The sequence below is a fragment of the Microvirga arabica genome (genome assembly GCF_016811235.1).
GTDB lineage: Bacteria > Pseudomonadota > Alphaproteobacteria > Rhizobiales > Beijerinckiaceae > Microvirga > Microvirga arabica.
Map to the genome: position 1 here is coordinate 1 of NZ_JAFBID010000010.1, position 113,527 is coordinate 113,527.

The window sequence follows — 113,527 nt, forward strand, 5'->3', positions numbered from 1 at the left end:
GAAGCCGAGCATCAGCAGGGAGAATCCCACCCCGGTGAGCAGGAAGCCGATGAAGTCGAGCGGCGGGGTATCGTCCTGCTTGATGTTCGGCACGAACATCAAGGCGCACACGATCCCGAGAATCCCGATCGGGATGTTGATGAAGAAGATCCAGCGCCAGTGGAAATACTCGGTGATGAAGCCCCCGAGCGGCGGCCCGATGATGGGGCCGATCAGGGCCGGAATCGTCAGGGTCGCAAGCGCCTGCACCACCTCGCTGCGGGCGACGCTGCGCAGGAGCACGAGGCGCCCCACGGGCACCATCATGGCCCCGCCGGCGCCCTGAACGAAGCGGGAGAACACGAAGCCCTCGAGGGAATTGGCCCAGGCGCAGGCCAACGAGCCCGCCATGAACACGCCGATGGCGGCGGTGAAGATCGTCCGGGCTCCGTACTTGTCCGCCATCCAGCCCGAGATCGGGATGAAGATCGCGAGGCTCACCAGATAGGAGGTCAGGGCCAGCTTGAGGGCGATGGGGGCGGTTCCCAGATCCTGCGCGATCATCGGCAGCGACGTGGAGATCACGGTCGAATCCATGTTCTCCATGAACAGGGCCGTCGCGATGATCAGCGGGAGAAGGCGGGATTGACGCATGACCGCCGGACATAGCGCTGTGTAACCCCGATGCAAAGGGCAAACAGGCGCATTGCAGATCTTCTGGGGATGCGCCTCTCAACCCTTTGCGAAAATGAAACGTCGTGCTACGGACCCGTGCCAACTCGCCAAAGCGTTATTGTCTCATCCGCGCAGCTATCCAAGGAGTTGGCCATGGCCTCTGTTTTCGCCGATAAGATCATCGAGGGACTGACCTTCGATGACGTGCTGCTCAGGCCTGGGCGCTCCGAAGTTCTGCCCAGCGACGTGGATGTGGCCACCAAGCTCACCAAGACCATCCGCCTCAACATGCCGATCATCGCCTCCGCCATGGACACCGTGACGGAAGCCCGCATGGCCATCGCCATGGCCCAGAACGGCGGCCTCGGCGTGATCCACCGCAATCTCGAGCCTGAGGCCCAGGCCGAGCAGGTGCGCCTCGTGAAGCGTTACGAATCCGGCATGGTGATGAACCCCATCACCATCCACCCCGACGAAACCCTGGCCGATGCCCTATCGATGATGAAGCATCACGGCATCTCGGGCATCCCGGTCGTCGAGCGCGGCCCCGGCGGTGCCAAGGGCAAGCTCGTGGGCATCCTCACCAACCGCGACGTGCGCTTTGCCAGCAATCCGGGCCAGAAGGTCTCGGAACTCATGACCAAGGACCGACTGATCACGGTTCGTGAGGGCGTGAGCCAGGACGAGGCCCGCCACCTCCTGCACCAGTTCCGCATCGAGAAGCTCCTGGTCGTCGACGATCATTTCCGCTGCATCGGCCTGATCACCGTGAAAGACATCGAGAAGCAGGTGGCCTATCCGAACGCCGCCAAGGATTCTCAAGGTCGCCTTCTGGTCGCCGCCGCCACCACCACGGGCGAGCAAGGCTTCGAGCGCGCCGAGCGCCTCATCGACGCAGGCTGCGACGTGGTGGTGGTCGACACCGCCCACGGACATTCCGTGAAGGTGCTGGAGAGCGTCACCCGGGTGAAGAAGCTTTCCAATGCCGTTCAGGTCATCGCCGGCAACGTGGCGACCCGTGAGGGCGCCCAGGCGCTGATCGATGCCGGCGCGGACGCGATCAAGGTCGGTATCGGGCCGGGCTCCATATGCACCACCCGCATCGTGGCGGGCGTGGGCGTGCCCCAGCTCACCGCCATCATGGAGGCCGTCGAGGCGGCAGCGCAGGCCGACATTCCGGTGATCGCCGACGGCGGCATCAAGTTCTCGGGCGACCTCGCCAAGGCTCTCGCCGCCGGCGCCTCCTGCGCCATGGTGGGCTCGCTGCTCGCCGGCACGGACGAAACCCCCGGCGAGGTGTTCCTCTACCAGGGCCGCTCCTACAAGTCCTATCGCGGCATGGGCTCAGTGGGCGCCATGGCGCGCGGCTCGGCCGACCGCTATTTCCAGGCCGAGGTGCGCGACACCCTCAAACTCGTGCCGGAGGGCATCGAAGGGCAGGTGGCTTATAAGGGACCCGTTGCGGGGGTGCTGCACCAGCTCACCGGCGGCCTTCGTGCCTCCATGGGCTATGTGGGCGCCGCGACCCTGCCGGAATTCCGCGAGAAGGCGCAGTTCATCCGCATCACCTCCGCGGGCCTGCGCGAGAGCCACGTCCACGACGTGACGATCACCCGGGAAAGCCCTAACTATCCCACCCGCAGCTAAGCTTCAGTTGAGTTCCCGCCCATGAGCATCTCCGCCGTCATCCTGCCCGTCCTCGTCCAGGTCGGGCTTACCCTCATCCTGCTGTTCTGGATGGGCCGAACCCGGGTCGGCCATCTTCGTAAGGGTGAGGTGAAGGTGAGGGATATTGCGCTGGGCGAGCGCAACTGGCCTGCCCAAGTGACGCAGATACAGAACGCGTATCACAACCAGTTCGAGCTGCCGGTGCTGTTCTATGCCCTGGTGGCCCTGGTGCTGATCACCCGGCAGGCCGACATGATCTTCGTGGTGATGGCTTGGATGTTCGTGGCAAGCCGCCTGGTTCACGCGGCCATCCACACCACCTCCAACAAGATCTCCCGACGCTTCATGGCTTTCGTGGTCGGGGTGCTGATCCTGGCGGCCATGTGGGTGATCTTCGGAGTCCGCATCTTTGCGGCGGAGGCCGGCGTTTAAGTAGAGACGGGATGGGCGCTGCGCCCATCCCGCTCAAACGATTAGTAACGACGGCCGCTCTCGAGCTGGGTCTTGGCGTCGAGCTGCTTCATAGGAGGCGGGGTCAGGTCGGCGGCCGGGGCCGTGGCACAGGCGGCGATGGCGAGGGTCAGGCCGACGGCGACGAGGCCGCGGGTCAGTCGGGTCAACATGGAAAGTGGCTCCAAAAGAGGAATCGTGCGGAACGCACGCGCCTCACCATCCACTCTCGATGAGGACGGAAAATAGGAAACAATGTGTCGCTTCTGCGGCCAAGCTCGAGTGTGCTTTTCTCATGACACCTGCCGCCCGCATCTCCGCCGCCATCGAGGTTCTGGCCGATATCGAGGCCCGGCGCCGTCCGGCAACGGACGCCCTCAAGGATTGGGGCCTGTCGCACCGCTTCGCCGGCTCCAAGGACCGTGCCGCCATCGCGAGCCTCGTCTACGATGCCCTGCGCCGGAAGGCCTCCGCCGGCTGGATCATGGGCGACAACGCTCCTCGGGCTGTGGTCCTCGGCATGCTGCGGCTGCAGCGCGGCCTCGACGTCGATGCCATCGCGGCGCTCTGCTCAGGCGAGCGCTTTGCGCCGGGGCCGCTCTCAGACACTGAGCGCGAGCGGCTGGACCAGGCCGACCTCTCCGGCGCCCCCGCCCATGTGGCCGGCGATTTTCCTGATTGGATCGAGCCCTCGCTCCAGAGGCTCCTCGGCGACGAACTCGTGCCCGAGATGCAGGCGCTCGCCACCCGTGCGCCCCTGGACCTGCGGGTGAACACCCTCAAGGTCTCCTCCCGCGACGAGGCGCATGATGCCCTGCCGCATCTGGGCGCTGTCGAGACGCCGCTGTCGCCTTACGGTTTGCGGATCATGCCGGGCGAGGACGGACGCGGTCCCGCCGTGCAGTCGGAGCCTGAGTTCCTGAAAGGCTGGATCGAGATCCAGGACGAGGGCTCGCAGCTCGTGGCGCTGCTCGCCGATGCCAAGCCCGGCGAACAGGTGGTGGATCTCTGCGCAGGCGGCGGCGGCAAGACCCTGGCGCTCGCGGCCATGATGGAGAACCACGGCCAGATCTACGCCACCGACAACGACGCCCGCCGTCTCGCGCCGATCCACGACCGCCTGACCCGGGCTGGCGTCCGCAACGTCCAGGTCCGCACGCCGAGGGCCAGGGCCGATGCGGTGTCCGATCTCGACGGGCGGATCGACTGCGTTCTCGTGGACGCGCCCTGCACGGGCGTGGGCACCTGGCGGCGAAACCCGGATGCGAAATGGCGCCTCAGGCCCGGCAGCCTGGAGGTTCGGCGCAAGGAGCAGGCAACGGTGCTCGACCGGGCGGCAGGCCTCGTGAAGCCCGGCGGCCGCATCGTCTACATCACATGCTCGATCCTGCCCGAGGAGAACGACGACGCGCTGTCAGGTTTCCTGGAGCGTCACGAGGGCTTCACGCCGGTCTCCCATGAGGAGCTGCTGGGCAAGTCCGAGCTCGGCTTCCTCAAGAACGCCACCCTCCGGACCGCCTATGGGCTCCAGCTGACGCCGCAGCAGACCAGCACCGACGGCTTCTTCGTCGCCGTGCTCCGGCGGAAACCCTGAAGGCCCATTTTCTCCAGAGTTAATCCCGAAGAGATTGAGGGCAGGCTGAAATCATAGGCTTTTGGTCTGCGATCCTCATTGACCAGGAATGCAAGCGAAAGCATTCGTGGCGTCCTTTGAAAATATTCCGCATGCCCAATGTGCTTAGACATTAAGAGTTGTTGCCGGTCTCCCAAACAAATCTAAGCTCGCGGCAATAAACATACAGGGAGGGGGCGGCTGCCAAAGGAGAATAACAGTGGCGGTACGCACAGGCACAAATCGCGGCGATGCATTGAGAGGAACAAGGGCGAGCGATACCCTCATCGGCCTTGCAGGAGACGACACCATCGTCGGCGGTCGGGGGAATGACATTCTGAATGGCGGATTGGGCGACGATCTTCTGCGCGGTGGGCCAGGGCGTGACCGTCTCATCGGCGGGCTGGGCGACGACTGGGCGGATTACCGGGATGCGAATGCGCCCGTCACGGCGAGCCTCGCAAACCGGGCGATCAACCGGGGCGAAGCCGCAGGCGACTCGTATCTGTCCATCGAGCGTCTGCGCGGCGGGCGGTTCGACGATACGCTCATCGGCAACTCCCGCGACAACGTGCTCGAGGGCGTCACCGGCGCCGATATCCTCAACGGCCGCGGCGGCTTCGATTTCGCCCGCTACAAGTCGGCTCTTGAGGGTGTCACGGCGAGCCTTGCGGATCCGACCATCAACACGGGCCATGCAACCGGCGACACGTACATCTCCATCGAAGGGCTCTAGGGCAGCGATTTCAACGATGTGCTGGTGGGCGATGGCGGCGCCAATGTTCTGGTCGGCGGCCGGGGTGCAGATGCCCTCGACGGCCGGGACGGATTTGACACCGTCCGATATGACATTGGCAATTTCGGCAATCGCGGGGTCACGGCGAACCTTGCCGATGCGACCGGGAACACCGGGACGGCCGCGGGCGACACCTACACGTCCATCGAGGGGCTCGTCGGCACCCGCTTTGCCGATCGGCTGACAGGTGACGACGCCGCCAACAGGCTCCAGGGGCAGGCCGGCAACGACAGGCTCAACGGCGGATTGGGCAACGACACGATCATCGCCGGTTCCGGCAACGACCGCCTGAACGGCGGCTACGGCAACGATCGCCTCAACGGGGAGTCGGGACGTGACATCTTTATCTTCGACACAGCCCTGAATGCTGCGGAGAACGTCGACACCATCCGCAGATTTTCGATCAAGAACGACACGATCCGCCTCGACGATGCGATCTTTACTGCGCTTGCAACGGGCACGCTCGCCGCTTCCGCTTTCTACAGGGGGGCGGGGGCTCACGACGCCGACGACAGGATCATCCATAACCGGTCGTCGGGAGCCGTGTACTACGACCCGGACGGAACGGGCGAGCAGGCGCAGGTCCAGTTCGCCCGGGTCGATCCCCGGCTGAACCTGAAGAACCTGGACTTCTTCGTGTTCTAGGGCGGCCGATCTCCGCCCTATGAGATCCATCCCCTCGACCGGACTGTCCGGTCGAGGGGTTCATGCATTCGGAAGGGGCCGGGTCTGCGAGGTGGAGGACTCAAAAGGCATGACATCCGGGCCGATATGAGGGTAAAGCACGGGGGCTTCCAGCTCCTCCCTCAAGGGCCCACGCGAGAGACCATGACCCAGACCCACGACAAGATCCTGATCATCGATTTCGGCTCTCAGGTGACCCAGCTCATCGCCCGGCGCGTGCGCGAGGATGGGGTCTATTCCGAGGTCGTGCCGTTCCAGAAGGCCGCGGAAGCGATCCGGACCATGAAGCCCAAGGGCGTGATCCTCTCGGGCGGACCGGAATCGGTCACCACGGACGCGTCCCCCAGGGCTCCGAAGGAGGTCTTCGAGACGGGTCTTCCGGTCTTCGGCATCTGCTACGGCCAGCAGACCATGGCGGCGCAGCTCGGCGGCGAGGTTGAGGGCGGGCACCATTCGGAGTTCGGCCGCGCCGAGATCGAGGTTCTCACCGAGAGCCCGATCTTCCAGGGCGTCTGGCAGGTCGGCAAGAAATATCCCGTGTGGATGAGCCACGGCGACCGGGTGACCAAGCTCCCCGAGGGCTTCGAGGTTCTGGCCGCCTCCGAGAACGCACCCTTCGCAGTGGTGGCCGACGAGGCGCACAAGTTTTACGGCGTGCAGTTCCACCCGGAGGTGGTGCACACCCCTCAAGGGGCGCAGCTCATCCGCAACTTCGTGCGCGACATCGCCGGCTGCCGGGGCGACTGGACCATGAAGGCCTTCCGCGAGGAGGCCATCGAGCGCATCCGCGCCCAGGTGGGCCAAGGTCGGGTGATCTGCGGCCTCTCCGGCGGCGTGGACTCGGCGGTGGCGGCGGTGCTGATCCACGAGGCTATCGGTGACCAACTCACCTGCGTGTTCGTGGACCACGGCCTGCTGCGCGCCTCGGAAGCCGAGCAGGTGGTGACGCTCTTCCGCGACCATTACAACATCCCACTGGTCCACGTGCAGGCGCAGGACCTGTTCATCGGCGCGCTGGAAGGCGTGTCCGACCCGGAGGTGAAGCGCAAGACCATCGGAAAACTCTTCATCGACGTGTTCGACGAGGAGGCCAAGAAGATCGGCGGCGCCGATTTCCTGGCGCAAGGAACGCTCTACCCGGACGTGATTGAGAGTGTGTCCTTCACGGGCGGTCCTTCCGTCACCATCAAGAGCCACCACAATGTGGGCGGTCTTCCTGAGCGCATGAAGATGAAGCTCGTGGAGCCCCTGCGCGAGCTGTTCAAGGACGAGGTGCGCGTGCTCGGCCGCGAGCTCGGTCTGCCCGATGCCTTCGTGGGCCGCCACCCGTTCCCCGGTCCGGGCCTCGCCATCCGCGTGCCGGGCGAGATCACCCGCGAGAAGCTCGACATCCTGCGCAAGGCCGATGCGATCTATCTCGAAGAGATCCGCAATGCCGGCCTCTATGACGAGATCTGGCAGGCCTTCGCCGTGCTGCTGCCGGTCAAGACCGTGGGCGTCATGGGCGACGCGCGCACCTACGACCATGTCTGTGCCCTGCGCGCCGTCACCTCCATTGACGGCATGACGGCGGATTTCTACCCCTTCGACATGACCTTCCTCGGCCGGGTCGCCACCCGCATCATCAACGAGGTGAAGGGCATCAACCGCGTCACCTACGACATCACCTCAAAGCCGCCCGGCACGATTGAGTGGGAGTAACCGATGCCGGCGACGCTCTACGGCATCAGGAACTGCGACACGATGAAGAAGGCCCGCGCCTGGCTCGACGCCAGGGGCGTGGCTTACGCGTTCCACGACTACAAGGCCGAAGGCTTCGACAGGGCGCGGCTTGAGGCTTGGGCGCAGCGCGTCGGCTGGGAGACGCTGCTCAATCGGGCCGGAACCACCTTCCGCAAGCTGCCTGAGGGTGACCGCGCAAATCTTGATGAGAGCCGAGCGCTGGCGCTCATGCTCGACCAACCCTCCATGATCAAGCGCCCGGTGCTCGACCGCGACGGGCGCATTCTCGTTGGCTTCAAGCCGGAGATGTATGAGGCGGCTTTTGGCTAAGGGACGCTTTCAGTCCCAAGTTCTCCCGTCATGCCCGGCCTCGTGCCGGGCATCCACGTTTTAGGACCGCAAAATAATTCGACCTCATCCTGAGGAGCCGCTGAAAGCGGCGTCTCGAAGGAGATTCCAGAGAGCACTGGATCCTCCTTCGAGACGCAGACTGACGTCTGCTCCTCAGGAAGAGGTTGAGTGGAAGAGAAAGACGGGGATGGCCGGGACAAGCCCGGCCATGACGGAGTGTGTGTCATCCCGGGGCCGCGCAGCGGAGCCCGGGATCCATAAACACTGACGGTGCAGGAGTGAACGAGACGCGGATCGCCTCTTCTTGAGAGGTCGCGGCTATGGATCCCCGCCTGCGCGGGGATAACAGTAAGAGCGCTTCAACAGCGGCTGAGAAACTTTTGTCAGGTCAAAGAAAAGGCGGGCCGCAAAGCCCGCCTTTGTCTTATCTCGCATAAACCGCCGTTACTGAATTTTCGGCGGCTCGTCGAAGTTCAGGCCTGGGAGGCCGCCCGGATCGCCGGGGGCTCCGAGGCCGGGAACGAGAAGCTGGTCGAGCTTCTGCTGCACGGCCGCCGGATCGACCACGGGGCCGGCCGACTTGTAGTGCGTGACGATGCCCGGGAAGAGAACCACGATGGCCACCATGATGAGCTGGATGATCACGAAGGGGATCGAGCCCCAGTAGATCTGGCCCGTGGTCACCGGCTCCATGCGCTTGCCCGTGACCTTGTCGATATACGGCACCTTGGGGGCCACCGAGCGAAGGAAGAACAGCGCAAAACCGAAGGGCGGGTGCATGAACGAGGTCTGCATGTTCACGCCCATCATGACGCCGAACCAGATCAGGTCGATGCCCAGCTTCTCGGCCGCGGGCCCGAGCAGTGGGATCACGATGAAGGCCAGCTCGAAGAAGTCGAGGAAGAAGGCCAGCAGGAACACCATGATGTTGACCACGATCAGGAAGCCCACCTGACCGCCCGGGAGCGAGGTCAGCAGGTGCTCGACCCAGATGTGCCCGTTCACGCCGTAGAAGGTGAGCGAGAACACGCGGGCGCCGATCAGGATGAAGAGCACGAAGGCCGAGAGCTTCGCGGTCGATTCCGTGGCCTGGCGCACGATGGTGAAGTTGAAGCGGTTCGGGTTGTTGTCGAGCCTGCGCTTGACAGCAGCCAGGATCACCGCCCCGAGGGCACCCATCGCGCCACCCTCGGTCGGGGTGGCGAGGCCGATGAAGATGGTGCCGAGCACGAGGAAGATGAGCAGCAGCGGCGGCACCATGACGAAGGTGGTCTGCTGCGCGATGTTGGACATGAGACGAAGGCCGGTGAAGCGCTCGACGGCGCCGACGATGAGCGCATAGACCGCGCCTGCGATCACCATTTCCAGCGTGAGGGCCAGATTCTCGTAGCCCTGATTGCTCAGGACCACATAGGCGCCGACAAGCAGCACGGTGAGCAGGGCGGAAATCGCGATCCGCTTGGCGCCGAGCACCCGGTTCATGAGGGCGCAGATGAGCGCCACCACGGTTCCGACGCAGATCGTCAGGATGACGAAGTCCGCACCTGCGCGGGTGTTGGTCTGCGACAGGATGTAGTAGCCCACGAGGCCCGAGAAGAGCACGAGAACGCCGAGCTGCCACACGCCGCGCGAGCCGTTGGGTTCGCGGAAGCCGATCGCTTCCAGCGGCAGGCCGGGCGCGGCCTTCGGGTTGATCATCGAGGCCAGGAAGATGTAACCGGCATAAAGGCTCGACAGAATCAGGCCCGGCAGGAACGCGCCCTCGTACATGTCGCCCACCGAGCGGCCGAGCTGGTCGGCCATCACGATGAGAACCAGCGAGGGCGGGATGATCTGCGCGAGCGTGCCCGAGGCCGCGATGATGCCGGTCGCGAGGCGCCGGTCATAGCCGTAGCGCAGCATGATCGGCAGGGAGATGAGGCCCATGGAGATCACCGAGGCCGCGACCACGCCCGTGGTGGCGGCGAGCAGCGCGCCCACGAACACCACCGCGTAGGCGAGGCCGCCGCGCAGCGGCCCGAAGAGCTGGCCGATGGTGTCGAGCAGGTCCTCGGCCATGCCGGAGCGTTCGAGGATCAGCCCCATGAAGGTGAAGAACGGGATCGCCAGCAGCACCTCGTTCGACATGGTGCCGTAGACGCGGTCCGGCAGGGCCTGGAGCAAGGGCCAGGACAGGTTGATGGTCTCGGGCGCGAGGGGCGCGAGCTCCACCGCGATGAAGAAGAACAGCAGGCCGTTGGCCGCAAGCGCGAACGCGACCGGGTAGCCGAGGAGGAGGAAGATCACCAGCGCGCCGAACATAATCGGTGCGAGGTTCTGGGCAATGAAGGCAGCCATGGACGAGAGACTCCGGAATTCAGATCGGGGCGAGGGGCGTCAGCGGACGCCGTCGCCCGGGGGCTCGCCGCCCCTGGCGATGTTCGGGTCGGCCATCTCGGCGATCAGCCGCTGAGCCTCCGCCTCGGGGCTGTGATGGCCCGCGTGATCGTGCTCATCGACCAACTGGCCGTTCATGATCGCCACGCGCTTGATGAGCTCGCTCAGCCACTGGAAGGCGAGCGAGATGAAACCCAAGAGGATCAGTCCCTTGGCGGGCCAGATCAGCAGGCCGCCCGCATTGGAGGAAACCTCGCCGGAGCGGTAGGAATTGAGGAAGTAGGGGAAGCACAGGTAGAGCATCAGCGCCAGGAACGGCAGCAGGAAGAACAGGTGGCCGATCAGGTCGATCGTGTCGCGCCCGCGCTTCGAGAGCTTGTTCGACAGGATGTCGATGCGGATGTGCTCGTTGACCTTCAGGGTCCAGGCGGCGCAGAGCATGAACACGGCGCCGAACAGGTACCATTGCAGCTCGAGCCAGGCATTGGACGAGACGCCGAAGAGGCGCCGGATGATGGCATTGATGGCCGAGACCAGGATGGCCACCACGATGGCCCAGGCGGCCACCTTGCCAATGCGTTCGTTGATCGAGTCGATGACACGGGATAGCCCGAGAAGTGCCGTCACCTGTCTCCCCCTTGGAACTTGTTGATTGAATGCGTGCGGCCTAGCTACCGGAGTCGGGCCGGCCCTGCTAGGCCGCTTTCGTCCAATGCAAGGATTTGACGGGTCAGTAGCGGGGAAATTTTCGTGCGGCAAGGGCCGGGGGTGTTAAAAGTTTAGGCAGCCCAAGGCTTTGAGGACGAACGGAAACTTGCAGCCTGCGATCTTTAGGCATTTTTACTTCCCGAGCGCTCTTCCCAAAGGCTACGGTTGGTTTATTGCAAAGGGGCTGGCGAAAAGTTCCCATTCCTGGAGGCTCTCCGTGACGCTGCTCGTTCTCGGCCTTGTGCTCTTTCTCGGCACCCATTCCTTCAGCATGGCGCGAGGGCAAAGGGCTGCCATCATCGGCCGGATCGGCGAGGGCCCCTTCAAGGGGCTGTATTCCCTCCTGTCGCTCGCCGGCATCGTCCTGGTCTCCATCGGCTATGGGCAGTACCGGGCAGGCGGCTACATCCCGGTCTGCGACCCGCCGGTCTGGACCCGGCACCTGTCGCTGCTTCTCGTCCTGATCGCCTTCATCTGCTTCGTGGCCGCCTATCTGCCCGGCCATATCAAGGCTCGGCTCAAGCACCCCATGCTGGCGGGCGTGAAGATCTGGGCCTTCGCGCACCTGATCGCCAACGGGGACCTCGGATCGATCCTGCTCTTCGGCTCCTTCCTCGTCTGGGCGGTGCTCGCCCGCATCAGCGTCAAGCGCCGGGACGTGGCGGCCCAGCATGGCGGCACGGCGGCGCCTGCAGGCTGGCGCAACGACATTCTGGCCGTCGCGATCGGCGTGGTCGTGTATCTCGCCTTCGTGTTCTGGCTCCATCCCTGGCTGATCGGCGTATCCGTCCTGCCCACAAGGGCGTGAAAGCTGGAGGGCATGAAACCTCTCGCCTTGGGCAGGGGTGTATGCTAGGCGACCCCCTTCGGATTTTTGGAGGCGGCCGCTTAAGGCCGCGTGAGAGACACGATGGCTCAGAACGACGAGTTCATTCGCGAAGTCGATGAGGAATACCGCCGCGACCAGCTCGCCAAGGTCTGGGAGCGCTACAACGGCATCATCATTGCGGTGGTCGTTCTGATCGTGGCCGGCGTCGGCGGCTGGCGCTTCTGGGAGTACCGGCAGCAGAACCTCGCCCAGGAGGCGGCTGTGCGCTACGAGGAGGCGCTGCGCCTGTCCTCCGAGGACAAGGGCCAGGAGGCGCAAGGCGCCTTCGAGAACGTCGTGAAGCAGGATTCCGGCACGGGCTACGCCATGCTGGCGCGCTTCCGCCTCGCTGCCGAACTCGGCAAGCAGAACGCGGAGAATGGCGCCTCGGCCTACGATGCGCTCGCAAACGACTCCGCCGTGCCGGCGCTCTGGAAGGATCTCGCGCGTGTTCGCGCCGCGTGGCTGCGCCTCGACACCGCCGAGCCCGCCGCCCTGCGCCAGGCCATCGAGCCGCTCGCGGCGCCTACCAATGCCTGGCGTCATTCCGCAAGGGAACTCTTGGGGCTATCCGGTCTTAAGGCCGGTGACATGGATTATGCCGGCCGCTGGTTCGACCAGATCGCCGCCGACCGCGAGACGCCCTCCGCCCTGAGGCAGCGCCTTGCCGTCTACACGGCTCTTGTGGCGGGTGGTCCGGTTCAGGTGACGCAGTAGGATAGGACAAGACATGACGCCCACCGTCGCCATTGTCGGGCGGCCGAATGTCGGCAAATCGACTCTGTTCAACCGTCTCGTCGGCAAGAAGCTGGCGCTCGTGGACGACCGCCCGGGCGTGACCCGCGACCGCCGCGAGGGCGAAGCGCGCCTCGGCGATCTCGAATTCCGCATCATCGACACGGCGGGCCTTGAGGAGGCGACGGAGGAGTCGCTCCTCGGCCGCATGCGCGCCCAGACCGAAGCTGCCATAGTGGACGCCGACGTGATCCTCTTCGTGATCGACGCCCGCGTGGGGATTCTCCCCGCCGACCGGCCCTTTGCCGAGATGGTGCGCCGCTCAGGCAAGCCCGTGATCCTCATCGCCAACAAGGCCGAGGGAGCCGGCGGCATGGCAGGCGCCTACGAGGCTTTCGGGCTGGGCTTAGGTGATCCGGTGCCGCTCTCCGCCGAGCACGGCGAGGGCATGGCCGACCTGTTCGAGGCCCTGATGCCTCACTTCCCCCATCCCGACGAGGTGGAGGACGAGGACGACCCGAACAAGCCCCTGCAGGTGGCCATCGTCGGGCGCCCTAATGCGGGCAAGTCCACCCTCATCAACCGTATGGTGGGTGAGGACCGCATGCTCACCGGCCCCGAGGCCGGCATCACCCGCGATTCCATCTCGCTCGATTGGGAGTGGCGTGGGAAGTCGATCAAGCTTTTCGACACCGCAGGCATCAGGAAGCGCGCCCGCGTCGAAGACAAGCTCGAAAAGCTTTCCGTGGCCGATGCGCTGCGCGCCGTGCGCTTCGCCGAGGTCGTGGTCATCCTGCTCGACGCCACGATCCCGTTCGAGAAGCAGGACCTGACCATCATCGACCTGGTGGAGCAGGAGGGCCGGGCCCTCGTGATCGGCCTCAACAAATGGGATCTCGTGGCCGACCAGAAGGGCCTGCTCGCCGACCTGAAGGAGAAGGCCACCCGCCTCCTGCCGCAGGTGCGCGGCGCTCCGGTCGTTCCCCTGTCGGGCCTCGCCGGCAGCGGCATCGATCCGCTCATGAAGGCGGTGCTGCACGTCTATGAGAAGTGGAACACCCGCATCTCGACCGCGCGGCTCAACCAATGGCTCTCCGAGGCCATCGATGCCAACCCGCCGCCTGCCGTGTCAGGCCGCCGGATCAAGATCCGCTACATGACGCAGATCAAGTCGCGCCCGCCGCACTTCGCCATCTTCGGCAACCAGCTCGATGCCCTGCCGAAGAGCTACACCCGCTACCTCGTCAACGGCATCCGCGAAGCTTTCGACCTGCCGGGCACGCCCATCCGCGTGTCCCTGCGCATGGGCTCGAACCCGTTCGACAAGGACAAGCGCGGGTAGGGCGAGCCGCGTCGTGTCATCCCCGGCGGCTGTGAGGCCGGGAAGTGGATCCACTCACACGCATTGCGCTAGGGATTCCCTTCCCCTCCGCGGACGCTCCGGCCGGGAATGACACCCTCCATCCTCATGGCCGGACTTGTTCCGGCCATCCACGTCTTGCGTCGTCTCCCGCCAGAGCTTGCCCCCGCGGCTCCGAGGCAAACCGCTTCGCTCCCGCTACGCAGCCGATCACCACAACGTTGACGGCGACCATGCTCCAACTGACAGCCTCGTTGAGAAGCACAGCTGCCAGCATGAGCCCGAAGAAGGGCTGGAGCAGCTGGAGCTGCGACACGCCTGCGATTCCGCCGAGCGCCAGGCCGCGATACCAGAACACGAAGCCGATCAGCATGGAGAACAGGGACACGTAGGCGAGCGAAAGCCATGCCGGCGTGCCGATGCCGCTCCATGAGGCGGGGAGGTTGAGCAGCATCAGGCCGGCGGTCAGCGGCAGGGAGAGAACGAGCGCCCAGGAGATCACCTGCCAACCGCCCAGGCGGCGCGAGAGCTTCGCGCCCTCCGCATAGCCGAGGCCGCAGGCCACGACGGCGCCGATCATGAGAAGACTGCCGACCGGGGAGGCGGAGCCTCCCTGGAGCAGGGCAAAGCCCGCCACCAAGGTGCCCCCGAGCCCTGAGAAGATCCAGAACGCGGTCCTCGGCCGCTCGCCGCCGCGCAGGATGCCGAAGATCGCTGTTGCCAGCGGCAGCAGGCCGACGAAGCAGATGGACTGGGCCGATGTGATGTGCTGCAACGCGAGCGCCGTCAGCAACGGAAAGCCGACCACCACGCCCAGCGACACGATGGCGAGCGGCAGGAGATCGCTTCGCGCTGGCCGCTTCTCGCGGAGCAGCAGGAGCAGGGCCATTCCTAAAAGGCCGGCGATCGTGGCCCGGGCCAGGGTCAGGAACAGCGGATCGATGTTGAGCACGGCGATGCGGGTTGCCGGCAGCGAACCGCTGAAGATCAGCACCCCGAGAAAACCGTTGATCCACCCTTCCGTCGTCCTGTCCATGCGCATCCTCCGCCGCTGCGCCATCACAGCGGGGACGGCATGGCTTTTCCAGGGACGGTGCAGTACAGTTGAGCTGAACTGTCATGGAACGACGGGCGGTACAGTGGACGATCTCACCTTCACCAACCGGGACGGCACGCTTGTCGAGCACGTCATGGCGGCGATCCGCCACCGGATCGCCAGCCGCGCACTACTGCCTGGCGGCAAGCTCCCGTCCATCCGGGCGCTCGCCCAGACCATGCAGGTGTCGAAATCAACCGTGGTGGAGGCCTATGATCGGCTTGCCGCCGAGGGCGTCATCCGTTCCCGGCCTGGCTCCGGCTTCTACAGCGCGGCCACCCTTGCGCCCCTGTCTCTGGCCGAGCTCGCGCCGCGCCTCGACCGGGCGGTCGATCCGTTCTGGGTCTCGCGGCAATCCCTGGAGGCGCGACGGGAGGTGCTGAAACCCGGCTGCGGCTGGCTCCCGGATTCCTGGATGCCTGAGAACGAGATCCGCCGCGCCCTGCGCGGTTTGGCGCGTACTAAGGACGCGACGGGCCTCACCGATTACGGCACGCCGCTGGGGCTTGCTCCCTTGCGCGGCTTCCTCTCGCGGCGCCTCGCAGAGCAGGGTGTTGAGGCCGCGCCCGACCGGATCCTGCTCACGGATTCCGGCACGCAGGCCATCGACCTCGTGTGCCGGCTGCTGGTCCAGCCCGGCGACACGGTGCTTGTGGACGACCCCTGCTACTTCAACTTCCTGGCTCTGCTGCGCGCGCATCAGGTCACGGTGATCGGCGTGCCGATCACTCCGACCGGCCCTGACCTCGGTGCCTTCGCGCAGGCGCTCATCGCACACACACCGCGCCTCTACATTACCAACTCCGGGCTGCACAATCCGACCGGCGCCACCCTCTCCACCGTGACCGCGCACCGCCTCCTGAAGCTCGCCGAGCAGCACGGCCTCACGGTCGTCGAGGACGACATCTTTGCCGATTTCGAGCACGAGCCTGCGCCACGCCTCGCCGCGCTCGACGGCTTTGAGCGGGTGGTGCGCATCGGCAGCTTTTCGAAAACCCTTTCGGCCTCGTTCCGCTGCGGCTACATCGCAGCGAGGCCCGACTGGATCGATAAGCTCACTGACTTAAGGATCGCCACCAATTTTTCCAGCAACCGCCTCGCGGAAGAGCTGGTGCTTGGCGTTCTCGGCAGCAGCGGATACCGCAAGCATCTCGACAGCTTGCGCACGCGGCTTGCGAAGACCATGGCGTTCGTCCTCCCGCGCCTAGAGAGGCTCGGCATCACGCCCTGGATCGTGCCGAAAGCCGGCATGCTCCTCTGGTGCCGCCTGCCCGACGATCTCGATGCCGCCGTAGTCGCGCGCCACGCGCTGAACGAGGACGTGGTGCTCGCCCCCGGCAACGTGTTCAGCCCGGCGCAATCAGCCAAGAGCTCCATGCGCTTCAACGTGGCCCAATGCGCCGACGAGCGGGTGTTCACCATGCTGGAGCGGGCGATGCGGTTGGCGACGCAGTCTTGAAACACTCATCGTCATGGCCGTCCCCGGACTTGATCCGAGGATCAGTCGTGGCCATCCACGTCTTTGTCCTTTGCTCGACCTCATCCTGAGAACTTGTTTTATAGAGCGAGTGATGTGGTGCGCCGTGTGAGGAGATTGATGCTGGCGATGAGGAGCTAGGCTAAGGTGCACTCGACCACCCAGCGCTGCCGCAGGAGCTGAAAAGCCCTTCACGCCAACGGGCCGCTGCACGATCTTGATGGTCCACGGTCCGAGATCGGCCAGTGCGCCGAGCAACTCGCGGCCATGGATCCACTTGGCCGCAGATTGGTGGTGCGGGGCCAGCCGCGGGGCGATGCGGGCGGCGGGGTTGGGACAATCAGCGCCCACTCTGTTGCTGCCAGGTTGCTTGCATAACGCAGCCCTTCGCGAGCATGCTGGGCGCGTGTGGTTTTGGTCCATACCATGATGGGATCTCCTTCGCCGGTCGCAACAGCGACGGAAACACACCCGATCAGGATCGCCCAATCTCTATACGAGCCAGCCTCTCAGGAGCCGCATATGAGGCTTTCGGGTTTTGCCATACAATGTCCCTTAGAACTTTGTGCCGGTCATCTGGAAGGGAGTGAGCGCACTTTCCACGCTGCCTCCTCGTTAGCACAGTCGCCAAACACCGTTCCTGGCTGGCTTCCTATTCAGGAATTTGCACAGTGGCTTCAAGGATCCCATCCGCGGTTGTCTTTGCTTGCTGAAGAACTTCGTGCGCAGTCCGGCCCGCTCCGACGTCAATGATCACCGCAGACCGAGGGCTCGGCTCCGTGCGCTGTTGATATGTTCATCAATGGCCGCAACAGCCTGGATGGGGTCGCGGGTTTCAATAGCCTTGATGATGGCGAGGTGCTCCCGCATAACAGGCATGACGAGGGTGTCGGACAGAAGAGTCTGCTCCTGTCGGATGAGCCGCACCTTAATCGAGTTCACCCGATAGGCATCGGCAATGATCGCGTTGCCGAGAGACGCGATTATCGTCCAATGCAGATCCCAGTCGACCGCCTGAGCCCGGACGACGAGATCGGGCGTTATGCCTCCTTCTTGAATTGATGCTTCGGCAACTACACTCTCATGATCCTGCCGTAAGCGCACGAGAGTTGCATCACTCGCCTCGACCGTGAAGATCGCTACAGCCTCCCGCTCCATAAAGAGCCGGAATTGGAATGCATCCCGGATCAGATTCAGGTCCACATGGGCAACCTGCATGCCCCGCTGCGGCACCGTCTTGATGAGACCTTCCGATTCGAGTCGGGGTATCAGTTCGCGGATGGCGGCGAGCGACAGCCCGGTCAACTCGACGAGCTCGCGCTGGGAAACGAACTGGCCCGGGCGGATGTCGCGGGCGAGGAGATGATGGGTGAAGCGGTCATAGGCCTTCTCGCGGAGGTTGGGCCCATCCCGGCCTGCAATGACTTCGTCCATACTGCTCCCCGCTAAACAGCCTTGTCCATGAAGAGATCGTCGTAGAAGGCACCGAGCTGCCCGACATCCATTGCCGGCAATCGAACGAGCGGAGCCCGCACGTTCAGCCACGCCTCGTCACCCGTCCGACGGGTCAGGAGAGCTTTCACCGCGGGCACGACTGGGTATTTCAGCACTTCGTCCACAAGTCGGTTGATCCGCTGATCGTCTTGTCCATCGATCGCGAGAGGGCGAAGGACCCCCGGGCAGATATTCGCTAGGCCCGAAATGGCGCCTTGGCCGCCGCGGCGCACGCCTTCGGCTAGATAGCGCTCATCCCCAATCAGAATCGCGAGATCGCTATGCTCGGCGAGAAGCCGCCGGGTGTACTCCCAATCCCCGGATGAATCCTTCACACCTGTGATGATGCCCGGGAATTCACGCTTGAGACGTTCGATGAGTTCGACCGAGAGCGAAACCTGGGTGACTGAGGGAAGATTGTAGAGAATGACGTTGCGGGCAGCGGATCCAAGCTTCTGCAGCACTGAGGCGAACCAAGAGAAGACGCCGTCGTCGCTGACACCTTTGAAGTAGAAGGGAGGTGTCAGCAGAAGCCCTCGGCAACTGAACTCCGCAGCCATTCGTCCCTGCGCCACGGCTTCATAGATCGATGAAGCGGCAATACAGTAGACCACACCCTCGCCCCTTATTCCGGCAGCAGCGAGTGCTCCAAGAACCTGTTCGCGACCAGATGTTCCAACCGACGCTCCTTCTCCAGTCGTGCCGAACACTGTAACGCTCGTGCAACCGTTAGCAAGGCACCAGCGAGCGTGATCAGCCAGCCTCGAGAGGTCGAGGGCTCCGGTTGCAAAAAAGGGAGTCGTCATCGCAGCTGAAAGGCCAAACCGGTCGGCAGGTAGGGTCACGTGAGAGTCCTCGGGTTCTGCTCCACGCTGGTGAAAGCCTAGAAGCACTGATCATAGGTCTGACATGTTAGTTGCATTTCACATATTTACAAGTCCGTGACGTCAGGTGCAGTATGTTGGTCAAGAGCAGCATCAATAATGCTCTATCAGTTGCTCATCGTCGGGAGGACACCAATGCTCGTTTCGCTTTCACGGCGTCTGTTCATGGGGACAGTCGCGGCCGCTGCCATCGCAGGTCTGACGCCGGCTTTTGCCGCGGATCCGATCAAACTCCGCATTTCGACCCCCGCTGTGGAAGCGGACTGGCATGCCAAGATGCTGCCCGTCTTTAAGGAGGAGCTGGAGAAGGCGGCTCCCGGCCAATTCGATGTCGAGATCCATCTGAACGGAACTCTTTTCAAGCAGGGCACCGAGCCCGCGGCCATGCAGCGTGGCAACCTCGAGATGGCGATGATCTCCGCTTTCGACATCGCCAAGCAGATTCCGGAATGGTCGATCTTCACGGCTGGATACCTGCTCCGGGATCCTGAGCACCAGACGAAGGTCTTCGAGAGCGACATCGGCAAGGAGATGTATGGCCTCGTTGAGGACAAGATGAAAATCAAGATCCTCAGCGTGGGATATCTTGGTACCCGTCAGCTCAACCTGAGGACCGAAAAGGAAATCAAGACGCCGGCCGATCTCTCCGGTGTGAAGCTCCGCATGCCTGGGTCCGATACCTGGCTCTTTCTTGGGAAGGCGCTCGGGGCCAATCCGCTGCCGGTTGCGTTCGGCGAAATCTACACAGCGCTGCAGACCGGCGCCATCGACGGCCAGGACAACCCTCTTCCGACCGTTCGGGCCGCCAAGTTCTATGAGGTCACGAAGCAGGTCGCTCTCACGGACCACTTGGTTGACGCGATCTTCCTTTCACTAGCCGGCTCCACCTGGAGCAAACTCGACGACAAGCAGAAGGCTGCGGTCATGAACGCTGCCAAGGCCGCTGTGCGGTTCAACAACGAGAACCGGATCAAGGAAGAGGCGCAGCTGGCAGACTTCTTCAAATCGCAGGGGCTGAAGGTATACAAACCCGACGTGGAAGCTTTCCGTCAGCAGGTGCAGAAGGCCTATCTCGAATCCGACCTGTCGAAGTCATGGCCGAAGGGCATGGTGGATCGTGTGAACGCGATCAAGTAAGCGGATCGCCCAACATCGAGCGGATGCTCCGGACAGGTCGTCGGTCCCGGAGCATCCGCTCGGATGTCCTAGTCTATGCTTTGAGCGCTGTCTTGGATGCTGCCACCTTGTCACCGCTTCTTCGTGGTGCTCAACCCGTGAGCTTCGATGCAATCTGTTCGTGCCCGTCTCCGATTCCTCGCCGAACTAGTCTCCGTGCTCCTGTTCGTCGCCATGTTTGTCGCGTTTCTGCTGCAGGTGTTCACCCGTTACGTACTTAACGATCCGGTTGCGTGGACGCAGGAATTCGTGCTGATCACATATATCTGGATCATCTTCTGGTGCGGAGCGTTCCTGCTGCGAGAGCGGGAGCACATCACCTTCGACATGGTCTTCATGTCCCTGCCTCCCAAACGAAGGCGCTGGCTCGCGGTTGCGCTCACGATCCTAATCGGTGCTGCATTCGTTGCAGCCATTCCGGGAACATTCGATTACGTTTCCTTCATGAAGATCGAGAAGAGCCCAGTCATCGGGATCCGCTTTGATTTCCTGTACTCCATCTTCGTCATCTTCATCGTTGCGGTTGTCGTCGGTGCCATGATCCGCGTCTGGCGCCTTCTCAGGCATTCTTGGGAAGATGAACTGAAGCACGAAGGGGAGGTCGAGCCATGAGCACAATCTTCATTCTCACCCTCGTGGCCTTCTTCGGCCTTGCCGTTTTGGGAATGCCGGTCGCATTTGCGATGTTTATTGCCTCCATCGGCTATTTGATCGTGACAGGCCGCGATGTGGGACTGTTCGGAGAGCAAATCCTGAATGGCCTCTACGATTCCTTTGTTCTGCTCGCGGTGCCGTTGTTCATTCTCGCCGCCAACATCATGAATGCGAGTGGTGTATCTGACCGGCTCTTCATGTTCTGTCAGGCTCTTGTCGGCCGTTTTCGGGGCGGCTTGGCTCAGGTCGACATTCTGGTCAGCATTATCTTTTCAGGCATGTCGGGATCGGCCATTGCGGATGCGGCTGGACCGGGCAAGCTCGTCACCCAGATGATGATCAAGCAGGGGCGCATACCGCCGGGGTTCGCGGTATCGGTGGCGGCATCTTCGGCGACCATCGGGCCTATCATCCCTCCGTCGATCCCGATGGTTATCTATGCGGTAGTCTCGGACACGTCGGTTGGCTACCTTTTTCTTGCCGGCATCATTCCCGGTCTTATCATGGGGCTGTCACAAATGGCCCTGGTAGGCTTCGTAGCACGCAAGCGAAACTTTCCGCGCGGAGAGGGCATTCCGCTAAGCAAACTTCCGGCCACTACATATCGGGCCTTCCCGGCACTCCTTATGCCGGTCATCCTTCTCTACTGCATCTATGGCGGAGCGACTACACCGACGGAAGCCGCTGCCATTGCGGCGGCGTACGCGCTTATTCTCGCGGTCTTTTTCTACCGCGAACTCTCATGGAAAGAAGCATTCAGGGTTCTGGTCGATTCCAGCAAGGCAACCAGTGCAGTGGCGCTTCTCATCGCGGGTGCTCTGATTTTCAACTATATCGTTGCCTCAGAGCGTCTTCCTGAGCAGATCGGTCAACTCCTCAGGGGGCTTGAGGTCTCGCCGCTCGTCTTTCTCCTCTTGGTCAATCTGCTCTTCCTTCTGCTTGGGTGTCTCTTCGATGCCACGACCATGCTTCTCGTTCTCGTGCCGCTGTTTCTGCCGGCAGCGCGTGCGCTCGGCATTGACATGGTGCATTTCGGAGTCGTGATCGTCGTGAACATCATGATCGGGATGATAACGCCTCCTTATGGCGTGCTACTTTTCGTCATGAGCGGTCTGACCGGAATTGCCCTGCGCGACATCATCCGCGAGATCTGGGCCTTCATTGGAATTCTGATTGCGGCTCTCCTGCTGATGATCTTCCTGCCGGATGTCGTGCTCTGGTTGCCGCGCTACTTTGGATACAATGGATAGCCCCAGCTGGCGCTTTTCCTCAACGAACGGAACGATGGTATGCCTGCCGAACCGATCCCGACAACCCTGCTGGGCCGCACGAATCTTCACGTCTCGAAGGTCTGCTTCGGCACCTCGTCACTGGGGGATATGCTCGACACCTATGGCTACGGCGTCGACGAGGGAAGAGCCCGAGGCACGATCCGGGCTATCTTTTCCGGTCCGGTGAATTTTCTGGACACATCCCGTATCTACGGGTTCGGTCGCAGTGAAGAGCGGATCGGCGATGTCATCCGTGAACGTGGCAGGCTCCCTGAGGGTTTCGTCGTCTCGACCAAATTAGATCGCGATCCGGAAACGAACCGCTTCGATGCCGCTCAGGCAAGGCGGTCTCTGGAGGAGAGCCTAAAGGCGCTTGGCCTGGAGCGCATCGACATCCTGCATCTGCACGACCCGGAGCATGCGGATTCCCTGGAAGGTACTGTCGGGCCGAAGGGCGCGCTTCCGGAGCTTTTCCGGATGAAGGAGGAGGGACTGGTGCAGGCTGTCGGCTTGGCGGCAGGTTCCGTCGAGATCATGATGCCGCTCCTGCTGGAATGGGATTTCGATGTGCTGATAACTCATAACCGCTTCACCCTAACCAATCGCAATGCAGACGCGATGATCGACTTCGCGCGATCAAAAGGAATTGCCGTCTTGAACGCGGCGCCCTATGCCGGCGGTGTTCTTGCAAAGGGTTCGACTGCCTATCCGCGCTATGTCTACCAAGAAGCATCGGAAGAGACGCTGGATCCTGTCCGGAGGATCGAGGCTATGTGTGCCAGGCATGAAGTTCCGCCGGGCGCGGCCGCATTGCAGTTCTCGATGCGCGACGAACGGATCGCGTCCACCATCTGCGGGGTCAGCAAGCCTGAACGAGTCGAGCAGACCATCGAGTGGGCACGCTGGCCGATCCCGGAAGCGATGTGGGAGGAATTGGCATCTCTCCCGTTCTCGACAGACGATCCGGAAGCGAACCGTCAGTACGATGTGAGATAAACAATCGTAGTTCGGGCACTGCCTAAGGTGCCGAGCCCCGGTTCTGCCACTTAAAGTTGGGTGAGGCCGCTGTTCCGTTCGCTCTAAGCTCAATGGCCTAGGAGCTTCGATGCAGTTCGATGACTTACGCCCTTACGTCAATTATCTGCTCGAGATTATTGGGCCGCAGCGACTCCTCTGGGGGAGTGACTGGCAGGTCGTCAATCTTTTGGGTGGGTATGAGATGGTGGAGGGAGGTGACCCTAGATTTCCCCTCATCCCTCTCGGAGATAGACTAGGCTGCGGGGCTTGGCGGTAACGCAGCTCGGATCTATCTTTCCACTCTGGAGCAGCGTCTCGCGGACGGTGAGACAGGCCTCCCACCTCAACCTTCGCCGGCGAGCAGGAGCGTGGATCAGAGCCCTGTGATCCCTCCCGTTTCGCCCGATCATCGGATTTGACGCGGGATTAGGGCGGCACGCTGCCATCTGCGCGGCGCCCATTCATGATTGCAATGTGTGCAGGTCAGTCTTGCGCCGGTCGAAGAGACCAAGCAATGTCACGATCTTATAGGTGTCCTATCTTGTGCAAAACAGGTACCCGACTGCCAATTTGACCACGGGCACCGCCGGAAGCGATCTTGAAGATATGAATCATCACAACGCCGCAGTGGCCGGGCCTGCCGTGAAGCCTGGCCTTATTGCGCTGCTCATCGCTGTCTCGGCCGTGAGCCCGCTGGGCATCAATATGTACCTGCCCTCGATGCCCGGAATGGCGAGGGCGCTTGGTGTCGATTTCACCACCATCCAGCTGACCCTGTCGCTCTATCTCGGCGCAATGGCGTTGGGTCAGCTGATCATCGGCCCGCTGTCCGATCGTTTTGGGCGCCGGCCCGTGCTTCTGATTGGCCTCCTGACATTCGTGGCTGGCTCCATCCTGTGCCTGCTGGCTCAGAGCATCGGCGTCCTGATATTCGGCCGCATTGTGCAGGCCATCGGGGGCTGTGCCGGGATCGCGCTCAGCCGTGCCATCGTGCGCGATCTCTATGGGCGCAATCAGGTGGCCAGCATGATTGCCTATGTCACCATGGGCATGGCAGTCGCCCCCATGATTGCGCCGACCATCGGCGGACTGCTTGAGACATTTTTCGGATGGCGCGCTTCGTTCGCGTTTCTGATCGTGTTCGGTGGCCTCGCCCTCGTGTTTGCGTATTGGTGGCTGGGCGAAACAAACCACAACCGTGCCTCGGGGGAGGCTGTCCGCGAGCTTCTGCAGGGCTACGGGAGCCTTTTTCGCTCTCGTCTATTCTGGGGCTATACCCTGGTGACCAGCTTCGTGTCTGCCATGTTCTTCGCTTTCCTGGCGGGCGCCCCGTATGTGATGATCGAACTGCTGGGACGAAGCCCCGCAGAGTACGGGTTCTATTTTGCCATGGTGCCCTGCGGCTACATTCTGGGCAACTTCGTCACGGGTCGCATCGCGGGTACAATGGGACCAAACCGGATGATCTTGGCAGGCACGCTCCTGTCCCTGGTCAGCATCGCGGTCATGGCCGCTCTGATCGCTTCAGGCCTTCTGGCACCGATTGCTCTGTTCGGGCCGATGCTTTTCATCGGCGTGGCGAATGGGCTGGTCCTGCCAAGTGGCATTGCAGGTGCTGTGAGCGTCAGGCCGGATCTCGCAGGGGCCGCGTCGGGCCTGTCAGGAAGCTTTCAAATCGGGTTCGGCGCGCTAGTCGCTCCTGTTGTCGGCGCTGCACTCAGTTCGACAGTCTGGCCGCTGATATCCATCATGGCGATCTGCTCCTTGCTGGCGATTGCCTCGTTGACGCTTGTCGCAGGTCAGCGTCTGTCTGCTGCAGGCAGCTAGCTTGCGGCAGGCCGCCCATAGCGCGTCACCGGAAAAGTGGGGGGTGGGCAATAAGCCGAATTGACGTGACGCAGCCTGTCCACGATAGGGCGCGGCCGCATTCAATGGCCTAGAAGGCCTGCGGCTGTAAACCCGCCGTCGACGCAGATGGTCTGTCCCGTTACGAACCCTGCTTTCCCGTCGTCGAGGAGGAAGATCGCCATACTGGCGATGTCAGACGGTTCCCCATATCGGCGCTGAGGAACTCTTTGGATCCATTCGGCACGGATCTGATCGGTGTGGATCTCGCGCACGAGGGGCGTATCGACAGGCCCAGGCGCAATAGCGTTGACGCGTATTCCCGAGGTTGCGAGCTCCACGGCCATAACCTGCGTCATTGTAATCACCCCGCCTTTGGAGGCGCCATAGGCGACCCGTCCGACGTTCCCGCGAATTCCTGAAACGGAGGCAATGTTCACGATTGCACCTCTGCCGCGCTCGCGCATCCGTTTGGCGATCTCACGGGAGGTCACAAAGCTCCCGATGACATTGACCTCAAGGATCCTGCGGAACAGGTCGGCGCTTGTGTCGAGCGCGGGGACATCCTTCGCGATACCTGCGGCATTGACCAACCCATCGATCGGACCGACTTGCGTTTCACACCGCTCCACCGCATGCACCACAGCGGCTTCGTCTGCGATATCCAGCTGAAGGAAATGAACGTCAGGGCCGAAGCCTGCGAGCGCTTTACGGCTCTGGTCTAAGTTCCGCTCGTCGCGATCCGCAATGATGGCGCGCCAGCCTTGGCCGAGCACCCCTTCGGCAATGGCAAAGCCTATCCCGGAGGCGCCGCCTGTGACGAAGATCGTTTGCTGCATGGACATCGCGCTCTCCTGCTTCGTAGATGCTCCTGCTTGCCTGCTCACCAGCACACGTCATGGAAGTAGTCTTGAAACGTTCATCGTCGTTGAGCCGAAGATTCGGCAGGGTCGGCGGGCTGAAGGCAGCCTTGTGTCTCCAGTTCCTCACGAATGGTCTTCTTGGTGATCTTGCCATAGGCGGACTTCGGAAGGGCTTTCCAGAAGAAGACGCGCTTTGGAACCTTGTAGCGTGCGATCCTGCCGTCGAGCCAAGCGAGGAGCTCACTTTCGTCGAGCGTCTGATCCGGCCGTAGGGCGCACACGGCCACGCCGGCTTCGCCCCAGGTTCTGTCAGGGACCCCCAGCACCGCGACCTCGGCGATTGCGGGATGGGTGAGGATCTTCTCCTCAATCTCGCGCGGATAGATGTTGGAGCCGCCTGAGATGTACATGTCCGAGGCTCGCCCGGTGATGAAGAGGAAACCCTCCTCATCCACATGACCCAGATCGCCTGTTCTGAACCAGCCGTCCCGGAACGCCTTGGCGTTGGCTTCAGGGTTGTTGTAATAACCGGCGAAGACCGCCGGTCCGCAGACGCAGATTTCGCCTGTCACGCCTGCCGGAACCTCACGGCCCTGATCGTCCTGGATCGAGACCTGCATGCCCGTGCGCTCGTAGCCGCAGGTTCCCACCTTCACACCCGGGCCGTCCTCCGGATCGTGGAGCCAAGGAGGCAGCACGGTGATGTTGCCGGTGACCTCGCCGAGTCCGAAATACTGCACCAGCACCTTTCCGAGTTTTTTCAGGGCGTGCTTCTGGTCCTCCCGGTACATGGGAGCACCGGCATAGATCACGTAGCGCAGGGAGGAGTGATCGTGTTCATCGACCGAGGGGTGCTCCGTCAGCAGCTTCACGATGGTGGGCACCGTGAACATGCTCGTGATGCGCCACCTCTCCACCAAACTCCAGGCCTCATCGACATCGAAGCGTTCGCTCGACAGAAGCACCGTCTTGGCGGCTCGTGCGACTTGCACGAGTTGATGCACGCCGGCGCCGTGGGATAGCGGCGCGACCACCAGAGATGCATCGGCATTTGTGGTGCCGGGCATCAGGTCGCTCAGATGGTTGGTGATCACGAAGGCCATCTGGCCATGGGTCAGAACGGCGGCCTTAGGACGTCCAGTCGTCCCTGAGGTGAAGAAGAACCAGCACGGATCGTCGTACTCCACAGCAGCTTCCGAAACCGAATGCCCCCTATGTAGCTCAACAAGATCGTCGTAGTTTTCGCCGAAGGCAGAGCGGCCGATAGAGATCATAAACCGGACACTCGGCGCCGTTTCAAGGATGGTCTCGGCATGTTCGGGGAAGTCGCCGTGACAGATCATGGCCGAAGCGCCGCTCGCCTGTGCCAGGTAGGCCACCTCGTCCGGGGTCTGCCGGAAGTTCGTCGGTACCCAGACTGCGCCAAGCCGGAAGCAGGCGAACATCGACTCGAACATCTGGTTGCAGTTCTTCGACTGCACCAGTACGCGGTCACCCTTCCGAATACCCTTTGCGGCGAGTGCCGCCGCCATGGCATCGACACGTTGGTTGAGTTCAACCCAAGTCCAAGTGCGCTCCCCCCAGACGAAGCCGGTCCCCGCGCCATGCCGGCGTGCCGCCTGACGCAGGATGTGGGACAGGTTCATGACCCGCTTCGTTGCAGGTGTGATCAGGGGAGGGCTGCTGTTCATGAGGCTCGTTCCGAATGGACGGGGCTTTGGGTTGGCATAGTCAGGCTCCCGCAGGCATGAACATGTTGCGGAGCTTGCTCTCGACGCTCTCGACCTCTGTTCTAAGGTGGCGGGCGAGTTCCGGTTGACGTCCGGCGCTTATGCGGCTGTCGATGGCCGCGAGGCTCAACGCACCGGCGATGCGCCCATCCGGAAACCTGATTGCAAGGCCGAGGCCCCAGGAGCCAGCAACAATGCGGCCAGGATTGAGCGCATAACCCTGCCGACGAGCGGCAGCGATATCGTCACGGATCTGCTCCACGGGGTAGTAGGCGTACTGGGTTTCCAGAACCTTCCTGTTCGTGGCGAGGATGGTTTCTACCTCATCGTCGTCGAGAGAGGACAGCATCGCGAGCGAACCGGCGCCAATGCCGAGAGGATGCTGGTTTCCAACCTGCAGGGCATGGGTCCGCACAGGATAGGTGCCTTCCTCTCTGTGCAGGCACACCGCATAATTGCCGCGCCTTACGGACAAAAAGCTCGTGTCCATCGTGACGTCGGAGAGATTCCGCAGGCTCTCAAGCGAAAGCTCAAGCAAGCCGTGGCGACGTGAAGCGAGGGTGCCGAGCACATAAGCCTCTTCACCCAGATAGTACCGGCGTGTCCGCGCCTCCTGCTCCACCAAGCCGGCACGTATCAACGCGAGGAGCAGTCGGCGCGCTGTCGGCTTATTGAGGCCGCTCTCCTCGACAATATCGCTCAGCTGCGCGCCGCGTTCCGCTTCACGTCCGACCAGCGCCAGCAGGCGCAGGGCTCTGTCCACACTTTGGGATCCAAAAAGATCTCCGGTCGACAAGGAGGCATCATCCATTGTGCAAATCCGTCGTTGGTCCACATGATGGACCAAAGCTGCCGGTATTCATCCCTACAAAGAGGCTAAATTGCTTCGCCCTGTGTTGCAATGGTTTGTAAGACGTGTATCTTTTTGCTGGCTTTCGTGAAACAAAGATCCATAAGATGGACCTTCTGCGCTGCGTTTATTGCTGTCGCAGAGCAGACTGGAGGAAGCGAGATGATTGTTGAGGGAACCGGCATGAAGCCCTCTCAACCGTGCCTACAGCCTGTGCGAGTTCCCTTTGGCGGGGCGTGAGATGTCGCGCCGCAATCAAAATCGGCCATCCATGAGCAGCAGAATACGCTGCCGCCAGGCGGCGTGATTGAGCATGGAGAGCAACATGGCTGCCGCAAGCGACGCCGTCGCCCCGATGTCAGGAGCCGAGGGAACTGCTGCGCCCCGCATTGGGGCTCTGCTGATCCGTCCGATCGAGGCAGTCTCGGCGCTGCTTCTCTGCGTCATCATCGTGCTGCTTCTGGCAGGCGTCGCCTCCCGCTATGTGTTCTCCTATCCGGTTGTCTGGATCGATGAAGTGGCGTCGATCTCGTTCCTGTGGCTTGCCATGCTGGGCTCTGCCATCGCCATCGATCGGAACGAGCATCTCAGGCTGACGCTCTTCACCGGGATGTTCCCAAGGAGTCTGCAGGGGTTCATCCACACTCTCGGCCTAGTTCTGACCGCGACGTTTCTACTTGTCATGCTGCAGCCGGCTGTCGAATACGTGATGGAGGAATGGTATGTCACGTCGGCGGCTCTCAACATCCCCAACAGCTTCCGCGTCTCGGCAATCGCCTTCGGCATCTTTGCCATGGTGGCCTTCATCGCGTCGCATGCGGTGAAGACCTCGACCGTGCGTGACCTCGTCGTGTCGACAGTTCTCGTGGCGGCCATCGTGGGCATGCTCTGGCTTCTCTCGCCGACGCTGCTGAGACTCGGCAACGTCAATATCCTCATCTTTCTCGTTGGGGTCGTGGCCCTGTGCCTCGTGATGGGGGTTCCGATCGCATTCTGTTTCGGCATCGGCACCCTGGCATTCCTGGCCTTCAGCACGCGCGTGCCGATCTTCGTCATGATCGGACGCATGGATGAGGGTATGTCGAGCATCATCCTGCTGTCGGTGCCGATTTTCGTATTCCTCGGCTGCATTCTGGACGCGACGGGCATGGGCAAGGCCATCGTCGACTTTCTCGCCTCCCTCCTGGGGCACGTGAAAGCCGGTATGTCTTATGTGCTGCTTGGGTCTCTCTTCCTGGTCTCCGGCATATCAGGCTCTAAGGTATCGGACATGGCCACCGTCGCTCCCGCCTTGTTCCCGGAGATGAAGCGACGCGGGCACAAGCCGCGGGAGATGATCGCGTTGCTGGCGACGGGTGCAGCCATGGCTGATACCGTGCCGCCCTCTATCGTTCTCATCGTGCTCGGCTCCGTGGCCGGAGTGTCCATTGCCGGATTGTTCACGAGCGGCTTCGTCGTCGCCATGGTGTTGCTCGCCGTGCTCGCGGCCCTTGCGCGAATGAAGGCCGCAGGCGAGAGCCTCGGTGACGTGCGGCGGGCTCCGTTCCGGACGATGTGGCGCACAATGCTCATTGCTGCGCCGGCGCTGGTGCTGCCGTTCCTGATTCGGAGCGCGGTCGGTGGCGGCGTCGCGACGGCGACCGAGGTTTCCACCATCGCAGTGCTGTACGCACTCGTCATCGGCATCTTTCTCTATGGCGGCATCGGCCCACGCAAATTCTATGACATGCTCGTGGAGACAGCGGCGCTCTCCGGCGCAATCCTGCTGATCCTCGGGACGGCGCTTGCCATGGCCTGGGCCCTCACGCAGACCGGCTTCGCCCAGCAGCTTGCATCCTATATGGCTGGCCTGCCAGGCGGCTGGATCATTTTCATGGCTATGACCATCGTGGTGTTCCTGATCCTCGGCTGCGTGCTGGAGGGCCTGCCGGCCATCGTCCTCATGGCGCCGCTCATGTTCCCGATCGCCAAGAATCTGGGCATAAACGACATCCATTATTCCATGGTCGTCGTGACGGCGATGAACATCGGCCTGATGGCGCCTCCCATCGGCATCGGCTTCTACATCGCCTGCAAGATCGGAAACGTCCCGCCTGATGAGGCCATGGGAGCCATCTGGCCCTACATCCTCGCGCTGCTCGTCGGCCTTGTGCTGATTGCCGCGATCCCAGGCATTTCCACCGCCTTCCTGTGACACGGGAGCCCGTTACAAGCCGCCTAACACAACACAAGTATGAGGGAGAGAAACATGATCATTTCACGCCGCACCCTGCTGCAGGGCACTGCCTCAGCCGCAATGGTCAGCAGCTTTGGAGTTCGCGCCCAGTCAGCCGAGTTCACCTATAAATACGCCAACAATCTGCCGGTCACGCACCCGATGAACCTGCGTGCGAAAGAGGCGGCCGACAGGATCAAGCAGGAGACCGGTGGACGCGTCGAGATCCAGATCTTCCCCAATAATCAGCTTGGATCTGACACCGACATGCTCAGTCAGGTCCGGTCGGGCGGCGTCGAATTCTTCACCCTGTCGCCGCTGATCCTCTCCACTCTTGTGCCGAATGCTTCGATCAGCGGCATAGGCTTCGCCTTCCCGAACTACGACAGCGTCTGGAAGGCTATGGATGGCGAGCTCGGCGCCTATGTGCGCGGCCAGATCTCCAAGGCTAACCTCGTCGTGATGGACAAGATCTGGGATAACGGATTCCGCCAGACCACGAGTTCCAACAAGCCGATCCAAACGCCCGATGATCTGAGGGGCTTCAAGATTCGCGTGCCGGTGAGCCCGCTCTGGACATCCATGTTCACCGCCTTCGGCTCGGCGCCCGCCAGCATCAACTTCGCTGAAGTCTACACGGCACTGCAGACCAAGGTGGTCGACGGGCAGGAAAATCCGCTCGCAATCATTTCGACCGCGAAGCTGTATGAAGTGCAGAAGTTCGTCTCCATGACCAACCACATGTGGGACGGGTTCTGGTTCCTGGCCAACCGCCGCGCCTGGGAGCGACTGCCGGAGGACCTGCGTCCCATCGTTGCCAAGCACCTCAACGAGGCGGCAGTCGCCGAGCGCGCGGATGTGGCAAAGCTCAATGCGGGCCTAAAGGACGATCTCGTCTCCAAGGGCATGCAGTTCAACGACCCGGATCCGGCGCTCTTCCGCGAGGCGCTGCGCAAAGCCGGCTTCTATGCGGAATGGAAGAAGAAGTATGGCGACGAGGCCTGGGCCATCCTCGAGAAATCCGTGGGCGGCAGCCTGACCTGACCGGCGAACCGACCTCACCCTCGCGATCGGCGACACTCGCCGGTCGCATTCTGCTTTCTGTCGAATGCGTGCGAGCGCGCTGGAGAGCCTCATGGTCGACCGCCTCAAGAGCAAGACGGCCATCGTTTTCGGAGCCGGATCCTCCGGTGACGGCTGGGGCAACGGAAAGGCCGCAGCCGTTGCCTATGCTCGCGAGGGTGCTCGCATCGTCTGCGTTGATCTGGTCCCGGAGGCGGCGGAGGAGACGGCATCGATCATCGGCAGGGAAGGCGGTGAAGCCGTTGCAGTTGCTGCCGATGTGACTGATACGCATTCGGTCGAGGCCGCGGTCGCTCATGCCGTCACGGCCTTTGGGCACATTGATATCCTGCACAACAATGTGGGGGTGACCCACATGGGCGGCCCCGTCGAGTTGACGGAGGAGAAGTTCGAGGCCGCGCTGAAGCTCAATATCGGCCCTGTGTACCGCACGGCAAAGGCCGTGATCCCGCACATGCTAAGGCAGGGCGGAGGCGCCATCGTCAACATCTCTTCCCTCGCGGCGATCCGCTGGACCGGCTATCCCTATTTTGCCTACTACGCCACCAAGGCCGCGGTGAACCAGGCAACGGTCGCGCTCGCAATGCAATATGCCCGTCAAGGGATCCGGGCCAATTGCATCATGCCGGGCCTCATCGATACGCCTCTGATTTATCGCCAGATTTCCGGTCAGTACGCCTCGGTCGAAGAGATGGTGGCGGCGCGCAATGCGGCCGTGCCGATGGGGCGGATGGGAACCGCCTGGGACGTGGCCAATGCGGCGGTCTTTCTCGCGTCCGACGAGGCGCAGTTCATTACGGGCGTCTGCCTCGCTGTTGATGGCGGGCAGAGCTGTTCCGTATCCGAGTTTCATTGAAGATCGATTGCAATGGCATACGCGACCACGAGCGACGGGATCCGGCTCTTCTACGAATCCACGGGTACGGGCACGCCCATTGTCTTCGTGCACGAGTTCGGCGGGAACCACTGGAGTTGGGAGCCGCAGGTCGGCTACTTCTCCCGCAGGCACCAATGCATCACCTTCTCAGCCCGGGGCTATCCGCCATCGGACATACCCGAGGATGTGGAGAAATACTCCCAAGCCCGCGCAGCCGATGACATCATCGACGTCATGAACACGGCCGGGAGCGACAAAGCTCATCTCGTTGGCCTCTCGATGGGAGCGTTCGCGTGCCTGCATGCAGCGCTGCGCTATCCCGATCGCATCCGATCCGCTGTTGTCGCCGGAGCCGGCTACGGTTCGGAGAAGGAGCATCAGGATTTCTTCCGCCGCAATTCCGAGCAGGTGGCACTGGGTTTCGAGGAACGCGGCGCACGGGCGTTTGCCTCCGTCTATGGAGAGAGCGCCTCGCGGGTGCAGTTCCAGGAGAAGGATCCCCGCGGCTGGCAGCTGTTCGTAGAGCGGATGGCGCAGCATTCCGACAAGGGTGCCGCCAATACCATGCGCGGCGTTCAGATGCGGCGACCCTCGCTCTACGACCTGGAGGCCGAACTGGCGGCCCTTGAGGTTCCGTTGCTCTTGGTGGTCGGCGACGAGGACGATCACTCCATTCAACCGGGCATCTTCCTGAAGCGGACGGTTCCGCGCTGCGGCCTTGCCATGCTTCCGAAGTCCGGTCACACACTGAACCTGGAAGAGCCGGCGCTGTTCAACCAGCTCCTGACAGAGTTCATCACCCGTGTAGAGGCTGGGCGTTGGGGAGCGCGAGATTCCCGTGCCGACCCGAAGCAGATCATGCGGGCGGATTAGGCGGCGGGAGGAGGGCCGACCATGAGACGCATCGATCATCCTGGTCCGGTCGCTGTGGAGCGGTATGTCGCCGTGTCTGGCGCAGCCGTGCCGATCCGCTTCGTGCTGGAGCCCGGTCTGGCAGTTGACGAAGCCGTCGCTGCGGGCATGCGGGAGGCCGGCTGCATCGGCGGCTTCGTGGAATTCCGGGGCGGCCGCTGCGAACCTTTCCGGTATGTGATGCCTGCCGCATCTTCCGATCCCCGCTACGTAGCCTGGTATAGCGAGACCTTCGAGCCCGACGGGCTGGTGGACGTGACACGCGCCTGCGCCATCGTTGGTGTGCGGGAGGGAAAAGCCTTTCTCCATTGCCACGGCATCTGGGACACGATTAAGGGACAGCGGATGGGCCACATGCTCGCTCCCTTGTCCAGGGTCGCGGAGCCTATCGATGTGACGGGCATTGGCTTCAGGGATGCGACCTTCGAGGCTATGCCCGATCCGGAGACGAACTTCACCCTTTTCGAACCGGTTCGACATGCCGGAGCGGGCTCCCCGAAGGCAGGTGCTCCCGTGCTGCTCGCTAAGGTTCGTCCCAATCAGGATATCAGCTTCGCCATTGAGGAAATCTGCTCACAGCACGGGATAGCAAGCGCCCATATCTATGGCATCGGAAGTCTGAATGGCGTGCGCTTCGTTGATGGGGCGAGGGTGGATTCACATGCCACGGAAGTTCTGATCCGTACCGGCCACTTTGCGAGTTTGGATGGGCAGACAAGTGCCAGGCTTACACTGGACGTCGTCGACATGGATGGGGTGATTTCCTCCGGAGAGATTGTCCGTGGCGACAATCCTGTATGCGTTACTTTCGAGCTTGTCGTCGAGGCACTTGGGAACTGAAGCTGCCGTGCCGGGATCATAGCGATGACGAGAAATCAGACGAAGGATGCGCCCAGATAGGGCCATATGGCGCTCATGGCTTTATCCGGCAGACGGTGCTGATCTCTGAGGCCATTTTGAAGCCGATGCCGATCGGCGGCGTCAAGCCGTTACTCATCGCTGCACTCTCCGCCACAATCGAGCGCGACAGGCGGAGGTGGGTCGCGATGTCGGTCCGGCTTACTATCAGCACTGTGTGACTACAAACGAACGGATGGTCGCTAACAAGGGGATCGCAACCCCATGATCGGTTCACATGTCGAGGCGTTCCAGGGCTGGCCTGTTGCGAAGAACGATGAAGCGTCGATGAGCAGGTAACTCGATGACGCCTTGGCGCTCGAGTTGTGTCAGCGAGCGCGAAACGGTCTCGATCGTCAGACCGAGGTGATCGGCAATGTCAGTTCGAGACATCGGGAGGTCGATCTGATCGTTGTTTGCGGTGCGCCCGGACAGATCGAGAAGAAAGGTAGCAATTTTCTCGACAGCATTCTTGCGCCCGAGCAGAAGCATATGGTTCTGAGCCCGCACGAGAGACAGCAGCACTGCCGACATCATCTGGGTGGGGACGTCGCCATCGTCCTGGTCGAGTGCGCCGAGATTGGACCGGCGGTAGGAGACGATGGTTGCATCCCCGACAGCTTCGGCACTAAACCGGTGTTCCTCACCGGGCTCCATGCCGAAGATGTCACCCGGGAGATGGAACGCGTCAATCTGCCGGCGCCCGTCGCTCAGAAGCTTGAACGTCCGGACCGCGCCGGATTGTACCTTATAGTAGAAGGCTGCCCGATCGCCCTCGACGAAAACTTCTTCATCCTTGACCAGACGGCGGACCGATCCGAGTGCAGAAGCCTCATGCGCCTTGCGCGTCGGCGCAGGGCCGCGCAGGAGCGCGATGCTAGGGGCTGCATGGGAATTCAGAGGGGCGTCTGCGGTTTGCATAGAACTCTCGCCGTGTTTGGTGTCTGACGTGAGTTCATGGGTACTCTGCCAAGGCTGGCCGTGAAATTCAGATGCTCTCCCTAAGGGATATACCGGAGGTCATCATGCGAGGACGGCGAGGGCCCCATGAATGCTGTCAATCAGGGCTCCATCTTCGAGAGGCTTCTCCAGCACTTCGCGGAACCCGGATCTGGCCGCGCGCCTGCGCAGGTCCTTGGTGGCTCTTGCGGTGATCAGGATGGCGGGCAGTCTGACGGAGCGGTGCCGCAGGCGGTCGATCAGTTCGACGCCGTCCATGGCCGGCATGTAATAGTCAATCACAAGACAGCCGCTCACGGGCAGATCACCGTCCGCAAGGAGTGCGTCGCCGCTCTCATAAAGACGCACGTTGAGGCCCTCCATCTCAAGGGCAAACTTCAGTGATCGTCGGACGGCGTCGTCATCGTCCACCACGATGACGAGCCCTGGTGTCTTGGACATGATGAGGTCCTGCTAGGTCCCTGGCTCTAGGTTGGCTCAGGCCTACTCCATCGTTGGGACTATGAGCTTGATATGCCTCAATTCGAGAGGGCGGCTCTATTCAGGAATTCTCCTTAAGGACATGCTAAACGGCCCCGCCCGCGCGCACACCGGCGAGAAGGGCCATGCGCACAAGATCCGAGAGGCTCGCGGCTTTCATCTTGCTCATGACATTGGCTCGGTAGATCTCCACAGTCCGCGGGCTGATGCCGAGGTCGTAAGCAATGACTTTGTTGGCCTTTCCGGCAACAAGGCCCTCCAGAACCTGGCTTTCACGTTCGGAGAGGGACTGGACCCTTGCCCTCACTTCGATGGTTTGGGCGTCCTCCTGGACATGCTTTTCCTGCCGCTTGAGCGCAGCCCGCACCGCCGCAAGGAAAAGATCGTCATCAAAAGGCTTCTCGATAAAGTCGATTGCGCCTTCCTTCATGGCCTCAACGGCCAACGGAACATCGGCATGGCCCGTCATGACGATGACCGGAGGCGTGAAGCCGCGTGCCTTCAGGCGGCGGATGAACTCAATGCCATCGATTCCCGGCATACGCACATCCGTGATGACGCATCCAACGGATGAATCCTGCACGTTGTCGAGAAATGCAGAGGCTGACTCATGGAGACGAACCGGTAGGCCGTCTGATGCGAGCAGGAAGGAGAGAGACTGGCGTACCGCCTGATCGTCGTCCACCACATGCACAACAGCTTCACTCGGCATTCACCAACTCCTCCTGACTAACCGAACGCAGGGTGAACCGGAAGACGGTTCCCCGATTGGGTTCCGACTCAACCCATATCTTGCCGCCATGCGACTCGACGATCGTCCTGCAGATCGACAGGCCCACGCCCATGCCATGCTTCTTCGTCGTGATGAAAGGCTGGAACAGCTGCTCCGCAATCTCGGGTGCGATGCCGGTTCCCGTATCAGACACGCTCACTTCGACAAGGCTCTCGTTGGGCACAGCCTGGGTCGCCACGATGAGCTCCCGTCGCGGAGCGTCCTGCATCGCCTCAATGGCATTGCGGATAAGATTGAGAAGCACCTGCTGTACCTGAATGCGGTCTGCCAGAACCAGGGGCGCATCGGGATCAAGGCTGAAGGTGACGCGTACGCTCTTCTCCTTGGCGCCAACGAGGGAGAGGGCACTTGCCTCCTGGACGAGCTTGGGCAGGCTTTCAATGTGACGCTCGCTTTCGCCGCGAGCCACGAACTCCCGCAGGTGGCGAATGACCTGGCCAGCCCGCAAGGCCTGATCAGCGGCCTGGCTGACAGCCTCCTGAAGCATGGGCACCTCAGGCTCTTCCATGCGCTGCAGGATGCGACGTGAGCCCTTAAGATAGTTCGCGATGGCGGTCAGCGGTTGATTGATCTCGTGGGCCAGGGTCGAGGCCATTTCGCCGAGAGCTGTAAAGCGCGACATGTGCACGAGTTCGGATTGAAGCTCCTGAAGGCGCGCTTCGGTCCTCTGTCTCTCAGTCAGGTCGCGGATGAAGCCTGTAAAATATCGCTGGCCGCTCGACCGCATTTCGCCGACGGCAAGCTCCATCGGGAACGTTGAACCATCCTTGCGTTGCCCCACCACCACGCGGCCGATGCCGATGATCCGCCGCTCACCCGTCGAAAGATAGCGGTTCATGTAATGGTCGTGCTGGTCCCGATAAGGATTTGGCATGAGCATCTTGATGTTTTGGCCCGTGACCTCGTGGGCCTCATAGTCAAAAAGGCGCTCGGCGGCGGCGCTGAAGAACTGAATGTGCGCCTGTTCGTCAATGACAATCATGGCGTCGGGCACCGTCTCCAGGATGGAACGCAGATGCGCCTCGCGAGTTTTCAGGGCCTCCTCGGCGGCCACGCGCTCGGTGATGTCACGCGTGACCTTGGCGTAACCCCGCAGTTGGCCTGCCTCGCTCCACAACGGAGTTGTGCTCACATGAGCGATGAAGCTCGTGCCATCCTTGCGAATGCGCGTGACTTGCGCCTCGAAACGACCTGTCTCACGGGCAATCTCCAGTTCCTTGTCCGCTTTGCCGTCGCTCATGTCCTGAGGAGGGTGGAAAACCGAGAAATGGCGGCCCAGAATCTCGCCCATTTTCCAGCCTGATATATGTTCGGCACCCGTATTCCAGCTGATGATGCGCCCATCGTTGTCGAGCATGCAGATTGCATAATCTGTCACCGCATCCACCAGGAGGTGGAAATCCACATCCCGGTGAGGCAAGGGGGCAGGGTTGGAAGCCGGGCCGGTCAAAAAGAGTTCTCCTGGATCGAGCAAGCCCTCCGCCGGAAGGACAAAGGTCCTCTAGCGAGAAGGCGTTGCTTCAATCTTGGTTCCTACCATACCACCAGACGGCTTCCTACAGTCAGGCATGTCGCGGGAAATGAGCGGATTATGGAACAAATCCGGCCGCCAAGGCTCCGAGCAGGGCCGCGCCCAGCAGACTTGCGTCATGGAAACCGAGAAGAAGCCGCGACGGCTCTCCAGCCTCATGAATCCACAAAGTCGCGCCAAGCGTCACGAGTGACCAGCCCATACCCAGAGCTGCTGCCGAGGCCGAGAAGGAGCCGGTGGTGCCGGGTAGCAGGAGGAGGATGCCGGCAACAGCCATCATTGCGCCGCCGATCATAGTCCAACGGCTCGCCCGAACAGACCTGAAGCCGGCCAATGCCAGAGAGGGCGCATACATGGCGATCACATGCCCGGCGATGGTTTGGGGCACCGCGTCCGAAAGGCCGCAGCCGATCATCGCGATGGGGGTGGCACCCATCAGGGCCGTCATGGCGAACCATCCGGCAGCTCCGATCAGGGTCGGCCAAAGGATCCGCCCCCACCCTACCACCACCCCTGATTGGCGTTGGATGCTGCGCTGCCGATAGGGTAGGGCCGCGGTGACCAGGAGCGAGCCCACATGGGCCAGAGCAGCTGCAATCGCTAGTCCGACAGCGGCATTCGGAACCGCCAAGCCTCCCGCTATGTCGGCGATTGTTGGGGCAAGTAGGCCTGCCAGCGTGGCCGCACCGAATACCAGCAGGGTGGCGTTGGCGCCCCGTCCGCCCAGAGGCGCGGCCGCATGCCGGTAGAAGAGGCTGAATCCACTTGCGATGCCAAGCCAGAAAGATCCCAAGGCCAACGCTCCAAAATGCCAGTGCATCAGGGCCCATGCCAAGATCAGACCACCTGCAATGCCAAGGCTAGCCCCAAGGGAAAAAGCGGCTCGGCGGCCGATGGCATCGAGCAGAAGGGAGGCCGGCAGGCTGGCAAGAGCCGCACCCGCATAGAAGGCCGCATAAGGCAGCATGGCCCATGGGGCGCTCGGCGCAAGCGCCATACCTGCAGCCGGCAGAACGCTAAGGGTGAGCACTTGCGACAGCACCGACAGCGCAAAGGCAGCTGCCAGAAGCGCCGTTCCGCCATGATCAGGGATGCTGCCGTCGGAAATCGTCGGCGGACATAGACAATCAAGGTGGCCGGCCCGCGGCATGGTATTCGAGAGCGTCATGGCCTGATGTCGTCATCCGTGAGTACACGCAGGGCAGCACCTTTCACGTCGTCGTACTGGCCGTTCTTCAGGGACCAGAGAAAGGCCGCGAGTCCCGAAAGACCGAGGAGCAGAGCCATGGGAATGAGATAAAGCAGAACCTCCATGCAATCAGGCTCCTTGCAGGGCCGAAGCAGCCGAAACGGGCTGCGGCGGCTGCGCGCTGGTGGATTGGCTGTTCCTGCCCCGTGCCCGCAGGGCATTCAGCGTGACCAGGCTCGATGAACCGGACATGGCAAGAGCCGCCAGAAGGGGAGTCACGTAGCCGAGGAAGGCCAGGGGAACCGCGATGAGGTTGTAGATCAGGGCCAGAAGCAGGTTCTGCCGCATGAGACCATGCGCCCGGCGGGCGATGGTCACGGTATTTGCGATGGGCGCGAGCTTCTCGCCAAGGAACACGGCATCCGCCTGGGCCTGGGTCAGATCCGAGGCTGTGATGGGAGAAATCGAGACATCTGCTGCCGCAAGGGCTGGAGCATCGTTGAGGCCGTCGCCCACCATCAGAACCTTTCGACCCTCGGCCTTGAGCCCTTCGAGTACGGCGATCTTGTCCGCAGGCTTGGCGCCGGCTTTCCATTGCTCGATGCCGAGCATGGCGGCGATCGGCGCGACCGCCTCGGGCCGGTCGCCGGAAAGAATGCGACAATCGAGGCCAAGGTCCCGCAACGCCTTCACCGTGGAGGCGGCATCCGGGCGCAGGGCCTGACGCACGTACAGGATCGTGCGTTCGTCGCCACGGGAGAAGGCGATCACGGACACGTCAGCCTCTTGTTCGAGAGACTCCGCCAGGAGATCGGATGCGCCGCAATAGGAGGGGCTGCCGAGACGCAACTCCACGCCGTCCACGGTGGCACTTACGCCCTGGCCTGCCTCTTCGACGGCTCCCTCGTAAGGAGTGCGGAGTCTCGCTTCCTGAGCGACGGCAGTCGCAAGCGGGTGATGGCTCGACAGGGCAAGGCGCGCTGCCGATTCCAGCAGGTCCGGGCGGACCTTGCCCGCGTTGGCGACGCGCATGTCCGGCAGTGTCAGGGTGCCGGTCTTGTCAAACACGATCGTGTCAGCGGCTGCCAGGCGCTCCAGGGCATCGCCAGTGTTCAGGAATACGTTGGAGCGGAACAGGGCTCCGGAGGCGACGACCTGAACCACCGGCACTGCAAGCGCCAGGGCACAAGGGCATGTGATGATGAGCACGGCCACCGCCGTGATGAGAGCATCGTGCAAGGATGCGCCGGCGGTAACCCAGGCAATTGCGGTCAGCAGCGCCGCCAGGTGCACCACTGGTGCATAGGCACGTGCTACCTTGTCGGCAAGCTGTACATAGCGCGACTTTGCGGCGGCGGCGCTTTCGAGGAGGCGCTCGACCTTATCGAGAAGCGTCCCCGTGCCCGCTGCCGTCACCTGAATCGTTAGCGTGCCGCTGTAGTTCAGGCTACCCGCATAGACCACATCGCCCGGCGTGCCGGGACGACGCACAGTTTCACCTGTGACAAGGCTCTCGTCGAGTTCAGAGGAGCCGGATAGGATAACCCCGTCGACGCCGACGCGCTCACCTGGTCGAACGAGGACGCGATCGCCCGGATTGAGAGCTGCCGTGGGTACGAGAACCGGTTCGCCACTCTCATTGACCCTATGAGTCACCTCCGCCCTGAGCGCGGCGAGGTTTCCGGCGACGGCGCGGGTTTTCCGACGCATGGCCTGATCCAGGTAGCGGCCGCAGAGCAGGAAGAACAGCAGCATGACCACCGAGTCAAAATAGGTGTGCTCGGCGGAGTTGATCGTCTCGACGACGGACATCCCGAGCGCCAGCAGGATCCCGATGACGATCGGCACATCCATGTTGGTGCGGCCGTTGCGCAGGGCGCCCATCGCGCTCTGAAAGAAGGGCTGGCCGGCATAGGCCACGGCCGGAAGAGCGATGAGAGCCGCAAGCCAGTGGAAGAAGTCCCGGATCTCGGGCGTGATGTCGGTCACGTTGCCGGACCAGACGGATACAGCCAGCAGCATGATGTTCATGGAGGCGAAGCCTGCCACCGCCAGGCATTTCAGCAACCACTTGGCGCGACGGGTCTCCTCTTCCTCCACGAGGCGGGCCTGGAAGGGGTGAGCCCTGTAGCCGAGCCGCTGCAGTTCCTCGACGACAGCCGCAGGGGACAGCTCCCCGTCCCGCCATTCAACGGCGAGGCGGTGATTGGTGTAATTCAGCCGCGCTTCGACCACGCCCGGCAACTGGCACAACCCACCCTCGATTTCGTCGATGCAGGCAGCGCAATCGATCCCCTCGATGGCGAGATCGAGATGGGCCGTGCCGTCATCCTGGCGCTTGACGTAGACGGAAAGGTCGAGGGTTTCGGCCATCGGACAGAATCCTTAGAGCGAGACGCGGCTCTTGGAACGGAAGACGGTTTCCGTCTCGCGCTTCAGACCGATGACGAGGTCCCATGGGCCTTTCGGCATGGGGGTGAGGCTCTTGAACTGGCCAGGAGTCAGCTCCACGAACTCCACCAGCAGATCGCGGCGTTTGTCGGTAGGATGGGCAAGGCGCACCTCGGCGACGAGACCGGGCAGCGCCTGCCCCTGGGTATCCCGCGCAGTGATGATCACGCCAGGATTGTCGCCGCGCTGAAGTGTGGCTTCGACCGACCAGTGGCGCGCATCCTGGGCCTGAGCGGCTGCAATGTCGTTCTTGAACGACAGCCCCGCCTTGTAGGAGCTCTCCGTTTCCACGCCGCTGAAGCTCGAGAGGGCAACCCGAACCATGTAGAAGTTCATGGCGAAGACGATACCGAAGAAGCCGAGGAAGTAGATCAGGACCGTGCGTCCGGTGATCGGCCTGGGAGCCCGGGTTGTGGTGGCAATGGAAGACATGGCATCGATCCTTAAGGGGCCTTGAAGTGATCGCTCGTGGCGGCTTTGTCGCCATTGGAGAGATCGGTCAGGATGAACTGGAGATCCGTCGAGGAGGACGCGGCTGAAGCCGTGTCGGTGACGAGCACACGGGCCTCCAGGGTTTGATCCGGGCCGACGGTGACAATGGCGCGGCCCTGCTGATCGAGCTCTCCGCCGATAATGTCGATCTTGGCATCAATCAGACCCTCAACCGTGAGGGCATAGCGGCGTTCGTCGAGATGCTTGTTGGCGACCCGGATCGTGAAGCCGTTGCGGATCGAGCCATCGGAGAGGCGCACGAAGAGCGGGTTCCGGTCGTGCATCACGCTCAAGTAGATGTTCTGCCGCAGGGCCAGAGATGTGATCATGATAGCCCCGACCAGAGCGATGATGCCGGCATAGAAGAGGGTGCGGGCACGTACGATGCGGCGCACCTCCGGACGGCCCTCCATGCGAGCCTTGACGTTCATATCCGTGTCATAGGCGATCAGGCCCTGCGGGCGGCCAATCTTGTCCATGACGTTGTCGCAGGCATCCATGCAGAGGCCGCACTGGATGCAGTCGAGCTGAAGGCCCTTGCGGATGTCGACGCCAGTGGGGCAGACGTTGACGCATTGGTTGCAATCGATGCAGTCGCCGGCCGGAAGGCCTTGCAGCTTCAGTACCTCGTTCTTCTTCACCGAACCGCGCGGCTCACCCCGGTCGTAGCGATAGGTGACGTTCAGGGCGTACTCGTCCGTGAGCGCAGCCTGGATGCGCGGCCAGGGGCACATGTAGGTGCAAACCTGCTCGCGCATGAACCCGGCGAGCGTATAGGTCGTGAAAGTGAGAATGCCGATCCAGACATAGGCCAAGAACGGCGCCTGGAGGGTCGCCAGCTCGTAGACGAGCGTCGGCGCATCGGCGAAGTAGAGCACCCAGGCGCCGCCGGTCCACCAGGCGATCATGAGCCAGATGAAATGCTTCAGGCCCTTCTGGCCGGCAGTCTTGAGGGTGAGCTTCTGCTGATCCTTGCGCATCCGGTCGCGGCGGTCGCCCTCGATCCAGCGCTCCACCGCGTAGAACAGGTCGGTCCAGACCGTCTGCGGGCAGAGATAGCCGCACCAGACCCTGCCAGCCACGGCGTTCATCAGGAAAAGCGCGAGCGCGGCCAGAACCAGGAGACCCGTGAGATAATAGACCTCCTGCGGCCAGATCTCGATGAAAAAGAAATAGAAGCGGCCATTGGCCAGGTCGACCAGGATGGCCTGGTCGGGAGCATTGGGGCCACGGTCCCAGCGGATGAAAGGCAGGAAGTAGTAGATACCGAGAGTGATGGCGAGCACGACCCATTTGATCGTGCGGTAGCGGCCCTTCACGGCCTGCGGATAGATCTGCTTGCGAGGTGCATAGAGCGGCGCCGCCTCGTCCGATGCGGCAGCTCCATGAGGATGGGTAAGGGGGGCGTCAGCCATCGAATCCGTCGCGATCACCAGAAAAACCGATGACGATGGGATACGACGCAGGCGCCAGCAGCGCCTTGATTCAAATCAAGCTGCGGCCGGAGGTTGCCCTCCGGCCGCCCGTCCACTCATCAGAGCCCTGATCTCTCAGGGCCGCTGATCTCCCCCCAGCGAATGGACGTAGAGGGTGAGGGCCTTGATGGTCGTGTCGTCCAGGCGGCCGTGCCAGGTGGGCATCACCCCGCCGCGGCCGTTGTTCAGGCCTTCCACGATGGTGGCCTTCTCGGAGCCGAACAGCCAGATTTTATCCGACAGGTTCGGGGCGCCGAGTTCCTGCATGCCCTGGCCCTTGTCGCCATGGCAGGCGGCGCAGTTGTCGGCATAGACCTTGGCGCCGGCGTTCAGGTCGGCAGTCTTGTCCGTGGGAAGCCCCGACAGGGAGCGGACGTAATCCGCCACATGGGAGATCTCCTCGCGCTTCAGCATGCCGTCGCGGCCGAAGGCAGGCATGGTGCCGGAATGGCCCTTGTCGCTGGTGGAACGGGCGCCGTAGCGGATCGTGTGCTCGACCTGAGCCAGCGAGCCGCCCCAGAGCCAGTCGTCGTCGTTCAGGTTCGGATAGCCTTTGGCGCCGGCGCCGCCTGCGCCGTGACAGGGGGCGCAGTTATCGCCGAAGGAAGCCTTGCCCTGGGCCCGCGCGAAGGCGAACATCTCCGGATCCTGCTTGATCTCGTCGAGCGAGCTGGCGGCAAGCTTTGCCGTCATGCCGGAGCGCTGCTGCTTGAGGGCAGCGAGATCGACCTCGACCGCCTCTCGCGACTGCCATCCGAGAACGCCCTTGGTGTAGGAGGAGACCAGAGGAATGGCCGGATAGGCAATGGCGTAGAGCACCGACCAGAAGATCGTCAGGTAGAAGGTCCACAGCCACCAGCGCGGCAGCGGATTGTTGAGCTCCTGGATGTCGTCCCAGGTGTGCCCCGTTGTGGTCACGCCCGTGACGGCATCGACCTGTTCGTGAGACTCATGAGCCATGGGATCAATCCTCCTGGAGAGGCATGCGGGAGGCCTCATCGAAGCGGTCCTTCCGGGAAGGGGCGAGGGCGTAGACCAGCACCGTCAGGAAGGCCCCGACGAAGTACAGGAGCCCCCAGGTCTGGGCGAATTCGGCAAAGAACTTGTATGCGGCTGGCATGATCGTCGGTCCTCAGCGCACGTTGGCCTTGTTGTCGTAGAGCTTGAAGTCGACCTGCGTGCCGAGCATCTGCAGGTAGGCAATCAGAGCATCCGCTTCGGTGACCTTCTGCGGGTTGCCGTCGAAATTGCGCGACTGAGCGTTTGGGTAGCGCTGGGCGAGATCGGCCGTGTTCGGATCGTCCGCATTGGCCTGGGTGCGGATGTCGTTCTCGGCTTTCTTGACCATCTCTTCGCTATAGGGGACTCCAAGAGTCGCCTGAACCTTCAGGTCCTGGGCGATAGCCTTTGCGTCGAGTTCGTTCTGCTCGAGCCAAGGGTAGCTCGGCATGATCGAGCCGGGCACCACCGCGCGGGGATCCTTCAGGTGGTCCCGGTGCCAGTCGTCGGAATACTTGTTCCCGAGTCGGGCGAGATCCGGGCCGGTGCGCTTGGAACCCCACTGGAACGGCCGGTCGTACATGCTCTCGGCCGCCAGGGAGTAGTGGCCGTAGCGCTCCACCTCGTCACGCAGGGGGCGAACCATCTGGCTGTGGCAGTTGTAACAGCCTTCGCGCACGTAGATATTGCGGCCGGCCAGCTCGAGGGGGGTGTAGGGCCGGATGCCCTCCACCTTCTCGATGGTGCTCTTCAGGTAGAAGAGGGGCACGATCTCCACGAGACCGCCGATCGAGATGACGATCAGCACGCCGAGGACGAGGATGATCGAGTTGGTCTCGAAGATCTTATGACGGGACCAGAATGACATGGTCGTTTCCTTTACTCCGCAGCGATCAGCGCGGGCTGGGTGGCTTGCGAAACTTCTTCGGCTTCCTGGCCGGACGAGATCGTCTTCCAGACGTTCCAAGCCATGATCAGGGAGCCGGCCACGAAGAGCGCGCCGCCGAGTGCACGGATGACATAGAAGGGATGCATCGCCTCGACCGTCTCGATGAACGAGTACTCAAGGAAGCCGAGAGCCGTGTAGGCGCGCCACATGAGGCCCTGGAGGATGCCCGCGACCCACATCGACGAGATGTACAGGACGATGCCGAGGGTCGAGATCCAGAAGTGCCAGGAGACGGCCTTCATGGAATAGAGCTCCTTCTTGTTCCACAGCCACGGAACGAGGCAGTAGATCGCCCCGAAGGACACGTAGGCCACCCAGCCGAGAGCGCCTGAGTGAACGTGGCCGATGGTCCAGTCGGTGTAGTGCGACAGCGAGTTCACGGCCTTCACCGACATGAGCGGGCCTTCGAAGGTCGACATGCCGTAGAAGGCGACCGACACGACCATCAGGCGGAGCACAGGATCCGTGCGGAGCTTGTCCCAGGCACCCGAGAGGGTCATGAGGCCGTTGATCATGCCGCCCCAGGAGGGCATCCACAGCATGATCGAGAACACCATGCCGAGGGTCTGCGCCCAATCGGGCAAGGCGGTGTAGTGCAGGTGGTGGGGACCTGCCCAGATGTACATGAAAATGAGCGACCAGAAGTGGATAATGGAGAGGCGGTAGGAATAGACCGGCCGCTCGGCCCGCTTCGGGATGAAGTAGTACATGATCGCCAGGAAGCCGGCGGTGAGGAAGAAGCCGACCGCGTTATGACCGTACCACCATTGGACCAGGGCATCCTGCACGCCCGACCACACGATGTAGCTCTTGGGCGAGAAGAGGGAGACGGGAATGGTCGCGTTGTTGCCCAGGTGCAGGACCGCGATGGTCAGGATGAACGCGAGGTAGAACCAGTTCGCCACATAGATGTGGGGCTCCTTGCGGCGCATGACCGTGCCGAGGAAGACCAGGAGATAGGCGACCCAGACGATGGTCAGCCACAGGTCTGCATACCACTCGGGCTCGGCATATTCCTTGCCCTGGGTGATGCCGAGCAGGTAGCCGGTGCCGGCGATCACGATGAAGAAGTTGTAGCCAAGGACCACGAACCAGGGAGCGATGTCTCCGACCATGCGGGCGCGGCAGGTGCGCTGCACCACATAGAAAGAGCTGGCGATCAGGACGTTGCCGCCGAAAGCGAAGATCACCGCCGAGGTGTGCAGCGGACGCATCCGGCCGAAAGACAGCCACGAGGTGTCGAAGTTGAGGGCCGGGAACGCCAGCTGGAGGGCGATCAGGAGGCCGATGGTGAAGCCGGCGATGCCCCAGATCACGGACGCGATGGTCGCGAACTTGACCGGCCCCATGTTGTAGTTCGGCTTGCCGCCGACGGTCTGCGGGGGCAGCTGAGCCGGACGATCATAGTACCGGTTCACAATCGCGAACGTGGCGGCGACGCTGGCGGCCGCGAAAAGATAGGCATGGAAGGCGTATTCAGGCGTATAGGCCTTCGCCGCGATGATAATGCTGAGGAGTGCCAGTCCGGCGAAGGCAAGGGCTGATCCCGCTTCGCCGAAGGTCATTCCCTTTGAGGGTGCAACCGCTTGAGCCATAGGCTTCGACCTTTTGAAAATACCGGCAAAGCCTGGAGCTTCACCGTCAGCATCACTCTCTAGGAGCAGGGTGGGGTAGGAGCATTGATGCAGATCAAACGGGTAATGAATCCGTTCTCGTCAGCCCGTACGCTTCCTTGAGCAAGCCCTAGACGGCTCGGGAGTGACGCGCGGCGCTGCTGTCGAGATAGCGGTCGAATACCGCGCAGACATTGCGCACCAGGAGGCGGCTGTCCTCCGGGATCCCGATCGAATGCCCCCGGCGGGTCACCAGCCCCTCCCGGGCCAGCTCATCTATGGCGGCCAACTCGGGCGTGAAATCGGTTGTTTTCGAATGCCGGGCTGCGATCTCTTCGAGATCGACGGAGAGGTCGCACATAAGGCGCTCGATGATGGCGCGACGCAGGCAATCGTCCTTCGTCAGAGCCGCGCCCCGCACCACCGGAAGCTGGCCCTTTGAGATTGCCTCACGATAGGCGACGGTGGTCGGCGCGTTCTGGACATAGCCCAGCGGCAGGGAGCCGATGGCCGATGTCCCGAACCCGATCAGGGCTGTGGCCTCGTCCGTCGTGTAGCCCTGGAAATTCCGGTGGAGGCGGCCTTCGCGCTGGCGTAATGCCAATGAGTCGCTCGGCTTTGCGAAGTGATCGATACCGATTTGCACGTATCCCGCCCGCAGGAGGGCTGATGCCGCCGCGGTGCTCTGCTCTACACGCGCCACCGCATCGGGCAGGGCCTCCTCAGGCAGTAGGGCCTGATGGCGCTTCATCCATGGCACATGAGCATAGCCGAAAAGCGCAATGCGGTCAGGATCGAGCTCCAGAGCGAGGCTGACGGAGCGCACGACGCTGTCCGACGTCTGATAGGGCAACCCGTACATAAGGTCGAGGTTAAGCCCCGTCACGCCCGTCTCGCGCAGCCACCTGGCCACCTTTGCGGTCTGCTCGAAGGACTGAATGCGCTTGATGGTCTTCTGGACCAGAGGATCGAAGTCCTGCACACCGAGGCTCGCCCGGTTGAGGCCCGCCGATCCGAGAGCCTCCACGTGCCCAGGGGTGATGGTTCTCGGATCGATTTCGACGGCAATCTCCGCGCCCGAGCCGATGGCGAAGGTCCTGCTCAGGAGAAGCATAATCCTCTTCAGATCCTCCGGGGACAGGATCGTAGGCGTGCCGCCGCCCCAGTGGATATGGGCAACGTCCATATGTCCGGGCAGATGCCCTGCAACCAGCTCGATCTCCTGCTCCAGAAGATCCACATATGACGCAACGGGCCCGTAGGTGCGGGCAACGGTCGTGTTGCAGCCGCAATAAAGGCAGAGCTCGGCACAGAAGGGCACATGAAGATACAGGGACAGCCTGGCGCGGGGGGATAGCTCCGAGAGCCACTGGCTGTAGGTTGCCGCCTGCACATCAGGGCTGAAATGCGGCGCGGTTGGATAGCTCGTATAGCGCGGAACGCGCTGATCGTAGCGGGCGATGAGTTCTGGCGTCATGCAGCGGGTTCTGCGGTGTCAGGGCTTCATCCGCCTTGATCCAGGTCAAAGCTCTGCAGATGCGCACACCGTCCGGAGCGGCCCGGCTCGGAGCCACCCAGTCAGGCTTGGCCGTAGCTTAGACCTCCGGAATCTCCCGTAGGGTCATGACCTGAATATCCCTGCGGACTTCATGGATGTAACACCTCGCGACGAAAGACATCGGTCACGAGTAACGAGGATATCTCATGCCTACCACCCTTGCCGGGAACGGCCTGAAGCACGCTGCAAAAGGCTTTCTGGCTCTTTGCTCCTTCGCAACCTTGACGCTACCGGCTGAGGCTCACGTCAAGTGGTTTGCCCCCTACATCGTGGATGCGGCCCCACAGCCGGTCGGCGCCACACTCGGCAATGTCTGGTTCTGGACCGGCATCGGCCTGGTGCTTGCCTTCTTCCTGGCGACGCTGACCGTTGAGCGCACCGTGATCGGACGAGGCATCCTGTCCGGGCTCGACCGGATCAGCGCCCCGCTCTGGAACCGCTCGGACGACTTCATGCGCGCGTCCATCGGGGCATTCTTCGTGGCGATCTTCGCCGTCGGCGGCATCTATCTCACCCCTGACCTGAAGACGGATTCGGAGATCATCTCGTGGGCGCAACTGCTGATCGCGGCCTGCGTGTTCTCCCGCCGCACCATGCCGATTGCGGCGGGCGGTATCATCGCCCTCTGGGTGGTGGCGCTTCGGGAGTATGATTTCTTCCACCTGCTCGACTACTTGGCGCTCGGCGTCGGCGTGGCCGTCTATCTGGTGCTGGCATCCTCCAATGACGTCAAGTGGCGCGAGCGCCGGTTCCTTGCCCTTCGCTGGGGTATCGCGATCGCTCTCATGTGGTCGAGCCTGGAGAAGTTCGCCTATCCGAACTGGTTCTACCCCCTTGTCGAGGAAAAGCCCTTCCTGACCTTCGGCATGCCCCGTGACGTCTTCATTCCGATGGCTGGCGTGTCCGAGTTCACCCTAGGCTTCGGCCTGCTCTGGACGCCTCTGGTGCGTCGCTTGTCCGCCGTGTCCCTGCTGCTGATCTTCTTCACCGCGGTATATCCGTTCGGCCGCATCGATCTCGTCGGTCATGCCTTGATCATGGCAGCCCTCTTTCTGGTTGCCGCCGATCCCTGCCGCGAGGCCAAGGCGATTGCCGTGAGGGTGCCGAATTCCCTGCCGCGCTTTGGCAGCCTGGCTTCGGTGCCTGCAGGTCTCGCCATCGCTCTTGTGGTGCTCGTCACCGGCTACTGGGGCCTGCATGCGGTGTTCTATGGAACTGAAGGACGCGCCGCTCAGCCCACCGAGCTGACCACGCACTCCCACAGCAACGAGTATCCGCACGGGTCACAACCTGTGCAGAGCGCACCTCGCAGCCACCATTAACTGACATGGAATATGGGAGGAGCCGCCCGGCTCCTCCCGTTTTGCTTTATCGATGAGCGAGAGATCGGGCGCAGCCGCATCTGCCGCTATCGGTGTATGCCTTCCTGCAAAGGCTTGCGCCGGGCAGAATGCGCGAAGCCGGATTTGCGCTCACCCCTGCCTCATAGCGGTTCCCGTAATGTGTTCATCGCTCTGAAAGACCCCGATAGGGGTTTTCGGCCATCCTAAGCGCGTCCAGTGCCCCCTCTTCAGCCGAAACGGACGTGCCGTGTCAGGGAACGATCCGGCGCCAAACCGATTGTCCACAGCGAAGCTTCACCTCGGGCGCCGAGCCTGACACAACCGAAGGGTGCGCGGCACGGGCAATGGCGCAGCTTTTCACACCGGCGGCAACCACCTTGTTCCGGGTGGCAATTGTACTCACGGGCCTTGGGATCGTGGGCGCGGGCGTGACCGCCTATCTGTGGGCTCGCGCGGACAGCACCTGGAATGTGGGAAAACCCGCGCCGCAGCCGGTCCCGTTTCGGCACGATCTCCATTCGGGCCAGCTCGGGATCGATTGCCGCTACTGCCACTCCACGGTGGAGCGCGCCGCCGATGCGGGCATGCCCTCGGCCCAGACCTGCATGTCCTGCCATTCGCAGGTGTGGGTGGGGGCGAGCGTCCTTGAGCCGATCCGTTCGAGCTTGGCGCTCGGCCAGCCGATCCAGTGGACCTCTGTTCACCGCTTGCCGGACTATGCCTATTTCCATCACGCGGCCCATGTGACGAAGGGCGTTGCCTGCGAAACCTGCCACGGCCGCGTGGACCAGATGCCGAAGACGGTGAAGACACAGACGCTCTCCATGGGCTGGTGCCTCGATTGCCATCGTGATCCAGTGCCGAACCTTCGCCCCCGGGGGGCCGTTTTCGCCATGGGCTACGAGCCTCATGGCGATGAACTGCCTGAGGATATTCGCGAGTTCTACCGGGAGGCTTCCCGGCGGCTCACCAGCTGCAACACGTGCCACCGGTAGGTTCGATGGGTGAGGGAACTACAATCGACCTTGAGGCCCTGAGGGCTCGCCTCGCGACGGAAGAGGGGCCACGTCTGTGGCGCAGCCTTGAGGAACTCGCGGACGTGCCCGAGGTGCGTCGCCACATCGAGGCCGAGTTCCCCGACATCGTGCATGCCTCACAGATCGACCGGCGCACCCTGCTGAGGCTGATGAGCGCCTCCCTGGCATTGGGAGGGCTGGCGGCCTGCAACGGCAGCGATGCCGGAACAGGGGCGCCGCTCCTGTCGCAGAGCCACAATATGCCGGGTTATGTGCCGGGGGTGCCGGTGACGATTGCCACCTCTCTGGCTCTCAACGGTTATGGCAGGGGCGTGCTCGTCAAGGTGCAGGAGGGGCGCCCGATCAAGATCGAGGGCAACCGCCTTCATCCCGCGAGCCTCGGCGCCACCGATGTGTTTGCACAAGCCGAGATCCTCTCGCTCTACGATCCCGACCGGTCCGACGCTCCGCTCCAAAACGGCGTATCGAGGTCTTGGGAGGAGCTCACGAACTTCATCCGCCCCGTGCGCAACGAACTCGTGTTCGAGGAGGGTAGGGGACTGCACGTCCTGATGCCGCCGACCGCCTCGCCGACCCTGCACCGGCTGATCGGGCAGGCGCGGCAGCTTTTCCCGCATGCGCAATGGCATGCGTTCTCACCGATCGACGACAGCAATCATCAAGCTGCGGCGATATCGGTTTTCGGACGCGCTGTGGATCTGGTCTACGACCTGACCCAGGCCGATGCCATCGTGACCCTGGGCGGGGATCTTTTTGCCGACGAACCGGGACATATCCGCTACGCGGCCGATTACCAGGCGCGACGGCGGGCACCGGGTCGGGAACTTCCCCGGCTCTTCACGGTCGAAACGCGCATGAGCCTCGTGGGCGCTCGGGCGGACGAGCGGATACCGCTTCGTCCGCGGGACTTCGAGGCATTCGCTGAGGCGCTTGCGGCGGCTCTCGAGACGGGGGCTGCGCCGTCCGGCTCCCATCCCGCCATATCGCGTCTGGCCGATGCATTGCGCAGCGCCGGAACCCGCAGCCTCGTCGCAGCAGGTCGCGAGCAGCCTGCCCGCGTACATGCGCTGGCGCTCGCCATCAATGCGCGCCTCGGTGCCCTCGGCACCACCATGCGCACCATCGAGCCTCTGAATGCTGTGCCGGGTGAGGTTCGGACGCTTGCCAACTTGGCGGAGACGATTGAGGCCGGACAGGTTTCGCGTCTTATCATCCTCGGCGGCAATCCCGTCTACACGGCGCCGGCCGATATCGATCTTGCGGCACTTGTGCGCCGCGTACCGCTGTCCTTGCATCTAGGTCAGCACCGGGACGAGACGGCTGCCGTTTGCACGTGGCATATCCCCGAGAGCCACCCACTCGAAAGCTGGGGCGACCTGCGGGCCTTCGACGGAACGGTAGGCCTGCGTCAGCCGACAACGATGCGGCTGAAGTCGGGCTTGAGCGCGGAGGAGTTCCTCGGCCTCATGGCAGGCCAGAACGTGGATGGCCGCGGCCTAGTCCAGGCCACATGGCGCGAGGTTTGGGGCGACGCATTCGACACACGCTGGGCGCGATCCCTGGAGGACGGCGTGGTCGAAGGCTCCGCGGCTCCTACCGTCGATGTCGCCCTCCCGGCGGGCTGGAGCCCCGAGCCTGCTGTGCCGGCCGGATCGGCGGCGGGGATCGATGTTCTGTTCTCGCCGGATCCGTCCGTGTGGGACGGCTCCTATGCCAACAATGGCTGGCTGCAGGAACTGCCCAAGCCGCTCACGAAGCAGGTCTGGGGCAATGCGGCTCTGATCGCGCCGGAGACGGCGGAGGTCTTCGGGCTCGCCTCAGGGGACGCCGTCGACATTTCCGTCAACGGACGCGTCGTGCGGGCGCCGGTATGGCTGCTGCCCGGCCATGCCCCTGGCGCTGTGACGCTGCCCCTCGGCTATGGCCGTCAATTGGCCGGGCGGATCGGCAACGGGATCGGCTTCGATGCCTATGCCGTCCGCACCTCCGAGGCCCGGTGGACAGCCACCGGGGAGATGCGGCGCGTCGGCGAAAAAATCCCTGTCATTTCCACGCAGCAGCACCATTCGCTGCAAGGGCGGGACATCGTGCGCGTGGTGGCGCCCGGCGAGGCTGTGCGTCCCGAGCCGGCGCATCCATCTATCTATCCCGAATGGCCCTACAAGGAACATGCCTGGGGCATGGCCATCGATCTCGATGCCTGCATCGGCTGCAATGCCTGCGTGATCGCCTGCCAGGCCGAGAACAACATCGCGGTCGTCGGCCCCGAGGAGGTGGCGAAGGGCCGTGAGATGCACTGGCTTCGGGTGGATCGCTACTATGCCGGGGATCCGGCAGCGCCCGAGACCTATTTCCAGCCGGTTCCCTGCATGCATTGCGAGAAGGCTCCCTGCGAGGTCGTCTGCCCCGTCAACGCGACGGTGCATTCCTCGGAGGGGCTCAACGACATGGTCTATAACCGCTGCGTCGGTACGCGAACCTGCTCGAACAACTGCCCCTACAAGGTGCGCCGCTTCAACTTCCTCGACTACCAGGGAACCGGCGTCTCGGCCCCGTTCGAAGCCACGAACCCGCAGGTGACGGTCCGCGACCGCGGCGTGATGGAAAAATGCACCTTCTGCGTTCAGCGCATTGCGGCTGCCCGTGTCGACGCCCGTGTCGAGGAGCGGCCTCTGAACGACGGCGAGGTGATGACCGCCTGCCAGCAGGCGTGCCCGACGCAGGCCATCGTGTTCGGCGACATCAATGATCCCGACAGCTCTGTCGCCCGCCTCAAACGGAGCCCGCGCAACTACGCGCTTTTGGGAGCCCTGAACACCCAGCCGCGCACCACCTATCTCGCGCGCGTCGAGGGCTCGAAGGAGAACGGTTAGGCACATGACCAGCGACGCCCAAGCAGTGACGAGCCGGGTGGCCGATGTTCCGCTCTCCCCGCATTTCGGCTGGGCGTGGTGGCTCGCACTACTGGCCTCAGGCGGGCTCGTGGCGCTTCTCGGCTATACGCTGATCTCCGTCACGATTATCGGCGTCGGCGTCTGGGGCGTGAACATCCCCTATGTCTGGGGTTTCGATCTCATCAACTATGCCTGGTGGATCGGCATCGCCAACGGCGCGAGCCTCTTTGCCGCCACCCTGGTTCTGCGCCGGCATGATCTGCGCACGGCGGTGAACCGCTTTGCGGAAGGCGTTGCACTCTTCGCGGTCATCTGTGCCGGAATCTTCCCGATCTTCCACCTCGGTCGCCCCTGGCTGTTCTACTGGACGTTTCCCTATCCCGCGACCTTCCAGGTCTGGCCGCAGTTTCGCAGCACCTTGACCTGGGATTTCTGGGCCATCAGCACCCATGTGATCGTCACGAGCCTTTTGTGGTATGTGGGCCTGATCCCCGATCTGGCGACACTGCGGGATCGCGCCAAGCGCCCGATCGTACAGCGGATCTATGGTGTCTTCGCCCTCGGCTGGCGTGGCTCCGTGCGCCACTGGGCTTATCACCAGCGCGCCTACCGCCTTGTCGCCATCCTTGTGCTGCCCCTGATCCTCATCATGCAGAGCACGGTAGCCTTCGAGTTCGCCGTGACCCTGGTGCCCGATTGGCATGAAACGCGTCAGCCGCTCCATTTCGTGGCGACAGGTTTGGCTCAGGGTCTCTCCATTGTCCTCCTCGTCGCGGTGCTCCTGCGCTGGGGTCTGCGGCTTGGTCGCTATATTGACGAGGGCGACATCGACCTGCTGGGCAAGCTTGTGCTCGCAAGCGCGCTGGTCTCCGCCTACCTTTACATCGACGAGATCGCCGCGGCCCTCCTGTCGGGGGGACTGACCCAGGAGGCGACCTTTATCCGCATGACGGGCGAGTACGCAGGACTCTATTGGACCGCAATCGTCTATTCTGTCGTGATCCCACAGCTGTTCTGGTTCAGGGCCGCCCGGTTGAGCACCGTGGGTGGGGTCTTCGTCGGCATCGCCATCGGCGTCGGCATCTGGTTCGACCGTTTCTCTATCATCGTCGGCGGACTTCAGACCGATTACCTTCCCTCCATCGGGCGCGGCTACAGCCCGACGCTGCCGGAAACGGGTCTCTTCCTGGGGACGATCGGGCTGTTCGCAGCTCTGCTGCTGCTCTTCGTCCGCTTTCTGCCCGTGGTCTCCATGTTCGAGACGCGTCATGACGAGCATGAGGAGAAGTCCTCATGACGCAGCGGCCCTGTGGCATCATGGCGGAGTTCAAGACTCCTGAGGCTCTCATCGAAGCGGTTAGGGCGGCCAAGCGCGCCGGCTATACCAGGCTCGATGCGTTCAGCCCTTTTCCTCTCTCAGACCTTGCCAAGGAACTCGGCGTCCGCACGTCGGTGATCCCCTGGATTGCAACGGTCGCCGGGTTGGTCGGTGCAGCCATTCAGTACGGCTCGCAGTATTGGATGAACGCCGTCGATTATCCGCTGAATGTCGGCGGACGGCCGCTTCACAGCTGGCCTGCCTTCATTCCTGCCTCGCTGATCGTCGCGATCCTCTGGGCAGGTGCGGCAACCCTGATCGGTCTGCTCCTGATCCTGCGGCTGCCGCGTCTCCATCATCCCGTCTTTGCGGTGCCTGGGTTCGAACGGGCATCGGAGGACCGGTTCTTCCTCTGCATCATGCAGGACGACCCGATCTTCGACAATGCCAACGTGCGCACGTTCTTCGGAGGGCTCTCGCCTCTGGCCGTTCAGGAGGTTCCGGAGTGCGGTTAGCGGCAGCCATCGTCAGCCTCGTTTTCTTGGCCGCCTGCGATAGCGGAACGGAGCAGCGTGATGCCGTTGCCTCGACGCGCACCGTACAGCGAGCCTACGTGCCGGTGCCTCCCGGCACGGTACCACGGGGAGCGTCAGCGCACGCAGCCGCACTAGCGCCTCCAGGGCCGGAGCGTACGCCGGCTCTGCTCGTCCATGGGCGGGAGCGGTTCAACGCGTTCTGCAGCCCGTGCCATGGCCTGGACGGACGCGGAGACGGTCCTGTCGTATCGCGGGGCCTTGCCCCGCCGCCTTCCTATTATGAGGAGCGCTTGCGAGCGCTCGAGCCCGCGCAGATCGTGCAGGTCATCACGCACGGGAAAGGGCGAATGTTCCCCTATGCCGATCGTGTCCCGCCGGAGGATCGCTGGGCGATTGCTCACTACGTGAAGCAACTGCAGGCCCATGGCGTCGGAGACGCCTCGCGGCAGGGGAGCGCAGCCCCATGAGCGCGATCGAGGCTCTCTATACCGTCTTCGTGGTCCTGTCGGGGATCGCGATGGGCAGTCTCGTCGTTCTGATGGTCGGGCATCTCATGAGCGAGGATTGGCTCGCGCCGGTGCGCGGCGAGGCGGAAGCTGCCGCGCTGACGCTGCCTCTGCTGCTGCTTCTGGGTCTCGCCCTGGCCTTTGGCCTCGGCGAGATCTTTCCCTGGGTCGGCAACCGGGGCGATCTTCCGTCGGCACGGGCGAGCTACTTGAGCCCAGGCTTTTTCCTGATCCGGAGCGCCATCTATCTTACCACCTGCATCGGGCTGGCTTATTGGGTGACGCACACCCGTCATCTGCGGCGCACCAGCGCCATCGGCCTCGCGCTGCTGACGCCGGTCATGACCTTCTCGGCCTACGATTGGGTCCTATCGCGGGAGCCGCATTGGTGGTCGAGCCTGTTCGGGCTCGCATATGGGCTGGGGCAGGTTCTTGCAGCCCTTGCGAGCGCGATCCTGATCACCCTGCTCAAGACGGAGCCCGCGTCCCCCAAACGCATGGCGAGCCTTGAACGCGCATTGCTGACCCTGCTGCTGCTGACGGCCTGGACGTGGTTCGCGCAGTTCCTGATCGTCTGGCTCGCGAACCTGCCGCATGAAGTTGCATGGTATCTCAAGCGCTCGGACGATGGCAGCCTGACCCTTCTCGGAACGTCCTATGCGCTGATGCTGGCTGCGATCGTCATCCTCGTGCCCTCCGGCGTGAGCCGCATGGCGATGCTGATCGGCAGCGGGCTGGCTCTTCTGCATCATACCACGCACATGCTGTGGGTGTTGCAGCCGCGTGGAGGTCTGTCCTGGCTCGCGCTCGGATTGATCCTCGCGATTGCCGCTCTTTGGATAGCCGTCTATTTGGCCGTGATGCGGGCCCGACCGACCTATACTGAGGAGGCGGTGAAAGAGCCTTAGGTCTTCGGTGCGCTTCCATCAGGATTGGGAACGATGCGGCGGGTGCGGACATCGGTCCCTGAGGGAACAGCCGGAGGATTTGGAATGTCCGCGGCAACCTCATCCTCAGGGCGGAGCGGAAGAGGTGGGTCGGGCGGATAGACTCGCCTGTCGTCGCTTCCCAGGGAGTAGAGGTAGGCTGCCATGTGCCGTGCCTCTGCCTCGGTCACGCCTTGCGCGGGCATGCCGGTGTTCGGCTTCAGAGCCACGGGATTCATGAGCCAGGCGATCAGGTTCGGAGGCGTGTTCGGCAGGAAGCCGGCGAGGAGATGCTGCTGCGCGTAATTCTCCAGGCGCGGCCCCACCTTGCCCCTCGCGCCTCGCACATCCTCGATGGTGTGGCAGGTGCCGCAGCCATAGGCATGGATGAGCGCATGGCCTTGCTCCGGCTCTCCGCCTGCGATCGCGAGGCGCGAGGAGGGATCCTGTATGTCGCTGCAGGCGGCAAGGACAATCAACATCACGGTCAGGAGGAGAGGACGAGGGGTCATCGGCTCGGCTTCACGGTACTGTCGGGGCAACCGGCGAGCGTCGCGTCCGTTCCGTTGCAGGCGTCAGGAGCCGAAGCGCCATGATCAGTCCTGCCGCAAGATAGATCGCGCACATGGGAAGGGACATGATGGCCCCTGCCAGCTGCTGATCCTCCAGAGCCGTCAAACCCCACTCCATTGTGCTGGGCGCATGATACAGGGCCTCGCGGGCGAAGCTGAGGAGGGCGCTTAGGAGGCCGCTCTGAAGCAGGGTGATAAAGCAGGCGATGAGGGCGGCTGCGGCGGCCTCGCGACCGGAATGCGCCTTGATCACGGCCCGCCAGAACAGCAGTGCCGTGCCGAAGAACAGGACGTGCTCCAGCCAGTGCAGCGTGTCGGACGCGACCGCTGCATCGAAGAGCATAGGGCTGTGCCAGACCCACAGGGTCCCCATGTGGATCAGGGCTGCCGGGACGGGCCTTGCGCAGGGCGACAGGAATGCGAGCACGGACCGCAGCGGGCGGTGGCGCGCCATGCCGCGCCGCCAATGCGCCGGTACCGCCCAAAGCCATGCGACCTCGGGCTTGCCCAGGACGAGAAGCGGCGGCGCGACCGCGATCAGCAGAATGTGCTGCACCATGTGAGCGGAGAGGAGGATAGAGGACAGCGCCTCGAGCGGCGACATGAGCGCGATGACGAGAAGCGCCGCCCCAAGGGCGAAGCAGGCGATCTGGCTTGGGGCGAAGCCGGGAGGAAACCGCCCAAGATCCTGCCGCAGACGATAGGCGCCACGAATGAAGAGCAGGCACGAGGCCAGCAAGGGTACCGAAACCAGCGGATCCGCATGCCACGCATGCCAGAGATCGCTCCCGCCGTGAGGCCCCGATCCGTGGGCGAAAGCGGGAAGCCCTAGCAGGGCGGTGGCAAAACCGGCCACGAGACCTAGTTCGGTCTTGAGGGATCTGTTCGGAGATGGCTTTCGGGAACCAAGTCTCACGGCCAAGCTTTTCCGTTCAATGCACGAAGAAATGACCTAGGGCGGATGGACCAAGAAACGACCCTGAAGCGCCTCCGAGGGCGGCTGGACCCCGTTGCGAGGCGCGCAGGCGGGCTTTTGTGGGCAGTTCCGCTCGCAGGATGCAGCGGCGTACAGTCGGCCCTCGATCCGGCCGGGGGCGACGCGTGGGAGCTCTACCGGCTCACCGTCGTCCTAACGGTGGGAGCCACCCTCATCTTCATCTTCGTGACGGCCCTGCTGCTCTATTCCCTCTTCGCCCCGCCGGAGCGCCGCGCCTGGCTTGGAACCCGCCGGACCATCGTGTATGGCGGGCTGGCCTTTCCCATCGTGACCCTTTCCCTGCTTCTTCCCTACGGCCTCACGGTCATGCGGGATACCGACGTCCCGCAAGCCGGCGCGCTGCAGATCGAGGCGATCGGCGAGCAGTACTGGTGGCGGGTGCGCTATCCGGCCGAGGGCGGGCAGGCCGAGTTCTCGACCGCGAATGAGCTCGTGGTTCCGATCAACCGGCCGGTCACTGTGTCTGTAACCTCAACCGACGTGATCCACAGCTTCTGGATCCCGAATTTCGGTGGCAAGATCGACATGATCCCGGGGCGGATCAACACCTTCAATTTCACGGCGGAGCGGCCGGGCGTGTATCGCGGCGTCTGCGCCGAGTTCTGCGGCGCCCAGCATGCCCGCATGGCCTTCGACGTGATGGCGCTGGAGCCCGACGCATTCGAGGCGTGGCGAAAGGCGCAGGCGCAGCCGGCCCAGGAGCCGGCGATCCCGTTCCTTGCCAGAGGCCGCGAGCTGTTCCGAAGCGGCGGCTGCGGGTCCTGCCATGTGGTGCGGGGCACCGAGGCCAACGGGCAGCTCGGTCCGGATCTCACTCATGTGGGAAGCCGGCGCACCATCGGGGCGGGCCAGTTCCCGAACAATGTCGGCACGCTGGCCGGCTGGATCGCCAACGTGCAGCACATCAAGCCGGGGGCGAAGATGCCCTCTTACGGCTCGCTCACCGGAGAGGACCTGCGGGCGATGGCTGGATATCTGGAGAGCTTGAAATGAATGCACCCGAGCTCCCGAAATCCTTCGAGCGCAAAGATGCCGAACTTCCCAATCCGCTGCCGCGCCCGGAGGGAGAGTTCGAGCGGCTCAAGAAGGCCTGGGAGCCGCCGGGCTGGCTCAGCTTCATCACGGCCGTCAACAACACCTATGTCGGCCTCTGGTACGTTGGAACGGCCTTCCTGTTCTTCATCCTGGCCGGGATCCTCGCGCTGATCATGCGCGTCCAGCTCGCTTCGCCTGAAAACGACTTCGTCAGCCACGATCTCTACAACCAGCTCTTCACCATGCACGGCACGGTGATGATGTTCCTCTTCGCCGTGCCAGCCGTGGAGGCGGCGAGCGTCTATCTCCTGCCGAACATGCAGGCGGCGCGGGACCTGCCGTTTCCGCGCCTGTCGGCCTATGCCTTCTGGGCCTATTTCGTCGGCGGCCTCGTGTTCTTCGGCACGATCTTCTTCGGCATGTCCCCGGACGGCGGCTGGTTCATGTATCCGCCGCTCACCAGCACTAAATACTCACCCGCCGAGAACGCCGACTGGTGGCTCCTAGGCATCGGCTTCATCGAGATCTCGGCCATCGCGGGGGCCATCGAGATCATCGTCGGCGTCATGAAGACCCGGGCGGTCGGCATGAGCCTGGACAAGCTGCCGGTCTATTCCTGGGCCATGCTGGTCTTTGCCGTGATGATCGTCATCGGCTTCCCGGCGATCATTCTCGGCACGCTGCTGCTCGAGATGGAGCGCGCCTTCGACTGGCCGTTCTTCATCGCAGAGAGGGGCGGGGACCCGCTCCTGTGGCAGCACCTGTTCTGGTTCTTCGGCCATCCGGAGGTCTACATCATCTTCCTGCCGGCCACCGGCATGGTGTCGATGATCGTGCCGGCAATGGCCCAGACGCCGCTCGTGGGATACCGCCTCGTGGTGCTCGCCCTGATTGCCACGGGTTTTCTCTCCTTTGGGCTCTGGGTGCACCACATGTTCGCCACGGGCCTGCCGAAGATGTCCCTGAGCTTCTTCTCGGCCGCCAGCACGGCAGTGGCGGTGCCGAGCGGCATCCAGGTCTTCGCCTGGATCGCCACCATCGCGTCCGGGCGCATGAAGCTGACGACGCCGTCCCTGTTCGTCATCGGCTTCCTGTTCATCTTCACCCTCGGCGGGCTGACCGGGGTGATGGTCGCCATGGCGCCCTTCGACTGGCAGGCGCACGACAGCTATTTCGTGGTGGCGCACCTGCATTACGTGCTCATCGGCGGCATGGTGTTCCCGCTCTTTGCCGCGATCTACTACTGGGTTCCTGTGGCGAGCAAACGGGCACTCTCCGAGCGGCTCGGGCGCTGGGTCTTCGGCCTTATGTTCCTCGGGGTCAACGTGACCTTCCTGCCGATGCACATCACGGGGCTCATCGGCATGCCGCGGCGCGTCTATACCTATCCGGTCGGCATGGGCTGGGACGCGCTCAATCTCGTCTCCACCATAGGCGCCTTCATGATCGCCGCGGGTGTGGCGGTATTCCTGTTCGACATGGCCCGCAACTTCCGCTTCGCCGGTGAGGACAATGCCGGAAACGTCTGGAACGCCGGCACGCTGGAATGGCTGCCGAACGGCAACTATGCCACGCGCAGCATTCCCACCGTTGTCAGTCGCGAGCCCCTCTGGGATCAGCCCAACCTGTCGAAGGATGTGGAGGACGGCCGCTATTATCTCCCTGGAACCGCCACAGGAGGACGCGAGGCGCTGGTGACGAGCCCCTTCGATGCACGGCCCCAGTACATTCTCCAGATTCCCGGGCCCGGTTGGCAGCCGGTGCTCGCTGCGGTGTTCACGGCGGCCTTCTTCCTCCTCCTGACCGTCAAGTTCGTGTTCACGGCGGTGATATGCGGCGTGCTTGCACTCGGATGCGTGATCTGGTGGCTGTGGGAGACCGATCCCGGACCGATCCGCCCACCTGCCGATATCGGCGGCGGCATCGTGGTTCCCGTCTACGTCACAGGCCCGATGAACCATTCCTGGTGGGCGATGATCGTCCTCATGGTGGTGTCCGGCATGGTCTTCACCTGCCTGATCTTCTCCTATCTGTTCCTCTGGCTCGTGAACCCGGGAGCCTGGCCGCCGCAGGGCATCCGTGTTCCGGATTGGATCTGGCCCGCTCTCTCAGGTCTCCTTTACTGCGCCAGCGCGGTGCTGATCGCCGTTGCCAGCCGGAGGCTGCGCGGCGAGGACCGGCGCAAGCCGCGTTCGGTGCCGGTGCTGATCGGGGTCGCGCTCCTGCTCGTGGGCGGGGCATCGGCGGTCGATCTGTGGGCGCAGTGGCAGACCGATCTGAGTCCGTCGGCTCATGCCTACGGGGCAGCCGTCTATGCTATCATGTCCCTGCAGATCTTCTTCGTGATGACGACCCTCGTCATGGGCGCCTACACCATCGCCCGCTGGCTCGCGGGCAAGCTCGACAGCGTGCGCCGGACGACCTTCGATAACACCATGCTGTTCTGGTACTACACGGCAGGCCAGGGGCTGGTCGGCCTTCTCGTGGTCCACGGATACCCGCGCCTGACCGGGGGGATCTAGCATGACAGGGCGGCGGACAGGACAGGTTCTTCTGGCGCTTGGCGGCATGATCGCCTGGGCCGTGCAGTTCACCGTCATCTACGGAGCGACATCGACCCTGTGCGGCCGTGGATGGGCAGACGCGACGCTTCTTGGCGTCGGGGTCGTTCAATTCACGATCCTCGCAGCCACCATCGCAGCTTTCGTGCCCGCGGCGATCCTGCTGGTCGTCTCGCTACGCGAGGAACGGCAAAGGCGAGATCAGCCAGCCTCGGCAACGGACAGCTTCTTGAGCCAGGCAAGTGTGCTCATCAACGGCCTCTCGCTTGTCGCGATCCTCTGGAATGGCGTACCGGCCTTCATCCTTCCAGCCTGCGCATAGATTCTACGAACCAGGGACTCACCAGGTTGAGTAACCGGTACGGTTTGCTTTTAGTCTGCGCAGACTTGGGGGCCATGCCTAGTGCATTGAACCCGCCCGGTAAGCGGCGATCACGAGCGTCTTTCGCATCGTCAGCGCCTCTCCATGATGACGTAGAGACCTTCCACCGGCCGTCCTGCCTCAAGCCGAATTTTGCTCGTGGTAGCTTCAAGGATAGTGAAATCGCCGGCCTTCGCTTTGAGGTATCCAAGGGAGTGGGCGAAGCGGCCGGAGGGCTGCAGCGTGTAGCCGTCTCCTGCGGCGACCTCGATGCTCAAGGCGAACAGGCCCCCTTGCACCATGGCACCGGCTGCGGCGCGCAGGAGCGGTCCGAGATCGCCGAAATAGATCAGCGAATCCGCCGCGAAAATGAGATCGAACCGGTTCGAGTTCGCCTCGAGATAAGCTACAGCCTCCGCCTTGACGAGTTCGGTGTATCCATCGCGCTTGGCGGCCTCAGCCAGCATGCCTGACGAGATGTCGACGCCGGTCAGCATCGGGCCGAACTGCGCCAGTTCCCCGGCGGCCAACCCGGTGCCGCATCCCAGGTCGAGCATGTGCTTGAAGCCGGTCCGGTGCCCAGCCAGAAGCTTCGTCATCTGGCGTGGACCATCGTACTGGAGTGTCGCAAGCAGTTTGCTGTCGAACTGTGGCGCGAACTGATCGAAATAGGTTTCGATATACTCCGCAGGAGCGGCCGTCATGCTCCGTCCGAGAACGGCATCGAGCAGATAGCGCCTGACCGGGTCGTCGGGCTTCTCGGCAAGCCGCATCCGGCCGATCTCGGCGGCCGCTTCGAGATGGCCGGAGGCACTGAGAACCGAGAAAGCATCCCGTGCGATGATGTCGAGATCCTCGCGGTCCTCGCCTGCAATCTCATTGTAGTCTCGCAGAGCCTCCTGAACGCGGCCATCAATCATCGTCTGGAACGTCATAGCGCGTGCCCGCTTCTGCAAGGCTGCCGGATCGAGCGGCAACGTCAGCCGTGCGGCTTCGCCAAATGCTTCCGCGCAGCCCGCGAAATCCGATGCAATGAAGCACAGGTGCCCGAGGGCATAATGCGCCAGGCCATTGACGGGATCGAGCGCGACGGAGGCTCGCACGGCCGCCAGGGCCTCCTGGTAGTGTTTTTTCCTGAACAGCAGCAGTCCAAGCCCAAGATGGGCAGCGGCGGCGTCCGGATTGAGAGCGACCGTTCGCCGATAGGCGTCCTCAGCGGTTTCGCTATCGTCCAGCCGGTCCGCCACGCTGGCAAGCGTCTGCCAGGATTGGGAATTGTGCGGATTGATCTGAAGGGATGTCCGTATTGCCGTCAGCGCCTGCTCGTCACGATCCGAACCGCTGTAGACGCTTGCCAGATCGCGCCAGATGTCAGGATCTCGGGGCATCAGAGAAAGAGCGGCCTCAAAGGTTCGGGCGGCCGTGTCAAAACGTCCGTTCTCCCAGTGAACAAGACCAAGCTTCCGCAAAGCAGGAGCCGGATGTCCGAATTGACTGACGATGCGGCCGAAGTCCGGCAGGCTCGCCTGCAGGTTGGCTACCAGTGCCATTGTAACACTGACGGCAGGGAGTTGGATGTTCGTCATGGAAAGGATCCGAATGTCTGTACAGGCTGAAGCCAAGTCATGGGGAGGATAATTACACCCACTGGCTTTGCTGGGCCTTGCGGGCCGATGTGTACGGATTTCGGATTTGAGCCTGCGCATGCAGCGCGTCGTCATGGCCGTGCCTGCTGGCCCAGGGGCATCCCCAAGGCTGGTTTGGCCGCTTATTACATCTCGCTGAAGTGCCGGAGCATCCGCTCCGTATTCGCTTCTAGGCCTGTAAAATGCTGGAAGGCCCCGATGGCCTGAAAGACAGCCATGCCACCCCCTGACATGGTGCGGCAGCCGCGGACACGGGCCTGGCGCAGCAGTTCCGTTTCGAGCGGGAAATAAACAATGTCGGCAACCCACAGGTCGGAGCGTAGCAGGCCCGCGGGAATCGCCATGCCCGGGTACTTTGCCATGCCCAGCGGCGTCGTGTTGACCATACCGTCGGCCAAAACCAGTGCCTCGCCGGGCACGGTGCCGGAAGAGGCGCGGCCTTTGCCGAACCGTGCACACAAGGCAGCAGCGAGTTCCCTGGCACGGGCCTCATCCGTGTCGATGATGACGACTTCGCCTGTTCCAAGGGTGAGAAGGGCATGCGCGACCGCTGCGCCCGCGCCGCCGGCGCCGAACTGGACGACCCGGTCGCGGCGCACGTCGGGCAGTTCGCGCCGGAAGCTCTCGGCAAAGCCCCACCAATCGGTGTTGTGTCCGATACGACGGCCGCCTGCCAGCACAACCGTGTTCACGGCCCCGAGCGCTGCCGCATCGGGCGACAGCTCGTCGAGAAGAGGAATCACGGCCTGCTTGCAGGGGTGCGTGATATTGAGCCCGGCGAAGCCGAAGCGCTGGGCGGCTGTAAGGATCTCCGGGAGCGCATCCGCACCAAGGCCGAGCACCTCCAGGTCGATCAGCTTGTAGACATAGCGCAAACCCTGCTCGGCGCCTTCCCGCTCGTGGAGGGCAGGGGTCCGGGACTCCTGAATACCCGTGCCCACCAAGCCGACAAGGACGGCTGGCCGGCGCCATGGGCCTGAGGCCTCACCGGTCGAGAATTTCGGTTCAGGTGAGAGGCCGCTTGCCATGCGTTTCAGGCCTTTGCCGGCAGGGTGCCGATCATGTCGAGCATGCAGCGTACGGCAATCGGATAGCCCTTGGTCCCGAGGCCTGCGATGACGGCGGTCGCCACCGGGGAGACGTAGGACTTGTGATAGATTGGTTCACGCCGGTGGATATTCGAGATGTGCAGCTCGATGAGCGGACCTGAAAACATCTTCAGGGCATCCATGATCGCCATGGAGGTGAAGGTGAAGGCAGCCGGGTTGATGATGATCCCGCGGCCCTCGTCGATTGCCTCATGAACCCAGTCGATGAGCTCATACTCACGGTTCGACTGCCGGAAAATGATCGGATGACCGGAGGCGGCATCCCTGCACATGGCCTCCACTTCGGCCAGGGTCACCCGCCCGTAGATGTCGGGTTCGCGCGTTCCGAGGCGGTTGAGATTGGGCCCGTTGAGGATGTAGATCGGCTTGCTCATCGGCATGTGTTCCTGAAAGGCAGCGGGCTCAACCCTGGTAGCCGAAGAGGCGCGGCAGCCAGAGGACGGTTTCGGGCACGAAGGTCAGGATCGCCAAAGCGGCCAGCATCGCAAAGAGGAACGGCATCACGTCGCGCACGATGGAACGCAGCGGCGCCCCTGAGATGTTCGTCATGATGAATAGCAGCAGCCCATAGGGCGGCGTGATCAGGCCGATCATGATATTGATGACGACCACGACACCGAAATGTACGAGATCGATGCCCAAGGCCTGAGCCGTCGGGATAAGGACCGGAACCACGATGAGCAGGATCGCCGTTCCTTCCAGCACGCAGCCTAAGAGCAGCAGCAGGACATTGACGAAGATCAGAAAGCCGATGGGCGACAGGTTCCATCCGGCAAGCAGCGCTTTGACGCCTTCCGGGATGTTCTCGACGGTGACGACGTAGTTGAAGACGAGCGAGCCTGCAATCAGCATGCCGATCGACACGCTCGTACGAGCACTGATCGCTAGCGAACTGTAGAAGCCGCGCCAGCTCACGCTGCGGTAAAGGCCGGCCGAGATGAGTAGGGCGTAGGCCGCTGCCACGGCGGCGGCTTCGGTGGGAGTCATCACGCCGCTGTAGATGCCGCCGAGCAGAACGACCGGCATCATCAGGGAGGGAAATGCGTCCAAGGTGATCCGCGGCAGCTTGCGCAGGGGCACCGGCTTCTCGACAGGAAAGTTCCTGCGGCGGGCCGTGATGGCCACGATGATCATCTGGCCCAGCGCCATCAGCAATCCTGGGATGACACCGCCGAGAAACAGGAAGCCGATGGATGCGTCGGACACCAGAGCGTAGAGCACCATGGGAATGGACGGCGGGATGATCGGCCCGATCACGGATGAAACGGCTGTCGTGGCGGCCGCGTAGCTTGGCGTATAGCGGCCGTCCCGGGCCATCATGGCCTGCATCATGCGTCCCGTGCCGGCGGCATCCGCGATGGCTGAGCCGGACATGCCAGCGAAGATGATGCTCTGCAGGATGTTGACCTGGGCGAGGCCGCCGCGGAACCGGCCCACTAGGGCATTGCAGAATGTCATGAGCCTGTCGGTCATGCTGCCGATGTTCATGAATTCCGCCGCCAGGATGAACAGTGGCACCGACAGGATGATGTAGTTGGAATACATGCCGTTGAGCAGCTGCTCGGCGGCGGTTCCCATATCCAATCCTGCAAGCAGCAGGTAGAGAATCGACCCAGCGATCATCGCATGGCCGATGGGAAGACCAAGGAAGGCGAGTGCCGTGATCGCGACGAGGGCGAGCGAGAATGGGCTTGTTAGGTTCATACGCCGGAACTCGCTTTGGTAGGGTCGAATTCATCCGGCGCCACGCCCCGCATGGCCTGCCAAGCGATCCAGATGTAGCGGACGATGGTGGCGACCGCGAAGACGATGTAGATCGAGAACAGCCAGTCGAACCGGATCTTGAGATAGCTTGTTCTCTCCACCTTCATGAAGGTGACGTAATCGGCGACGGCCGGGAGAGAGACGGCGTACAGCGCGATCAGAGCGAATGCAGTGACGAGCGCCATCACGCGTCGAGGTCCAGGCCCGACTGCCCCGTAGATGATGTCGAAGCGAATTTCCTCTCGTTCGGTGATGACGAATGAGGCGCCCCAGAGAACGAGCCAAATCCACAGGATCACGCTGATCTCATGCGTCCAGCCGATTGGAAGCTCCAGAACATACCGGAAGGCGATCTGCAGGAGGAAGGCGGCGAACATCGCGGCCAGCATGGCGGTTGCGATATTTTCCGCGCGCCGGGCAAACCACGGGCCGATCGCTCGCAATGATGAGGTCATGAAGGCGTTCCTTCGCGAGAAGGCAAAGAGTGTCAAAGATTATTCATAAAAAGAGGGCCGCCGGGCACATCGTCCCGGCGGCCAAGGCATTCACCTTACATGGCGTCGATCTTGTCCAGCATGCCTGCCGGCCAGCTCTTTGCTAGATCGGACGCGAGATACTTCTTTTGCGCGAAATCGCGGAAGGCCTTCAGGTCGGGAGTATAGACCTCGAGCCCTCGCTCCTTGAACGAGGTTGCGAGCTGTGCCTCCTGCTTCAGGTGCTCCTGCGTGCTCCACTCGATCGCCTTGTCGGCGGCTGCCTGGAAGGCTGCCTTCTTCTCCGGCGACAGGCCATCCCACACCTTGTTGGACACGGCCAGAAGATCGAAGCCGACAAGGTGGGAGGTGAGGGCGATCTGCGACATCACCTCGTAGAACTTCATGTTCTGCACGTTCGGCAGCGGGTTATCCTGTCCGTCGATGGCGCCGGTCTGCAGCCCGGTATAGACCTCCGCATAGGCCATCGGCGTGGGGTTGGCACCAAGGGACTGGCCCAGGAACTGCCAGGCGTCGCCGCCGGGCATGCGCAGCTTGATGCCAGCCAGATCTTCGGGCTTGTTGATCTTCTTGTTGGGCTTTAGGCCCACATGGCGTGCACCGAAATAGGTGGGCCCAAGGATGTGGATGCCGAGCTTTTCAGAGGCCATCTTCTTGAGCTGCTGGCCTACATCGCTGGCGAACACTTTTTTCAGATGATCCGCATCGCGGAACAGATAGGCCGAGGTGACGATGGACCATTCCGGAATCTGATTCGAGATGTCCTGCGGGGCGATGTTGCCCATCTCGAGGTTGCCGCGCTGCATGGCGACAAGCTCGGTGCCTTGCTTGAACAGGGTGCCGCCGTAATAGGGCTGAAGGGTAAAGCCCTGCGCCTTCACCGCCTCGCCGAACTGCTTCATCATGTTCGCTCGGATGTCCTGCTCCGAGAAGACGGCCGAGAACCTCAGGTTTGTTGGTGCCTGCGCGGCAGCCAGCCCAGCCGTGCCCCATGCCAGAAGGGCTGCGCCCGCAGCCATCAGAACACGCCGATTGATGTCGAATCCCATGGTTTCCTCTCCTTCAGGTTGCTGCGCATTCAAGTGCGTCTTGGCGGGCACTATCGGCTCTGAGGAATACAAAATCAATAGTCATTATGAAAATCATCTGATATTCTAGCATTTAACCTATTATGAGGCTGCTTACTCCGTGGAAGCGGAGCGGCCCTGGGAGAGTTCAACGATGCCAAGCCATGAAACAGTGGTGGCCGGATGAGCATTGAGCTGCTGGCAACATCCATTGCGGATCGTGCCTATGAACGGATTCGCGCCGACATCGTGTTTGGGCGGCTCGCGCCCAGAGCACGCCTCCGGTTGGACCAGCTGGCCGGCGCCTATGGCGCGAGTGTGAGCACCCTGCGGGAGATCCTCAGCAGGCTCTCGTCGGAAGGATTGGTCATTGCCGAGGGACAGCGCGGCTTCCGGGTTGCTCCCGTGTCGCCTGACGGCTTCGAGGATGTGGCGGCGATGCGGCTGCTCCTGGAGACTTATGCCCTGCCTCTGTCCTTCACCGATGGCGATCTGGAGTGGGAAAGCCGGGTCGTGGCCGCTCATCACAAGCTCGCCTTCATGGAACGGCGTATGCTGGCCGGAGACCTGGAGGGAATGGAACTTTGGAAACGCTACGACCGCGAGTTCCATCAGACCCTGATAGAGGCCTGCGGCTCCCAGACCCTGCTCGATCTCTATGGCGGCGTTTTCGACCAGTATCTTCGCTACCAGATGGTGGCTGTCGTCTTCCGTGGTGAGATCGCGGCCGAGGAACACCGGACGTTGCTCGATTGCGCCCTGACGCGCAATGCCGACAAGGCCTGCACGGTGCTCACTCAGCATGTGAACGGATGCGTGGCTTACACGCTGGAGAGCGGCGCCTTGACATGACAAACGATACGCTCGCGATCGAGCAACCCGCCACGGTTGGTGAAAGTGCCTACCGGAAGATCCGGTCCGATATCGTGTTCGGCCGCCTGGGTCCCAGCAAGAAGCTGAAGCTCGATCGCCTGAAGGCGGATTACGGGGCCAGCGTCAGCACGCTTCGCGAAATCCTGAACCGCCTCCATTCCGAGCGGCTCGTGGTGGCCGAGGGCCAGAAAGGCTTCGAGGTGGCTCCTGTGTCGATTGCAAACCTGAGGGAGATCGCGGCGCTTCGGCAACTCCTGGAGGGCAGGGCGCTGGAGCAGTCGTTCCGGGCTGGCGACATGGAATGGGAAGGCCGCGTCGTCGCTGCCCACCATCGGCTTGCCCGAATGGAAGAGCGGATGTCTCAAGGGGACAGATCCCAGACCGAGGAATGGAAGCGGTATGACTGGCAGTTCCATCAGGCACTCATCTCTGCCTGCGGATCCAAGATGCTGATCGACAACCACGCGGCGGTTTTCGACAAGTACCTGCGCTACCAGATGATCGCCCTGAGCTATCGCGGCGACATTGCTGCCAATGAACATGCCGAGCTTCTGGAGTGCGCCTTGACGCGGGACGCCGCACGCGCTTGCGAGGTGCTGACGCGCCACGTAGCCGGGGGTGTCGAGCATGCGCTGGCGGCCGGAACCATCAGCTGAAGAGAGAAGGAGCCGGCCGGATCGGCACAGGCTCCCGACCACAACCAAGGAAACGGACCGACGAGCATGCGCACAGCCATCGCCACCGTCTGCCTGAGCGGCACCTTCCCAGAGAAGATCGAGGCCATCGCGGCCGCGCAATTCAAGGGCGTCGAGATCTTCGAGAACGATCTTCTCTCCTTCAACGGCACGCCTGCCGATGCAAGGCGCATGATCTTGGGGCTCGGACTCGAGACGATCACCTTTCAGCCGTTCCGCGATTTTGAGGGTATGCCTGAGCCTCAGCGCTCGAAGGTGTTTGCCCGTGCCGAACGCAAGTTCGACGTCATGCAGGAACTCGGCTGCGACCTTCTGATGGTGTGCAGCAACGTCTCCCCGGACTCACTCGGCGGGATCGAGCGAGCGGCGGCGGATTTTCATGAACTCGGCGAGCGTGCTGCCAAGCGCGGCCTACGGGTTGCCTTCGAGGCGCTCTCCTGGGGGCGGCACATCCACGACTATCGCGATTCCTGGGAGGTCGTGCGGCGCGCGAACCATCCGGCGATCGGTCTGGTGCTCGACTCCTTCCATGTGCTGGCGCGGGGAACGGACCTGTCGGCGATCCGATCCATTCCGTCGGACAAGATCTTCCTGGTGCAGATGGCCGATGCGCCGAGGCTCGACATGGATTACCTCTCCTGGAGTCGGCATTACCGCTGCTTCCCAGGACAGGGCGACCTACCCATCGACGACCTCATGGATGCGCTTCATGCGACGGGGTTCGACGGACTCCTGTCCCTCGAAATCTTCAACGACCGCTTCCGGGCAGGCTCCACGCGCAGCGTCGCCATCGACGGTCAACGCTCCCTGATCGTCATGCTCGACGAACTCCGCCGGCGCTCGGGTGCGACTCTTTCGGACGTCGAAGCGCTACCGCCCAAAGCTGAATGCTCCGGTGTCGAGTTCGTCGAGTTCGCCGTGGACGAGAGGAGCGCCGCTGGCTTGGAGCATGCCTTAAGCGGTCTCGGTTTCGAGAGGGCAGGCCTTCACCGCTCGAAGGCCGTGACCCGCTGGCGGCAGGGCGAAATCAACATTGTCGTCAATGCGGACAAGGAAGGTTTCGCCCATTCCTTCAACATCACGCATGGCACTGCCATCTGCGCTTTGGCTCTGCGCGTCGACGATGCGCCAGGCACCGTCGACCGTGCCGGAATGCTCCTCGATCAGCCTTTTCAGCAGCCGGTCGGACCGGGCGAGATGAACATACCGGCGGTTCGCGGCCTTGGCGGCAGCCTTCTGTACTTCGTCGATCGAAAGTCTGGGTTGGATCGATTGTGGGAGGTCGACTTCGAGCCGGTTGCTGCAGGCGACCTTGCTGGATGCGGGCTGAAATCCATCGATCACATCTCGCAGTCGATGCATTACGAGGAGATGCTGACCTGGCTGTTGTTCTACACATCGCTTCTCGATGTCCGTAAAACTCCGGTTCAGGCGGTGATCGATCCCGGCGGTGTGGTGCAAAGTCAGGCCATCGAGACCCATGACGGTGCGCTTCGCCTGATCCTCAATTCCTCCCAGAGCCAACGCACCCTGTCTTCGCGGTTCCTGAACGAGCTCTTCGGGTCGGGTATCCAGCACATCGCGCTCGCGACCGACGACATTTTCGGCGCGGTTGAGCGATTCAAGGAGCGCGGCGTCGATCTCCTGCCGATTCCGGAGAATTATTACGACGATCTGGAGGTGAGAACCGATCTGTCTGCTGAGGATATGGAGCGGCTGCGCGCCAGCAACATCCTGTATGATCGGGAGGGCGGCGCCGAGTATTTCCAGGTCTATACGAAAACCCTGGAGAGCGGATTCTTCTTCGAGATCGTGGAACGGCGGAGCTACCAGGGTTATGGCGCCGCGAATGCTCCGATCCGCCTCGCATCCCAGACCCGTCTAGCCGTCGAGGTAGCGGCCTCTGGGATCTGATCAGACGACAAACCGTCGGCGCATAGATGTGGCGGCCAAGGGGCGCTTATCATCCCAATCCGTAAAAGCGTTGAGCGGTGCCTCCAAATACGGCGCTCTTCTGGTCCGGCGGCAGATGGGTAGTGAGTTCCTGAGCCCATTGCCACCATTGAACATAGCTGCTGCGCAAGGTGCAAACCGGCCAGTCGCTGCCGAACATGAGGCGCTCCGGTCCGAACAGATCCAGAAGAGCCTGGGAAACTGGTTCAAGGGCAGCCTTTGAGGTTTGCTCCCGACACTCGGTCACGAGGCCTGAGAATTTGCAATGCACATGAGGGATATCGGCCAGCTGGGCCAGATCCCTGCGCCAGGAATGCAAGGACTCCCCGATCGCCGGCTTGGCCCCATGGTCAATCACAACCTTCAGGTCCGGGTGGCGCTCGATCAACCGCAGGAGATTGGGCAGGTGCTGTGGGAGAACGAGCGCGTCGAAACTTAAGCCGAGTTCGACAACAGCCCTGTAGACAGGGGTCAACTCGGCCTTCAGCATCCAGCCCTCGTCCGGAATGTCCTGAAGCATAGGGCGGATGCCTCGAAGCAGCCTGTTGGAGGCTAAGCGTTCCAGTTGGCCTACGGCGTCAGGCGCCAGCATGTCGATCCAGCCCACAACGCCCCTGACCTTAGCCTCGCTCTCCGCGACCGACAGGAGATAGCGGGTTTCTTCAAGGGTCGGTGCCGCCTGAACCAGGATCGCGTAATCGATGCCTGCCTGCTCCCAGGACGCGCGGACGTCCTCAACAGTGAAGTCGCGATAGATGGCCGGAAGGTCGGGGGTGAGCCAACCATAATCCCCGCGCGACAACTGCCAGACATGCATGTGCGCGTCGATGCGGGGTGGGTGGCTCATCGGTCTACCTACATTAGCGGCAGTGCAACTGTACGAGAGAGTGGGAGAGGGGGCAGCCCCTCTCCCGAGGGCTGAGCCTCAATCGTAGAGAACGGAAGCGATCTTCGGATCGCTCATGTTCGACTTGTCGTAATAGAAGAAGCCAGTATCGATCACCTTCTCGAGCTTCTCGCCCTTGAGGGCCTTCACGGCCGCTTCAACGGTCTTGTATCCGATGCCGACCGGGTTCTGGGTGATGGCTCCCGCCATGAGACCATCCTGGATCGCCTGCTTCTGCTGCTTTCCGGAATCGTAGCCGATGATGACGATCTTGCGGTTCATTTCCTTTGCGCCATTGACCACGCCGATGGCTGACCCTTCGTTGGCACCGAAGATGCCTTTGAGTCGAGGATTCGCCTGAAGGATCGACTTCGTGATCTCCGTCGACTTGAGGTGATCGCCGGAGCCGTATTGAACGCTCACGATCTTGATCTTCGGGTACTTTTCCTTGACCCGGTTCACGAAGCCGTCGCGGCGGTCGATCCCCGTGCGGCTGGTCTGGTCGTGCACCACGAGGGCGATGTCGCCCTCTCCGCCGATCAGTTCAGCCATCTTGTCGGCAGCCAGGGCCGCGGCCGCAAGATTGTTCGTGGTGGCGGTTGTCACCGGCACATCGCTGTCCACGCCGGAGTCGAAGGCCACGACCGGGATCTTGGCGGACTGAGCCTTGCGCAGGAGCGGGATAGCCGCCTGGCTGTCCAATGCCGCGAAGCCGATTGCTTTCGGATTCTTGGCGAGTGCAGCCGAGAGCATGTCAATCTGCTTGTCGACCATGGTCTCGCTGTCAGGGCCCTCGAACGTGATGCGCACGTTGTGCTCTTTGGCAGCCTGCTCGGCTCCGGCCTTGACGGCTTGCCAGAACTGATGCTGGAACCCCTTCGAAACAAGGGGAATATAAATCTCCTGGGCCGTTACAGGACCCGAAAAGCCGATGAGCGCTGCGATGCCGACGGCACCGATCAGATTACGTCTGCTCCACATCTGTTCCTCCTGGATATCGTTCGTTGTCGCCCCGATTGCCCGGGGTTGGGATGTATGGCGGTGAACGGGTGCTGTTGCGGGTTCGTCTGCTCCTTCATGATTGCAAGAGGTGAGGGCCTTAGCTCCTGCGCCGCAGGATGTCGGCATAAACGGCGAGGATGATGATGATTCCCGTCACGACGGTTTGCCATTCCTGGGCGACCGAGAGGATCCGCAGCCCGTTCGTGAGAACACTGATGATCAACGCGCCGATGATCGTGCCGAGAATGGTGCCGCGGCCTCCGCTGAGCGATGTGCCGCCGATGACCACGGCCGCGATGGCATCGAGCTCATACCCTTGGCCGAGGGCAGGCTGAGCGGAGTTGAGCCGGGAGGCGATGATAAGGCCGGCAATGCCGCAGATCCCGCCCGAGACGGTGTAGACGATGATCTTCCAGAAGTCCGTGTTCACGCCCGAGAGGCGCACCGCCTCCTCGTTCGAGCCGAGGGCGAAGGTGTAGCGGCCGAAAGCCGTGCGCGTGAGGACGAGGCTGGAGGCGACCGCAACGATGAACAGGATCAGCACCCCGTTGGGGATCGGCAGGAAGGGCAGGACGACCCCGATCAGGGATTCCTGCGAGATCATCGAAAAGTTCGGCGTATCGTTGAAGTAGATCGGCCGGGTCCCCGAGATCACCAGGGCCAGACCCTTCAGCAGCATCATCATGCCAAGGGTTGCGATGAACGGGGGAATCTTCATCTTGGCGATGAGGGTGCCGGAAACCGCCCCGCTGAGGGCGCCCGCGGCAATGGCCGCAAGGATGCCCAAAGGCATCGGCAGCCCCCAGTAGGTCAGGACCACGCCTGCAATGACGGCGCAGAATGTCATCAGGGTGCCGACCGAGAGATCGATTCCACCTGTGATGATGACGAAGGTCGCAGCGACCGCGAGAACGCCATTCACGGCTGTGGCCTGCAGGATGCCGATGAGATTGTCGCTCTGCAGGAAGTTTTCCGACGCGATGCTGAAGACAACCATCAGGGCAATCAGGCTGGCAAAGGCCAGGATCTTCTGCCAAGCCCCCTGGCTCAGCATGGCGGACCTGATGATGGTCGTGCTATCTTTTTCTACGATGGTCGTCACGTGGTTGCTTCCCCAGTCGCCGCGTTCAGGCTCTCAGCTGTCAGGCTGTGCCGTTGTGTCGCCAAGCGCATGATATCCTCCTGGGTCGCTCCGTCGGCTGGGAGCTCACCCGTGAGCCGCCCCTCGCACATCACGGCGATCCTATGACTCATGCGCAGGATTTCGGGCAGCTCGGATGAAATCATCACGATGGCCCGGCCCTGGGCGGCGAGGGTGTTCAGCAGCTTGTAAATCTCGTTCTTCGCGCCGACATCGATGCCGCGGGTCGGCTCGTCGAAGAACAGAATTTCGCAATCCCGCGCCAGCCACTTCGCAATCACGATCTTCTGCTGGTTGCCGCCTGAAAGGAACCGCACCTCCTGAGCATCCGAAGGCGTCTTGATCCGCAACTGCTTGATGTAGGAGCGTGCCGTCTCGCGGATCGCCCGCGTCTTGAGGATCATGTTCAGGGAGAGGAACTTGCTCAGGCAGGGCATGACGATATTCGCCGCCACATCCATGCCGGTTGCCAGCCCGAAGCGCTTCCGGTCTTCAGACAGATAGCCGATGCCAAGCCGCACCGCATCTTTCGGCGATCGGATCGTCACCGGCTGGCCCTTGACGATGATGTCTCCTCCATCAAGCGGATCGGCACCGAAGATCGCCCGCGCGACCTCCGTGCGACCGGCTCCCATCAGACCGGCGAAGCCGAGAATCTCGCCCTTCCGCAGCTTGAAGCTGACGTCCTGAATCGCATTGCTTCGGCGGAGATTGCGGACCTCCAGGACCACGTCGTGGCTCGACAGGTCCGGAACATCCGTCTTGGTCTCGGTGATGCTGCGCCCAACCATCATCGATATGATGGTGTCGACGCTGGTCGACTCGGTTGGGACTGTACCGACATACTCACCGTCGCGCATGACGGTGACCCTGTCCGAAATCTCCTTCAGTTCATCCATCTTGTGGGAGATGTAGACGATGCCGACGCCCTCAGCTTTGAGCTGGCGGATGATGCCGAACAGCTCCGCGATCTCCGCCTTGTTCAAGGCGGCCGTGGGCTCATCCATGATCAGGACCTTGGACCTGAAGGACAGAGCCTTGGCGATCTCGACCATCTGCTGCATGGCGACCGTGAGGTCGCCGACCTCCGCCCGAGGATCGAGCGCGAGATTCATGCGCGAGAAGATCTCGGCTGTCGCCCGGTTCAGAGCTCCCTCGTCAACCAGAAATCCCATGGCCCGCCTGGGTTCGCGGCCGATGTAGATGTTCTGCGCGGCGGTGAGTTCATTCATCAGGTTCAGTTCCTGGTGAATGATGCCGATTCCGAGGTCTTGAGCAGCCCGAGGCGACGCAATGTCGACAGGCTTACCGTCAATGAGAACCTCGCCTCCGTCTTTCTGATAAATGCCGGCGAGCACCTTCATCAATGTGGATTTGCCGGCTCCATTCTCTCCCATAAGGGCGTGGACCTCGCCCGGGAGCAGTTCGAAACGGGCTTTCCTGAGAGCCTTCACGCCGGGAAATGACTTGTCGAGATCCCTGATCGTGACGAGCGGCGTCATGCGCAACGACTCATATGTCTTTGCATCACCGCATGGCGCTGCCGTCGGGAGACCGAACATGGAACAGAGGCCGCATCATAAACGGCAAAACTCGCGAGGCTCGGAACCTCCGTGCGCAGCCATGCGGCGGCGGTTGTGCCGCCCGACTTCCAAATCATTGCGGACGCCAACAGGACTTTGTCCTGCTCCTGCATCTGCTCCTCCCGACCGCCCCCTATGACGGTCCGTACCCATGGAGCTTTTCTGGTGGGCTCCTTCGGGCTTCGGCTCGGATCGAAAGCTCAAAAGCTTTTCTTGCCAGAATGATATTCATGAACATCAGGGGCAAGCAACTAAAATGTTAGTCAAAGGAAAGGGGCAGGCGAGAACACCGTAACACATGCTTGCTTCCTCCTAAGTGACGCTCCTGATGTCTCGTCGCTTGCCTGCCCGGAGGCGGCGCCATAGGCTTGGCCTAGTCCTCGCCGGACTCGGATTGAAGCTGTCGAGAGGCGCGAACGGAGTGATCAGATGCCCATCGACCCGGTACAGAAAACCCCTCTCGGACGCACGAATCTCTCGGTATCAAGGATCTGCTTCGGCACCTCATCTTTGGGGGACATGCCCGGAACCTATGGCTATGACGTCAGCGAAGATCGCGCTCGAGAGACTGTGCGGGCCATCTTCTCGGGCCCTGTGAATTTTCTCGATACGTCGCGCATCTATGGTTTCGGTCGCAGCGAAGAACGGATCGGCGATGTCATTCGCGAGCGTGGGGGATTGCCGGACGGATTTGTCCTCTCGACCAAGCTGGATCGCGACCCGGAAACTAACCGGTTCGATGCCTCCCAGGCGCGACAGTCCCTTGAGGAAAGCCTCAGGGCCCTCGGGCTCGACCGCATCGACCTCCTTCATCTTCACGATCCGGAGCACGCCGACTCGCTGGAAGTCACTACCGGCACGCTGGGAGCCCTCCCGGAGCTGTTCAAAATGAAGGAGGAAGGCTTGGTCAAAGCGGTTGGCCTCGCAGCAGGTCCGGTTGACGTCATGATGCCGCTCCTGCGCGACTGGGACTTCGACGCGATGATCACGCATAACCGCTTCACGTTGGCCAACCGCAATGCGGACGCCATGATCAGCTTCGCCCATTCGAAAGGCATCGCCGTTCTCAACGCGGCACCCTACGCGGGGGGCGTGCTGGCGAAGGGTTCCGAGTCCTACCCACGGTATGTTTACCAGGAGGCCTCAGAAGACGTGCTGGACCCGATCCGTCGGATCGAGGCCATCTGCGCCAGGCATGGCGTTCCGCCCGGCGCAGTCGCCCTGCAATTCTCGATGCGTGACGAGCGGATCACCTCGACGATCTGCGGCGTCAGCAAGCCTGAACGGGTTGCTCAGACTCTCGAGTGGGCACGCTGTTCCATCCCGGAAGCAGTCTGGGACGAACTGGCACCTCTGTCCTATTCCTCCGATGATCCCGAGGCGAGTCGCCAGTACAATCCAGGATAATCTTCCATGCTCAAGAACATCGATCCTCTCCTCTCCCCGGATCTGCTGATGGTGCTGCGCTCAATGGGGCATGGCGACGACATTGCCATTGTCGACGCCAACTTCCCGGCGGCCGCCATGGCCCGGCGTCTCGTGCGGCTCGACGGGCTGGCGGCGACGGACGTCACCAATGCGATTCTGTCGGTGATGCCCCTCGACGATTTCGTGCCGGAGGCCGCTTGGCGCATGGAAGTGGTTGGCGATCCCCAGGCGGAACAGCCGATCTTCGATGAGTTCCGCGCCATCCTAGCGCGTCATGAAGGCTCGAACTTTCGTCTCGCAAGCCTTGAGCGCTTCGCCTTCTATGAGCAGGCCAAAGCTGCCTACGCCATCGTCTCAACGGGTGAACGAAGGCTCTATGGCAATATCATCTTGAAGAAAGGTGTTGTGCGCGATTGATGATTTTGGCCGGTTTGCTACCAAGCTCTGGGCCGGGCATCTGAGCCCATGCAGGCGGCATCAGCCTCTCTTCTCGAGTTCAGTGGTGGCGATCTGACGGACGGCTCTGTCGGCATAAAGCTGGAGTTCGGCCTTGTCGCCTCGGGAGAAGGAGCGGGGTTTGGTGTCGATCAGGCACAAGGCACCGAGCCTGATGTTCTTCAGGAAGATCAAAGGAGCTCCAGCGTAGAATCGGATGAATGGGGCGCCGGTCACTAAAGGGCTATCCTTGAAGCGGTCGTCCGCCGAGGTGTCGTTGATAACGAAAACCTCGTCGCTCAGGACGGTATAGTTGCAGAAGGCCACGTCCCGGGGCGTCTCGCCCGGTTCCATGCCCTGCGCCGCCTTGATGCGCTGCTTGACTTTGTCCAGCAGGGTGAGAGTGCAAATCGGGATATCGAAGTGCAGTCGAGCCTCTTCGCAGATTTTGTCCAGCGCCGGGTCTGTCTTGGCATCGAGAGCGCCGGTCTCGAGGAGGATCCGCAGGCGCTCCTCCTCATTGGGGCCAATTGGAAAGGACATTGTTCTTGGGTCCTGAGTGCTTCTTTGATGAAGCATATTCTTCTGAGAGATGGTGCCGGACAGAAGGTTGGTGTTCAGTCGGTGTATAGTCCACTTAAAGCGGAACGTAAGCCATCACTATCCTTAGTAACCTACCTGCCTTAATCAGTTCCTATAATGGAGCCCAACCGGGTCCCGGCGCCGGTTCGCCGCCCATTCAGGAGGGCATCCTGGACCGCGTGCCAGGCCGGTTTTCTTCGAACGGCCCGGTCAAAGAGGAGCGGGCGCTGCCGGGCACCGTCGGGCCGGGGCCGGAAGCCGTTCAGCCACGTGCGGTCGTCAGTCAGGCCCCAGGTGCTCACGGCGATAACCTCCGCCTCCTCGAAGACGAGATCGAGGTAAGACCGATATGTCTCAGCCACGATGGCATCGCGCCGCCTCCGGTCTCGGGGGCAAAGGTGATCCGACACGTCCATCTCTGTGATCATGACGCTGAGGCCCATGGCTCGGATTTCCCGGAGGAAGGCTCGCAGTTCCGGGTGGTCCCGGGGCTGCTCCAGGGCGGTCAGGTGGGACTGGATGCCGAGGCAGGAAATCGGGGAGCCCTTGGCTTTTTCCCGCTCGAGCAGGGCGAGCATCTGCCGGCGCTTCCGTTCAGCGGCCGGTGAGGCGTATTCGAGCCCCATTTCGTTGAGAACCAGAATAGCCTTGGGATCCAGCAGAGATGCCTGATGGAAGGCAGTCGCGATATAATCAGGGCCGAAAGCTGCAAGAAAGGGTGTTAAGCGCAGGCCATCAGTTCGGCCATCGGCAGGTTCCAGCGGCTCATTCACAACATCCCAGGAATGGACCTGCCCGGCATACCGGGTCACGGTTGTCTTCAAATGATTCAGTGCGGCATCCCGGAACTGATCCACGGTCCCGGCCTGGAGGAATGCCGGGATAGACTCGTGCCACCAGAGGGTATGCCCGTGGACCGCAAGGGCGTTGCGCGATGCAAAGGAGACCAATTCGTCGGCGGCCGAGTACTCAGGAAGACCATGTTCCCGGCATATGGCATCCCACTTCAACTCATACTCAGGCGTAACAACAGAACAATTGTACAGAATCGCCCGGGTGAGAGGTTGCGACAGAAGGTCGGAGGTGCAAAAAGCGGTGCCGAAAAGCACACGGTTTTGAGCCGCGGCGCTCGACAAGCTGCTCTTCCTTGGCTCATTGTGCATTCTTCATTCCCCTGATCGAATGATATCACAGATAACCTTCCGCCCACCGCGATACCGCTGCAGACCCGCTTCATGAAGATCCGCCACATCCTTTTGATCCTGACGGCATTCCTCGGTGCTGCCTTGCTGATCGCCGTCGCGGTCCAGATTCGCGACGAGCTGCTCGGATACCAAACGGCGGAAAGGATGGTGGCGTCGAATACGGTACGGGAACGGCTTCTGCTCGGGACGGAGGCTCTCGCGAACGAACGCAGCCAGACATACATGCTGCTGATCGGACAGAGGAACGAAGCCAGCGGCCTCGTGGAACTCCGCGACGTGCGGCGACAGGTGGACGACCTGTTGAATGCAGCTGAGCGCGAGATCACAGCCACCCAGGCGTCGCTGAGCAACACCGCCAGCAGCCTGAAGACCGTATCGCGCATCCGACAGGACATCGGAATCCTGAGGCAGCAGGCAGATGGGTTTCTCGGAATTGCAGAGAGCTCAGGAGCGGAGCAATTCGCCCCGCGTTGGTTCCAGGAGGCCACCTGCCTCGTGGAGGAGTTGCAATCATCCCGGATGACCATTCTGCAACGGGAGAGGCCGCTCGATCCTGTGCTCAGAACCGAGGCCAACTTAAGGGCTTTTGCCGCCATCCTGAGTGAGAGCATCGCTCGAAACCAGGCCTTGATGAGCCGGGCACTCGAGAATCCATCCGAAGTCGGAGGGCTCGAGATTGACGCGATCAGTCAAAATGCCGGCCGCGCGGCACTGGCCTGGGAACTCATCGACGGACAGATGTCGGTGCCTTTGAGCGAGAGGGTCAAGGGGATCGTCTCAAGAACTCATGAGAACTACAGCTCCACCTTCGCGCCGCTTCAAAGATCCCTGCTGGCGGCACTCCTTGGGAAGGTGCCGCCCACGCTAGGTCCCGCGGAATGGTATGACTTGACCGGAAGGGCGCTCAGCAACATCGAGCTGATGCAGCGGGAGCTGCTTGGCAGTACGCGGGAGCGGCTTGAGGCTGAGCTCAGACGGGCTCAACGGTCCGTCGCCTTGTGGTCGATGCTGCTCCTGCTGGGGGCTGCCGCCGTGCTCGCCAGCATTCTGGTGGTGCGCCGACGGGTGGTCAGGCCCTTGGAGGGCCTCAGTCAGACCATGCTCAGGTTGGCGGACAACGACCTCGAGACGCCCCTGCCTCGCTTCTCTCGGGCGGACGAGATCGGCGAGATGAATGATGCGCTGCGGGTCTTCAAGGCCAATGCTATCCAACGGCAAAGGACCCAGAACGAGAAGCAAATCCTCCACGGGCGCCTTCGGGAGGCCTATAGCCAGCTCCAAAAAGATCTGGAGGCTGCCGCCGTCATCCAACGGACGATGCTGCCGCCATCCTCGCGGGTCGACGGTGTGGAATATCATGGCCTGTTCCGCCCTTCGAGCCTTATCGCCGGCGACACCTACAACGTGGTGCGGCGCACAGATGGCGCTGTCGGGTTCTTCCAGGTCGATGTCGCCGGTCATGGAGCCGCCGCAGCGCTCGTGTCGGTTGCCTGCCACCATGCATTGTCGCAAGCGATTCTGACCCGGACCCAGGGGACGCCGCTGGAGGAGATCGCCGTCCAGATCAACGAGGAGTGGCCCGAGGATCTGCCTTACTTCACCATGATTCTCGGTGAGATCGACGCCCGCACGCAGCGTGCCAGCATCATTCAGGCGGGGCATCCTTCACCGCTGGTGATCCGCTCCAACGGCGCCGTCGAGATGATTGGCGAGGGGGGATTTCCCGTCGGTATGCTGCCTGCCGCCTCCTACGAGAGGCTGGAGTTCGACCTGGGTCCGGGCGATCGCCTCTTCATCTATTCCGACGGGCTGGTCGAGGCTGAAGATCAGTCCGGCGAGCAATTCTCCGAAGACCGGTTGTGCGCGCTCGTGCGCGAAGCTGCCGCAGATCCAAGCGCCGTTCTTCTGGACAGGCTCGATGACGTCTTGCGCAACTGGCGGGGCTCTGAAACCTTGGATGATGACCTGAGCGTTCTCATGCTGGAGCGCTTACCCGAAAGGATGCCTGCGCATGCTGTCCACTGATCTACGCGATAATGTTCTCGTCGTCCGGGTTGAGGAGAAACGGATCGATGCCAGCAAGGCTCCGGCATTCAAAGATGAGATGACGCGGTGCATTGAGGCTGGACAGAACCAGATCGTTCTCGACCTGAGCCAAGTCGACTTCATCGACAGCTCCGGCCTTGGGGCCCTTGTCTCCTGTCTCAAGCGTCTTGGGCCAAGGGGGAGCCTGGCGGTTGCGGGCGCCACAGGGGCCGTCAGCCGCCTGTTCACGCTCACCCGAATGGACCGCGTTTTTGCTCTTCATCAGAGCGTGGATTCCGCGGTCGAACAGCTTTCCGCCTAATTTCCCGCCGCCAGAGCGCAGAAAGAGCCACGATGGTTTCCTCCATCAGCCTCTCAATCGACAGCGATCTCGACAAGGTATCGCTCCTCGCCCGCGCCGTTCGGGCACTCTGCGAGGATCTGCTCAGCCCGGACGACCAGGACGCCGTGGAACTCAGCCTTGTCGAGGCGATCAACAACGTCATCAAGCACGGGTATCACGGCGAGCGGGGCAAAGACGTTCAAGTGGCGGTCGGGCTTCAGGCCGATCAGGTGGTGATCGAGATCATCGACCATGCTCCCCCCATGCCGCCTCAGGTGCTGGACAGCACCTCGGAGGATGCCTTCACCTTCGATGAAACCGACATTGCCAATATTCCCGAAGGGGGCATGGGCTTGGCGCTCATCCGCATGAACATGGATGAGGTCGAATACCGTTCGAGCGAATCCGAGAACCGCCTGCGCATGGTCAAGCGGATCGTGCCCCTGTCGTAACGGGTCTCCGACTTACGGCGCTGACGCGAGGCTTGCGATTCTCTCCTGCAGAATCGGGAACGCCACCGCCGCGGCCCCCAAGGCGGAGACCAGCACCGGCGTGACCTCGCCTGTCTGGCGCTCCATGTCGGCAATGACCCTCTGGGCCCGCGCCAGCCCATCCTCGGGCCTCAGGATGCTGAGTTGAACGGCGGACGCCAGCGACGTCAGCAAAGCCGCTCGGGAGGCTGCGGCAATCGGCTCAGCCGAGTAGATCGCTTCCGTCCGCTGGAGATTGGCTCTCACTCTTGCCTCGACCACAGGCGAAATGTTTGGGGGAGCATTCCTCTGACGTGAGAGTTCAGATGCAACGCGCCCCTGGATTCGCTCTTCCGTGTCGAGGGTCTCAAGATAGATGATGATGCCTGTCGAGATCGCCAGCGCCGCGATGAAAGTGATCTGCCCTCGGGCCTTGAGGAGGCCTTCTCTGAAAGTCAACGTTGAGCCTCCGGTAAGCTTGGTACGCACTCCGCCACGGGCGGGCCCGTGCGAAGAGGTCGGAAACCTAATCGGCCAGTGCCCGACAAGGCAAGAGAGATGCGCAACAAGGGTGAGCGAGAGTCCCTTGTCTTTTTGAAACATAGTAACATTTACCGTTCGGTCACAATCCCATCATCCGCATCTGCATTCTGGTGCGATCCTCCCCAATTCGGGTTAATCCGTCTGGGACGATTCGTCTGCTCGGCCGGTTGGAAAGCTTCCTGAACCCAGGTGAGGCGGAAGGGACTGGCGAGTGAAACAGGCCTGTGAGTGTTCTCGTGTTTGGACCATCGCTTTTCATCCAGCCGCACTACGATGACGTTCCGCTCTCCTGTGGCGGAACCTTGGCGCTCCTGGCAGAGGGCGGGCATGAGCCGCGCATGATCACGGAATTTGCCAGCGAGTTGGTCGACGAGATGGTTGGTGAGTTCGCCGCCTGGAAGCATGAGCGGTGGAAGGTTAAGGACGCAGAGCAGGTCCTAGCCATTCGCCGTCAGGAGGATGCAGAGGCAGCCCAGGCTCTTGGATCCTCCGTTCGCTGGCTCGGGTTGCCGGATGCCATCTATCGCGGAGAGTGCTACAAGTCCGATCCCGAGCTTTTCGGGGTCTTGAAGCCCGAGGAGCTGGAACTCGCCGCTCATCTCGCTGAGGAGATGCGCCAGCTGCCGGAATGGCGCGACGACATGCAGGTCTTCGTTCCCTTGGGCATTGGCTCTCACGTAGATCATCAGCTGGTATTCGAGACGGGCCGGCGCCTCGCATCAGGAGGCGTCAAGGTCTTCGCCTATGAAGACTGTCCCTATGCGATCCACACGCCTGCCGGTGTCGCGGCACGTCTGACGGCTCTCGGAAATGCGGTTGGAGAGCCCGTCATTATGCCCATTGCGAAGACCCTCCAGAAGCGCCTTGAGTCGATTGCCTGCTACCGATCCCAGGTTCCCGTGATCTTCCGGTTCACGTCGGATTTCAGGGCTACTGTCACAGATTTTGCGATAAAGACGGGCGGCGATGCCGGAGCCGCTGAGCGGTTCTGGCCTGTTCATGCCTATGGTGGTTCAAGATGATTGTGGAGATGGAACAAACGGCCGAGGGGATTGCCCTTGCCCGCCTGTCAGGGCGGCTGGACGCTGCGGCGGCCCCTTATGTCCTGGCTCGCCTGAAGGATGCAGTGGCTGACGGAAAAAGCCGTCTTGCCGTTGATCTGTCCGAGGTCTCCTTCATAGACAGCACCGGGCTCGGCACCTTGGTGTCCGGTCTCAAGGCTGCCCGCAAAGCCGAGGGCGATCTGCGTCTGATCGCACCGAGCCCTCAGGCGCAGCGTCTCCTCCGTCTCACGACGCTCGATCGGGTGTTCGTCACGTCCGACACCCTAGACGAGGTCTGGGCTTAAGCCCCCTGCGACGGCAGCGCGCCTTCCACGATTGCAGCTTCGAACTCGGGATCGGGCTGCCAATAGGCCGCCCGGATTACCGGGAGCATCGACAGGGCATTGCTGAAACCCCAGAGGGTGTTGGCGATCATCGCCCCGAGCGTGTAGCCCTCACGTCCCATGCCATAGGCAGCCCACCCCCAGGCGAGACCTGCCATGGTGACAGCGACCAGGGCGATCTGCCACCTGACAAGACGGCCATAGGTTCCAACCTGCCGGTCCTTGGGCGTGACGGGAAACGAAATCTTTTTCCCGCGTACGACGGCCCAGAGCGCCTGCATGTTCAGCGGGAACATGGCGAGATACCAGGCACGGCCCTTGGCGTTCGAGTTGCCCCACATGGCAACGAGCTGCGACAGCTCGTTGAGCAGCAGGAACGGCGCGATATGCACGAAGAAATCGAGCGAGTAGCCGGATACCGGGGCAATGCCCGAGAACAGAAACACGATGGGCGAGATGAGGAAGACGATGTTCCAGATCGGAGACAGATACGAGTAGAAGGTCGAACCGTACATGAGCTTCTGCGGCAGCGTCAGCCCGCGCCGGAACAACGGGTTGTCATGGGCGAGAATGTCCAAGGTGCCGCCCGCATATTTGAAGCGCTGGATCGTCCAGCTGAGAAGGTCGTTGGGGGACAGCATCCTCGCCTGAACCACGGGATGCAGAACCGACTTCCACCCGCGCTCACGGTCGCTGTGCAGGACGATCGACGTGTAGATGTCCTCGGAGACGTGGAACTTGTAGGGTTGGAACTCCTCTTCCAGGGCGCTCTGCCAGCGCATGACATCGCTGATCGAATCGGTAATGGCCTGTTCGCCGGTCAGCTGTCGGGCGGCCCTCTCATTCCGCCCGGCCGCAGCGGCAACCTGATCGGACCATTGGCGAAGCGCCGCCTCCATGACGGCTTCACGCCGGTGGATCGAACCCGCACCGCAGCAGAAGCTCGCATTCGCCCAGTTGCGACGGCGCAGGATGACGTCGAAGAAAAGCTGTGGATCGTTGGCGAAGGGATCCTCGCCGATCTGAACCGGCCCGAAGACGCGCTCGAACGCTCTGCCGATTCCTCGACCCACCGCTCCAAGACGACGTCCGAGCGCGGCCGGCAGCGGTATGCCTGGAGGGATGTCGTAGAACCAGTGCGGTGTCTGCACCCAGGCCACCTTCGGATCCCTGAAATAGCCGAGCGTCTCTTCCAGGAATGTGGGGAACGGATGCATGTCGGCATCGCAGATCAGGATGAAGTCCCCGGACGTGGAGGACATGGCATTCCTGAGGTTGCCGGCCTTGAAGCCCACATTGTCGGAGCGGGTGAGGTAATTTACTCCCTCTTCCCGGGCGACCGCCTCCATGGCCGGACGCTTTCCGTCGTCAAGGACGTGAATCTGCACATTGATGGGGTGGGGATAGGTGAGCTTCTTGGCCGCCTGCAGGCCGACGCGAACGAGCTCTGGATCTTCACTATAGGTTGCGAAGAAAACATCCACGGACACGGGCCTGTCCGGCACCTCCGCATCACCGGTGCAGTCGCGCACAGTCACTGGCACGGGAGCGCGCACTGGCGATTGAGCGCTCCAGAGATTCGCCGTGAAGAGGACGAGGCCGATGAAGGACCCCGTCTCGGCGATCAGGAGAGGGATCGAGAACCAGAGAGCGTCATAGTTGATGGAGTAGAGCCACCGCCAGCCGATATACCATGTTCCAAAGACGAGGCTCCCCACGCACAGAAACTGCCACAGTGTTTCGTGCCATGGGGAAAAAGGAAGCGGCGTCCAGGGGGTCTGACTCTGAAAGCGGGACAAGGGACGGGACAAGAAAGACGTCTCCAGAAGATACGCTGGAGGCAAGATGCCTCTGGTCTGGGATAAGAATAGGCTATTTTCTAGGAAAGAAAGTTAGGAGCGGCGAGGCTCTCGCCAGATCCGATCTTTACCTGCCATAAGGGCAAAATCCAGATACTGCCCCTCCTGAATGTGTGATTCGAGACTCTGAGACGATGCATCAGCGTAGGCTTGCCCTTCGTACCCGGTTCGCAAGCCTCGCTTTCCTCTGTGGGTTCGGGCTGGCTGCGTCACCTGCTCTGGCCCAAACTGCCAAGGATATAGTGGAGCAGGCCCGGCAGGCTGCTTCCACCAACGAAAACCAGCAGGCCGCTCGTCTCTTCGAGCAGGCCATCACCGCTGCTCCCGAACGTCGGAACGAACTCCTGCTCGAATATGCGGATCAGGTCGCCTATGCCGGCCGGCCTGCGGATGCCGTGCCTCTCTATCGCGAGCGGCTGAACGATCCCGCTCTCGATACAGCCAATCGCGAACGCGCCGAGCGTGGACTGGCCTTCGCACTCCTGTGGAGCAGCCGGTTCCAGGAGGCTATTGCCGCCTGGGAGGCTCGCCTGAGAGCAGACCCTGCCAGCGACGAAGCCAGGAATACATTGTCAGACGCTCTTGTCGGAGCAGCCCGACAGGCTGGTGAACGTTCCGAGAATGCAAACGCCAGGACGCTTTTCGGCCGTGCCATTGAGACGGCGCCGCAGCGCCGCCAGGAGCTGTTGCCGGAATTCGCCGACCAAACCGCCTATGCCGGCCAGCCCGATCAGGCCGTGCCGCTCTATCATGAGGCCCTGCGGGACGGCAGCCGTCCCGAAGACCAGCAGCGCCGTCTGAGGCGGGGACTGGCCTTTGCACTGCTGTGGAGCGGCCAGTTTCCGGCCGCCGTCGCGGCTCTAGACGATGTGCTTCGGGCAGCGCCTGACGATGCTCAGGTCAGGCAGGGATTGGCAGAGGCCCGAGCCGGTGTCGAAAGAGGCCGTGCACAGGCTGCACAGCCTTCGCAGGCTGCTCCAGCACCGGCTCAACAAGCACCCGCTGTCGCTCCAGCCTCGCCCGCCGATGCGGCTATCGCGTCGGCCCGAGAAGCGGCAGGACGCGGCGCAAACAAGGAAGCCGCTTCGCTTTTCGAGAGGGCAATTGGGCTCGATCCGTCGAAGCGAGCACAGATCGGCCGCGAATATGCCGACCAACTCGCTTTCTCCGGAGAGCCGGGTAGGGCCGTTCCTGTCTATCGCGAGGTTCTCGCCCGCCGGGATCTGCCCCCGGGGGAGCGTCAGCAGGCGACCCGTGCATTGGCCTTCGCGCTCCTGTGGAGCAGCCAGTTCCAGCAAGCGATCGAGGCCTGGGGCAACATCCTGCAGGCCGACCGGAGCGATGCGGAGGCGCGCAAGGCGCTCTCCGATTCTTATGTGGGTGCCGCCCGGCAGGCGGCTGAGCGCACCCGGAATGCCGATGCCGCTGCTTTCTTCCGGAGAGCCATCGAGACCGCTTCGCAGCGACGGCAGGAACTCCTGCCGGAATATGCCGATCAGACAGCTTATTCGGGCAATCCCGCGGGCGCGGTGCCCTTGTACCGAGAGGCCTTGCGCGATGGCCAGCGCCCTGAGGCGGAGCGCCGGCGTGTCCGGCGCGGTCTTGCCTTCGCGCTCCTCTGGAGCAACCAGTTCCGCGAGGCCATCGCCGCCTGGCAGCCGTTATTCCGAGAGAACCCGCGCGACGAAGAGACCCGCAAGGCCTTCTCGGATGCTCTTGTGGGCGCAGCACGCCAGGCCGCCGGGCAGACCCGCAACGCCGAAGCGGTGAACCTCTTCGAGCGCGCATTGACCGTCATGCCTGGACGCCGCCGGGAACTGCTGCGGGAATATGCCGAGCAGGTGCTCTATGCGGGCCAGCCGCTGAGAGCCATCCCGCTCTTCCAGGAGGTGCTTCAGCGCGGTGACCTGAACGGGCAGGAGAGGCGGGATGCCCGGCTTGGGCTTGCTCGTGCCCTGGCCTGGAGCGGGCAGCAGAAGCTTGCGCTTCCGGTTTTCAGCGAAATTCTGGCTTCGAACGCCAACGACATCGATGCCCTCATCGGGCGCGGCAACGCCCTCAACGACATCACGGACCACAGGGCGGCTCTGGCTGACTTCGAGGTGGTTCTCTCGCTCCAGCCCAGCAATGTGGAGGCGATCCGCGGCGCCGCCACGGCCGAGAGGTCTATGGGGCTGCCTCAGGCAGCCCTCGCCCGGCTCGAGCCTCTTCTCGCCAGCGGCGACCGGAATCCCGCCACGCTCTTCATCGCCGCCCAGGCACGGCGGGAGATGGGGCGCCCGGATCTGTCCGAGGACTATGCTAAGGCTGTCCTTGCACAGAAGCCGGGTGATGCCGGCGCCCTGGCGCTGCTCGATCAGCTCTATCAAGAACGCCGGCCTTTGACCCGTATCGAGAGCTGGTACGCCCGCCGCTCGGACGATCTCGCGATCTGGTCGCTGCAGGCCTCCCACGAGCTGACCTTCAACGATGGCCTGACGAAGTTTGGGCCCCAGGCCCGCTTCATGCGCTATCGGGGTGACGATTTCCCGAGCGTTGACATGTCCAGCATCGGCATCGCGGGTCAGCACAGGTTCGGCGACCATGTCGAGTTCAAGTCGTCGATCTTCCTGAACTTCGAGGACGAGGCGCGACGCAACCGTCCCGACGGAGAAAACGATCAGGACGTCACGCTCACCCACGACACGACCTTAAGCCTCATACCGTCCGACCTGCTCCGGTTCGACCTGAACCTGGTACGCCGCTATGCGGACGAGAACACCCGCTCCATCGTAAACGATGTGCTGGCGAACGATTTCGGCCTCAAGGTTCTCATAACGCCGGACAACGCGACCCGCTTCAACGCTCAGGCGATCTACAGCCACTACTCCGATGGCAATGAACGGGCCTGGGGGCAGGTCGAGTTCGCCAAACGCTTCACGGCCAATCCGTATTTCTGGCTGGGCGCGCGCTACACGGCCTTCGAGTTCGAGGAGGTGGTCGACAACGGCTACTGGAATCCCGAGCGCTACCAGTCCCTGGAGGCGAGCGTCCATTTCTATGGGCCACTGGCCGAGAGATGGTGGTTCGATCTCCAGGGGGCTGCCGGCTACGGCTGGAGCGAGCCCGGCGAGGGGGGCTTCGTATCCTATGCCTCCGCACGCCTGAACTACGACTTCACCTCCCAGGCGACCTTCGCACTCTACGCAAGCCACCTCGTCTCCTATGCGCGCTCGTCCGAAGACGACGGCAACTTCGATGCGGGACAGGACGACGAGCCGTTCAGCCGCTGGTCCGTGGGTGGGGAACTGAGGATCCGGTGGTAGGCGGGTTAAGCCTCAACCCTCAGGAATTTTCATCGCATCCCTCGCAGAGGGCGACGGGAGCGACTATTTTCGCCCCATGACAGACTCACACGACTGGTTCCCCTCGGACGAGGAACCCAACCCCATGCGGGCCGCCCAAGCCGGCATGAAGCCCGCCCTGCCGAAGCGCTTCTACAAGGAGGCCGGCGTCGTGGAGCGGGACGGGCTGTTCCACCTCACCCTTGACGGCCGTACGGCGAAGACGCCGAGCAAGCAGGCCCTGGCCGTACCCACTCGGGCGCTGGCCGAAGCTCTGGCGGAGGAATGGCAGGGGCAGGGGGGCGAGATCGATCCCTCCACTATGCCAGTCACCCGCATCGTCAACTCCGCCATCGACGGCGTTGCGCCGCGAACGGCCGAGGTGGTTGACGATCTCGTTCGCTATGCCGGATCGGATCTCGTCTATTACCGGGCCGGCGAGCCCGAGCGCCTCGCCAAATCTCAGGATGACGCCTGGAGCCCAGTGCTCGATTGGGCGAAGGACGCCCACGGCGCCCGTTTTGCCCTAGGCGAGGGCGTGATGCATGTGGCGCAGCCGGAAGAGGCGGTCGCGGCCATCCGCCGGGCGATCGAGCAGATCCGATCGCCCTTCGCGCTCGCCGCCCTGCATGTGATGACGACCTTGTCAGGCTCGGTTCTGATCGCCCTTGCCCATGCGGAGCGGCAGCTCGACGCGGATCAGGCCTGGGCTGCTGCCCATGTGGACGAGCTGTATCAGGAGAGCGTCTGGGGCGAGGATTACGAAGCCATGGAGCGCCGCCGCCGTCGCGAGGCTGACTTCCGGGCCGCATCCCTGGTCTATCGCCTGACGCAGCAGGCATAGAAAAGCCGCCGACGCACTCGGCATCGGCGGCTTCGACTTGCCTTCTTCCGCTGCGTCACGCACGCTGGAAGCTGATTCCGCACTTCTTTTGGATCGACGCGGCCTCAACGGCCTGCATCTGGCCCTTCAGGTGAGCGAGTTCGGCTGTTTGGGCGTTGTTGCCGCTGACGAAGAAGGCGGCAGGCCAGAAGATGACAAGAGCGGCCGTGGTGGCAACCGCATTCTTCGTGTGCTGCGAATCCTGCGCGCCGGAAGCGGCGGCGGCGGCAGCGCTGACGCGCTGAGCCTCTGCGCTCAGTTCCCGGCAGCTGTAGCTGCTGTAGGTCGTCGGCGAGACGTATGACGCCGCGACATCCTCCGAGCGGCTGGCGCAGCCAGCGGCCAGGAGCGACAGAGAGACGGCGAGAGCCGTAAATTGGGTGGTCTTGTTCATGTTCAGTACCGCTGTAACGTAACAGTTCTTGACTCCTAACCTGCTCCGGCCCGCCTGAGAAGTGCTGTGGAGCACACACCCATAGTGGGATTTTGACCCAGCCACGGCTGTGCTAAGCGGGGGATCATTTTCCCCGGGAGTCAGGGTCCAGCCATGAAAGACATGCTCGAACGGCTTGAGGAGCGGCGCGCGCAGGCCCGCCTCGGCGGCGGCACGAAGCGCATCGAGGCGCAGCACGCCCGCGGCAAGCTGACCGCCCGCGAGCGCATCGAGCTCCTGCTCGACAAGGGCTCCTTCGAGGAGTTCGACATGTTCGTCGAGCACCGCTCCACCGATTTCGGCATGGACAAGGCCAAGATCCCCGGCGACGGCGTCGTGACCGGCTGGGGTACCATCAATGGCCGCACGGTCTTCGTCTTTGCCAAGGACTTCACCGTCTTCGGCGGCTCGCTCTCCGAGGCCCATGCCCAGAAGATCACCAAGATCCAGGACATGGCGCTGAAGATGCGCGCGCCCATCGTCGGCCTGTTCGATGCCGGCGGCGCCCGCATCCAGGAGGGCGTGGCGGCGCTTGGCGGCTATGGCGAGGTGTTCAAGCGCAACGTGATCGCCTCGGGCGTGATCCCGCAGATCTCCGTGATCATGGGCCCCTGCGCGGGCGGCGACGTGTATTCGCCGGCCATGACCGACTTCATATTCATGGTGCGCGACCGCTCCTACATGTTCGTCACCGGTCCCGACGTGGTGAAGACCGTCACCAACGAGACCGTGACCTCGGAGGAACTCGGCGGCGCCAAGGTCCACACCACCAAGTCGTCCGTGGCGGACGGCGCCTACGACAACGACGTGGAGGCGCTGCTGCAGGTGCGCCGCCTCATCGACTTCCTGCCCACCAACAACATGGATGGCGTGCCGGAGATCCCGAGTTTCGACGATCCGGCCCGGGTGGACGACAGCCTCGATACGCTAATTCCCGACAATCCGAACAAGCCTTACGATATGAAGGAGCTGATCCTGAAGGTCGTGGACGAGGCGGATTTCTTCGAGATACAGGAAGCTTACGCGAAAAACATCATCACCGGCTTCGGCCGGGTTGAAGGCCGCACGGTCGGGTTCGTGGCCAACCAGCCGATGGTGCTGGCCGGCGTGCTCGATGCGGATGCCTCGCGCAAGGCCGCCCGCTTCGTGCGCTTCTGCGATGCGTTCAACATCCCGATCGTCACCTTCGAGGACGTACCGGGCTTCCTTCCGGGTACCGCGCAGGAATATGGCGGCCTGATCAAGCACGGCGCCAAGCTGCTCTTCGCCTATTCCGAAGCCACCGTGCCGCTGGTGACGGTGATCACACGAAAGGCCTTCGGCGGCGCCTATGACGTGATGGCCTCAAAGCATATCGGCGGCGACGTCAACTACGCCTGGCCCACCGCCCAGATCGCCGTGATGGGCGCCAAGGGCGCAGTGGAGATCATCTTCCGCCAGGATATCGGCGATGCCGAGAAGATCGCGGCCCGCACCAAGGAATACGAAGACCGTTTCATGTCCCCCTTCGTGGCGGCGGAACGCGGCTACATCGACGAAGTGATCATGCCGCACTCGACAAGGCGGCGGATTGCTCGGGCGCTTGCGATGCTGCGGCACAAGGAAACGGAGCGGCCCTGGAAGAAGCACGACAACATTCCGCTCTGACGGCGAGCAGCTTCTCCTCACGATGAAAGACAGCCCCGGAGCACTGCTCCGGGGCTGTCTTGCTGTTTAGAGCGACGAGCTGAACGTTCCTCCCGGTGTCTCCAACTTTCTCAGCCAAGTTCTATGCTGTGAGGTTGTTCCGTTTGGTACGATCAGCAGTGAGTCGGCAGGCTCCACTTCCATCTCCAGAACGTATGGAAATGTGCCGCCTGGCGTCTCCAGCTTGCGGATCCAGTCCTGATGCTGAGAGCGCGTCTCCTCAGCACGTGCTAACCCGGTTGAGGCTGCCGCGGCAGCCATGGACGTGACGACGAAAAGCGCGACGATGCAGCTTCGCACGGGTGTTCCTTTTGAGCTTGAAAGAGGAAAGAGCAGGAGCAGTGTTGAAGGCTAGCGCGCGAGACCTTGCCCGTCAAAATGATCATGCGCGGTGCTCTGTCACGCTTGCCCTGGAGTCGCGGATTTGTGATACGGGTTTGCGGACCGAATCTGTCTCGAAGAGTTGATGACGAGCATCGGATCCCTTAGCCGTTTCCGGCGTTCTGCCGTCATCAAAAAAACTCAGAGGATCGGGAATGCACGCCAAAGGCGGCCGCAACACGGTAATCGATTTCTGGCGCGGACTCGTCCTCGTCATCATCTTCGTCAACCATGTTCCGGGCAACATCCTCGAGCACCTGACGCCGCGCAATTACGGCTTCTCCGATGCGGCCGAGGCTTTCGTGTTCATCTCAGGTTTATCCGTCGCGCTCGTCTACTATCCCCGCATGCCGCAGAGCGGTGCTTTCGATGTGATGAAACGCTGCCTGCGCCGGTCGCTGGAACTTTACCGGGTACACCTGATCATGACAGGAGCGGCAGTGGCGCTGTTCTCCGTCGGCTATGTGATCAGCGACGAAATCGGAATGCTTGAAGCTCACGGCAGGGGCACCGTGTTTGACGATACGGCGCGCGGGGTCACGGGTGTGCTTCTGCTCGGCCACCAGTTGGGCTACTTCAACATCCTTCCGCTCTACATTGCGCTCATGTTGTGGGCGCCGGTGGCTATGGTCCTGATGAGGATCCACGTCGCGCTCGCGCTCGCCGTGTCGGTTGCTGTCTATGCTCTTGCCCGCGCCGACGTGCTCGCTCTCCCGAGCTGGCCCGATCCGGGACGGTGGTTCTTCAACCCCTTCGCCTGGCAGCTCCTGTTCACGGTCGGCATCGTCACAGGGGCCTTCCTGGTTCAAAGGGGCGTGCCCTACCAGCGCTACGCGTTCGCAGGAGCAGTCGGTTTCCTCGCCGTATCGACGGTCACCATGACTGATGCGTTCGGCCTCTATCCGAACCTGCTCTGGAGTACCTTCGTCAATTTCGATCTGGTCAAGAGCGATCTTGGCCTTGGCCGGATGCTCCATTTTCTGGCGCTTGCCTATGTGGTGACGCAGATTCGCATGGGGCAGGTGCTGGAAACGACCGCCTTCGGGACCGAGATGGCCCGCCTGGGACGCAATGCCCTGCCGGTCTTCGCGGTCGGCTCCGTCCTGAGTGCTGCCGGGGAAGTTATGATGACGCTGGCCGCCGTCAAGTCCTCTGCTAGTCCCCATGTCGTGGGTATGGTATTCACCCTCTTCGGCATTCTCGCACTTCTCGGACTGGCACGATATCTCGAATGGAAAAAGAAAGGCTCGACCGCTCCCAAGCTGGAGCGCGCCGGACAATCTGGCCTTGTGTCGGTTTCACCCGGGCAACTTCCGCGTTAGCGTCCCTCCTGGTCATAGCCCTGAGCCATTCCGCCCTGGCGGATGAGGTGGGCTGTCCTGGCGTCAAGCCGATCCTGTCGGCACAAGCCAAGATGGAGCGTCTGGCTTCCCGGCTCAAGAAGAGCGAGCCCGTTCGGATCCTGGCCATCGGATCCTCCTCTACACAGGGCATCGGGGCATCCTCCCCGGCCTTTTCCTATCCGGTCCAGCTCCAGGCGGATCTCACCCGGATCTGGAAGGGCAAGGTCAACATCGAGAATGCCGGTAGGGGCGGGGAGACGATCCCGGAGACCGTCAGGCGCCTTGAGGCTGCTCTTCTCCAATCGGACAAACCGGACCTCATCATCTGGCAGGTGGGTACGAACGACGCAGTCAAAGGCGGCGACGAGGGGCAGTTTTCCAGTCTTCTGCGGCAGGGGATCGATGCCGCGCAGGCTGCCGGTGTCGAAGTTCTTCTCGTCGACCAGCAGTATTTTCCCGCCATCAAGGACCTCGGGCGCTATGAGCGCTTCGTTCGCCTTGTCGGCACGGCCGGGGCCGCCGAGCAGGTGCCGGTGTTCTCGCGGTATAGCCTGATGAAGGCCTGGGGCGAGAGGTCGCCGGATATCCTGGGATCCATGCTGTCGAGCGACGGCTTCCATATGGGCGACCGCGGTTACGACTGCATGGCGCAGCTCATCGCTGATAGCCTCCATTCCATGGTGGCGCCGGTGGAGACCTCTCAGCAATCTGCCGTCACGGCCGCCGTGCGCCCTTAGGGCCATTGCGCCGGACATCCGACCTCGGTTAAGGCGTCTCCCGACAAACCCAGACGTGGAATCCTCCAGTCCGGGCGCTTTTCGCGAGGCCCATCGACAGATGCCCCTAAAGACATCGTGCAACCGCGCCTGGGTCTCCACCGCCATTCAGATCATCGAAGCGGATTTCAACCGCTCGTCGGATACGCATCTGCTGCGCGTGCCGCTGCCGGCCGTGCCGGGTGTCGAGCTCTACCTCAAGGATGAGTCAACCCATCCGTCAGGCAGCCTGAAGCACCGGCTGGCGCGGTCGTTGTTTCTGTATGGGCTTTGCAACGGCTGGATCGGGCCGGACACGACGATCATCGAGGCATCGAGCGGCTCGACCGCCGTGTCCGAAGCCTATTTCGCCCGGATGCTGGGCCTGCGCTTCGTCGCCGTGATGCCGCGCTCCACATCGGCCGAGAAGATCGCGCAGATCGCCTTCTATGGCGGCGAGAGCCATTTCGTGGATTCACCCGCCGAGATGTACGCCGAGAGCGCGCGGCTCGCTGAGGAACTCGGCGGCCACTACATGGACCAGTTTACTTACGCCGAGCGGGCGACGGACTGGCGCGGCAACAACAACATCGCCGAATCCATCTTCAGCCAGATGGCCCATGAGGAGCATCCGATCCCGAGCTGGATCGTCGTGGGGGCAGGGACCGGCGGCACCTCGGCGACCCTCGGGCGCTATATCCGCTACCGGCGCCTGCCCGCCCGGCTGTGCCTCGCGGATCCGGAGGCTTCCGTGTTCCACCGGCATCTGGCCGACCGTGAGGTCTGCACCGTCTCAGGACCACCCTCGGTGATCGAGGGCATCGGCCGCCCGCGCTGCGAACCGTCCTTTGTGCCGGAACTCATCGACCGCGCTTATGCGGTGCCCGATGCGGCGAGCATCGCGGCCGCGCGGGTTCTGTCCCGCCGCATCGGCCGCTCCTGCGGCGGCTCCACGGGCACCAATCTCTGGGCTGTGGCGCAGATCGTCGGCGAGATGGTGAGGAACGGCGAGACAGGTTCCGTCGTGACGCTTCTGTGTGATTCCGGCGAGCGCTACCGCAGCACCCACTTCGACGATGCCTGGCTCGAATGCCGCGGCATCTGCATCAAGGCCGCCGAGGAGGCCATGGAACGGTTCTTCGAGACTGGAGCCTTGGGAGCTTCCTGAAACGTGGATGGCCGGGACGAGTCCGGCCATGACGGTGGGAATCATGCCTCACTGTCATTCCGGGGCTGCGCAGCAGAGCCCGGAATCCATAACCGCTAACGGTGAAGAAGGAGGTGAGACGCGAGAGCCTCTTCCTGAATCGTGGTGTTTGTGGATTCCGGGCTCGCCTGCGGCGTCCCGGAATGACAGCGGATCCTCTAGTCAGCCGCTATTCGGCGAACCACCGCACCAGCAGCTGCAGATCCGTTTGCGACAGGTTGTGGCCCGCAGACAGGATCTCGTGCTGGACCCCGGCGCCGGATGCTGACAACGACGCGGCGAGCCGCTTCGCGTTCTCCGCCGGAATGATCGGGTCCATAGCGCCCGAGATCATCAGCACCCGCTTGCCCGCAAGATCCACATCGGGAGCCTGGGACAGCGGCACCATGGCCCGCAGCAACGCGGCACCGGCCAAGACTTCCGGGCGCAGCATCAGCATGGCGGCGGCGATGTTGGCGCCATTGGAAAAGCCTACCGCAATGGGAGCCTCAAGCCCATAGGCCTTGCGTGCCTCGGCGACGAAATCCGCGAGCTCATTCGCGCGAAACCGCACGTCCTCCTCATCGAACACGCCTTCAGCGAGGCGCCGGAAGAAGCGCGGCATGCCGTTCTCCAGGATCTTGCCGCGCGGGGAGAGCAGGGCGGAACCGGGAGAGGTCATGCGACCGAGACCCAGAAGGTCGTTCTCGTCGCCGCCTGTGCCGTGAAGCAGCAGGAGTGGGGGACGCTTGGCATCCGTGGTGGGCTCAAAGCGATGGATGAAGGACAGTTCGGTCATGGAATGCTCCTGTCCCTCCCCCTTTGCAGGAGAGGGTGGCGAACGGAGTGAGCCGGGAGAGGGGGAGGCATGAGTCGAAATCGGCCCCTCTCCCGACCTGCTTTGCAGGTTACCCTCTCCCGCTAAAGGGGAGAGGGTTTTAGGTCATACCAACTCAGGCAGCCGAGCCTCGATGTCGCTGCGGCGCGGTTCCAGGAATGCCGGAAGCTTCAGCTCGGCACCGAGACGCTCCTGCGCCTCGTCGGCGGCGAAGCCCGGCTCGTCGGTGGCGATCTCGAACAGGATGCCGCCCGGCTCACGAAAATAGACGGACCTGAAATAGTTGCGGTCCTTCTGCTCCGTGGTCTGGAGGCCATGGGTCTCGGCGAGCTTCCTCACCATCTCCTCCTGATCGGCATCGTCCTTGGCGCGGAAGGCCACGTGATGGACGGAGCCGCCGCCCATCCGGCCCGGCAGGAACCCGCCGGCCGAGCGGATGTCGACCGTGCTGCCCATGTGCGCGTCCGTCTTGTAGCGCACGAGGGAGCCGTCGCGGGCCGTCTCGGTAAAGCCGAACACGTCCGTCAGAATTGCACCCGTCCGCTCGCCGTTGTCGACGAGGAGCGTGACGCCCTCCAGGCCGCGGATCGCATGTTCCGCCGGGATGCCGTCGACGTTCCAAGCCTCCTCGGTCTCGGCATTGGGAATGCCGACGAGCGAGAGGCTGGTGCCGTGCGGGTCCTTGAAGGTCAGCACGCTCTGCCCAAAGCGCTTCTCCACGCTGCCGTGCTCGACGCCCTGCTCGATGAACCGGTGCATCCAGAAGCCTAAGGAGCCTTCAGGCACGCGGAACGCTGTCTCCTGCGTGGTGCCGACGCCGTTCCGTCCTGGCGCCACGTGCTCCCAGGGGAAGAAGGTCAGGATCGAGCCGGGCTGGCCGAGGCTGTCGCCGAAATACAGGTGGTACGTGCCGGGATCGTCGAAGTTGACGGTCTTCTTGACGAGGCGCAGGCCGAGCACGCGGGTGTAGAAATCGAGGTTGCGACGGGCAGGGCCTGCAATGGCGGTGACGTGATGAATGCCGTGGTGCCGCATGGGTGCGTTCCTTAACGGGCAAGCGCGGATTGCGCTGCGTTGACAGGGAAATAAGTACCACCAGGTCGCGATGAAGTGTGGAAAGGGCGACCTTGCGGGAATGCAAAGCTCGGAGGGGCCTGCTGGCAAATCCGCGCAAACGTTGGGAAATCCGATCCGTCAAGATTCCGGCAACCAAAGAGTCTCAACAAGGCTTAACCTCAACGGCGATTCAGCATGTCGCGTTAACGGTTTAGCCCTGCCGCACGTGTGAATGTCATCCCGCACAAGCGATCAACCGGCGTGGACGTTAAGAAAAGCCGGCGGGAGTCAAAACGGATGTTGAAGGATCAACTTCGCGATTTCATCGACAGCCTCCTCGAGAGGGGCCATGTCTGCGATGATGACGTGGCGATGCTCCAGGGCGAGATCCTCTCTGAGGGAATCACGAGCCGTCTCGAGGTCGAATCCCTGTTGGCCCTCGACCGTCTCGTCACCGCCGTCGAAGGCTGGGGAACGGCGCTGACCCGCCTCGTGGCCGATTTCGTGGTCTGGAAGCGTGCCCCCCATGGCGCGGTCAGCAACGACGATGCCCTGTGGCTCGCGACCCTCCTGGAGATCAGCGGGCCGTCGCCAAATGCCATGGCCATCGCCTATGCCATCCTGGACGAGGCCGGGCATGTGGACGTGGCACTCCTCGACTTCATCATGCGCGGACGCCAGCAGGCGAGGCTGTCCCAGATCGCCGCCTGACATCGCTTCTAGAGCTAAATGCTGACCCAGCCCCGCTTCCCCAAGGCACCGATGTGCAGTAACGGAGGTGGGGCTAACTTTTTGGTGAGCGCATCGTTCTGAGCGAAAAACGGGGCCACTTTTTCGCTGACGCGGCCCTCCGGGTCGCACGATGCGCCGTAGGCTGGAGCGTTCGAGGGTTCATGTTCGACAAGATCCTGATTGCCAACCGGGGCGAGATCGCGTGCCGGGTCATCAAGACCGCCCGGCGGATGGGCATCAAGACGGTGGCGGTCTATTCCGATGCCGACCGGGATGCGCTGCACGTGGAGATGGCCGACGAGGCCGTCCATATCGGCCCAGCGGCGGCGGCCCAGTCCTATCTGGTGATCGAGAAAATCATCGAAGCCTGTAAGGCCACCGGCGCCCAGGCGGTCCATCCGGGCTACGGCTTCCTGTCCGAGCGCGAGGCCTTCCCGAAGGCGCTGGCCGAGGCCGGCATCGTGTTCATCGGCCCGAACCCCGGGGCCATTGCGGCCATGGGCGACAAGATCGAGTCGAAGAAGGCGGCGGCCGCCGCCAAGGTCTCGACCGTGCCGGGCTATCTCGGCGTCATCGAGGGGCCGGAGCAGGCGGTGACCATCGCCAATGAGATCGGCTATCCGGTCATGATCAAGGCCTCGGCCGGTGGCGGCGGCAAGGGCATGCGCATCGCTTACTCCTCCGATGAGGTGGCCGAGGGCTTTGCTCGCGCTACCTCGGAGGCGGCAAGCTCGTTCGGCGACAGCCGCGTATTCATTGAGAAGTTCATTACCGATCCGCGCCACATCGAGATCCAGGTGCTCGGCGACAAGCATGGCAACGTGGTCTACCTTGGCGAGCGCGAATGCTCGATCCAGCGCCGCAACCAGAAGGTCATCGAGGAGGCGCCGTCACCGCTCCTCGACGAAGAGACCCGCCGCCTGATGGGCGAACAGGCCGTGGCGCTCGCCAAAGCCGTGGGCTACGACTCTGCCGGCACGGTGGAGTTCGTGGCAGGTCAGGACAAATCCTTCTACTTTCTCGAGATGAACACCCGCCTTCAGGTGGAGCATCCCGTTACCGAGATGATCACCGGCATCGACCTCGTGGAGGAAATGATCCGTGTGGCGGCCGGCGAGAAGCTGCGCCTCTCTCAGGCCGACGTGAAGCTCAACGGCTGGTCGGTGGAAAGCCGGATCTACGCCGAAGACCCGGTGCGCAACTTCCTGCCCTCCACAGGCCGGCTCGTCACCTACCGCCCGCCGAACGAGGGCGAGCAGGATGGCGTCACGGTCCGCAACGACACCGGCGTGTACGAGGGCGGCGAGATCTCGATCTATTACGATCCGATGATCGCGAAGCTCGTTACCCATGCGCCGACCCGCCTCCAGGCGATTCAAGCCCAGGCGCAGGCCCTCGACGCCTTTGCCATCGAGGGCATTCGCCACAACATCCCGTTCCTCTCGGCCCTGATGCAGCACCCGCGCTGGCAGTCGGGCAAGCTCTCCACCGGCTTCATCGCCGAAGAGTTCCCGCAGGGGTTCAAGGCGCCCGCGCCGGAAGGCGAGGTCGCCCTGCGCATGGCAGCGGTCGGTGCCGCCATCGATCACCTGCTCAACGAGCGCAAGCGACACATCTCAGGCCAGATGCGTCCTGCCGCCAGCTTGCGTTTCGAGCGCGAGCGGGTGGTAATGCTGGGCAAAGACCGCCACGAGGTGACCGTCGAGGATATCGACGGCGGCTTTGCGGTTGTGATCGATGGCAATGTCTGGCCGATCGTCTCGGACTGGGCGCCGGGCCAGCCGGTCTGGACCGGCACCGTCGGGGGTGAGGCCATTGCCGTGCAGGTGCGCCCGATCCTCAACGGCGTCGCGCTCTCCCACGCCGGGGCCTCCGCTGAGGTCAAGGTCTACACCAAGCGCGAGGCTGAACTCGCTGCTCTGATGCCGGAGCGGCTGGAGGCCGATACCGGCAAGCAGCTGCTCTGCCCCATGCCCGGCCTTGTGAAGGCGGTCAGCGTGGCTCAGGGCCAGGAGGTCAAGGCCGGCGAGCCGCTCTGCATTGTCGAGGCGATGAAGATGGAGAACGTGTTGCGCGCCGAGCGCGACGGCACCATCTCCAAGATCCACGCCAAGGAAGGCGACAGCCTCGCGGTCGATGCCGTGATCCTGGAATTCGCCTAAGGGTTCAGGCTAAAACGGATGCCCCTCTACTTCGCCTATGGGTCCAACATGGATCAGGCCGCCATGCTCGGGCGCTGCCCGGGCTCGAAGCCGGTCGGCATTGGGCGGCTCATGCGGCACCGGTTCATGATCTTCGACGAGGGCTATGCCACTGTCGTCCGCGACCCTCAGCGGTCGGTCTGGGGCATGGTGTGGGATCTGGCGCTGGCCGACGTGCCGGCCCTCGATCGCTACGAGAGCCTCGCGACCGGCCTCTACACCAAGGTCGTGCAGCCTGTCGTGACGGGTCAGGGGCCGCGCCGGGCGATCGTCTATGTGGGGCGCAGCGCCAAGCCCGGCACGCCACTACCCGGATACATGGAAGGCGTTGTCGAGGCAGCAAAACGTGCAGGGTTACCGGAGGACTACATCCGGAGCCTGAACGTGCGGTTGCCGAAGACTCTAGCCTCGGCGCCAGCCCCCCAAAAACCCAAGGTTCGCCCGCTCCGGAGTGCTCCGGGAAGCTCAGCTCTGCCCATCCGGCGCCGGTGAGGCATCGTCATTGAGGCGAGGCACGACTGAGATGGTCACGTCGTGCAGACGCCAGTTCATACCCTTGGCATCATCGATGGCGCTGGCCACCCGCTCCGGCAGATTGTCCGTTCGGCTCGGCACGACATAGACCTCGCCGAGAACGATGTGCCCGCTTTCACGAAGGCGCACCTCCGCCTCCTTCACCCAGTCCAAAGCCTCGACTCTCCGTCGAAGATCCTCCGGCAGGGTCTCATAGCCTGACCGGTCGGTCTTTTGCGGCCGCCGCTCCATGAGGTCGGCGGTGACGACGCCGAGATTGGAAAAACCGTCCTTTAGGATGTCGAGGGCGATGATGCCCGCAGCCAATGGGTCGAGCCACCAATAGCCGACCCCCGTCCCCAGAACGCCGATGGCCGTGGCGCCTTCCGCCATCCAATCGGCCTTCATCATGTTGGCGTCCGCATAGAGGATCTTGTCGTGGATCTTGGGCGCCAGCTTCAGCTTCATGTGCCCCAGGATGACGCTCGGAATGCCCGTATAGGCAATGGCCGCCAGCATGGGCCAGCCGGCCCAGATTGTCTCTCCGAAGATGTGCATGCCGCCGATGGTGGTGCGCTCGCCCGACAGGAACTTCGAGGCAGACTCGATGAGCAGGAACAGCCCCATGGCCACGAGTGCGACCGACGAGATGAGATAGCCGATGGAAACGGCGCCATGATAGCCATAAGGAAAGTTGCGGTTCGGAGGCCACAGGGCGATGCGGCTGCAGATGAGGAACACGATGGCGGGGATGATGCTGATCACGTCCTCGAAGAAGCTCGCCCGCATGGCCTGCGACGAGCCCATCGTGACGTACAGAGCCACGGCCGCCGAGGCGATGTAGAAGACGGTGATCACCTCGAGACGCTGGGCGCGCTTGAACAGGGCCTGTTTGTCCTCGGGAAATTCGAAGTTCTCGATCGGCCTCATCGCAATGCCTCCATGGCCTTGTCCTTGAGACCCTCCTTGTCCTGCGCCTGGAGGAACTGGTCGAGGGAGAGGAGCAGGGCGCTCTCACCCGGAATGACGGCCATGACCCTTCTCTCGGTCGACAGCTCGTCCTCCGTTGGCTTGAGGCCGCGCCGTTCAAGCTCGAAATCGTAGCCGGCCATGATCGGAGCTTGCGTTCCGTTCCCGTTCAGGGGCACGGGCTCGGCTTCCAGTTCCCTGACCTGAGCCACGAGGTCGAGACGCTCCGGATCGACAGTGATGCGTTGCCCGGTCCAATCGGCCGGGGGCGTCTGCCCCGGTGCAACGCCAATATGGGTTTTGACCTCAAGATAGGGTTGGGACAGGGCGAGCTTGCCGGAATGGGGTGTCGCGTCGGTCAGGCCCATAACCAAGACATCCAGTTCCCGCTTGTAGAGTGCCTCCACCAGAGCGTCAGCAGGACCGGTGATGACGCGCGCCTTCGTGCCGAGGCTCTGGGCCCACTGCGTGACGAGGGCGGGCTCGACCCCGTCTATCCGTCCGTCCGAGACGACGACCCAGGGCGGGTTGTGGGCCACGCCCACCTTCATCTCGCGGCCTGCCCGGAGCTGTTTGAGGGTTTCTGCATTGTCCTTGGGAAAGTCGCTGCAGCCGCCCGCAGCGAGAAGACCGATTAGGATCGCAGCAATCCTCGAACGCATGATGCACCTGAACAACTACTGTTCAGCTTGAATGCCGGAACTCACGATTCGTTCCGCCATGTGAGGGCAGAGTGAGAGGCCCGGCCCGCTCGATCTCGGCTTGCTCGAACCCAGGGAGGGCGGCGCGGCCCCGCGCAAGGTGGATCCCCAGAGCCGGGAGCGCATTGTCCAGACCGAGGAGACTTTGCCGGGCGCCACACCCATGCCCGTCATACCCGCCGATGAGGGACAATGACCGAGAGCAGAACCATCCATGCCCTGATTCATGGCCGTGTCCAAGGGGTGAGCTTTCGCGCCTGGACGCAGCATCTGGCGGAACTGCATGGGCTCAAAGGCTGGGTGCGGAACAGGCGGGACGGCTCGGTCGAGGCCGTGTTCTCAGGCCCGGTTGATCTTGTTCAGGTGATGCTCAAGGCCTGCCATCAGGGACCCGCCGGCGCCCTCGTCGAGAACGTGGAGATTCTCCAGGGCAGCGAAGAGGGTCACGACCTTGCCGAGCGGTTCGAAATCCGGCGAACGGCTTAGGCCTTCTTCGGCTCCACGGTCTCGACAGCCCCGCCGGCGTTCTTCCAGGCGGTGAAGCCGCCTTCCATATGGGCGACTGGCTGCAGGCCCATGTCCTGGGCCGTCGCTGCGGAAAGGGCTGAACGCCAGCCTGCCGCGCAGAAGAACAGATAGGTCTTGTCCTGGGCGAAGACCGGCTTGTGGTAGGGACTTTCGGGATCGATCCAGAATTCCAGCATGCCGCGCGGGCAATGCACCGCGCCGGGAATGCGCCCTTCACGCTCCAATTCGCGTGGATCCCGCAGGTCCACGAACACCACGTCCTCGCGGCTGTGCAGGGATACGGCCTCGTCAACAGGCACGGTCCTGATCTTCGCATTGGCCTCGTCGAGCAATGTCTTGTAGCCGCGGGTGATGGTCTGAGGCATAACGGGTTCCGGTGCTCCTATGAGCCTTTGTACAAACTGGACATGACGGCGGCGGAGTCAACGGGGGATCACGGGTGCTGGGCTTCACCAATCTCGATTACGCGGCGCTGGCCTTCTTCCTGATCGCGTGGTTCGGCTACCATGCCGCCCTCGAGCTCACGCCGGCTGGGCAGAAGAGCCTCAACAAGGTGATGAACCAGTACCGCTATCGTTGGATGGAGCAGATGGTGGTGCGCGAGAACCGCATCGTCGACACCACGATCCTCGCCTCTCTCATGAACGGCACCGCGTTCTTCGCCTCGACGTCGCTCATTGCCATCGGCGGCGTGCTGGCTCTCCTGCGCTCGACCGATGCGGTTCTGCCGCTTTTCGCCGATTTGCCTTTCGGCGAGCCGCCGACGCGTATCGCCTGGGACGTGAAGGTCGGCGGACTCGCCGTGATCTTCGTCTATGCCTTCTTCAAGTTCGCCTGGTCGTACCGGCTTTTCAACTACATGGCGATCATCGTCGGGGCCGTTCCCGTGCTGACAGATGGCAACCGCGAGGAGGCGCTCGCGGTCGCACGCCAAGCGGGCGCCATGAACGCAGTTGCCGGCAAGCACTTCAATCGCGGTCAGCGGGCCTTCTTCTTCTCGCTCGCCTATCTCGGGTGGTTCGTGAGCGGCTACCTGTTCATGGCAGCGACTGCCGGAGTGCTAATCGTGATGTGGCGGCGCCAGTTCCTATCCGACGCCCATGATGCAGCCTTGAGGCAACCTCATGTCTAGAACCGCGACACCGGAAGAGCTGGAAGTCACCATGCTGGCGCTCCTGGAGGAGCGGGGACCCGGCAAGACCATCGGTCCGGCCGATGTCGCGCAAGCTCTCGGCGGCAACCAGCCCGACGGATGGGGACCGCTCATGCAGCCCGTCCGAAAAGCGGCCGTGCGTCTCATGAAGGAAGGGCGCATCGTCATCCTCCGCAAAGGGCGGCCCGTCGATCCGGAGGATTTCCGCGGCACCTACCGGCTCGCGCTGCCGCCTGCGGAATCCTGAGGTCCTGGGAACAGCCGCGCGGTGCGACCGGACGTGTAATAGGCGATCAGGCCCGCCCATTCCTTGGTGCCGATGTCGAGACGGCGTAGGCCTTCCGAGACGAAGGCAAAGGGGAGGTGTGTGCGTGATCCTCCGGACGTGCGGAAATCCACCGGGTAAGGTGTGACGAGAAATCCAACCTTCTCGAACACCCCGACGGCACGCGGCATGTGCCAGGCCGATGTCACCAGGAGCCAGCGCTCGCCCTCGCGGGGCTTTGCGAGCTCCTGCGAGTAAACGGCATTCTCGGCGGTCGTCCGTGAGCGGTCCTCGATCAAAATGCGACTGGGGTCGATGCCGATGGTCTTGAAGTACGCGGCAATGATCGGCGCCTCCGCTGCGCCGTCACCAAAGACCGTGCCGCCGCCGCCCGAGATCAGGATGCGAGCGGCAGGATAGCGGTGGGCGAGCTGGATCGTGTCGAGCACGCGCTCTGCCGATTCATTGGAAACGATTTGGCCGCGTGTCTTCGAGTCAGATGCCTCGACAGCGCCGCCGAGCAGGATGATCCCGTCAACCGGTTCGCCATCATCACGAAACGCAGGAAACCGCTCTTCCAGCGGGAGCAGGATGTAGCTGGCAAGGGGCAGCAATCCCAAGGCAATGGTCGCCAGCGTAAAGACCAGACTCAGCCAGATGCCGAGATGGCGCAGCCGCTTGAACAGGCTCAGAACCAGCCCTAGCAGAATGAGGCTGAGCAGAAGATTGGATGGCGTGGTGAAGAACCACGCGATTTTCGAGACGTAGTAGAACACCCGCCGACCTTGTTTTTTGAGGCTACCAGTATTCCCATTCAAAACCTCATCCTGAGGAGCCGCTGTAAGCGGCGTCTCGAAGGAGCTTCCAGAGAGCACTGGATCCTCCTTCGAGACGCAGCCTCACGGCTGCTCCTCAGGATGAAGGCTGTAGTTTTGGCGGAAGTCTTACGACTTGTTCAACTCGGCCTCGTAGCGAGCCTTGGTCTCGGCATTGGGCGGATACAGGCCGGGGAGGGGAACTCCTTTCTCCACCTCGCGCATGACCCACATCTCGTAGTGTTCCTGCGCCACAGCAGCCTTGGCGACCTCTTCCACCATAGCGGCCGCGATCACCACGACGCCGTCGCGGTCGGCGACGATCACGTCATCCGGGAACACTGCGACGCCGCCGCAGCCGATGGGCTCCTGCCAGCCGACGAAGGTCAGACCCGCAACCGAGGGAGGGGCGGCCACGCCGGCACACCACACCGGAAGGTTCGTTCCCTCGACGCCAACCGCATCGCGCACCACGCCATCGGTCACGAGCGCCGCCACGCCGCGCTTCTTCATGCGGGCCGTGAGGATATCGCCGAACACGCCGGCATCTGTGACGCCCATGGAATCGATCACCGCAATGCAGCCCTCCGGCATGTCCTCGATGGCCGCGCGGGTGGAGATGGGTGAGGCCCAGGATTCTGGCGTCGCTAGATCCTCGCGGGCCGGCACAAAGCGCAAGGTGAAGGCGCGGCCTACCATCTTCTCCGACGCGTGGAAGGCCGGCATCGGCCCCTTCATCCAGCACCGGCGGATGCCTTTTTTCAGCAGCACGGTGGTGAGCGTCGCGGTGGAGGCAGCCCGCAGGGCGTCGGCGATGGCTTTGTCGAGGGTCATGGGTTCTTCCCTGATATGGATCAGGCTTTCATAGCGGCCGGGAGCCTGAAGCGCCACCGAAACGAGGCCTTCCCGGTCGCATTCCTGCCGTGCGTCAGTCGCGGTCCGGCGCACCGAGCGGGAAGTATGGACGGTAAGGCCGGGCCTCATCGACCGCTCGGGCGAAAGAAGGCCGGGCCAGAAGCTTCCGGCGGTAGTCCCGGACGCGCGGATACCTGTCACCCATCGGGTGCGCCCAGTCGGCATAGAACAGGGACGTGGCGGCGGCGCAATCGGCAAGGCTGAAGGCAGCACCATTGGCCCATTGGCGGTCCGCCAGCGTCCTGTCGAGCCAGCCATAAGCCTTGTCGAGCATGGCTCGCGCTTCGGTGACGCCATAAGGATCGCGATCCTGCTCCGGACGGAGCCTATCGAGGACGATCTTCTGCATCGGCGTGGCGATGTAGTTGTCAAAGAAGCGATCCATCAGCCGGATGTCGAGAGCGGCGCGCGGATCCTCCGGGATTAGACGCACAGGTCCCGGATGATGGAGGTCCAAATGCTCGGTGATGATGCTGGCCTCCAGGATGGAGCGCTCCTCGTCGACCAGTACGGGAAACTTCTTGATGGGCCAGAGCGCCTCCAGTGCGGCACCGTTCTTCTGATCATCAAGTGTCAGATATTCGAAGGGTGTGTCGTTCTCATACAGCGCGATCAGCACCTTCTGGCAGTATGAGGAGAAGGGGTGGGCGTACAGCTTTAAGGTCATTGCCGTCTCGCGGGTGTGAATTCGTTCCTCACTGTAAACAGTCTTACAAACACGGAAAGGCCGTTACATCCACGGCAAGGTCTCAACACAAACGGTCGGGACTGTGCCCGGCCGTTCTGGTGGAGTTTTGACTGCTGCCCCGATCAGGCGGTCTTTGCGAACAGCTCGCGGCCGATCAGCATGCGGCGGATCTCGCTGGTGCCGGCGCCGATCTCGTAGAGCTTGGCGTCGCGCAGGAGGCGGCCGGTCGGGTAGTCGTTGATATAGCCGTTGCCACCCAGCAGCTGGATCGCATCGAGGGCCATCTTGGTGGCGTTCTCGGCCGCGTACAGGATCGCGCCGGCGGCATCCTCGCGGGTCGTCTCGCCCCGGTCGCAGGCCTTGGCGACCGCATAGACATAGGCCTTGGCCGCATTCATGGTCACATACATGTCGGCGACCTTGCCCTGCACGAGCTGGAACTCGCCGATGGCTTGGCCGAACTGCTTGCGCTCGTGAATGTAGGGCAACACCACGTCCATGCAGGCCTGCATGATGCCCGTGGAGCCCGCCGCCAGCACGGCGCGCTCGTAATCAAGGCCCGACATGAGCACGTTCACGCCCCGGCCGACCTGGCCGAGCACGTTCTCCTCCGGCACCTCGCAATCCTCGAACACTAGCTCACAGGTGTCCGAACCGCGCATGCCGAGCTTGTCGAGCTTCTGGTGCGTGGAAAAGCCCTTGAAACCCTTCTCGATCAGGAAGGCGGTCATGCCGCGCGGGCCAGCCTCCGGGTCGGTCTTGGCATAGACCACCAGGGTCTCGGCGATGGGCCCATTGGTGATCCACATCTTGTTGCCGTTGAGCACGTAACGGTCGCCGCGCTTGTCGGCGCGGGTGCGCATGGAGACCACGTCGGAGCCGGAGCCCGGCTCGGACATGGCGAGCGCGCCCACATGCTCGCCGGAGATCAGCTTCGGCAGGTAGCGGCGCTTCTGGTCCTCATTGCCATTGCGGCGGATCTGGTTCACGCAGAGGTTCGAATGCGCGCCGTAGGAGAGGCCGACCGAGGCCGAAGCGCGGGAGATCTCCTCCATGGCGATCACGTGCTCGAGATAGCCGAGGCCCGCGCCGCCGTATTCCTCCTCGACCGTAATTCCGTGGACGCCGAGCTCGCCCAGCTGGGGCCAGAGGTCGCGCGGGAACTGATTGGTGCGGTCGATCTCCTCGGCGCGCGGCGCGATCTTCTCCTGGGCGAAGTTGGCGACGGTCTCGCGGATGGCGTCGGCGGTCTCGCCGAGATCGAAATTGAAGCCCTTGGCGGCGTTCGGCAGCATTGATTCCTCCCCGTTCCATTCGTGACCCGGCAGGGTACGCGATGGATGGTTTTTGTCGCGGACCATTTTGGTCAGCAATGCTGCCCTTATCAAGGCCGAGGCAGCAAGAAAAGTGCGGAGGCGTTGGACTCCGACCCGCCACTGGCCAGAGCCGACAAAGAAACGGCTCCCGCACGGTCCGTGGGGAGCCTGAACCTCAATCTCGCTGAGGGTTTACTCGTCGATGCTCGCCGTCTGCACCGCGTCCATGTCGCGGCAGATGCCCTGCGCCTTGAGGCGGTTGTGGTCGCGCGGGTCGCAGGCGCTGGCGACAAACATGCGCCACTGGTTGTCCGTGCCGTAGAAGGCGTTGCGGTCCACGTCGCCCTTCACGCCGGGCACCCGGCCCGTGGTGGTGAACTGCCAGAAGGTCCAGCGGCGGTTGTTGTAGCGCACGTGGGGCTCGGCCGCCGTGCTGCGGATCCAGTAGGGATAGTCGTTGAACTCGCCCTCCAGGATCTCCTTGTGGAAGGTGATGTCGGTGTAGATGATCGGCCGCTTGCCGGTATGGGCTTCCATCTCGCGCAGCATCAGGTCGATCATGGCGAGGGCCTGCTCGCGCGGAACCTTCTTCGGGCAGTTCACGGACTGGCCGTTCCACTCCACGTCGAGCACCGGCGGGAGGGCGTCCGGCTCTGCCGGCACGTTCCTCTTGAACCAGGCCGCCTGCTCGTGAGCCGGGCGGCACCAGTAGACGAAATGATAGGCGCCGCGCGGGACACCCGCTCGCCTGGCCGCCTGCCAGTTCTCGTGAAACTTGCTGTCGAGGTGGTCGCCGCCCTCGGTCGCCTTGATGAAGGCGAACTTCGTGCCGGCTCGGCGCAGCGACGCCCAGTCCACATCGCCCTGCCATTTCGAGATGTCGACGCCGTGGATCGGCAGCCGGTGAGCGGTAGCGACGCCGTCATGGGGCCGGGCGTCGCTCTTGGCCGGGTAGCGGCTGGACGACGACGGTGCGATGGCGCAGGAGGCGAGCCCAAGGGCTACAGCTGCGAGGGCGCTGAACCGGGCGATCTGAGCGAACGTCGTCAGGCCAGAGTTCTTGGAACGGCTGGGGGAGCGGCGGCGAGTCTTCATCGGTTCAACTGTATTGTACGCGGGACTGGACCGCACCAGGGATGACGCAAGAGCGTTAACAGGCCCTTACGACACAGGCGCGAAACAAGCTTACAGATTAAACCAGGCGGTCGCGATGCCTAAAAAGGCGAAGAAGCCGACGATGTCCGTGATGCTGGTGACGAAGGGGCCGGATGAGACGGCCGGATCGACGCCCATCCGGTTGAGGGTAAGAGGCACGAAGATGCCGCCAAGCGCCGCAAAGAACAGGACTGTGATGAGGGCGAGGCCGATCACGAGGCCCAGTTCAGGCGATTCGAACCAGAGCCCGGCCAGGACACCCATGATGACGGCAAAGGCCATGCCGTTGAGCAGGCCGACGGCCCCCTCGCGGCGGATGATGCGCCAGGCATTGGAGCGCCCAAGCTCCCGGGTGGCCAGCGCCCGGACCGCCACCGTCATGGTCTGCGTGCCCGCATTGCCTCCCATGGAGGCTACGATGGGCATGAGGATGGCGAGCGCGACCATCTTTTCCAGCGAGCCCTCAAAGAGCCGGATGATGCTGGAGGCGACCAGAGCGGTGCACATGTTGGCGAACAGCCAGGGGAAGCGGCTTCTCTGGATGTAGAGAACCGTATCGGAGAGCTCTTCGTCCGATTTCACGCCGCCGAGCTGCTTGATGTCGGCATCGGCCTCTTCCTCCAGCACGTCCACGATGTCGTCGACCAGGATGGTGCCGACAAGCCGGCCGCCTTCATCGACCACAGCGGCGGAGACGAGATTGTAGCGCTCGAACAGGCGCGCCACCTCTTCCTGGTGCTGCGTGGCCTCCACCCGGTCCGGCTCGTCGTTCATGATCTCCTGGATCGTGACCGGGCGCTTGGAGCGCAGGAGCTTGTCCAGGGGCACCGCGCCGAGCAGGTGGGCCGCTGGGTCGATGACGAAGATCTCGTAGAAGGTCTCCGGCAGATCCTCCGTCTCGCGCATGAAGTCGATCGTCTGCCCCACCGTCCAGAAGGGCGGCACGGCGATGAACTCGGTCTGCATGCGCCGGCCGGCGCTGTCTTCCGGGTAGTCGAGGGAGCGCTGGAGCGCCACGCGCTCGATGGCGGGAAGCTGGTCGAGAACCTCAGCCTGCTCGTCTTCCGGCAGGCTTTCGAGAATGGTGATGGCGTCGTCGGAATCGAGCTCGCGCACGCCCTCTGCGACTGTTGCGGTCTCGAGTTCCTCAAGGATCTCCTCGCGGACGGCCTCGTCCACCTCGGTCAGTGCCGCGAAATCGAAGGAGGAGCCGAGAAGCTCGATCAGGCGGTGGCGGTGCTCGGGCGCCAGCGCCTCAAGCAGATCGCCCATCTCGGATTCGTGGAAGTCCTCGACAAGCCGCTGCAGGAGATCGGCATCCGAGGCGTCGATAGCATCGGCCGCGGCCGCCAGGAACTCGGGATTGAGCTCGCCTTCCTCGTCCCGGAACGCCGGCGTGACCGGATCGGACCCATCGGGGTTCGGAAGCAGCGTCTTGTCGTCGACTTCCTGCATGAGCCGTCCTCGGAAGGTGGGTTGCCGGCCTTTTAGGTGCCTGCGCCAGCCAGCGCAATGCGCCCAAAGGCTTTCTCGGAGAATCGCTTGTCGGCCACTCCTGCCTCGAGAGCCGGAGCGGCTGAGGTCAACAAAAAAGGCCCCGGTGAGGGGCCTTTATGTTTTCAGCACGAGATGTGCTGAAAGTTGGTGCGGTCAAGAGGACTCGAACCTCCACGGGTCTCCCCGCTACCACCTCAAGGTAGTGCGTCTACCAATTCCGCCATGACCGCGAACTCGGTTCCAGGAAAGGTTTTCCTGAAGAGGTGGTCGCTCTAGCAGAACGATCGGACCGCTGCAACCCCTTCCGTGGAGCTTGCGTCGATTGCGCCGTACGAATGCCCCGGCTGACGGCTTGGGGGATAGGCGATAAGCCCCTGGAGCCACTATATAAGCGCACAATCCCCGGGAGTGCAGGAGCTGCTCTGCGCACTCTCAAAGTCCAGGGCGTCTGCCGTTCTGGATCCTGCAGCATTCAAGGTGAATCGGTGTCGAACCTGCGAGACAGCTTGGCCCTTCAGTTCCACGCCGAGAGCGGTTCCGAGCCGGTGGAATGGGCCATCACGGACAGCCTCGTCGGCTACGACGAGGCTGTTGCCTTCATGGAGGCCAGGGCCGAGGCGATTGCGGCGGGCCAAGCTCGCGAGTTAGTCTGGCTTCTGGAGCATCCGCCGCTCTACACCGCCGGCACTTCGGCCGATGCCGCTGATCTTGTGGATCCCGACCGCTTTCCGGTGCACCAGACGGGCCGGGGAGGGCAGTACACCTATCACGGCCCAGGCCAGCGGGTCGCCTATGTGATGCTCG

105 protein-coding genes, 1 tRNA gene and 4 pseudogenes (1 of these 110 cut by a window edge) are annotated in these 113,527 nt (G+C 62.7%); 56 read left to right on the plus strand and 54 right to left on the minus strand.

Going from position 1 to position 113,527, the window contains the following annotated elements; genetic code table 11:
- The coding region (locus tag JQC81_RS07395) for an MFS transporter (protein WP_203271174.1) at positions 1-633 on the minus strand (633 nt) is incomplete at its 3' end.
- 174 nt (positions 634-807) lie between these two features.
- Here JQC81_RS07395 and guaB point away from each other — a divergent pair.
- Together guaB and JQC81_RS07405 are read left to right on the plus strand one after the other, a co-directional pair.
- Positions 808-2,301 carry an IMP dehydrogenase gene (gene guaB, locus JQC81_RS07400; RefSeq protein ID WP_203271175.1) on the plus strand — a complete coding sequence of 498 codons (1,494 nt, stop codon included), beginning with the start codon at positions 808-810 and terminating at the stop codon, positions 2,299-2,301.
- Between the two features lie 21 nt (positions 2,302-2,322).
- Entirely contained in the window at positions 2,323-2,754 is a 432-nt protein-coding gene (locus tag JQC81_RS07405; protein WP_203271176.1) for an MAPEG family protein, read from the plus strand.
- 41 nt (positions 2,755-2,795) lie between these two features.
- Here JQC81_RS07405 and JQC81_RS07410 read toward each other — a convergent pair whose 3' ends face one another.
- Positions 2,796-2,945 carry a hypothetical protein gene (locus JQC81_RS07410; protein WP_203271177.1) on the minus strand — a complete coding sequence of 50 codons (150 nt, stop codon included), beginning with the start codon at positions 2,943-2,945 and terminating at the stop codon, positions 2,796-2,798.
- 122 nt (positions 2,946-3,067) lie between these two features.
- On the opposite strand from JQC81_RS07410, the gene JQC81_RS07415 reads away from it, so the two are divergent.
- The 6 genes and pseudogenes from JQC81_RS07415 (at position 3,068) to JQC81_RS07435 (ending at position 7,916) form a co-directional block, all read left to right on the plus strand.
- Positions 3,068-4,366 (plus strand): RsmB/NOP family class I SAM-dependent RNA methyltransferase, encoded by a 1,299-nt coding sequence (locus JQC81_RS07415; RefSeq protein WP_203271178.1) that lies wholly within the window; start codon positions 3,068-3,070, stop codon positions 4,364-4,366.
- A gap of 238 nt (positions 4,367-4,604) precedes the next feature.
- The gene (locus JQC81_RS34115; protein WP_210347098.1) at positions 4,605-5,120 is read left to right on the plus strand and encodes a calcium-binding protein; all 516 of its coding nucleotides are present in this window, start codon (positions 4,605-4,607) and stop codon (positions 5,118-5,120) included.
- 12 nt (positions 5,121-5,132) lie between these two features.
- Positions 5,133-5,432: pseudogene (locus tag JQC81_RS33795) on the plus strand (hypothetical protein); the annotation flags it as partial.
- Complete coding sequence (locus JQC81_RS33800; RefSeq protein ID WP_281400241.1) at positions 5,427-5,825, plus strand: calcium-binding protein; 399 nt, start codon at positions 5,427-5,429, stop codon at positions 5,823-5,825. The pseudogene JQC81_RS33795 and the gene JQC81_RS33800, both read left to right, overlap by 6 nt.
- A gap of 183 nt (positions 5,826-6,008) precedes the next feature.
- Entirely contained in the window at positions 6,009-7,565 is a 1,557-nt protein-coding gene (gene guaA / locus JQC81_RS07430; RefSeq protein WP_203271180.1) for a glutamine-hydrolyzing GMP synthase, read from the plus strand.
- A 3-nt stretch (positions 7,566-7,568) separates the two neighbouring features.
- The gene (locus tag JQC81_RS07435) at positions 7,569-7,916 is read left to right on the plus strand and encodes an ArsC family reductase (RefSeq protein WP_203271181.1); all 348 of its coding nucleotides are present in this window, start codon (positions 7,569-7,571) and stop codon (positions 7,914-7,916) included.
- Between the two features lie 465 nt (positions 7,917-8,381).
- Here the strand turns inward: JQC81_RS07435 and JQC81_RS07440 are convergent, their stop codons facing one another.
- A complete protein-coding gene (locus JQC81_RS07440) occupies positions 8,382-10,274 on the minus strand; it encodes a TRAP transporter large permease (RefSeq protein ID WP_203271182.1) in 1,893 nt (630 codons plus the stop codon).
- A 39-nt stretch (positions 10,275-10,313) separates the two neighbouring features.
- Positions 10,314-10,940 (minus strand): TRAP transporter small permease subunit, encoded by a 627-nt coding sequence (locus JQC81_RS07445; RefSeq protein ID WP_203271183.1) that lies wholly within the window; start codon positions 10,938-10,940, stop codon positions 10,314-10,316.
- A 298-nt stretch (positions 10,941-11,238) separates the two neighbouring features.
- On the opposite strand from JQC81_RS07445, the gene JQC81_RS07450 reads away from it, so the two are divergent.
- From JQC81_RS07450 to der, 3 genes are all read left to right on the plus strand, one after another.
- Entirely contained in the window at positions 11,239-11,829 is a 591-nt protein-coding gene (locus tag JQC81_RS07450; RefSeq protein ID WP_203271184.1) for an NnrU family protein, read from the plus strand.
- 102 nt (positions 11,830-11,931) lie between these two features.
- Positions 11,932-12,606 carry a tetratricopeptide repeat protein gene (locus JQC81_RS07455; RefSeq protein ID WP_203271185.1) on the plus strand — a complete coding sequence of 225 codons (675 nt, stop codon included), beginning with the start codon at positions 11,932-11,934 and terminating at the stop codon, positions 12,604-12,606.
- Between the two features lie 13 nt (positions 12,607-12,619).
- Entirely contained in the window at positions 12,620-13,966 is a 1,347-nt protein-coding gene (gene der / locus JQC81_RS07460) for a ribosome biogenesis GTPase Der (RefSeq protein ID WP_203271186.1), read from the plus strand.
- Positions 13,967-14,090: 124 nt separating this feature from the next.
- Here the strand turns inward: der and JQC81_RS07465 are convergent, their stop codons facing one another.
- Complete coding sequence (locus tag JQC81_RS07465; RefSeq protein WP_203271187.1) at positions 14,091-15,020, minus strand: DMT family transporter; 930 nt, start codon at positions 15,018-15,020, stop codon at positions 14,091-14,093.
- A 103-nt stretch (positions 15,021-15,123) separates the two neighbouring features.
- Here JQC81_RS07465 and JQC81_RS07470 point away from each other — a divergent pair, with 103 nt between their 5' ends.
- Positions 15,124-16,539, plus strand: a complete 1,416-nt coding sequence (locus JQC81_RS07470; RefSeq protein WP_312887488.1) for an aminotransferase-like domain-containing protein — start codon at positions 15,124-15,126, stop codon at positions 16,537-16,539.
- A gap of 158 nt (positions 16,540-16,697) precedes the next feature.
- Here JQC81_RS07470 and JQC81_RS07475 read toward each other — a convergent pair.
- The 3 genes and pseudogenes from JQC81_RS07475 to JQC81_RS07490 all read right to left on the minus strand — a co-directional run.
- Positions 16,698-16,878 (minus strand): annotated as a pseudogene (locus JQC81_RS07475) (IS5/IS1182 family transposase); the annotation flags it as partial.
- Between the two features lie 432 nt (positions 16,879-17,310).
- Entirely contained in the window at positions 17,311-17,991 is a 681-nt protein-coding gene (locus JQC81_RS07485) for a GntR family transcriptional regulator (protein WP_203271188.1), read from the minus strand.
- A gap of 11 nt (positions 17,992-18,002) precedes the next feature.
- Entirely contained in the window at positions 18,003-18,896 is an 894-nt protein-coding gene (locus tag JQC81_RS07490; RefSeq protein ID WP_312887489.1) for a dihydrodipicolinate synthase family protein, read from the minus strand.
- Between the two features lie 174 nt (positions 18,897-19,070).
- Here JQC81_RS07490 and JQC81_RS07495 point away from each other — a divergent pair, with 174 nt between their 5' ends.
- From JQC81_RS07495 to JQC81_RS07515, 6 genes and pseudogenes are all read left to right on the plus strand, one after another.
- Positions 19,071-20,072: a sialic acid TRAP transporter substrate-binding protein SiaP gene (locus tag JQC81_RS07495; RefSeq protein ID WP_203271190.1), complete on the plus strand. Its 1,002-nt coding sequence runs from the start codon at positions 19,071-19,073 to the stop codon at positions 20,070-20,072.
- A 147-nt stretch (positions 20,073-20,219) separates the two neighbouring features.
- Positions 20,220-20,723: a TRAP transporter small permease gene (locus JQC81_RS07500; RefSeq protein WP_203271191.1), complete on the plus strand. Its 504-nt coding sequence runs from the start codon at positions 20,220-20,222 to the stop codon at positions 20,721-20,723.
- Entirely contained in the window at positions 20,720-22,015 is a 1,296-nt protein-coding gene (locus JQC81_RS07505; RefSeq protein ID WP_203271192.1) for a TRAP transporter large permease, read from the plus strand. The genes JQC81_RS07500 and JQC81_RS07505 overlap by 4 nt, the downstream gene beginning before the upstream one ends.
- Positions 22,016-22,054: 39 nt before the next feature.
- A complete protein-coding gene (locus JQC81_RS07510) occupies positions 22,055-23,032 on the plus strand; it encodes an aldo/keto reductase (protein WP_203271193.1) in 978 nt (325 codons plus the stop codon).
- A gap of 88 nt (positions 23,033-23,120) precedes the next feature.
- Positions 23,121-23,330, plus strand: a pseudogene (locus JQC81_RS34285) (amidohydrolase family protein); the annotation flags it as partial.
- 329 nt (positions 23,331-23,659) lie between these two features.
- The gene (locus JQC81_RS07515) at positions 23,660-24,880 is read left to right on the plus strand and encodes a multidrug effflux MFS transporter (RefSeq protein ID WP_203271194.1); all 1,221 of its coding nucleotides are present in this window, start codon (positions 23,660-23,662) and stop codon (positions 24,878-24,880) included.
- Between the two features lie 101 nt (positions 24,881-24,981).
- On the opposite strand, the gene JQC81_RS07520 is transcribed toward JQC81_RS07515, so the two are convergent.
- From JQC81_RS07520 to JQC81_RS07530, 3 genes are all read right to left on the minus strand, one after another.
- Positions 24,982-25,743, minus strand: a complete 762-nt coding sequence (locus JQC81_RS07520) for an SDR family NAD(P)-dependent oxidoreductase (RefSeq protein ID WP_203271195.1) — start codon at positions 25,741-25,743, stop codon at positions 24,982-24,984.
- 74 nt (positions 25,744-25,817) lie between these two features.
- On the minus strand, positions 25,818-27,452 hold the full coding sequence (locus tag JQC81_RS07525; RefSeq protein WP_203271196.1) for an acyl-CoA synthetase: 1,635 nt from the start codon (positions 27,450-27,452) through the stop codon (positions 25,818-25,820).
- 40 nt (positions 27,453-27,492) lie between these two features.
- On the minus strand, positions 27,493-28,302 hold the full coding sequence (locus JQC81_RS07530) for an IclR family transcriptional regulator (protein ID WP_203271197.1): 810 nt from the start codon (positions 28,300-28,302) through the stop codon (positions 27,493-27,495).
- A 364-nt stretch (positions 28,303-28,666) separates the two neighbouring features.
- Here JQC81_RS07530 and JQC81_RS07535 point away from each other — a divergent pair, with 364 nt between their 5' ends.
- From JQC81_RS07535 to JQC81_RS07555, 5 genes are all read left to right on the plus strand, one after another.
- Positions 28,667-30,535, plus strand: a complete 1,869-nt coding sequence (locus JQC81_RS07535) for a TRAP transporter large permease (protein ID WP_203271198.1) — start codon at positions 28,667-28,669, stop codon at positions 30,533-30,535.
- Positions 30,536-30,589: 54 nt separating this feature from the next.
- Complete coding sequence (locus JQC81_RS07540) at positions 30,590-31,600, plus strand: TRAP transporter substrate-binding protein (protein ID WP_203271199.1); 1,011 nt, start codon at positions 30,590-30,592, stop codon at positions 31,598-31,600.
- 91 nt (positions 31,601-31,691) lie between these two features.
- On the plus strand, positions 31,692-32,495 hold the full coding sequence (locus JQC81_RS07545) for an SDR family NAD(P)-dependent oxidoreductase (RefSeq protein ID WP_203271200.1): 804 nt from the start codon (positions 31,692-31,694) through the stop codon (positions 32,493-32,495).
- A 12-nt stretch (positions 32,496-32,507) separates the two neighbouring features.
- Positions 32,508-33,389, plus strand: a complete 882-nt coding sequence (locus JQC81_RS07550) for an alpha/beta fold hydrolase (RefSeq protein ID WP_203271201.1) — start codon at positions 32,508-32,510, stop codon at positions 33,387-33,389.
- A gap of 21 nt (positions 33,390-33,410) precedes the next feature.
- The gene (locus tag JQC81_RS07555; protein WP_203271202.1) at positions 33,411-34,268 is read left to right on the plus strand and encodes a PCC domain-containing protein; all 858 of its coding nucleotides are present in this window, start codon (positions 33,411-33,413) and stop codon (positions 34,266-34,268) included.
- Between the two features lie 291 nt (positions 34,269-34,559).
- On the opposite strand, the gene JQC81_RS07560 is transcribed toward JQC81_RS07555, so the two are convergent.
- From JQC81_RS07560 to hemN, 14 genes are all read right to left on the minus strand, one after another.
- Entirely contained in the window at positions 34,560-35,246 is a 687-nt protein-coding gene (locus JQC81_RS07560; RefSeq protein ID WP_203271203.1) for a helix-turn-helix domain-containing protein, read from the minus strand.
- A 102-nt stretch (positions 35,247-35,348) separates the two neighbouring features.
- Complete coding sequence (locus JQC81_RS07565; RefSeq protein ID WP_203271204.1) at positions 35,349-35,726, minus strand: response regulator transcription factor; 378 nt, start codon at positions 35,724-35,726, stop codon at positions 35,349-35,351.
- 124 nt (positions 35,727-35,850) lie between these two features.
- Positions 35,851-36,477 (minus strand): response regulator FixJ, encoded by a 627-nt coding sequence (gene fixJ, locus JQC81_RS07570; RefSeq protein ID WP_203271205.1) that lies wholly within the window; start codon positions 36,475-36,477, stop codon positions 35,851-35,853.
- Positions 36,467-38,008, minus strand: a complete 1,542-nt coding sequence (locus tag JQC81_RS07575) for a PAS domain-containing sensor histidine kinase (RefSeq protein ID WP_281400239.1) — start codon at positions 38,006-38,008, stop codon at positions 36,467-36,469. The genes fixJ and JQC81_RS07575 overlap by 11 nt, the downstream gene beginning before the upstream one ends.
- 139 nt (positions 38,009-38,147) lie before the next feature.
- The gene (locus JQC81_RS07580; protein ID WP_203271206.1) at positions 38,148-39,257 is read right to left on the minus strand and encodes a hypothetical protein; all 1,110 of its coding nucleotides are present in this window, start codon (positions 39,255-39,257) and stop codon (positions 38,148-38,150) included.
- Positions 39,254-39,403 (minus strand): cbb3-type cytochrome oxidase assembly protein CcoS, encoded by a 150-nt coding sequence (ccoS, locus tag JQC81_RS07585; RefSeq protein ID WP_203271207.1) that lies wholly within the window; start codon positions 39,401-39,403, stop codon positions 39,254-39,256. Before ccoS ends, JQC81_RS07580 begins: the two co-directional genes overlap by 4 nt.
- A 4-nt stretch (positions 39,404-39,407) precedes the next feature.
- Complete coding sequence (locus JQC81_RS07590) at positions 39,408-41,651, minus strand: heavy metal translocating P-type ATPase (RefSeq protein ID WP_203271208.1); 2,244 nt, start codon at positions 41,649-41,651, stop codon at positions 39,408-39,410.
- Between the two features lie 12 nt (positions 41,652-41,663).
- A complete protein-coding gene (locus JQC81_RS07595; RefSeq protein WP_203271209.1) occupies positions 41,664-42,161 on the minus strand; it encodes a FixH family protein in 498 nt (165 codons plus the stop codon).
- A gap of 11 nt (positions 42,162-42,172) precedes the next feature.
- Positions 42,173-43,636 (minus strand): cytochrome c oxidase accessory protein CcoG, encoded by a 1,464-nt coding sequence (ccoG, locus tag JQC81_RS07600; RefSeq protein ID WP_203271210.1) that lies wholly within the window; start codon positions 43,634-43,636, stop codon positions 42,173-42,175.
- 135 nt (positions 43,637-43,771) lie between these two features.
- Positions 43,772-44,656 (minus strand): cytochrome-c oxidase, cbb3-type subunit III, encoded by an 885-nt coding sequence (gene ccoP, locus JQC81_RS07605; RefSeq protein WP_203271211.1) that lies wholly within the window; start codon positions 44,654-44,656, stop codon positions 43,772-43,774.
- A gap of 4 nt (positions 44,657-44,660) precedes the next feature.
- A complete protein-coding gene (locus JQC81_RS07610) occupies positions 44,661-44,816 on the minus strand; it encodes a cbb3-type cytochrome c oxidase subunit 3 (protein WP_203271212.1) in 156 nt (51 codons plus the stop codon).
- A gap of 12 nt (positions 44,817-44,828) precedes the next feature.
- Positions 44,829-45,563: a cytochrome-c oxidase, cbb3-type subunit II gene (gene ccoO / locus JQC81_RS07615; protein WP_203271213.1), complete on the minus strand. Its 735-nt coding sequence runs from the start codon at positions 45,561-45,563 to the stop codon at positions 44,829-44,831.
- A gap of 11 nt (positions 45,564-45,574) precedes the next feature.
- Positions 45,575-47,239: a cytochrome-c oxidase, cbb3-type subunit I gene (gene ccoN, locus JQC81_RS07620; RefSeq protein ID WP_203271214.1), complete on the minus strand. Its 1,665-nt coding sequence runs from the start codon at positions 47,237-47,239 to the stop codon at positions 45,575-45,577.
- Positions 47,240-47,387: 148 nt separating this feature from the next.
- The gene (hemN, locus tag JQC81_RS07625) at positions 47,388-48,734 is read right to left on the minus strand and encodes an oxygen-independent coproporphyrinogen III oxidase (RefSeq protein WP_203271215.1); all 1,347 of its coding nucleotides are present in this window, start codon (positions 48,732-48,734) and stop codon (positions 47,388-47,390) included.
- Positions 48,735-48,961: 227 nt separating this feature from the next.
- Here hemN and JQC81_RS07630 point away from each other — a divergent pair, with 227 nt between their 5' ends.
- From JQC81_RS07630 to JQC81_RS07660, 7 genes are all read left to right on the plus strand, one after another.
- Positions 48,962-50,137, plus strand: a complete 1,176-nt coding sequence (locus JQC81_RS07630; RefSeq protein WP_246520289.1) for a hypothetical protein — start codon at positions 48,962-48,964, stop codon at positions 50,135-50,137.
- 365 nt (positions 50,138-50,502) lie between these two features.
- Positions 50,503-51,153: a cytochrome c3 family protein gene (locus tag JQC81_RS07635; RefSeq protein WP_203271216.1), complete on the plus strand. Its 651-nt coding sequence runs from the start codon at positions 50,503-50,505 to the stop codon at positions 51,151-51,153.
- Between the two features lie 5 nt (positions 51,154-51,158).
- Entirely contained in the window at positions 51,159-54,068 is a 2,910-nt protein-coding gene (locus JQC81_RS07640; RefSeq protein WP_203271217.1) for a TAT-variant-translocated molybdopterin oxidoreductase, read from the plus strand.
- A gap of 4 nt (positions 54,069-54,072) precedes the next feature.
- Positions 54,073-55,386 (plus strand): NrfD/PsrC family molybdoenzyme membrane anchor subunit, encoded by a 1,314-nt coding sequence (gene nrfD / locus JQC81_RS07645; RefSeq protein ID WP_203271218.1) that lies wholly within the window; start codon positions 54,073-54,075, stop codon positions 55,384-55,386.
- The gene (locus JQC81_RS07650; protein ID WP_203271219.1) at positions 55,383-55,922 is read left to right on the plus strand and encodes a DUF3341 domain-containing protein; all 540 of its coding nucleotides are present in this window, start codon (positions 55,383-55,385) and stop codon (positions 55,920-55,922) included. The genes nrfD and JQC81_RS07650 overlap by 4 nt, the downstream gene beginning before the upstream one ends.
- On the plus strand, positions 55,913-56,410 hold the full coding sequence (locus JQC81_RS07655) for a c-type cytochrome (RefSeq protein WP_203271220.1): 498 nt from the start codon (positions 55,913-55,915) through the stop codon (positions 56,408-56,410). The genes JQC81_RS07650 and JQC81_RS07655 overlap by 10 nt, the downstream gene beginning before the upstream one ends.
- Positions 56,407-57,357, plus strand: coding sequence for a hypothetical protein (locus JQC81_RS07660; RefSeq protein WP_203271221.1), 951 nt, complete (start codon positions 56,407-56,409; stop codon positions 57,355-57,357). Before JQC81_RS07655 ends, JQC81_RS07660 begins: the two co-directional genes overlap by 4 nt.
- On the opposite strand, the gene JQC81_RS07665 is transcribed toward JQC81_RS07660, so the two are convergent.
- Positions 57,354-57,887: a c-type cytochrome gene (locus tag JQC81_RS07665; protein WP_203271222.1), complete on the minus strand. Its 534-nt coding sequence runs from the start codon at positions 57,885-57,887 to the stop codon at positions 57,354-57,356. The two genes, JQC81_RS07660 and JQC81_RS07665, sit on opposite strands and share 4 nt — an antisense overlap.
- A gap of 10 nt (positions 57,888-57,897) precedes the next feature.
- Positions 57,898-58,863, minus strand: coding sequence for a cytochrome c oxidase assembly protein (locus tag JQC81_RS07670; RefSeq protein ID WP_203271223.1), 966 nt, complete (start codon positions 58,861-58,863; stop codon positions 57,898-57,900).
- Between the two features lie 45 nt (positions 58,864-58,908).
- Here JQC81_RS07670 and coxB point away from each other — a divergent pair, with 45 nt between their 5' ends.
- From coxB to JQC81_RS07685, 3 genes are read left to right on the plus strand one after another with little or no spacing between them, the layout of a single operon-like run.
- On the plus strand, positions 58,909-59,937 hold the full coding sequence (coxB, locus tag JQC81_RS07675; protein WP_203271224.1) for a cytochrome c oxidase subunit II: 1,029 nt from the start codon (positions 58,909-58,911) through the stop codon (positions 59,935-59,937).
- Entirely contained in the window at positions 59,934-62,501 is a 2,568-nt protein-coding gene (locus JQC81_RS07680) for a cbb3-type cytochrome c oxidase subunit I (RefSeq protein WP_203271225.1), read from the plus strand. The genes coxB and JQC81_RS07680 overlap by 4 nt, the downstream gene beginning before the upstream one ends.
- A gap of 1 nt (position 62,502) precedes the next feature.
- Positions 62,503-62,862 (plus strand): hypothetical protein, encoded by a 360-nt coding sequence (locus tag JQC81_RS07685; RefSeq protein WP_203271226.1) that lies wholly within the window; start codon positions 62,503-62,505, stop codon positions 62,860-62,862.
- Positions 62,863-62,993: 131 nt separating this feature from the next.
- Here JQC81_RS07685 and JQC81_RS07690 read toward each other — a convergent pair whose 3' ends face one another.
- The 6 genes from JQC81_RS07690 to dctP all read right to left on the minus strand — a co-directional run bounded on the left by JQC81_RS07690 (position 62,994) and on the right by dctP (position 68,963).
- Positions 62,994-64,487: a tetratricopeptide repeat protein gene (locus tag JQC81_RS07690; RefSeq protein WP_203271227.1), complete on the minus strand. Its 1,494-nt coding sequence runs from the start codon at positions 64,485-64,487 to the stop codon at positions 62,994-62,996.
- A gap of 185 nt (positions 64,488-64,672) precedes the next feature.
- Positions 64,673-65,575, minus strand: coding sequence for a shikimate dehydrogenase (locus tag JQC81_RS07695; RefSeq protein ID WP_203271228.1), 903 nt, complete (start codon positions 65,573-65,575; stop codon positions 64,673-64,675).
- A 5-nt stretch (positions 65,576-65,580) separates the two neighbouring features.
- The gene (locus tag JQC81_RS07700; RefSeq protein ID WP_203271229.1) at positions 65,581-66,030 is read right to left on the minus strand and encodes a type II 3-dehydroquinate dehydratase; all 450 of its coding nucleotides are present in this window, start codon (positions 66,028-66,030) and stop codon (positions 65,581-65,583) included.
- Positions 66,031-66,058: 28 nt separating this feature from the next.
- Positions 66,059-67,360 carry a TRAP transporter large permease gene (locus JQC81_RS07705; protein ID WP_203271230.1) on the minus strand — a complete coding sequence of 434 codons (1,302 nt, stop codon included), beginning with the start codon at positions 67,358-67,360 and terminating at the stop codon, positions 66,059-66,061.
- On the minus strand, positions 67,357-67,875 hold the full coding sequence (locus tag JQC81_RS07710; RefSeq protein WP_203271231.1) for a TRAP transporter small permease: 519 nt from the start codon (positions 67,873-67,875) through the stop codon (positions 67,357-67,359). Before JQC81_RS07710 ends, JQC81_RS07705 begins: the two co-directional genes overlap by 4 nt.
- Positions 67,876-67,970: 95 nt before the next feature.
- Positions 67,971-68,963 carry a TRAP transporter substrate-binding protein DctP gene (gene dctP / locus JQC81_RS07715; protein WP_203271232.1) on the minus strand — a complete coding sequence of 331 codons (993 nt, stop codon included), beginning with the start codon at positions 68,961-68,963 and terminating at the stop codon, positions 67,971-67,973.
- Between the two features lie 201 nt (positions 68,964-69,164).
- Between dctP and JQC81_RS07720 the strand changes: the two genes are divergently transcribed.
- The 3 genes from JQC81_RS07720 to JQC81_RS07730 all read left to right on the plus strand — a co-directional run bounded on the left by JQC81_RS07720 (position 69,165) and on the right by JQC81_RS07730 (position 72,463).
- A complete protein-coding gene (locus tag JQC81_RS07720; RefSeq protein WP_203271233.1) occupies positions 69,165-69,833 on the plus strand; it encodes a GntR family transcriptional regulator in 669 nt (222 codons plus the stop codon).
- Positions 69,830-70,510 carry a GntR family transcriptional regulator gene (locus JQC81_RS07725; protein ID WP_203271234.1) on the plus strand — a complete coding sequence of 227 codons (681 nt, stop codon included), beginning with the start codon at positions 69,830-69,832 and terminating at the stop codon, positions 70,508-70,510. The genes JQC81_RS07720 and JQC81_RS07725 overlap by 4 nt, the downstream gene beginning before the upstream one ends.
- Before the next feature lie 66 nt (positions 70,511-70,576).
- Positions 70,577-72,463 (plus strand): bifunctional sugar phosphate isomerase/epimerase/4-hydroxyphenylpyruvate dioxygenase family protein, encoded by a 1,887-nt coding sequence (locus tag JQC81_RS07730; RefSeq protein ID WP_203271235.1) that lies wholly within the window; start codon positions 70,577-70,579, stop codon positions 72,461-72,463.
- Between the two features lie 49 nt (positions 72,464-72,512).
- Here JQC81_RS07730 and JQC81_RS07735 read toward each other — a convergent pair whose 3' ends face one another.
- The 4 genes from JQC81_RS07735 to JQC81_RS07750 form a co-directional block, all read right to left on the minus strand.
- Positions 72,513-73,349, minus strand: coding sequence for an amidohydrolase family protein (locus JQC81_RS07735; RefSeq protein ID WP_203271236.1), 837 nt, complete (start codon positions 73,347-73,349; stop codon positions 72,513-72,515).
- Positions 73,350-73,427: 78 nt separating this feature from the next.
- Positions 73,428-74,369, minus strand: coding sequence for an ABC transporter substrate-binding protein (locus JQC81_RS07740; RefSeq protein WP_203271237.1), 942 nt, complete (start codon positions 74,367-74,369; stop codon positions 73,428-73,430).
- 118 nt (positions 74,370-74,487) lie between these two features.
- Complete coding sequence (locus tag JQC81_RS07745) at positions 74,488-75,444, minus strand: ABC transporter permease (RefSeq protein ID WP_203271292.1); 957 nt, start codon at positions 75,442-75,444, stop codon at positions 74,488-74,490.
- Positions 75,445-75,488: 44 nt separating this feature from the next.
- The gene (locus tag JQC81_RS07750) at positions 75,489-77,033 is read right to left on the minus strand and encodes a sugar ABC transporter ATP-binding protein (RefSeq protein ID WP_203271238.1); all 1,545 of its coding nucleotides are present in this window, start codon (positions 77,031-77,033) and stop codon (positions 75,489-75,491) included.
- Between the two features lie 510 nt (positions 77,034-77,543).
- On the opposite strand from JQC81_RS07750, the gene JQC81_RS07755 reads away from it, so the two are divergent.
- Complete coding sequence (locus tag JQC81_RS07755; protein WP_203271239.1) at positions 77,544-78,521, plus strand: aldo/keto reductase; 978 nt, start codon at positions 77,544-77,546, stop codon at positions 78,519-78,521.
- Between the two features lie 6 nt (positions 78,522-78,527).
- Positions 78,528-78,959, plus strand: a complete 432-nt coding sequence (locus JQC81_RS07760) for an RbsD/FucU family protein (RefSeq protein ID WP_203271240.1) — start codon at positions 78,528-78,530, stop codon at positions 78,957-78,959.
- Positions 78,960-79,019: 60 nt separating this feature from the next.
- On the opposite strand, the gene JQC81_RS07765 is transcribed toward JQC81_RS07760, so the two are convergent.
- Both JQC81_RS07765 and JQC81_RS07770 read right to left on the minus strand, forming a co-directional pair.
- Positions 79,020-79,520 (minus strand): GAF domain-containing protein, encoded by a 501-nt coding sequence (locus JQC81_RS07765; RefSeq protein ID WP_203271241.1) that lies wholly within the window; start codon positions 79,518-79,520, stop codon positions 79,020-79,022.
- Between the two features lie 140 nt (positions 79,521-79,660).
- The gene (locus tag JQC81_RS07770) at positions 79,661-80,722 is read right to left on the minus strand and encodes an endo-1,4-beta-xylanase (RefSeq protein WP_246520291.1); all 1,062 of its coding nucleotides are present in this window, start codon (positions 80,720-80,722) and stop codon (positions 79,661-79,663) included.
- A 72-nt stretch (positions 80,723-80,794) separates the two neighbouring features.
- Here JQC81_RS07770 and JQC81_RS07775 point away from each other — a divergent pair, with 72 nt between their 5' ends.
- Genes JQC81_RS07775 through JQC81_RS07785 form a run of 3 tightly spaced genes read left to right on the plus strand, consistent with a single transcriptional unit; the run spans position 80,795 to position 83,584 of the window.
- A complete protein-coding gene (locus tag JQC81_RS07775; RefSeq protein ID WP_203271243.1) occupies positions 80,795-82,789 on the plus strand; it encodes a PP2C family protein-serine/threonine phosphatase in 1,995 nt (664 codons plus the stop codon).
- Positions 82,776-83,111: an STAS domain-containing protein gene (locus tag JQC81_RS34290; RefSeq protein WP_203271244.1), complete on the plus strand. Its 336-nt coding sequence runs from the start codon at positions 82,776-82,778 to the stop codon at positions 83,109-83,111. The genes JQC81_RS07775 and JQC81_RS34290 overlap by 14 nt, the downstream gene beginning before the upstream one ends.
- Before the next feature lie 32 nt (positions 83,112-83,143).
- Positions 83,144-83,584 (plus strand): ATP-binding protein, encoded by a 441-nt coding sequence (locus JQC81_RS07785; protein WP_203271245.1) that lies wholly within the window; start codon positions 83,144-83,146, stop codon positions 83,582-83,584.
- Between the two features lie 12 nt (positions 83,585-83,596).
- Here the strand turns inward: JQC81_RS07785 and JQC81_RS07790 are convergent, their stop codons facing one another.
- The gene (locus JQC81_RS07790) at positions 83,597-84,061 is read right to left on the minus strand and encodes a hypothetical protein (RefSeq protein WP_203271246.1); all 465 of its coding nucleotides are present in this window, start codon (positions 84,059-84,061) and stop codon (positions 83,597-83,599) included.
- A 320-nt stretch (positions 84,062-84,381) separates the two neighbouring features.
- Between JQC81_RS07790 and JQC81_RS07795 the strand changes: the two genes are divergently transcribed.
- Positions 84,382-85,167, plus strand: coding sequence for a PIG-L deacetylase family protein (locus tag JQC81_RS07795; protein WP_203271247.1), 786 nt, complete (start codon positions 84,382-84,384; stop codon positions 85,165-85,167).
- An 8-nt stretch (positions 85,168-85,175) separates the two neighbouring features.
- Complete coding sequence (locus tag JQC81_RS07800; RefSeq protein ID WP_203271248.1) at positions 85,176-85,493, plus strand: STAS domain-containing protein; 318 nt, start codon at positions 85,176-85,178, stop codon at positions 85,491-85,493.
- Here JQC81_RS07800 and JQC81_RS07805 read toward each other — a convergent pair.
- A complete protein-coding gene (locus tag JQC81_RS07805; protein WP_203271249.1) occupies positions 85,490-87,250 on the minus strand; it encodes a glycosyltransferase family 2 protein in 1,761 nt (586 codons plus the stop codon). The two genes, JQC81_RS07800 and JQC81_RS07805, sit on opposite strands and share 4 nt — an antisense overlap.
- 275 nt (positions 87,251-87,525) lie before the next feature.
- On the opposite strand from JQC81_RS07805, the gene JQC81_RS07810 reads away from it, so the two are divergent.
- Positions 87,526-90,696 carry a tetratricopeptide repeat protein gene (locus JQC81_RS07810; RefSeq protein ID WP_203271250.1) on the plus strand — a complete coding sequence of 1,057 codons (3,171 nt, stop codon included), beginning with the start codon at positions 87,526-87,528 and terminating at the stop codon, positions 90,694-90,696.
- A 124-nt stretch (positions 90,697-90,820) separates the two neighbouring features.
- A complete protein-coding gene (locus JQC81_RS07815) occupies positions 90,821-91,558 on the plus strand; it encodes an ATP12 family chaperone protein (RefSeq protein WP_203271251.1) in 738 nt (245 codons plus the stop codon).
- A 55-nt stretch (positions 91,559-91,613) separates the two neighbouring features.
- On the opposite strand, the gene JQC81_RS07820 is transcribed toward JQC81_RS07815, so the two are convergent.
- Positions 91,614-91,991 carry a hypothetical protein gene (locus JQC81_RS07820; protein ID WP_203271252.1) on the minus strand — a complete coding sequence of 126 codons (378 nt, stop codon included), beginning with the start codon at positions 91,989-91,991 and terminating at the stop codon, positions 91,614-91,616.
- 153 nt (positions 91,992-92,144) lie between these two features.
- Here JQC81_RS07820 and JQC81_RS07825 point away from each other — a divergent pair, with 153 nt between their 5' ends.
- The 4 genes from JQC81_RS07825 (at position 92,145) to JQC81_RS07840 (ending at position 97,363) form a co-directional block, all read left to right on the plus strand.
- On the plus strand, positions 92,145-93,677 hold the full coding sequence (locus JQC81_RS07825) for an acyl-CoA carboxylase subunit beta (RefSeq protein ID WP_203271253.1): 1,533 nt from the start codon (positions 92,145-92,147) through the stop codon (positions 93,675-93,677).
- A 575-nt stretch (positions 93,678-94,252) separates the two neighbouring features.
- Positions 94,253-95,419 carry an OpgC family protein gene (locus JQC81_RS07830; RefSeq protein WP_203271254.1) on the plus strand — a complete coding sequence of 389 codons (1,167 nt, stop codon included), beginning with the start codon at positions 94,253-94,255 and terminating at the stop codon, positions 95,417-95,419.
- Between the two features lie 47 nt (positions 95,420-95,466).
- A complete protein-coding gene (locus JQC81_RS07835; RefSeq protein ID WP_203271255.1) occupies positions 95,467-96,177 on the plus strand; it encodes an SGNH/GDSL hydrolase family protein in 711 nt (236 codons plus the stop codon).
- 100 nt (positions 96,178-96,277) lie between these two features.
- Positions 96,278-97,363: a PLP-dependent cysteine synthase family protein gene (locus JQC81_RS07840; protein ID WP_203271256.1), complete on the plus strand. Its 1,086-nt coding sequence runs from the start codon at positions 96,278-96,280 to the stop codon at positions 97,361-97,363.
- Between the two features lie 208 nt (positions 97,364-97,571).
- Here the strand turns inward: JQC81_RS07840 and JQC81_RS07845 are convergent, their stop codons facing one another.
- Positions 97,572-98,180, minus strand: coding sequence for an alpha/beta hydrolase (locus tag JQC81_RS07845; protein WP_203271257.1), 609 nt, complete (start codon positions 98,178-98,180; stop codon positions 97,572-97,574).
- Between the two features lie 144 nt (positions 98,181-98,324).
- Positions 98,325-99,254, minus strand: a complete 930-nt coding sequence (locus JQC81_RS07850; protein ID WP_203271258.1) for a ring-cleaving dioxygenase — start codon at positions 99,252-99,254, stop codon at positions 98,325-98,327.
- Between the two features lie 318 nt (positions 99,255-99,572).
- Here JQC81_RS07850 and JQC81_RS07855 point away from each other — a divergent pair, with 318 nt between their 5' ends.
- The 3 genes and pseudogenes from JQC81_RS07855 to JQC81_RS07865 form a co-directional block, all read left to right on the plus strand.
- On the plus strand, positions 99,573-99,986 hold the full coding sequence (locus JQC81_RS07855) for a hypothetical protein (RefSeq protein WP_203271259.1): 414 nt from the start codon (positions 99,573-99,575) through the stop codon (positions 99,984-99,986).
- A gap of 182 nt (positions 99,987-100,168) precedes the next feature.
- Entirely contained in the window at positions 100,169-102,169 is a 2,001-nt protein-coding gene (locus JQC81_RS07860; protein WP_203271260.1) for an acetyl-CoA carboxylase biotin carboxylase subunit, read from the plus strand.
- Between the two features lie 18 nt (positions 102,170-102,187).
- Positions 102,188-102,589, plus strand: a pseudogene (locus tag JQC81_RS07865) (gamma-glutamylcyclotransferase family protein); the annotation flags it as partial.
- Positions 102,590-102,673: 84 nt separating this feature from the next.
- Here the strand turns inward: JQC81_RS07865 and JQC81_RS07870 are convergent.
- Both JQC81_RS07870 and JQC81_RS07875 read right to left on the minus strand, forming a co-directional pair.
- Positions 102,674-103,651: a cation diffusion facilitator family transporter gene (locus JQC81_RS07870; RefSeq protein ID WP_203271262.1), complete on the minus strand. Its 978-nt coding sequence runs from the start codon at positions 103,649-103,651 to the stop codon at positions 102,674-102,676.
- On the minus strand, positions 103,648-104,352 hold the full coding sequence (locus JQC81_RS07875; protein ID WP_203271263.1) for a transporter substrate-binding domain-containing protein: 705 nt from the start codon (positions 104,350-104,352) through the stop codon (positions 103,648-103,650). The genes JQC81_RS07870 and JQC81_RS07875 overlap by 4 nt, the downstream gene beginning before the upstream one ends.
- Positions 104,353-104,583: 231 nt before the next feature.
- Here JQC81_RS07875 and JQC81_RS07880 point away from each other — a divergent pair, with 231 nt between their 5' ends.
- On the plus strand, positions 104,584-104,877 hold the full coding sequence (locus JQC81_RS07880; protein ID WP_203271264.1) for an acylphosphatase: 294 nt from the start codon (positions 104,584-104,586) through the stop codon (positions 104,875-104,877).
- Here JQC81_RS07880 and JQC81_RS07885 read toward each other — a convergent pair.
- Positions 104,874-105,284 (minus strand): rhodanese-like domain-containing protein, encoded by a 411-nt coding sequence (locus JQC81_RS07885; protein WP_203271265.1) that lies wholly within the window; start codon positions 105,282-105,284, stop codon positions 104,874-104,876. The genes JQC81_RS07880 and JQC81_RS07885 overlap by 4 nt on opposite strands.
- 74 nt (positions 105,285-105,358) lie before the next feature.
- Here JQC81_RS07885 and JQC81_RS07890 point away from each other — a divergent pair, with 74 nt between their 5' ends.
- Together JQC81_RS07890 and JQC81_RS07895 are read left to right on the plus strand one after the other, a co-directional pair.
- On the plus strand, positions 105,359-106,051 hold the full coding sequence (locus JQC81_RS07890) for a DUF599 domain-containing protein (RefSeq protein ID WP_203271266.1): 693 nt from the start codon (positions 105,359-105,361) through the stop codon (positions 106,049-106,051).
- Positions 106,044-106,319: a DUF3253 domain-containing protein gene (locus tag JQC81_RS07895; RefSeq protein ID WP_203271267.1), complete on the plus strand. Its 276-nt coding sequence runs from the start codon at positions 106,044-106,046 to the stop codon at positions 106,317-106,319. Before JQC81_RS07890 ends, JQC81_RS07895 begins: the two co-directional genes overlap by 8 nt.
- Here JQC81_RS07895 and JQC81_RS07900 read toward each other — a convergent pair.
- The 7 genes from JQC81_RS07900 to JQC81_RS07930 all read right to left on the minus strand — a co-directional run bounded on the left by JQC81_RS07900 (position 106,286) and on the right by JQC81_RS07930 (position 112,953).
- On the minus strand, positions 106,286-107,212 hold the full coding sequence (locus tag JQC81_RS07900) for a YdcF family protein (RefSeq protein WP_312887490.1): 927 nt from the start codon (positions 107,210-107,212) through the stop codon (positions 106,286-106,288). The two genes, JQC81_RS07895 and JQC81_RS07900, sit on opposite strands and share 34 nt — an antisense overlap.
- 69 nt (positions 107,213-107,281) lie before the next feature.
- Positions 107,282-107,986: a ribonuclease activity regulator RraA gene (locus JQC81_RS07905; RefSeq protein ID WP_203271294.1), complete on the minus strand. Its 705-nt coding sequence runs from the start codon at positions 107,984-107,986 to the stop codon at positions 107,282-107,284.
- 94 nt (positions 107,987-108,080) lie between these two features.
- The gene (locus JQC81_RS07910) at positions 108,081-108,734 is read right to left on the minus strand and encodes a glutathione S-transferase family protein (RefSeq protein ID WP_203271268.1); all 654 of its coding nucleotides are present in this window, start codon (positions 108,732-108,734) and stop codon (positions 108,081-108,083) included.
- Positions 108,735-108,877: 143 nt separating this feature from the next.
- Positions 108,878-110,050 carry an isovaleryl-CoA dehydrogenase gene (locus JQC81_RS07915; protein WP_203271269.1) on the minus strand — a complete coding sequence of 391 codons (1,173 nt, stop codon included), beginning with the start codon at positions 110,048-110,050 and terminating at the stop codon, positions 108,878-108,880.
- Positions 110,051-110,263: 213 nt separating this feature from the next.
- Entirely contained in the window at positions 110,264-111,166 is a 903-nt protein-coding gene (locus JQC81_RS07920) for a glycoside hydrolase family 25 protein (protein ID WP_203271270.1), read from the minus strand.
- 90 nt (positions 111,167-111,256) lie between these two features.
- Entirely contained in the window at positions 111,257-112,681 is a 1,425-nt protein-coding gene (gene mgtE, locus JQC81_RS07925) for a magnesium transporter (protein WP_203271271.1), read from the minus strand.
- 187 nt (positions 112,682-112,868) lie between these two features.
- A tRNA-Leu gene (locus tag JQC81_RS07930) sits at positions 112,869-112,953 on the minus strand.
- Positions 112,954-113,208: 255 nt separating this feature from the next.
- Here JQC81_RS07930 and lipB point away from each other — a divergent pair.
- Positions 113,209-113,527: the 5' end (the start) of a lipoyl(octanoyl) transferase LipB gene (gene lipB, locus JQC81_RS07935; RefSeq protein ID WP_203271272.1), read on the plus strand. The gene runs 416 nt beyond the window's last position; only the first 319 of its 735 coding nucleotides appear in the window; it begins with the start codon at positions 113,209-113,211; the stop codon falls past the right edge of the window.

Bases quoted from the DNA above. Each gene is read 5' to 3' on its own strand.
- JQC81_RS07830 (WP_203271254.1), top strand. From the start codon at position 94,253: ATGCACGCCAAAGGCGGCCGCAACACGGTAATCGATTTCTGGCGCGGA.
- JQC81_RS07520 (WP_203271195.1), bottom strand. From the start codon at position 25,743: ATGTCCATGCAGCAAACGATCTTCGTCACAGGCGGCGCCTCCGGGATA.
- JQC81_RS07915 (WP_203271269.1), bottom strand. From the start codon at position 110,050: ATGCTGCCGAACGCCGCCAAGGGCTTCAATTTCGATCTCGGCGAGACC.
- guaA (WP_203271180.1), top strand. From the start codon at position 6,009: ATGACCCAGACCCACGACAAGATCCTGATCATCGATTTCGGCTCTCAG.
- JQC81_RS07405 (WP_203271176.1), top strand. From the start codon at position 2,323: ATGAGCATCTCCGCCGTCATCCTGCCCGTCCTCGTCCAGGTCGGGCTT.
- JQC81_RS07760 (WP_203271240.1), top strand. From the start codon at position 78,528: ATGCTCAAGAACATCGATCCTCTCCTCTCCCCGGATCTGCTGATGGTG.
- JQC81_RS07815 (WP_203271251.1), top strand. From the start codon at position 90,821: ATGCGGGCCGCCCAAGCCGGCATGAAGCCCGCCCTGCCGAAGCGCTTC.
- JQC81_RS07550 (WP_203271201.1), top strand. From the start codon at position 32,508: ATGGCATACGCGACCACGAGCGACGGGATCCGGCTCTTCTACGAATCC.
- JQC81_RS07555 (WP_203271202.1), top strand. From the start codon at position 33,411: ATGAGACGCATCGATCATCCTGGTCCGGTCGCTGTGGAGCGGTATGTC.
- JQC81_RS07905 (WP_203271294.1), bottom strand. From the start codon at position 107,986: ATGACCCTCGACAAAGCCATCGCCGACGCCCTGCGGGCTGCCTCCACC.
- JQC81_RS07535 (WP_203271198.1), top strand. From the start codon at position 28,667: ATGGCTGCCGCAAGCGACGCCGTCGCCCCGATGTCAGGAGCCGAGGGA.
- JQC81_RS07755 (WP_203271239.1), top strand. From the start codon at position 77,544: ATGCCCATCGACCCGGTACAGAAAACCCCTCTCGGACGCACGAATCTC.
- JQC81_RS07660 (WP_203271221.1), top strand. From the start codon at position 56,407: ATGAGCGCGATCGAGGCTCTCTATACCGTCTTCGTGGTCCTGTCGGGG.
- JQC81_RS07750 (WP_203271238.1), bottom strand. From the start codon at position 77,033: ATGACGCCGCTCGTCACGATCAGGGATCTCGACAAGTCATTTCCCGGC.
- dctP (WP_203271232.1), bottom strand. From the start codon at position 68,963: ATGGGATTCGACATCAATCGGCGTGTTCTGATGGCTGCGGGCGCAGCC.
- JQC81_RS07415 (WP_203271178.1), top strand. From the start codon at position 3,068: ATGACACCTGCCGCCCGCATCTCCGCCGCCATCGAGGTTCTGGCCGAT.
- JQC81_RS07505 (WP_203271192.1), top strand. From the start codon at position 20,720: ATGAGCACAATCTTCATTCTCACCCTCGTGGCCTTCTTCGGCCTTGCC.
- JQC81_RS07880 (WP_203271264.1), top strand. From the start codon at position 104,584: ATGACCGAGAGCAGAACCATCCATGCCCTGATTCATGGCCGTGTCCAA.
- JQC81_RS07820 (WP_203271252.1), bottom strand. From the start codon at position 91,991: ATGAACAAGACCACCCAATTTACGGCTCTCGCCGTCTCTCTGTCGCTC.
- JQC81_RS07855 (WP_203271259.1), top strand. From the start codon at position 99,573: ATGTTGAAGGATCAACTTCGCGATTTCATCGACAGCCTCCTCGAGAGG.
- JQC81_RS07530 (WP_203271197.1), bottom strand. From the start codon at position 28,302: ATGGATGATGCCTCCTTGTCGACCGGAGATCTTTTTGGATCCCAAAGT.
- ccoP (WP_203271211.1), bottom strand. From the start codon at position 44,656: ATGGCTCATGAGTCTCACGAACAGGTCGATGCCGTCACGGGCGTGACC.
- JQC81_RS07850 (WP_203271258.1), bottom strand. From the start codon at position 99,254: ATGCGGCACCACGGCATTCATCACGTCACCGCCATTGCAGGCCCTGCC.
- JQC81_RS07500 (WP_203271191.1), top strand. From the start codon at position 20,220: ATGCAATCTGTTCGTGCCCGTCTCCGATTCCTCGCCGAACTAGTCTCC.
- JQC81_RS07770 (WP_246520291.1), bottom strand. From the start codon at position 80,722: ATGCACAATGAGCCAAGGAAGAGCAGCTTGTCGAGCGCCGCGGCTCAA.
- nrfD (WP_203271218.1), top strand. From the start codon at position 54,073: ATGACCAGCGACGCCCAAGCAGTGACGAGCCGGGTGGCCGATGTTCCG.
- JQC81_RS07465 (WP_203271187.1), bottom strand. From the start codon at position 15,020: ATGGACAGGACGACGGAAGGGTGGATCAACGGTTTTCTCGGGGTGCTG.
- ccoS (WP_203271207.1), bottom strand. From the start codon at position 39,403: ATGGAGGTTCTGCTTTATCTCATTCCCATGGCTCTGCTCCTCGGTCTT.
- ccoG (WP_203271210.1), bottom strand. From the start codon at position 43,636: ATGGCTGACGCCCCCCTTACCCATCCTCATGGAGCTGCCGCATCGGAC.
- JQC81_RS07875 (WP_203271263.1), bottom strand. From the start codon at position 104,352: ATGCGTTCGAGGATTGCTGCGATCCTAATCGGTCTTCTCGCTGCGGGC.
- JQC81_RS07580 (WP_203271206.1), bottom strand. From the start codon at position 39,257: ATGACGCTCTCGAATACCATGCCGCGGGCCGGCCACCTTGATTGTCTA.
- JQC81_RS07610 (WP_203271212.1), bottom strand. From the start codon at position 44,816: ATGCCAGCCGCATACAAGTTCTTTGCCGAATTCGCCCAGACCTGGGGG.
- JQC81_RS07495 (WP_203271190.1), top strand. From the start codon at position 19,071: ATGCTCGTTTCGCTTTCACGGCGTCTGTTCATGGGGACAGTCGCGGCC.
- JQC81_RS07705 (WP_203271230.1), bottom strand. From the start codon at position 67,360: ATGAACCTAACAAGCCCATTCTCGCTCGCCCTCGTCGCGATCACGGCA.
- JQC81_RS07695 (WP_203271228.1), bottom strand. From the start codon at position 65,575: ATGGCAAGCGGCCTCTCACCTGAACCGAAATTCTCGACCGGTGAGGCC.
- JQC81_RS07635 (WP_203271216.1), top strand. From the start codon at position 50,503: ATGGCGCAGCTTTTCACACCGGCGGCAACCACCTTGTTCCGGGTGGCA.
- JQC81_RS07510 (WP_203271193.1), top strand. From the start codon at position 22,055: ATGCCTGCCGAACCGATCCCGACAACCCTGCTGGGCCGCACGAATCTT.
- JQC81_RS07910 (WP_203271268.1), bottom strand. From the start codon at position 108,734: ATGACCTTAAAGCTGTACGCCCACCCCTTCTCCTCATACTGCCAGAAG.
- ccoN (WP_203271214.1), bottom strand. From the start codon at position 47,239: ATGGCTCAAGCGGTTGCACCCTCAAAGGGAATGACCTTCGGCGAAGCG.
- JQC81_RS07650 (WP_203271219.1), top strand. From the start codon at position 55,383: ATGACGCAGCGGCCCTGTGGCATCATGGCGGAGTTCAAGACTCCTGAG.
- JQC81_RS34290 (WP_203271244.1), top strand. From the start codon at position 82,776: ATGCTGTCCACTGATCTACGCGATAATGTTCTCGTCGTCCGGGTTGAG.
- JQC81_RS07710 (WP_203271231.1), bottom strand. From the start codon at position 67,875: ATGACCTCATCATTGCGAGCGATCGGCCCGTGGTTTGCCCGGCGCGCG.
- ccoO (WP_203271213.1), bottom strand. From the start codon at position 45,563: ATGTCATTCTGGTCCCGTCATAAGATCTTCGAGACCAACTCGATCATC.
- JQC81_RS07630 (WP_246520289.1), top strand. From the start codon at position 48,962: ATGCCTACCACCCTTGCCGGGAACGGCCTGAAGCACGCTGCAAAAGGC.
- JQC81_RS07565 (WP_203271204.1), bottom strand. From the start codon at position 35,726: ATGTCCAAGACACCAGGGCTCGTCATCGTGGTGGACGATGACGACGCC.
- JQC81_RS07745 (WP_203271292.1), bottom strand. From the start codon at position 75,444: ATGCTGAGCCAGGGGGCTTGGCAGAAGATCCTGGCCTTTGCCAGCCTG.
- JQC81_RS07545 (WP_203271200.1), top strand. From the start codon at position 31,692: ATGGTCGACCGCCTCAAGAGCAAGACGGCCATCGTTTTCGGAGCCGGA.
- JQC81_RS07840 (WP_203271256.1), top strand. From the start codon at position 96,278: ATGCCCCTAAAGACATCGTGCAACCGCGCCTGGGTCTCCACCGCCATT.
- JQC81_RS07700 (WP_203271229.1), bottom strand. From the start codon at position 66,030: ATGAGCAAGCCGATCTACATCCTCAACGGGCCCAATCTCAACCGCCTC.
- fixJ (WP_203271205.1), bottom strand. From the start codon at position 36,477: ATGCCGAGTGAAGCTGTTGTGCATGTGGTGGACGACGATCAGGCGGTA.
- JQC81_RS07515 (WP_203271194.1), top strand. From the start codon at position 23,660: ATGAATCATCACAACGCCGCAGTGGCCGGGCCTGCCGTGAAGCCTGGC.
- JQC81_RS07735 (WP_203271236.1), bottom strand. From the start codon at position 73,349: ATGAGCCACCCACCCCGCATCGACGCGCACATGCATGTCTGGCAGTTG.
- JQC81_RS07485 (WP_203271188.1), bottom strand. From the start codon at position 17,991: ATGGACGAAGTCATTGCAGGCCGGGATGGGCCCAACCTCCGCGAGAAG.
- guaB (WP_203271175.1), top strand. From the start codon at position 808: ATGGCCTCTGTTTTCGCCGATAAGATCATCGAGGGACTGACCTTCGAT.
- JQC81_RS07540 (WP_203271199.1), top strand. From the start codon at position 30,590: ATGATCATTTCACGCCGCACCCTGCTGCAGGGCACTGCCTCAGCCGCA.
- JQC81_RS07720 (WP_203271233.1), top strand. From the start codon at position 69,165: ATGAGCATTGAGCTGCTGGCAACATCCATTGCGGATCGTGCCTATGAA.
- JQC81_RS07860 (WP_203271260.1), top strand. From the start codon at position 100,169: ATGTTCGACAAGATCCTGATTGCCAACCGGGGCGAGATCGCGTGCCGG.
- JQC81_RS07885 (WP_203271265.1), bottom strand. From the start codon at position 105,284: ATGCCTCAGACCATCACCCGCGGCTACAAGACATTGCTCGACGAGGCC.
- JQC81_RS07435 (WP_203271181.1), top strand. From the start codon at position 7,569: ATGCCGGCGACGCTCTACGGCATCAGGAACTGCGACACGATGAAGAAG.
- JQC81_RS07785 (WP_203271245.1), top strand. From the start codon at position 83,144: ATGGTTTCCTCCATCAGCCTCTCAATCGACAGCGATCTCGACAAGGTA.
- JQC81_RS07440 (WP_203271182.1), bottom strand. From the start codon at position 10,274: ATGGCTGCCTTCATTGCCCAGAACCTCGCACCGATTATGTTCGGCGCG.
- JQC81_RS07680 (WP_203271225.1), top strand. From the start codon at position 59,934: ATGAATGCACCCGAGCTCCCGAAATCCTTCGAGCGCAAAGATGCCGAA.
- hemN (WP_203271215.1), bottom strand. From the start codon at position 48,734: ATGACGCCAGAACTCATCGCCCGCTACGATCAGCGCGTTCCGCGCTAT.
- JQC81_RS07810 (WP_203271250.1), top strand. From the start codon at position 87,526: ATGCATCAGCGTAGGCTTGCCCTTCGTACCCGGTTCGCAAGCCTCGCT.
- mgtE (WP_203271271.1), bottom strand. From the start codon at position 112,681: ATGCAGGAAGTCGACGACAAGACGCTGCTTCCGAACCCCGATGGGTCC.
- JQC81_RS07765 (WP_203271241.1), bottom strand. From the start codon at position 79,520: ATGTCCTTTCCAATTGGCCCCAATGAGGAGGAGCGCCTGCGGATCCTC.
- JQC81_RS07690 (WP_203271227.1), bottom strand. From the start codon at position 64,487: ATGACGAACATCCAACTCCCTGCCGTCAGTGTTACAATGGCACTGGTA.
- JQC81_RS07845 (WP_203271257.1), bottom strand. From the start codon at position 98,180: ATGACCGAACTGTCCTTCATCCATCGCTTTGAGCCCACCACGGATGCC.
- JQC81_RS07895 (WP_203271267.1), top strand. From the start codon at position 106,044: ATGTCTAGAACCGCGACACCGGAAGAGCTGGAAGTCACCATGCTGGCG.
- JQC81_RS07560 (WP_203271203.1), bottom strand. From the start codon at position 35,246: ATGCAAACCGCAGACGCCCCTCTGAATTCCCATGCAGCCCCTAGCATC.
- JQC81_RS07800 (WP_203271248.1), top strand. From the start codon at position 85,176: ATGGAACAAACGGCCGAGGGGATTGCCCTTGCCCGCCTGTCAGGGCGG.
- JQC81_RS07825 (WP_203271253.1), top strand. From the start codon at position 92,145: ATGAAAGACATGCTCGAACGGCTTGAGGAGCGGCGCGCGCAGGCCCGC.
- JQC81_RS07685 (WP_203271226.1), top strand. From the start codon at position 62,503: ATGACAGGGCGGCGGACAGGACAGGTTCTTCTGGCGCTTGGCGGCATG.
- JQC81_RS07525 (WP_203271196.1), bottom strand. From the start codon at position 27,452: ATGAACAGCAGCCCTCCCCTGATCACACCTGCAACGAAGCGGGTCATG.
- JQC81_RS07590 (WP_203271208.1), bottom strand. From the start codon at position 41,651: ATGGCCGAAACCCTCGACCTTTCCGTCTACGTCAAGCGCCAGGATGAC.
- JQC81_RS07920 (WP_203271270.1), bottom strand. From the start codon at position 111,166: ATGAAGACTCGCCGCCGCTCCCCCAGCCGTTCCAAGAACTCTGGCCTG.
- JQC81_RS07640 (WP_203271217.1), top strand. From the start codon at position 51,159: ATGGGTGAGGGAACTACAATCGACCTTGAGGCCCTGAGGGCTCGCCTC.
- JQC81_RS07410 (WP_203271177.1), bottom strand. From the start codon at position 2,945: ATGTTGACCCGACTGACCCGCGGCCTCGTCGCCGTCGGCCTGACCCTC.
- der (WP_203271186.1), top strand. From the start codon at position 12,620: ATGACGCCCACCGTCGCCATTGTCGGGCGGCCGAATGTCGGCAAATCG.
- JQC81_RS07665 (WP_203271222.1), bottom strand. From the start codon at position 57,887: ATGACCCCTCGTCCTCTCCTCCTGACCGTGATGTTGATTGTCCTTGCC.
- JQC81_RS07870 (WP_203271262.1), bottom strand. From the start codon at position 103,651: ATGAGGCCGATCGAGAACTTCGAATTTCCCGAGGACAAACAGGCCCTG.
- JQC81_RS07595 (WP_203271209.1), bottom strand. From the start codon at position 42,161: ATGTCTTCCATTGCCACCACAACCCGGGCTCCCAGGCCGATCACCGGA.
- JQC81_RS07775 (WP_203271243.1), top strand. From the start codon at position 80,795: ATGAAGATCCGCCACATCCTTTTGATCCTGACGGCATTCCTCGGTGCT.
- JQC81_RS07725 (WP_203271234.1), top strand. From the start codon at position 69,830: ATGACAAACGATACGCTCGCGATCGAGCAACCCGCCACGGTTGGTGAA.
- coxB (WP_203271224.1), top strand. From the start codon at position 58,909: ATGGACCAAGAAACGACCCTGAAGCGCCTCCGAGGGCGGCTGGACCCC.
- JQC81_RS07455 (WP_203271185.1), top strand. From the start codon at position 11,932: ATGGCTCAGAACGACGAGTTCATTCGCGAAGTCGATGAGGAATACCGC.
- JQC81_RS07740 (WP_203271237.1), bottom strand. From the start codon at position 74,369: ATGTGGAGCAGACGTAATCTGATCGGTGCCGTCGGCATCGCAGCGCTC.
- JQC81_RS07730 (WP_203271235.1), top strand. From the start codon at position 70,577: ATGCGCACAGCCATCGCCACCGTCTGCCTGAGCGGCACCTTCCCAGAG.